The organism is Streptomyces sp. NPDC039423, assembly GCF_055598725.1.
In genome coordinates this window covers 114,178-227,647 of the sequence record NZ_JBVKAH010000010.1, presented here as the reverse complement: position 1 = coordinate 227,647, position 113,470 = coordinate 114,178, and the positions used below count along the sequence as shown (strand labels likewise).

Sequence of the window (113,470 nt, the reverse complement as noted above, 5' to 3'; positions counted from 1 at the left end):
CCCGAGCACCACCGTGTCCTCGGCGCCGGCCCGGTCCAGCACCCGGCCCAGGATCGCGTCCGACCAGCCGTAGCAGCGCCGGATGTAGGACCACACCCGGTCGGCGATGTCCGGCCGGTGGGCCGCGCTGGACTCGTCGCACCAGCCCAGCAGTTCGTGGCCCACGTCGTCGGTCATCGGCAGGTAGACGACGACCAGGTCGGCGTCGTGCGTGTCGAGCACCGCGTCGGCCGCCGCCCCGAAGGACCGGGCCACGCACCGTACCGAGGAGAGGAAGACCTCCTCGGCCGAGCCGTCCCCGCCCTCGGCGAGCCGGGGGCCGAACACCGCCTCGCGGTACAGCGGCCCGACGCCCTCACCGGCGAACGGGGGGCACTGCGCCAGCCGGCGCAGCGTCTCCCGGTTGCGCCCCGCGGTGCGGGCCCGCCACACACCGGTGTGGACCAGCATCAGCCGCTCCTCGGCCCGGACGCAGCGCACCCAGGTGCCGTGCTCCGGGTCCAGGGCGAGGGGCCGCCAGTCGTCGCCGGGCGTGAGCGTGAGCCGCTCGCCGGCCGCGGCCGGCACCCCGACGCGCACCGCGCGCGGGCCCGCCGGGCCGGCCTCGACGCGGGCCTCGACGTGGTGGCCGCCGATCTCCCAGTCCTGTAACCCCGGACAGGGCTCCAGGGCGCGGACCGCGTGCCGGGTCAGCCGGTTGCTGTAGGCCTCCACCGCGCCGTCCACGTGCGGCCCGACCCGGTCCTCGGCGTCGAACACCCAGGGGGCGTGCACCAGGGCGCTGGTCAGGTCGTTCTCGGAGAGCGTCTCCCACACCGGCGGCACCGCCGGGAACCCGGGCGAGAAGCCGCTGACATGGCTGGCGACGCCCTGTCCGGCACCCGGCACGGTGTAGCCCGTGACCTGGTGCTCGGCCGGCCAGGTGCCGGTGAACAGGGTCGCCAGTGACGGCGGGGTCTGGCAGTTGGGGCGGGCGGGGCGCGCCGCCGCGAAGGCGCCGCGCTCCCGCATGCGGGTGACGGCGGGGAGCGCGCCCTCGCGTTCGAGCCGGTCCACGACCCAGTGCGCCCCGGCGTCCCAGACCACCCAGTACACCGTCATGCGCCGACCCACTCCCCGACGAGTCGGGGCAGGTCCGCCACCGAGTCCAGCTCGTGGTCGGCCCGGCCCGTCAGGCCCTCGGCCCGCTGGTCCGCGTACTTGCCGGTGCGCACCTGGACGGTGCGCAGCCCGGCGGCCAGGCCGCCCGCGACATCGGTCGTGGCGTCGTCGCCGACCACCACGCACGCGGTGACCGGCACCCCCAGGGAGAGGGCCGCGAGGGCGAAGAAGTCGGTGGCCGGCTTCCCCAGGACGCGGGCCTCGACGCCGGAGGCGTACGAGACGGCCGCCACCACGGCCCCGGTGTCCAGGTGGTCCCCGTCGGCCCGCTTGAAGTAGCGGCCCGTCTGGAGGGCCAGCAGCCGCGCCCCGTCCCGTACGGCCCGGAAGGCCCCGTCGAGGGCCGCGTAGTCCAGCGTGTCGCGGCAGTCCCCGATCAGCACGTGGCTGTACGGGGGCTCGTCGGCGAGCGTGGGCAGCGCCCCGCGCAGTTCGCGGGAGACCAGCGGATAGGTGCGGGCACCGGCGGCGGTGAGGAGCTGGGCGGCCGCGACCACCGGGGTGAACAGCTCGTCGGCCGCCACGTCCAGTCCGTAGCCCGCCAGTTCGGCGCGGATGGTCTCCGCCGGCTTGGAGTCGGTGTTGGTCAGGAAGCGCAGCCCGACCCCCAGCCGCCGCAGGGCGGCCACCGCCTCCACGGCACCGTCGATCACGGCGCCCCTGGCGTACAGCGTGCCCTCCAGGTCGAGCAGGACCGCCCGCACCCCGGTGCCCGGCATCAGCCCACCGCCCGTGCCAGCTCGGGCCGCGCCGCGACGGCGTCCTTGAGGAAGGTCCGCTTGGAGTAGAAGCCGCGCTGGTCGTTGAGGCCCCGCTCGCGCAGGAACCGCTCCAGCCAGGCGACGATCACCTCCATCTCGGCGAGCACCTCGGACTCGTCGGGCTCGACGGCGACACGGCTGCGCAGGTACTCCAGTTCGCACTGGTTGAGGGTCACGTCGCGGGCCTCGACCAGACTGCAGTGGTCGAAGAAGACGCCGTAGACGTGGCCGGTGCGCGCCGACTCGAAGTTGATGTCGTAGCGGACCCGCCGGAAGGACGGCAGCCGGACGGCCTGGACCCGGAGTTCCTCCGTGAGGTACCGCTCGAAGCCGCCGTCGTCGGCCAGGTCGAGCCCGTACGTGTGGCTCTCCCGGCGCTCGAAGGCGTCCTCGGCGTACCACTTGCGCTTGAGCAGGTGCTTGCCGTCGGTGGTGGGGATGAAGGAGGCGTAGCCGCGCTCGGCCTCGGTGGGGCCGGTGACCTCGAACAGGTGGTTGAGGTAGTCCCAGGCCTGGTACTCGTCCCGGTACTCCATGACGTAGCCGGGCAGGTCCCCGGCGAGGAGGCTGCGGTAGAGCTCGACGGTCAGCGTCCAGGTGTCGACCGGCGGGGCGAGCGTGTACTTGTACTCCAGCTCGTTGCCCTGGAAGCACTTGCGGTAGTAGCGCTGGTGGTTGTTGAGGAACAGGAACTGCTCGGCGTGCAGCCGTACGGCCTCGGGCAGCCACGCCAGGTCCTCGACGCCCGCCGTGTCCACGGCCTCGGACGTGATCCGGATGAAGCAGGCGTCCTCGGCCAGGAAGCGGATCTGGCTGTGCACATGGGCACGGTCGCCGTCCGCGGTGATGTAGAACAGCGGGACGAGCGGCCCGGCGGGCCCGCCGGTGACGGCGGTCACCGCCTCGGTCAGCGCCGTACCCGGCAGCATGCCGGGGAAGAGCTCCTCGCCGCGCGCCTTGGCCGTGTGCCGGGCGGTGCCGTCGACGGTACGGGCGGCCAGCTCCAGCGGGCCGAGCCGGTCCCAGTGGAGCACGACCGTGTTGCCGGGGAAGTCCCGCTCCACGGGGGCGTCGAGCTCCACGAGGACCACCGCGTCGCCGGCGGCGAGCGGGGCGGTGCCGTTGAGCAGGTGCAGGCCGCCGAGGGCCAGCCAGGCCCGCCGGCCCGGCGCCGGGGTGAGGGGTGCGTGGGTGTCGCTCACGGTCATTCTCCCTTGCGGCCGGTCGTGGCGACCGTGCCATCGCTGATCACTGCTTCGGCTCCGCTGATCCCGGCGGCGGTCACCGCGGGGACACCGGCCTCGCGCAGCAGGATCGCCAGGTGCCCGAGGGCCGAGCCCTTGTCGAAGACGAATCCCGCGACGTGCTCGATGAGGACGGAGAGCACCGCGTAGGGCCGGGAGGCGCTGATCACGGGCTTTTCGTCGAAGGACCTGACCAGGTCGAGGATCCGGGCAAGTCCCTCGTGCTCGCTGACGTCCTGGGACTTGTCGATGCTCACGGCCGGGCCGATGGACAGCCTGCGCAGCAGCGCGTCGTCGTCCAGGCGCAGCAGCGGTCCGCGGGCGGTGCCGGGCGAGATGCAGACCTCGCCGTGGGAGACGGTGACGGCGTCACCGCCGCCGAGGACCGAGTAGTCGACGAAGTACAGCGTGCCCCGGTCGAAGACCCACTCCAGGGTGACCGGGCCGTGCTCGGCGTGCATCGCCGCCGTGAAGCGGGCGAGCTCGTCGAGGTGCGGCAGCAGGGCCGTACCGGTGTCCGGGCAGGTGACGTTGGACGGGTCGTCGTAGCCCGCGGCCAGGCCCTTGACGAGGATCGCCTCGCCGCCCGCGGTGCCGCGGTTGAGGGCCATCAGCCCTTCGTCGGTGTACTCGACGACGAGGCCGTCGTCGCCCGCCCGGCGGGAGATCACGCCGAGGTCGCCGCGGATGAAGTCGCGTACGACCACCGTGTGGAGGGCGGAGCCCTCGGGGGTGACGCCGGTGGTGACGGCGAGCTGGTGCGGCACCTCCTCCTTGGGCACCACGATCTGGCGGAGGGTGTCACCGAAGTCGAGCACGCACTCGTCGGTGCCGCCGGAGAGGGTGTCGCGCAAGGAGGCGCTGCCCTCGGCGCCGTGCAGACCGCGCCCGTTGAAGCGGATGACCCAGCCCGCGCCGGTGGAGACCCCGTGCGCGTGGGCCAGCCGGTGGGCGGGGCCGCGCTTGGCGGTGTAGCCGCTGTACACGGCGGCCACCGCGCCCAGGCCGAAGCCGGCGGGCAGGGTGTCGACGTACAGCCGGTGCGCCTCGGTGACCGGTTCGGTGGAGCTCTGCCGGACGTCGCGGGCCGCGGTGAGCGGGCGGACCTGGACGAGGTGCACGCCGTCGGCGTCGGCCGCCCACTCGACGTCCACGTCGTGGCCGCGGCTCTCCCGCAGTCGCCGCACCATGCCGACGACCTCGGTCAGGACGCCGTGGGCCGGGTCGTCCGGCGCCGCCGGTCCCCCGGCCAGCGCGGCCGAGTCGGTGCGCTCGGGGTCGGCGACACCGGCGACGAGCTCGTCGGCGAGGCCCTCGACGTACTCGATGGTCACCCGGTCGTCGTCGGCGCCGTCCAGGCCGGTGAACGCGACGCCGGCGAGGGTGGGGCGGACGAGCCGCTGCACGATCACGGCGAGCCGCGGCACCGGGGAGAAGTCACCGGCCCGGATGCGGGCGGCGACGGCGGGCGCCTCGTAGTGCGAGCGCCAGCACCGCTCGACGGCGTCGACGACGGCGTCGGCGCCGCGGACCCCGAGGACGGTCTGGTGGATGCCGGCGAGGCTGGACTCACCGGTGTCCTCGTCGAGGCCCGACGACCGGACGGCGAGCTCGGCGTCGTCGCCGAACATCTCGTTCAGCCGCGCGGTCAGGAGCTTGCGGGCCTGCTCGGGGACGCGGATCTCGGCGCCGATCTTCTCGATCTTCGGCACGGAGTCCGTGAAGAAGGCCCCGACGGTCGCCTTGAGGTCGGCGAAGGCGTCGGCGAGCGCGGCGTTCTGCTCGTCGGTGAGCGCGTCGGTGAACTCACCGGCGGGCACGCAGAACGCGGGCGGTACGCGGAAGTCGTGGCTGGACGCGGCAAGTTGGGCGAACTTGGGGCCCACCTCGGCCGGGTCGAACGTCGCCCCGACCCCGGGGAAGCGCTGCCGTGCGAACTGCTTGTCGAAGTCGACGTGGATGTCGCTGGAGCGGGGACCGACGGAGCCCTGGTACTTGCCGTCGTAGAGGACGATCTCGCCCTGCGGCCGCCACCACATCATCTGGCCGATGTTGATGCCGGGGTACACCCGGACGCGGTTCATGCTGTAGAGCTGGAGCGTCCACTGGCCGGTGTAGCCGATGTCCCCCAGGCTGGCGGACAGGTTGATGAAGAGGCCGAGCCGGGCGACCGAGGAGCGCGCGGCGAAGGTGGGCGCGTAGTGCTCACTGCCCAGCACCTCGATGGTGTGGGCGAGGTAGAGCCGGCCGGGCTCCAGGACGTAGCCGTCGTCCGGGATCTCGATCTCTTCGAACTCGTTGGTGCGCCGGGCGTCCAGCGGGAGGTCCTGGTAGACCCGGAGGGTCTTGCCGAGGCGGAAGTTGTAGCTGTTGGGGTTGACCTGCTCCGGCGTGAAGGGCTCGATCGTGATACGACCGTTCGTCCGTTCCCGCTCGATTTCGGTCCCGGTAAGGATCATGGGGTCGACCTATTCGCTCGTTCTCGCATAAGGGTTGGGGAACGCCTCGGCAGCCCGGCGCGGGCGGACGGCCCGGGAACCGGTGCCCGCCCCGGGGACGGCGACGGGGGCGGGTCGGGAGCGCGAGTGGCGAGGCGGGTGGAGACACCCGGCCGGTGGGGGGCACGGCGGGGCGGGGACACCCGGCCGGTGGGGGGCACGGCGGGGCGGAGAAGAGACGGAGGGTGCGTGGGGGCCCGGGATGTGGGGGGAGGGCGCCGGGTCAGCCCCAGCCGGTGTCGCCGTTGACGACGCCGGTCCGGCCGGAGCCGGCCTCGGCGTGCGAGGTGGCGTGCGAGGTGGCGTGCACGCCGCCCAGCGCGCCGGCTGCCACGGCGAGGGCCCATCCGAGGAGAACGGTCTTGCGCAACGTCTTCATGAGCTCGCCTTCACGTGCGTGTTGATCCCTGTTAACCGACCCACCACGGAAGCTCCCTTGCATCGATGGGGGCGAGATGAATCACCATGCCAGGATCCACAGGTGCATGAGGGTGCAAACTGGATCATCATGCTGCATGACAGCATGATGACGCCCCCGCACATGGGGAGATACAGGGGCAAGGTGACACGGATGGACACGACGGGCAGAAGCCGAGCGACACTGCGGCGGGTGTATGAATATGCACTCGACCACGCGGACGGGCCCGCTCCGACGGCGAGTTCCATCAGCGCGGCGACCGGCCTTCCCTCCGCGTACGTCACCACCGCGGTGCTCGGGCTGCTCGACATGGGACTGCTGCGCGGCGACCCCGCCGGCGAGCTGCGCGCGGTCTCCCCGGACGAGGCGGTGGCCGGCGTCGTCAGTCCCCTCGAACGCGACATACGGGCCCGCCGCGCGGTCGCGGAGGAGACCCGCGCGGCCATCATGTCGTTCCTGCCCGTCTTCGAGACGAACCGGCTCTCCCGGGAGAGGGAGAGCGGGCTGGAGGTCCTGGAGGACCTCGCCCAAGTCCGCGCGGCCATCGCCGACCTGACCGCGCGGACCCACAGCGAGATACTGACGGGCCAGCCGGGCGGCGGCCGGGACGAGGACATCCTCCAGGAGGCGGCCCCCCGCGACCAGGCGGCCCTGGCCCGGGGCGTGAAGATGCGCGTGCTCTACCAGCACACCGCCAGGTTCAGCCCGGGCACCGCCGCCTACGTCGACCGGATGTCCGGACTGGGCGCGCAGGTGCGAACACTGGACGACCACTTCAGCCGTCTGCTGGTCTTCGACGGGGAGACGGCCGTCATCTCCCTGCCCGGCAACCCGCTGGGCGCGGTCGTGGTCCGCGACCCCCACATGGTCGCCTTCATCACGGAGACCTACGAGCGGCTGTGGCTGGCGGCCGAGCCCTACGGCGTGGCCTTCGGCGCCCGGGGCGAGGTCACGGACAACGTCCGCCAGGCGATCGTCCGCCTCCTCATGGAGGGCATGACGGACGCCTCCATAGCCCTGCGCCTGGGCATGTCCGTGCGCACCTGCCGCCGGCACGTGGCGGACATCATGGTGGACCTGGGCGCCCAGAGCCGGTTCCAGGCCGGTTATCTGCTGGCCGTACGGGCCCGGCGGGACTGACGCCACCGGGCCCCGCCCCGGGGCGGGCACGACAAGAGCCCCCGTCCCGTGTTCCCACGGGACGGGGGCTCGATCGTGCGATGTGGAGCCTAGGGGAGTCGAACCCCTGACATCTGCCATGCAAAGACAGCGCTCTACCAACTGAGCTAAGGCCCCGGGACGGCCGACGTGCGACGCGTGCCGCAGACCAGAGTACCGGGTGCCGGGGGGTGCCCCGCAAAAGGTTTGGGACTCCCGGTCGCCGACCACTCTCCGTAAGATGCTGGACGAGGTTCGCAGCAGCGAACCGAAGCGATGGGGAGACGCAATGGATGCAGCACAGCAGGAAGCGACCGCGAGAGCGAGAGAGCTCCAGCGCAGTTGGTACGGGGAGCCGTTGGGGGCGCTCTTCCGCAGGCTCATCGACGACCTGGGCCTCAACCAGGCCCGGCTCGCCGCGGTGCTCGGGCTGTCTGCTCCGATGCTGTCCCAGCTCATGAGCGGCCAGCGCGCCAAGATCGGCAACCCGGCCGTGGTGCAGCGCGTCCAGGCCCTCCAGGAGCTGGCGGGGCAGGTCGCCGACGGCAGCGTCAGCGCGGTGGAGGCCACCGACCGGATGGACGAGATCAAGAAGTCCCAGGGCGGCTCGGTCCTCACCGGCACCAGCCAGACGGCCAACAGCTCCGGGGCGCCGACGGTCCGCCGCGTGGTCCGCGAGATCCAGTCGCTGCTGCGCTCGGTGGCGGCGGCCGGCGACATCATCGACGCCGCCGACTCCCTCGCCGCCACCCATCCCGAACTGGCGGAGTTCCTCCGGGTGTACGGCGCCGGGCGCACCGCCGACGCGGTCGCCCACTACGAGTCGCACCAGGGCTGAGCCCAGGGGCCGGACGGACGGGGAGCGGCGCGGCACGATGGGTGAGGTCTTCGCCGGGCGGTACGAACTGGTCGATCCGATCGGGCGCGGGGGTGTCGGCGCCGTGTGGCGGGCCTGGGACCACCGGCGGCGCCGGTACGTGGCGGCCAAGGTCCTCCAGCAGAGCGACGCGCACACGCTGCTGCGCTTCGTGCGCGAGCAGGCGCTGCGGATCGACCACCCGCACGTCCTCGCGCCGGCGAGCTGGGCGGCCGACGACGACAAGGTGCTGTTCACCATGGACCTGGTGGCCGGCGGGTCGCTGGCGCACGTCATCGGCGACTACGGCCCCCTGCCGCCCCGGTTCGTCTGCACCCTGCTCGACCAGTTGCTGGCCGGACTGGCCGCGGTGCACGCCGAGGGGGTCGTGCACCGCGACATCAAACCGGCCAACATCCTGCTGGAGGCGACCGGAACCGGACGGCCGCACCTGCGGCTGTCCGACTTCGGCATCTCCCTCCGCAAAGGTGAGCCGCGGCTGACCGAGACCAACTACGTGGTGGGGACGCCCGGTTACTTCGCGCCCGAACAGATCATGGGCGCGGAACCCGACTTCCCCGCCGACCTGTTCGCGGTCGGCCTGGTCGCCCTGTACCTGCTCCAGGGCAGCAAGCCGGACGCGCGGGCGCTGGTCGAGTACTTCACCGAGCACGGCACGCCCCACGCCCCGCAGGGCGTTCCGGAGCCGCTGTGGCAAGTGCTGGCGGGCCTGCTCCAGCCCGATCCGCAGGCCCGGTTCCGTACGGCCACGGGCGCCCGCAAGGCACTCACGTCGGCGGCCGAGACGCTGCCCGACCCGGCGGCGGACGAGGAGCCGGTCGAGGTCTTCGACCAGATCGGCCCGCTCCCGGCCGGCTTCGGCCCCGACGGCCCGGTGCGCCCTCCGCGCCCGCACGCCGGGGTACCGGTCCCGTCGGAGACGGGCAGCTTCCACCTGGCCCCGCCGGCGCGGCAGCCCGCGTCCCCGCCCGAAGCGGCGGCACGGCCGGAACCGGCGGCCCCCGCGCCCGCGCACCCGTCCACCGGGCAGCCGCGCCCACCGGCCGCAGCCGCTCCCCCGGCGGCGGCCCACCCGGCCGGCCCCGCCGCTCCCGCCCCGGCGGCGGCCCACGCCCACCCCGGCTCCCACGTCCACGCCCACCCCGGCTCCCACCCCCACCCCTTCGCCGCGCACGAGGTCCCGCACCCCCCGACCGCCGGGGTGGCCCCCGCCTCCGGCGCCACCCGCCCGTACACCGCGCCCGTCCCCCAGCACCCCGCCGGATCCCTCCCACCCGCACGCCGGCGGCCGGGACCGCCCGCGCAGGTGGCGGTTCCGGTGCTGATCGTGGCGCTGGCCTGCTTCGCCATCGGGATCTGGGCCCTCATCCAGACCTGAGCGCCGCCATCTGTCGGCCACCGTCCGCAGGGCACCGCGCCGCCCGAGCGATGGCGGGCCCGGCGGACCGGCCACCGTCACCGGTCCGCGCCGACGCCCCGCTCACCATCCCGCGGGCGGTCCGTACCCTGGCGGCCCGGCGCCAGGCCCGTACCCCGGCGGCCCCGCCCCCGCCCCGGCCCGCGGCGTGCGGCGCCGGGCGAGCACCGTCCACGCCCCCAGGCCGAGCACCAGCACGGTGCCGGTGCCGATCCCGGCCGCGGCGACCAGCCGCATCGTGCCGCCCCGTTCCGCGGCCGCCTCCGCCGCCGCGGCGTTCCGGCCGTGCGCGGCCGCGTCCCGGTCCGCCTCCGTGACGTCGAAGATGCCGGGCGGGCCGTCGTAGGCCGGCCCCGCCTGGGGCGTGCCCTCCACGCCGATCCGCAGCGTCAGCCCGTACGGCTTCCGGCCGAACTTCTCGCCGACCTCGGGGCTCAGGCTGACCCGCAGGTAGTACCAGCCGGCGAACCGGGTGTTCACGTACTCGGCGGAGGAGTCGAACCGGTTCTCGTACCGCACCGGCGGCAGCGGCCCCAGGTCGGCCGACTTCTGCTTGCCGTCGTAACCGACCGCCTCGGAGCCGGCCACCACGCCCCGCGCGGGGTTGTACAGGGTCAGCGCGAGGGCACCGGCCACGAAGCCGCGGCCCGAGGAGCTGCCGAGGTCGGCGCCGGCGAAGATCTGCTGCCCCCAGTCCACCGGCACCCGGTAGAACAGCGACCGGCCCGGCTCGATCCGGTCGGTCCACTCGCCCTCGGTGAGACCGGTCGCGTCGGAGAAGCCGGCGCCGCCGGTCCGTTCCCCGGGGCCGCCGGCGGGTACGGGGGGCGTGGTACCGGCCCGGTCGCCGGAGGCCGCGGTCGGGCCCTCGGCCCTGAGCCCGGGCTCCCGCTCGTGGCGGATCTCCAGGTCCCAGGCCCCGGCGGAGGAAGGCGCCTTCGTGGTGCGCTCGACGACGGCGAAGTACGCGCCGGCCTGCCGGCAGGCGGACCGGTTCCGGTTCAGCGTCCGGTGGGCGTACGCCGCGAGCGGCCGGGGGAAGGCGGCCGAGCCGAACCGCGTCTCGTTGGAGCTGCAATCGAGGCCGTTGCGGTCCTGGAGGGAGACCTTCAGGCTGTCGAACAGCCCGACCTCACTGCCGGGAGGGGGTACGGCGACGGCGGAGACGTACGCGTTCGACCCGGCGTCCAGGTCGAGGCGGTAGATCCGCTTCCCACCGCCCTCGACCGCGTCCTTGTACGTCACGCCCGCCTTCAGCACAGGCGCGTCACTGCTGGTCTCCGCTCCCCGGACGGGCTCGATGCCCTCGGCGAAGGCGTACCCGCCGGGATCGGCCGCCCATGCCGGGCCCGGGCCTCCGGGCAGCGCCACCGTCAGGCCCAGGGCGGCGGCCATCGGTACCACCGCTCTCACGACCGCCCCAAGCCCCGCGGACCTCACCAGCCCCCGTAGCCCCCGTAGCCCCCGTAGCCCCGGAAACCCCGCCGGCCCCGCCGGCCCCGCCGGCCCCGTTCCGTCACGCCGAGCGCCCCTCCGCCGCATACGCGCTTCCCCTCGCCGTCTCCCGGCCACCGTCTCCCGGCCACCCGGACGCGCCCGGACGCCGCCCCGCCGCCCGGTGACCGCACTGCCGGTCCATCCTGCCCCGGCCGTCCCACCGGTGTCTGCGGGCCCGGCCGGATGCCGCACGTCCCGGACCGGTATTCGCGGGGGCGAAGCAAAAGGACTCTCCGTCACCACCCGATGCCGGCGCTCACGGCCCCTGACCCTCCGGAAACAGCAACCGGAAAACCTCGACCGGAAAACAGCAATGGGCCCCGATCGCTCTCAGCGATCAGGGCCCATGTGCGGAACCGCGTGCTTGCGTCTCACACACCCGAACCTGCGGGCACGGAGTCGGTCGCCTCCGTCCACAGATCCTGCTCGGCGCGATCCGCCTGGATCTGGCGGTACACGAGGAGCCCGCCGATGGCGGCCAGTGCGACCAGGAGGAGCTTCTTCACCGCGCGACCTCGTCTTTCCTTGGCGTAGGGGACCTTCTGGCGCCCGACTATACACACGACCGATACCGATCGGTGACCTACGTCCCGCCCAACTGGGTCCTGGCACAAAGCGGTCGGCCCGGGCGGAGAGATTCTCCGCCCGGGCCGACCGTCACTGTGGGGCTAACAGGATTTGAACCTGTGGCCTCATCCTTATCAGGGATGCGCTCTAACCAACTGAGCTATAGCCCCTCCGCGTCGGGCTCGCCGCCCGCGCTGACCTCTGAAGATTAGCGCACGGAGCGGCGAGTACCCAAATCCGCTATTCGTCCTCGGCGAGGGTGAGCTCCACCCCGCCCACGAAGCCGGCCGACAGGTTGTAGATGAAGGCGCCCAGCGTGGCCAGCGCAGTCGCCAGGACGACGTCGATGACGGCGATCACCGAGGTGAACACCAGCACCCTCGGCAGCGACAGGAACGACTGGAGATCGAAGCCGTTGCTCTCGTTGGAGCCCGTGGCCTCGCTGATCGTGCCGCCGACCGTCGAGAAGACGCCCATGGCGTCCATGACCATCCACAGCACCGCCGCCGCCACCACCGTGCAGATGCCCAGCGCGATGGAGAGCAGGAAGCTCACCTTCATCACCGACCACGGGTCGGCCTTGGCCACCCGCAGCCGTGCCTTGCGCGTACGCGGCGTCGTCTTCGCGCCCGTACGCGGCCGGCGCACGGTACCGCCCGTACCGCCGGAGCCGCCCGTGGCACCCTTGCCGCCGCCCTGCGTGGCGTACGCCTGCGGCGGGTGGTACGGCTGCGCCGTCTGCTGCCCGGAAGAGGGCCGCTCGGCGGGCAGCGGGCCGTCGTCGTACGTGGTCACCGTAACCCCCTGGGAGTCCGTGGCAGGGCCACGGGCACCGCTCGTTCCGGAAGCGGCCGATCCGGCGCCCGTGGCCTTACTCACGCTCTACTCCTCGTGCTCCCCGGCCGAGGGCTCCGTGCCCCCGGCTGCGTCGGCCGCGGCTCCGCTCTCTGCGGCAGCCGTGGTGTCTACGACCTCTCCGGTCACGTCGGTCCCGTCGATGTCGTCAGGGCCCTCGATCCCGTCGGCCCCTTCGACCTCTTCGGCCTCGCGACCGGCCTCGGCGTTGCGGGCGATGCCGACGACGGCATCGCGCTTGCCCAGGTTGATCAGTTGGACGCCCATGGTGTCACGGCCCGTCTCCCTGACTTCGTTGACTCGCGTACGAATCACACCACCGGACAGCGTGATGGCGAGGATCTCGTCCGTCTCCTCGACCACCAGCGCGCCGACGAGCGAACCGCGGTCCTCCACGATCTTGGCAGCCTTGATGCCGAGGCCGCCACGTCCCTGGACGCGGTACTCGTCGACGGCGGTGCGCTTGGCGTACCCACCGTCCGTCGCGGTGAAGACGAACGTACCGGGCCGGACGACATTCATCGAGAGCAGCTCGTCGCCCTCGCGGAAACTCATACCCTTCACACCGGAGGTGGCACGGCCCATCGGGCGCAGCGCCTCGTCCGTCGCGGTGAACCGGATCGACTGGGCCTTCCGGCTGATGAGCAGCAGGTCGTCCTCGGCCGACACCAGCTCCGCGCCGATCAGCTCGTCGTCGCGGCCGTCCTCCGTCTCCCGGAGGTTGATCGCGATGACGCCGCCGGAGCGGGGCGAGTCGTAGTCCTTCAGCGAGGTCTTCTTCACCAGGCCGGCCTTGGTGGCGAGCACCAGGTAGGGCGCCGCCTCGTAGTCGCGGATCGCCAGGATCTCGGCGATCTGCTCGTCCGGCTGGAAGGCCAGCAGGTTGGCGACGTGCTGGCCGCGCGCGTCCCGGCCGGCGTCCGGCAGCTCGTACGCCTTGGCCCGGTAGACCCGGCCCTTGTTGGTGAAGAACAGCAGCCAGTGGTGCGTGGTGGAGACGAAGAAGTGGTCGACGATGTCGTCTTCCTTGAGCTTCGTCCCGCGCACGCCCTTGCCGCCGCGCTTCTGCGAGCGGTAGTCGTCCGTCTTCGTGCGCTTCACATAGCCGCCACGCGTGATGGTGACGACGATGTCCTCCTCGGCGATCAGGTCCTCCATGGACATGTCGCCGTCGAAGGGGATCAGCTTGGAGCGGCGGTCGTCGCCGAACTTCTCGACGAGCGCGGCGAGCTCCTCGCTGACGATCTGGCGCTGGCGGGACTCCGAGGCCAGGATCGCGTTGTACTCGTTGATCTTCGCCTGGAGCTCGTCGTGCTCGGCGACGATCTTCTGGCGCTCCAGGGCGGCCAGCCGGCGGAGCTGCATCTCCAGGATGGCGTTGGCCTGGATCTCGTCGATCTCCAGCAGGCCCATCAGGCCCTCGCGCGCGACCTCGACGGTGTCGCTGCGCCGGATCAGCGCGATGACCTCGTCGATCGCGTCCAGCGCCTTGAGCAGACCGCGCAGGATGTGCGCCCGCTCCTCCGCCTTGCGCAGCCGGAAGCGCGTACGGCGGACGATGACCTCGATCTGGTGCGTCACCCAGTGGCGGATGAACGCGTCCAGCGACAGCGTGCGCGGCACCCCGTCGACGAGCGCCAGCATGTTGGCGCCGAAGTTCGTCTGGAGGTCGGTGTGCTTGTAGAGGTTGTTGAGGACGACCTTGGCGACCGCGTCCCGCTTGAGGACGATCACCAGGCGCTGACCGGTGCGGGAGGAGGTCTCGTCCCGGACGTCCGCGATGCCGCCGATCTTGCCGTCCTTGACGAGGTCGGCGATCTTCTGGGCCAGGTTGTCCGGGTTGACCTGGTACGGAAGCTCCGTGACCACCAGGCACTGGCGGTTCTGGATCTCCTCGACCTCGACGACCGCGCGCATCGTGATGGAGCCACGGCCCGTGCGGTACGCCTCCTCGATGCCCTTGCGGCCGACGACCAGGGCGCCGGTCGGGAAGTCGGGGCCCTTGATGCGCTCGAGCAGCGCGTCCAGGAGCTCCTCGTGGGTGGCCTCCGGGTGCTCCAGCGCCCACTGGGCACCGGCGGCGACCTCGCGCAGGTTGTGCGGCGGGATGTTGGTCGCCATACCGACCGCGATACCGGCCGAGCCGTTGACCAGGAGGTTCGGGAAGCGCGCCGGCAGGACCGTCGGCTCCTGGTTGCGGCCGTCGTAGTTGTCCGTGAAGTCGACGGTCTCCTCGTCGATGTCCCGGAGCATCTCCATGGCCAGCGGCATCATCTTGCACTCGGTGTACCGCATGGCGGCGGCCGGGTCGTTGCCCGGGGAACCGAAGTTGCCGTTGGAGTCCACCAGCGGCATGCGCATCGACCAGTGCTGGGCCAGACGGACCAGGGCGTCGTAGATGGAGGAGTCGCCGTGCGGGTGGTACGTACCCATGACGTCGCCGACGACGCGGGCGCACTTGTAGAAGCCCTTCTCGGGCCGGTACCCGCCGTCGTACATCGCGTACAGCACACGGCGGTGGACGGGCTTGAGGCCGTCCCGGACGTCGGGCAGCGCGCGCGACACGATGACGGACATCGCGTAGTCGAGGTACGAGCGCTGCATCTCGGTCTCGAGCCCGACGGGCTCGACGCGGAGGCCCACGCCGGGGACCGGGGGCTCCGCCTCGGGCGTCACGACGACAGGGGTGTCGGGGGTGTCAGGGGTGTTCTCGTCGGCCATTGCTGGTCTTCAGTCCTTTCGTACGGTCAGCTGAGACCGACTCAGATGTCGAGGAAGCGGACGTCCTTGGCGTTGCGCTGGATGAACGAGCGCCGCGCCTCCACGTCCTCGCCCATCAGCACCGAGAACAGGTCGTCGGCCTGGGCCGCGTCGTCCAGCGTGACCTGGCCGAGCACCCGGTGGTCCTGGTCCATGGTGGTGATGCGCAGTTCCTCGGCGTTCATCTCGCCCAGACCCTTGAAGCGCTGGATGGAGTCCTCGCGGATGCGCTTGCCGTTCTGCTTGCCGAGCTCGACGAGCGCGTCGCGCTCACGGTCCGAGTAGGCGTACTCGAAGTCGTCCCGGCCCCACTTGATCTTGTACAGCGGCGGGCGGGACAGGTAGACGTGCCCGGCCTCGACCAGCGGCCGCATGAAGCGGAAGAGGAAGGTCAGCAGCAGGGTGTTGATGTGCTGGCCGTCGACGTCGGCGTCCGCCATCAGGATGATCTTGTGATAGCGGAGCTTCTCGATGTCGAAGTCCTCGTGCACACCGGTGCCGAAGGCGGAGATCAGCGCCTGGACCTCGGTGTTCTGGAGGATCTTGTCGATCCGCGCCTTCTCGACGTTCAGGATCTTGCCGCGGATGGGCAGGATGGCCTGGAACTCGGGGTTCCGGCCGGACTTGGCCGAGCCGCCGGCGGAGTCGCCCTCGACGATGAAGATCTCGCACTTGGACGGGTCGTTCGACTGGCAGTCGGACAGCTTGCCCGGCAGCGAGGCGGACTCCAGCAGGCCCTTGCGGCGGGTGAGGTCGCGCGCCTTGCGGGCCGCGACCCGGGCCGTGGCGGCCTGGATCGCCTTACGGACGATGTCCGCGGCCTCGTTCGGGTTGCGGTCGAACCAGTCGGAGAGGTGCTCGTGGAGCACCTTCTGCACGAAGGTCTTGGCCTCGGTGTTGCCCAGCTTGGTCTTGGTCTGGCCCTCGAACTGCGGCTCGCCCAGCTTGACGGAGATGATCGCCGTCAGGCCCTCGCGGATGTCCTCGCCGGTGAGGTTGTCGTCCTTCTCGCGCAGCAGCTTCTTGTCGCGCGCGTACCGGTTGACCAGGCCCGTGAGCGCGGCGCGGAAGCCCTCTTCGTGCGTACCGCCCTCGTGGGTGTGGATCGTGTTCGCGAACGAGTACACGCCCTCGGTGTACTGCGAGTTCCACTGCATCGCGATCTCGACGGAGAGCAGCCGCTCCTTGTCCTCCGCCTCGACCGAGATGACCGTGGGGTGGATGAGCTCGCCCTTGCGCGAGTTCAGGTACTTGACGAAGTCGACGATGCCGCCTTCGTAGTGGTACGAGACCGTCCGCGCCGGCGCCTCCTCCACCGTCTCGGCGGCGTCGGGGTCGTCGGCGTTCATCGTCGCCTTGGCCGACTCGCGCTCGTCGGTCAGCGTGATGCGGAGGCCCTTGTTGAGGAAGGCCATCTCCTGGAAGCGGCGCGAGAGCGTCTCGAAGGAGTACTCGGTCGTCTCGAAGATGTCCGGGTCGGCCCAGAACGTGACGGTCGTGCCGGAGTCCTCGACCGCCTCGTGCTTGGCGAGCGGGGCGGTGGGCACGCCCAGCTTGTAGTCCTGGGTCCAGCGGAAGCCGTCCCGCTTGATCTCGACGGACACCCGGGTGGACAGGGCGTTCACGACGGAGACGCCCACGCCGTGCAGACCGCCGGAGACGGCGTAACCGCCGCCGCCGAACTTGCCGCCCGCGTGCAGGACGGTCAGCACGACCTCGACGGCCGGCTTCTTCTCGACGGGGTGCATGTCCACGGGGATACCGCGACCGTTGTCCACGACCCTGACGCCACCGTCCGCGAGGATGGTCACGTCGATGGTGTCCGCGTGCCCTGCCAGGGCCTCGTCGACGGAGTTGTCGACGACCTCTTGTACGAGGTGGTGGAGTCCACGCTCACCGGTCGAGCCGATGTACATGCCGGGACGCTTGCGAACCGCGTCCAGACCCTCGAGGACGGTGATCGCGCTGGCGTCGTACGACGAGGTGACCTCGCCGTTCTCGCCGGCGGCAGTGGACGGAATGTTCTCGTTGGGGTTGCCGGAATCGGCCACGAAGCGCCCTTTCTGGCACAGCACAAGCCGTCTCTCCGGGCATGCGGGAGCGGCTGCGTCGTTCGACATGTTCCGCAGTGGGCGGGATTACCTACCAGTCTACCGGTAGCACTGACATTAATGGGGGCTTGCCGGTGCCTGAGTCCGCATGTGCCGCCCTGAACCGGCGCCGACCGACTCCCCATATCCGGGAAGGGGCTCCAAGAGCCTCACGCCGCCACTCAGCGCTTCGGACTGTCAACCGCCGGCGACCGTGACGACCACCTCACCCGGAGCCGACCCCCGGCACCCCTCTCACCCCCCGGCACCCCCTCCGTGCGGCCCCGGCTCCCCCTTGTCCCGCACGCGTGCCCAGCGCGACCGGGGCGGGGATGGGACGGGGGTGGGACGGGGGCGGAGCCGTACCGGCGCCCGGGACGAAGCGGGGTCGCGCCGCCAGGCAGCGGTGTACGGGTGTACGGGCGTACGGGTGTGCCGGTGCCCGGGCACCCGGCGCGGGCGGGCGGGGCCGGGCCGCGGGAACGGGCCCGCGGGGGCGGGCCGCGGGAACGGGCCCGCGGGCGTCACCCGTAGGTGTCGCCCGGCCCCATGCTCCCCGGCGCCCGCAGCGGCCCCCCGTATCCGCGGCGGGGGGCGCCGGGGCCCAGCACCTTGATGACCCGTACCGTCCCGTGCCCCAGGTCCTCGTTCAGCCGGGCCACCAGCCGGGGCGCCAGCAGCCGGAGCTGGGTGGCCCACGCGGTGGAGTCGCACTGCACGGTCAGCACCCGCTCGTCGGGGTCCTCGTCGTACCGCAAGGGCACGCAGTGCTTCGCCAGGTCCTCACCGACGATCTGCGGCCACCGGCCCATCACGCCGCCCACCGCCGCCGGGGTCTCCCAGCCGCGTTCGGTGATCAGCCGGTTGATCGCGGCGCCCAGCGGCAGCGGATCGCGGCCGTCCGCGCGGGCACCGGACCGCAAGCCACCGCCCCGCCGGGCCTGCTTCTTCTGCTGCGCGGCCGCGCCCCGCGCCTTCGCCTGCTCCTTCGCCGCGCGCAAGGCGACCCGCGCCAGATCGACCCCGGACGGCTCCGGTACGTGCGCGTCCGTCACAGCCGTTCCACCGATCCCTCCGACACCCCGTACCGCACCCCTGCCAGCACTCCCGGTACGTCGTCGTCGACCGCCGCCGTCACCAGCACCTGCTCGCCCGGCGCGACCAGCTCCGCCAGCCGTTCGCGTCGCCGGGCGTCCAGTTCCGCGAAGACGTCGTCGAGGACCAGCACCGGCTCGTTGCCCTCGCCACGCAGCAGGTCGTACGAGGCCAGCCGCAGCGCCAGCGCGTACGACCAGGACTCGCCATGGCTCGCGTACCCCTTCGCCGGCAGTTCCCCCAGCTTCAGCACCAGGTCGTCGCGGTGCGGGCCCACCAGGGTGACGCCGCGCTCGATCTCCTGCTTGCGCACCTCCGCCAGCGCGGCGAGCAGCGCCTCGTACAGGGCCTCGCGCCCCTGCGCCCCGGCCACGGCCCCCTTGTACTCCAGGGCCACCGGCCCGCCGCCCGGCGCGAGCTGCTCGTACGCCTTGTCCGCCAGCGGCTGGAGGGTGGCGACCAGGTCGAGGCGCTGCGCCAGCAGCTCCGCCCCGGCCCGCGCCAGGTGCTGGTCCCACACGTCCAGCGTGGACAGGTCCATGGAGCGGCCGCCGTGCCGCCGGGCCATGGCGGCCGACTTCAGCAGGGTGTTGCGCTGCCGGAGCACCCGCTCGTAGTCCGACCGCACGCCCGCCATGCGCGGGGACCGGGCCGTGATCAGCTCGTCCAGGAAGCGCCGGCGCTCGCCCGGGTCGCCCTTGACCAGTGCCAGGTCCTCCGGCGCGAACAGCACCGTCCGGACGATCCCCAGCACGTCGCGCGGCCGGACCTGGGACGACCTGTTGATACGGGCCCGGTTCGCCCGCCCCGGGTTGAGCTCCAGCTCCACGAGCTGCGACCGCTCGCCCTGCCGTACGGCGGCCCGGATGATCGCCCGCTCGGCGCCCATCCGCACCAGGGGGGCGTCGGACGACACCCGGTGGCTGCCGAGCGTCGCCAGATAGCCGACCGCCTCGACCAGGTTGGTCTTGCCCTGCCCGTTGGCGCCGACGAGAACGCTGACGCCCGGATCGAGAGGGACCTCGACCCGGGCGTACGAGCGGAAGTCGGCCAGCGACAGATGCGTGACGTGCATGGTGTGCGCCGACCTTCCCCCGGCATGCCGTGCACCGCCGGGTGCACAGCCTGTGGATCTACTTCTTGGACTCGACCGCGTGGCCGCCGAACTGGTTGCGCAGCGCGGCGATCATCTTCATCTGCGGGGAGTCGTCCTGCCGGGACGCGAACCGCGCGAACAGCGACGCGGTGATCGCCGGCAGCGGAACGGCGTTGTCGATGGCGGCCTCCACGGTCCACCGGCCCTCGCCGGAGTCCTGGGCGAAGCCGCGCAGCCGGTCCAGGTGCTCGTCCTCGTCCAGCGCGTTGACCGCCAGGTCCAGCAGCCAGGAACGGATGACCGTGCCCTCCTGCCAGGAGCGGAAGACCTCGCGCACGTCGGTGACGGAGTCGACCTTCTCCAGCAGCTCCCAGCCCTCGGCGTACGCCTGCATCATGGCGTACTCGATGCCGTTGTGGACCATCTTGGCGAAGTGGCCCGCGCCGACCTTGCCCGCGTGGACGGATCCGAACTCGCCCTCCGGCTTGAGCGCGTCGAAGACCGGCTGGACCTTCGCCACGTCCTCGGCGTCGCCGCCGTACATCAGCGCGTAGCCGTTCTCCAGGCCCCAGACGCCACCGGAGACACCGCAGTCGACGAACCCGATGCCCTTCTCGCGCAGCTCGGCGGCGTGCTTCTCGTCGTCCGTCCAGCGCGAGTTGCCGCCGTCGACGACGACGTCACCGGGGGAGAGCAGCTCGGACAGCTCGTCGATCGTGGACTGGGTCGCGGCTCCGGCCGGGACCATGACCCACACCACGCGCGGACCCTTGAGCTTGTCCACGAGCTCCTGGAGGCTGTGGACATCGGCGAGGTCAGGGTTGCGGTCGTATCCGATGACGGTGTGACCCGCGCGGCGGATGCGCTCGCGCATGTTGCCGCCCATCTTGCCGAGACCGACGAGACCGAGCTCCATCAGAGAATCCTCAATCGTTGTGTGCGGAGAGTTCGTACCCGCGTCCGAGCCTACGCCCGGACGCGGGCGCACACCTGTGGGGTCGGGCGCTCATCAGACGCATGATCAGCCACTCAGGCGCACCGCCCCCGGCGGCGGCTCAGCCGCTCAGCCGCACCGGCATGATCAGGTACTTGTAGGCCTCGTCCGCCTCCGCGTCCACCGCCGGCTTGCCGCTCAGCAGCGCCGGCTTGGTGGAGGTGGTGAAGGAGAGCTGGGCGACCGGCGAGTCGATCGCGCTCAGGCCGTCCAGCAGGAACGTCGGGTTGAAGGCGATCGAGATGTCGTCGCCCTCCAGCTGCGCGTCGACCCTCTCCACAGCCTGTGCGTCGTCGCTGGAACCCGCCTCCAGGATGAGGACGCCCTGCTCGAAGCTCAGCCGGACCGGCGTGTTCCGCTCGGCCACCAGCGCCACGCGCTTGACGGCCTCGACGAACGGCGCCGTCTCGATCACCGCGACCGAGTTGAACTCGGTGGGGAAAAGTGTCCGGTACTTCGGGAGGTCGCCCTCGAGCAGCCGGGTGGTGGTGCGCCGACCCGCGCCCTCGAAGCCGATCAGGCCCTCGCCCTTGCCCGAGCCGGACAGCGCCAGCGTGACCGTGTCGCCGCTCGTGAGCGCCTTGGCGGTGTCCAGGAGCGTCTTGGCGGGCACCAGGGCGACCGCGGAGGCGTCCGGGGACTCCGGCTTCCACAGGAACTCGCGGACCGCGAAGCGGTAGCGGTCGGTGGACGCCAGCGTCACCGTGTCGCCCTCGATCTCGATGCGCACACCGGTCAGGACGGGCAGCGTGTCGTCACGGCCGGCCGCGATGGCGACCTGGGCGGCTGCGGAGGCGAAGACCTCACCGGGGACGGTGCCGGTCGCGGTGGGCATCTCGGGCAGCGCCGGGTACTCCTCCACGGGCATGGTGTGGAGGGTGAAGCGGGAGGAGCCGCAGACCACGGTCGCCCGTACACCGTCTGTGGAAATCTCCACCGGACGGTTGGGGAGGGCGCGGCAGATGTCGGCGAGAAGGCGGCCGGAGACGAGGACCGTGCCGTCCTCCTCCACCTCCGCCTCGACCGAGACCCGCGCGGAGACCTCGTAGTCGAAGCTGGAGAAGCTCAGCGCGCCGTCCTCGGCCTTCAGCAGAAGGCCCGCGAGCACGGGCGCCGGCGGACGGGCCGGGAGGCTGCGGGCCACCCAGGCCACCGCCTCCGCGAGTACATCGCGCTCCACCCGGATCTTCACCGGAACCGCCTCCTGCTGTTGCTGGCTCTTTCGTCGACTGCGGGAACCAGTCTGACGCACGCCGCCGACAGTCGGTGCGGGTCGGGGTCAAGTCGCGACGAGGGGCACCCGGCGCTCCGGGGCCGAGTTGTGCACAGGCCCCGCTTCCAAGCGGATTCCCCGGTAACTCTGAGTGGGAGTAGTAGTAGGGCCTGTGGAAACCGTGGATAACGTCATCCACCCAGGTCACGGCACGTTTTTTGTCCACCGCGCCTGTGGGTGGCACCGGTGGACAACCGGCCCTTTCTGTGGACGGGGGAAAGTTCTGCACACCCGATGCACAGCGGGGGCCCACTTCTCCCCAGCGCCGTCCCCAGTTTTACCCAGCTTCCCCACAGGCCAACCGACCACCTTGGTGTGACCGCTTTCACTCGGCGCGGTGAGGCCGGGCGTTTCGTTGCCGAACAGTGGACAGCGGTGTGGAGAAGCTGTGGACCATGGACCGCCACCTGTGGGCCGCCGGTGGACAACGGCGAACGGGCCCTGTGGACGACGCGCGCGTCCACAGCCTGTGGAGCACGCTCGGCCACAAATCCACAAGCCGTTGACCTGCAAGGACGCAGTCCCCACAGCCCGCCCTGTGGATGCGATCTGGACAACTCGGCAGTCCCCAGGCTGTGGATTGAAGATCGTGCCCAGAGCTGTGGAGAACCCGGTGACCGACCGAACTATTCGAACGGTCCGGGCTCCGGCACCGGGGGTGGGCCACGGCGAGGAGCGCCCGCAGCCCTCTCCCGGAGCCTCCTCGGACCCCTCCTGGAGCCCTCCTGTGAACCGCCCTGAACCCCTCCTGGAATCGTCCTGTGAACCGTCCTGGAGTCCGGCCGGAGCCCCGCCGGAGCCCCGCCGGGCTCCGGCGGGCGGCACGGCGGAGCCCCCGTCCCGGGCGGCCTCTACGGCCGCCCCGGCGGGGGCTCCAGGGGTTCGTGGCCGGGAGTCGGCCGCCGGCCGTCCTCAGCCGTTCTTGATGCGGTTCGTGAGTTCGGTGACCTGGTTGTAGATCGAGCGGCGCTCCGCCATCAGCGCCCGGATCTTGCGGTCGGCGTGCATCACCGTCGTGTGGTCGCGCCCGCCGAACTGCGCGCCGATCTTCGGCAGCGACAGGTCGGTCAGCTCGCGGCACAGGTACATGGCGATCTGGCGGGCCGTCACCAGCACGCGGCTGCGCGACGATCCGCACAGGTCCTCGACCGTCAGCCCGAAGTAGTCGGCGGTGGCCGCCATGATCGCGCCGGCCGTGATCTCCGGGGCCGCGTCCTCGCCGCCGGGGATCAGGTCCTTCAGCACGCCCTCGGTCAGCACCAGGTCGACCGGCTGCCGGTTGAGGCTCGCGAACGCCGTCACCCGGATCAGCGCGCCCTCCAGCTCGCGGATGTTGCGCGAGATGCGGGACGCGATGAACTCCAGGACCTCCGGCGGGGCGTTGAGCTGCTCCTGGACCGCCTTCTTGCGGAGGATCGCGATCCGCGTCTCCAGCTCCGGCGGCTGCACATCGGTCGTCAGGCCCCACTCGAAGCGGTTGCGGAGCCGGTCCTCCAGGGTCATCAGCTGCTTGGGCGGCCGGTCCGAGGACAGCACGATCTGCTTGTTCGCGTTGTGGAGCGTGTTGAAGGTGTGGAAGAACTCCTCCTGCGTCGACTCCTTGCTCGCCAGGAACTGGATGTCGTCGACGAGCAGGATGTCCACGTCGCGGTACCGCTTGCGGAACGTGTCGCCCTTGCCGTCGCGGATGGAGTTGATGAACTCGTTGGTGAACTCCTCGGAGCTCACGTACCGCACCCGCGTACCGGGGTAGAGGCTGCGCGCGTAGTGGCCGATCGCGTGCAGCAGGTGGGTCTTGCCGAGCCCGGACTCCCCGTAGATGAAGAGGGGGTTGTACGCCTTCGCCGGCGCCTCCGCGACCGCCACGGCGGCGGCGTGCGCGAACCGGTTGGACGAGCCGATGACGAACGTGTCGAACAGGTACTTGGGGTTCAGCCGCGCGTGCGGCTCCCCGGGGCGGCCGCCCGTGGCACCCGCCCCGCCGCCGCCCGAGGGGCTTCCGGCACCGCCGGGACGCTGCTGCCCGGGGGTGTCCGCCAGGTGGTCGCGCCGGTCGCCGCGCTGCTGGTTGTACGCCGGGGGCTCGGACGTCTGCGGGCCCCGGTAGTCGTGGTGCGGCTGCTGGGGACGCGGCGTCGCGTACGGGTCGCGCTCCTGGAAGCCGCCGAGGCGCGGCTGCTGCCAGCCCAGGTCCTCCTGGGTGCGCGGCCAGGCTCCGGGCTCCGGGCGCTGCTGCTGGTACTCCGGGTAGGCGGGGCGCACGGTCGGCAGCCCGTCGTCGGGCATGGGCCGGTGTCCGTAGCCGTCGTACTTCTCGTACGGCTTGTCGTAGGGCTCGCCCTGCTGCCGCTCGTCGTAGCGGGACGGCTGCGGGGGCTGCTGCCGGGGGCCGGGGGCCGGGGGCGCGGGCGGCTGGTCACCGGCGGAGTCGTCGACGGTGATCGCGATCCGGATGGGGCGGCCGCACTCGCGGCTGAGCGTGTCACTGATCAGCGGGGCGAGCCGGCCCTCCAGCACGCGCTTGCCCCATTCGTTGGGGACGGCGAGCAGAGCGGTGTCCGCCACCAGGGCCAGGGGCTGGCAGCGCTCGATCCACTGCTTGTCCTTCGGCTCGATGCCCTGCTGGCCCTCGCCGAGGAGCTGCTCGAGCACTCGTGGCCACACTGCGGCAAGATCAGCAGGTACGTCAGCCACAAGGCACGCTCTCTCACAGGTCCCACGAATGTGTGGTTCTCGGGACGGGATGGAAGGACAGGCAGGAAAGGAATCCGAGTTCAGCCACGGTAGTCGCGGCGGCTCACGTGGTTCAAGTTGTTGTCCACAGCCTGTGCATAGTGGACCATGGCTCGACGCCGGTTTGACCGGATGGCGTAGCCGCGCGTACCGTAACCAGGTCGAGTTGTCGATGGCTGCTGCCGCCTGCCTCCGATGGGCAAAGATCACGGTCAGTGATCGTGAAAGCGGTGCACTCGGGCGTATTGCGAGCTACTCGTGGGCGCACGGTGACAGCCAGGCGATGTCCCGCCACCACCCAAATCATTTCTGGAGCCCCCGAGTGAGCAAGCGCACCTTCCAGCCGAACAACCGTCGTCGTGCGAAGACCCACGGTTTCCGTCTGCGCATGCGTACCCGCGCCGGCCGCGCCATCCTGGCGAACCGCCGCAGCAAGGGTCGCGCCAACCTGTCCGCCTGATCGCCTAAACAGGTCATGACGTGCTGCCTACCGAGAATCGGCTGAGGCGGCGCGAGGACTTCGCGACCGCGGTACGCCGAGGACGCCGGGCAGGCCGCCCGCTCCTCGTCGTCCACCTGAACAGCGGTGCAACGGACCCGCACGCGTCGGGGGAGAGCGCTCCCCCGGCACGTGCGGGTTTCGTCGTCAGCAAGGCCGTGGGCGGTGCCGTCGTCCGTAACCAGGTGAAGCGCAGGCTTCGCCATCTGATACGCGACCGGTTGCCTTCCCTGCCCCCCGGTAGCCTGGTGGTAGTACGGGCGCTGCCCGGCTCGGGTGACGCCGATCATGCACAGCTGGCCCAGGACCTGGATGCCGCCCTTCAGCGGTTGCTGGGAGGGGGCGCGCGATGAAGTACCCGCTGCTGGCTCTGATCAAGTTGTACCAGTGGACGATCAGCCCGTTGCTCGGCCCCGTCTGCCGGTACTACCCCTCGTGTTCCCACTACGGATACACGGCCATCGACCGGCACGGCGCGGTCAAGGGGACAGCTCTGACCGCCTGGCGCATTCTGCGGTGCAACCCGTGGTCGCCGGGCGGTGTGGACCATGTTCCCCCTCGTAAGCGCCCGCGCTGGCACGAAATGCTGCGCGACGCGCTGCGCGGCGGCAAGGGCGGGAACTCCGCCGAGACGAGCCCGGCCGCAGAGACCTCGCCCAATGCTCAAGGAGCCTGATTAGTGGACACGATTGCCAGTCTGTTCGCCTTCATCACCACACCTGTTTCGTGGGTCATCGTCCAGTTCCACAAGCTGTACGGGGCGATGTTCGGCCCTGACACCGGCTGGGCCTGGGGCTTGTCCATCGTGTCCCTCGTGGTGCTCATCCGGATCTGCCTGATCCCGCTCTTCGTGAAGCAGATCAAGTCGACCCGGAACATGCAGGCGCTCCAGCCCAAGATGAAGGCGATCCAGGAGCGCTACAAGAACGACAAGCAGCGTCAGTCCGAAGAGATGATGAAGCTGTACAAGGAGACGGGCACCAACCCGCTCTCCTCGTGCCTGCCCATCCTCGCGCAGTCGCCGTTCTTCTTCGCCCTGTACCACGTGCTCTCCAGCATCGCCTCGGGCAAGACGATCGGCGTCATCAACGAGCCGCTGCTCGACAGCGCTCGTGAGGCGCACATCTTCGGCGCCCCGCTGGCCGCCACCTTCACCGACAGCGCTGCCAAGGTCGCCTCGCTCAACGCCTCGATCACCGATGTCCGCGTGGTCACCGCGATCATGATCATCCTGATGTCGGCGTCGCAGTTCTTCACCCAGCGCCAGCTGATGCAGAAGAACGTCGACCTGACGGTGAAGACCCCGTACATGCAGCAGCAGAAGATGCTGATGTACATCTTCCCGGTCATCTTCGCCGTGATGGGCATCAACTTCCCGGTCGGTGTCCTCGTCTACTGGCTGACCACCAACGTGTGGACCATGGGCCAGCAGATGTACGTGATCAACCAGAACCCCACCCCGGGCAGCAAGGCGCAGGACCACTACCTCCAGCGACTGCTCAAGAGCGTCACCGCCCACGGGGAGGTGCGTGGCCGCCGTCGGCGCACCGTGGTCCAGTCCATCGTGGCCAAGGGTCCGGACCGCAACGACAACGAGCGCAAGTTCGTCACCGCTCTCGCCAAGGCCGGGTTCACCGCCCAGGCCGACGGTTCCGTGCAGAAGGCCGATCCCGCCACCGCCGAGGCCGAGGCCGCCGCCGCGAGCCGGCGCCAGCAGCCCAAGCGCCAGCCCAAGGCGAAGCGCCAGGCCGGGGCCACCCAGCAGTCCACGGCCAAGACGTCCCTGGAGAAGGCCGACGAGCCCGGGGACGCCACGCCGAAGCAGCCCGCCAAGCCCGCCGGCGGGTCCGCACGCCAAGCCAAGTCCGGACAGCGCAAGGGCCAGCAGCGGCCCAAGCACCCGTCGTCCAAGAAGTAAGAAGGAGTCCATCCGTGACGGAAGGCACCACCTCCGCCGCCCAGGGTGGCGACACCCTGACCCGCCTGGAGCAGGAGGGCGAGATCGCGGCCGACTACCTCGAGGGTCTGCTCGACATCGCCGATCTCGACGGCGACATCGACATGGACGTCGAGGCGGACCGCGCCGCGGTCTCGATCATCAGCGACTCGGACAGCCGTGACCTCCAGAAGCTGGTGGGCCGTGACGGCGAGGTGCTGGAGGCGCTCCAGGAGCTGACGCGTCTCGCCGTGCACCGGGAGACCGGCGACCGCAGCCGGCTGATGCTGGACATCGCGGGCTTCCGGGCCCAGAAGCGCACCGAGCTCGCCGAGCTGGGTGCCCAGGCCGCCGACGAGGTCAAGAGCACCGGCGAGCCGGTCAAGCTGAAGCCGATGACCCCGTTCGAGCGCAAGGTCGTGCACGACGCGGTGGCCGCCGCCGGTCTGCGCAGCGAGTCCGAGGGCGAGGAGCCCCAGCGCTTCGTCGTCGTCCTCCCTGCCTGACCACCCTCCGGTGGGAGTGCCCCCGGCTCGCACGCCAGTGAGAGCCCGGGGGAGTCGGCCCCGTCTGTTCGCAGGCGGGGCCGATCTTTGTCAGCCTGATAGTCACTGATCACTGGGCAGCTCCCAGTGCGGTAATGCGGTACGGAAGGACGGTTCCCGTGACGGAGGCAGAGCAGCTTCCCCATGCGCCTCAAGAGGCGCGGACGGTTTTCGGTGAGTTCTTCCCCGAGGCCGTGCGGTACGCGGAGCTCCTCGCGGACGCGGGCGTCAAGCGTGGCCTCATCGGCCCCCGCGAGGTGCCGAGGCTCTGGGAGCGGCACCTGCTGAACTGCGCGGTGCTCTCCGAGGTCGTGCCCGAGGGGGTCACCGTCTGCGATGTCGGCTCCGGAGCCGGCCTGCCGGGCATCCCGCTGGCGCTGGTCCGCCCGGACCTGAAGATCACCCTGCTGGAGCCCCTGCTGCGTCGTACGAACTTCCTCCAGGAAGTCGTGGAGCTGCTCGGCCTGGACCATGTGACCGTGGTGCGCGGACGGGCCGAGGAAGTGCTCGGCAAGCTGCCCCCCGTCCATGTCGTCACCGCACGTGCCGTTGCCCCGCTGGACCGGCTGGCCGGCTGGGGTGTGCCCCTGCTGCGCCCCTACGGCGAGATGCTGGCGCTCAAGGGGGACACGGCGGAGGAGGAGCTCCAGGGCGCCCGGGCCGCACTGAGCAAGCTCGGTGTCGTGGAGACCTCGGTGCTTCAGGTCGGCGAGGGCATCGTCGACCCGCTGTCCACGGTGGTCCGGGTCGAGGTGGGTGAGAGCCCCGGAGGCGTCCGGTTCGCCGCGAAGCGGGCCAAGGCCGCCAGGACCTCCCGTCGGCGCCGCTGACCCGGTTGATCCTCATACGTACGCATTTCGGAGTGTCGTGACACCCGGACCCTGCGGCGAGTGCATCAATGTTTCACGTGAAACGTCGCTCACTGCTGCAGGGAATCATCAGCCGCGGCCGCGCGGCTGCCACGCCGCGCGACCGTAAGCCACCCACCAGGGCTACGGGGTTGTCCACAGAGGTGGAGTTCTCCACAGAACCACGGGCCTCGCTGGTTCACGACCCCGAAAGCATGGCAGGCTCTGTTCATCGCGAGCCTGAAGCCGAGGAGAGTGAATCCTTGCGGTCCGACGCCAACATCGCGGGACCGATGACCGATCCGGTCCCCGGTCCCCGAACCGAATCGGCGGGGGAGGATGTTTCACGTGAAACACCGCCCCCGATGGACGACACCCCCATCGGCCGAGCTGCCCAACTGGCGGTGGAAGCATTGGGCCGTGCGGGTGAAGGACTCCCCCGGCCTGAACAGACCCGCATCATGGTGGTCGCCAACCAGAAGGGCGGGGTCGGCAAGACCACCACAACGGTCAACCTCGCCGCGTCCCTGGCCCTGCACGGTGCCCGGGTCCTGGTCATCGACCTCGACCCGCAGGGAAACGCCTCCACGGCACTCGGTATCGACCACCACGCCGAAGTGCCATCGATCTATGACGTCCTGGTGGAGAGTAAACCGCTTTCCGATGTGGTCCAGCCCGTCCCGGACGTCGAGGGACTCTTCTGCGCTCCGGCCACCATCGATCTCGCCGGTGCGGAGATCGAGCTGGTCTCGCTGGTGGCCAGGGAGAGCCGGCTTCAGCGAGCGATCCAGGCCTACGAGCAGCCGCTGGACTACATCCTCATCGACTGCCCGCCGTCACTCGGCCTGCTCACGGTCAATGCCCTGGTGGCCGGCGCCGAGGTACTGATCCCGATCCAGTGCGAGTACTACGCGCTGGAGGGCCTCGGCCAGCTCCTGCGGAACGTCGACCTGGTGCGGGGCCACCTCAACCCGGCACTGCACGTGTCGACCATCCTGCTGACCATGTACGACGGCCGGACCCGGCTGGCGTCGCAGGTGGCCGAGGAGGTCCGCAGCCACTTCGGTGACGAGGTGCTGAGGACCAGCATCCCGCGGTCCGTCCGTATCTCGGAGGCGCCGAGCTATGGACAGACGGTCCTGACGTACGACCCCGGTTCCAGTGGCTCGCTGTCCTACCTCGAAGCGGCCCGCGAGATCGCCCTGCGGGGAGTCGGCATCCGGTATGACGCCCAGCACACCCATGCGACCCAGATGGGCAACCAGAACAACCAGCACAGCATGTCGGAGGGGATCCAGTGAGCGAGCGACGTAGGGGGCTGGGGCGTGGGCTTGGTGCGCTGATCCCCGCCGCACCCCAGGAACGGCCGGCGGCGTCGGTCGGAGCAGGGTCCACCTCTCCGGGGGCGGTCCCGTCCCTGGCGACCGAGCGAGGGGTGGCGGCCGCGAAGGTGGCGAAGCTGCCGCAGAGCTCGGGCCCCGTGGACAGTGGCTTCCCCGTGGTGGAGCCCGACGTGGTCGTCGAGACCGAGGCGCCGGCCGGAGCGCACTTCGCCGAGCTGCCGGTGGACTCGATCACGCCCAACCCGCGCCAGCCGCGCGAGGTGTTCGACGAGGATGCCCTGGCCGAGCTGGTGACCTCCATCAAGGAGGTCGGGCTGCTCCAGCCCGTCGTCGTGCGCCAGCTCGGTCCGGACCGCTACGAACTCATCATGGGCGAGCGGCGCTGGAGGGCCTGCCGGGAGGCGGGCCTGGAGCGCATCCCCGCGATCGTCCGTGCGACCGACGACGAGAAGCTCCTGCTGGACGCCCTGCTGGAGAACCTGCACCGGGCGCAGCTGAACCCGCTGGAAGAGGCCGCGGCCTACGACCAGCTACTGAAGGACTTCAACTGCACGCACGACCAGTTGGCCGACCGTATCGGCCGGTCGCGTCCCCAGGTCTCCAACACCCTGCGTCTGCTCCGGCTGTCGCCGCCCGTCCAGCGCCGGGTCGCCGCCGGTGTGCTGTCGGCCGGTCATGCCCGGGCGCTGCTCTCGGTGGAGGACCCCGAGGCCCAGGACAAGCTGGCGTACCGCATCGTCGCCGAGGGTCTCTCGGTTCGGGCGGTGGAGGAGATCGTGACGCTGATGGGCTCCGAGCCCAGCGGCACCCCCAAGCCCAAGGGTCCGCGGGCCGGCGCCCGTGTCTCCCCCGCGCTCTCGGAACTCGCCACGCGGCTCTCCGACCGTTTCGAGACGCGCGTGAAGGTGGACCTGGGACAGAAGAAGGGCAAGATCGTCGTCGAGTTCGCGTCGATGGAGGATCTGGAGCGCATCCTGGGCACTCTCGCACCGGGCGAGGGGCGGGTCCTGGAAAAGGGACTGGCCGACGAGCACTCCGAGGACAGTGACGAGGGCTGAGGCCGTAGCTCTCTCCCGCGCTCGCGCGGTGCGGTTCCAGGGCGGATCGTGTCCGGTGTTCACCGGTACGCGGTCCGCCCTTTGGCCTCTTCCCGTATGCGTGCCATCACCCGATCGATACGATGCGTTCTGGTATGCGCATCCGCCTGATCCACCTCGGAGGGAGAGCCAGGCATGCGAGAGGTGAGCCGCAGCCAACTGCTGACAGCAGGACTGGGACTCGGTGCGGTCGGCGGGTTCATCGGCAGCCTGCTCCGGGAACGGAGCGCGCTGACCGCCGCTCTGGGAGCGGCAGGCGAAGGAAGTGAGGAACAGCCTTCATGGGGCGTCGGCTCGTACCGCTCACGTTGGACAACCTTCCGGATCTCCCCCAACGGTGTCGCGCGTGCGTCTTCTGGGAGCTTGATCCGGTCAGTGGAGAAGCCGCGGTAAAGGCGGGCACTCCTGAGCTGGAGAAGGAAGCCTGGATCTCCGCCGTGCTGCTGGACTGGGGCTCCTGCGGCCGCGTGGTCTATGTGGACGACGTACCGGTCGGATACGTCCTCTACGCACCGCCGGCCTATGTGCCGCGCTCGACCGCCTTCCCGACGAGCCCCGTGTCGCCCGATGCCGTGCAGCTCATCACGGCCTGGATCGCGCCCGGCTACCAAGGGCAGGGGCTGGGGCGCGTGATGGTGCAGACCGTGGCGAAGGACCTGCTGCGCCGGGGGTTCAAGGCGATCGAGGCGTTCGGTGATGCCCGATGGAAGGAACCGGCCTGTGTCCTGCCGGCCGACCATCTGCTGGCCGTCGGCTTCAAGACCGTGCGCCCTCACCCGGTGCACCCCAGGCTTCGGCTGGAGCTGCGCACCACGCTGTCCTGGAAGGAGGACGTGGAGCTCGCGCTCGACCGGCTCCTGGGGGCCGTCCAGAAGGAACCGGCACTGCGCCCCCTGTGACGGGCCGAGGAGCCTCTGTCATGCCGAACGGCCCATCCCGGGGCGGGATGGGCCGTTCATGTTTCACGTGAAACGTGGGCGTCAGGCCTTGGTGACCTGGTTGCCCAGGTACGGTTCCAGGTCGCGGAGGATCGCGGCCTTCGGCTTGGCGCCGACGATGGTCTTGTCGACCTCGCCGTTCTTGTAGACGTTCAGCGTCGGAATCGACATCACGCCGTACTTGGCGGCCGTGGCGGGGTTCTCGTCGATGTTCAGCTTGACGATCGTGATCTCGTCACCGTGCTCGGCGGCGATGGCCTCCAGCGACGGGGCGATCTGGCGGCACGGACCGCACCAGGCGGCCCAGAAGTCCACCAGCACGGGCTTGTCGCTCTTGAGGACGTCCTCTTCGAACGAGTCGTCGGTCACGTTCTTCAGGTCGCCGGCCACGGCGGCCTCCTTCGGTTTCGCGGGTGTGGGTGGGGAAGGGTGGTCAGACCGTGGCGGTCTTCTCGGGCTCGGCGGCCTTCTCGCCATCGGCGAGCGCCGCCAGGAAGCGCTCGGCGTCGAGCGCGGCGGAGCAGCCCGTGCCGGCGGCCGTGATCGCCTGGCGGTAGGTGTGGTCCACGACGTCACCGGCGCCGAAGACACCGGTGAGGTTGGTGCGCGTCGACGGCGCGTCCACCTTGAGGTAGCCCTCGTCGTCCAGCTCGAGCTGACCCTTGAAGAGCTCGGTGCGCGGGTCGTGGCCCACGGCGATGAACAGGCCCGTCACCGGAAGCTCGGAGGTCTCGCCGGTCTTGGTGTTGCGCAGCGTCAGGCCCGTGAGCTTCTGCTCGCCGTGGATCGCCGCGACCTCGCTGTCCCAGGCGAACTTGATCTTCGGGTCGGCGAACGCGCGCTCCTGCATGGCCTTGGAGGCACGCAGGGTGTCCCGGCGGTGGACGATGGTGACGGACTTGGCGAACCGGGAGAGGAAGGTCGCCTCCTCCATGGCGGTGTCCCCGCCGCCGACCACGGCGATGTCCTGGTCCTTGAAGAAGAACCCGTCGCAGGTGGCGCACCAGGAGACGCCACGGCCCGACAGCGCGTCCTCGTTGGGCAGACCCAGCTTGCGGTGCTGAGAGCCGGTCGTGACGATCACGGCCTTCGCGCGGTGCACCGTGCCGGCGGTGTCGGTCACGGTCTTGACGGCACCGGACAGGTCGACCGAGACGACGTCGTCCGGGATGAGCTCGGCGCCGAAGCGCTCGGCCTGGGCCCGCATGTTGTCCATCAGGTCGGGGCCCATGATCCCGTCACGGAAGCCGGGGAAGTTCTCCACGTCGGTCGTGTTCATGAGCGCACCACCGGCGGTGACGGCACCTTCGAAGACCAGCGGCTTCAGCGAGGCTCGCGCCGTATACAGCGCAGCCGTGTAGCCGGCGGGCCCGGAGCCGATGATGATCACGTTACGGACGTCGCTCACGGGTTTCTTCCTCGTCTCTGCAGACTGCCTACTGCCTACGTGGGCCGGGTCAAGGACTCTCACCCCACCCAACGGATCCTACGGGGCCTGCATTCCCGCGGTGTCCGAGCGGCACGGCATGGGTCACGGACGAGGGTAGGCGTGGGTCAGCAGCAGGTCCGCCTTGGCACCGCTCGGTGTGGCGGCGCAGGAGGCGTCGACGACGTACGCCTGGACCTTGGAGGGATCCGTGCTGTGTGGCAGGACCACCAGATACGCCTGCTTGCCCTCATACGTGCCCGGCTGGGCGGCGAGCGGCTGGTCGCTGCGGCCGGTGCCCGCCTGGACACAGGACGGCACCGCCACGGCGTCGTCCGCCGCCATCGTGGACGGGCTGTCCACCGAAGGGGGCTGCCGCTTGTCGGAGCGGGGCTGCTTGGTGTGCTCCTCGGCCGCCAGCAGCGCTTCCACCCGGTCCTCCACGGCCGTACCCGAGAAGGTGCCCTCCTGAGGGGCGCTGACCGCGCTGTCGGTCGTCTTCGACCCGGCGGGGTCGTCCTCCGACTGGACGGCCTGGAAGAGCAGGACGCTCACCCCCATCGCGGCGACGCCGAAGACCGCGCTGAGCACGGCGGTGCGGCGCCGGCGTCGCACCGGGCGGGCGCGACCGGGTCCGGTGGCGGCGCTGGGGCGGCCGGCCGGACGGTCGGCACGGACCGGTTCGGAGGTGAGGGGGGCGGGCGCTGTTTCACGTGAAACATCCCCGGTCGCGTCCGAGGGCGCCGTGGCGTTCAGCAGGGCTTCGGCGGCCAGGGCGGCGTCGATGCGTCCGGCGATGTCGGCCGGCATCCGGGAGGGTCCCGGGAGGGTGCCCAGCAGCCCGCGGATCTCCTCGAGGGAGGAGAGAACGTCCGCGCACAGCTCGCAGTCGTCCAGATGCGCCCGTACGTCCGCCGTACGGGACGGAGGGAGGAGCCCCTCGGTGAGGTCGGAGATCTCCGCGACGTCCGGGTGCTGAGTCGTGTCGGTCGTGGTCACGCGCGCCCACCTCCGCCCTTCACAGCAGCAGGATCACTTGGTCCTGCATCCCTTGGTCCCGACGCCGGTGGGACGGATGTCCCTGGCGTCCGGTTCCTTCCCCGGTCCAGGCCATCGTTATCCACGGAGTCACCGCGCAGATGAGTGAGGAGCGGAAGGAGCCGGGCCCTCCCCCGCGCACAGCGGCTTTTGATGGTGCCCGCCGGGACTTCCAGAACACGTGCCGCCTCGGCGACCGGATAGCCCTGCATGTCCACGAGCACCAGAGCGGCGCGCTGGTCCGGGGGAAGCTTCGCCAGGGCGGCCAGGAGCTCGCGGTGGAGGTCCTGCCGCTCGGCCGGGGCCTCCGCCGACTCATGGGGCTCCAGGAGCTGCTCCAGCCGCTCGGTGTCGTCCACGGGCGACGTCCGGCGGGACGCGGCCTTGCGCGCCCGGTCGAGGCAGGCGTTCACCGTGATGCGGTGCAGCCAGGTCGTCACGGCGGACTGGCCGCGGAAGGTGTGGGCGGCCCGGAAGGCGGACACCAGGGCGTCCTGCACGGCGTCGGCCGCTTCCTCGCGGTCCCCCAGCGTCCGCACGGCGACGGCCCAGAGCCGGTCCCGGTGCCGGCGTACGAGCTCACCGAAGGCGTCCGGGTCCCCGGCGACATGCCGCGCCAGGAGCTCCTGGTCGCCGGGCTCGCCCGATGCCCCGCTCGTCATGCCGCCACCTCCTCTTCCCCGCTCCTCGGCGGCACCGCGCCGGGTGGCAGCCGTCAGCCGAGCACCTTGATCTCGGAGATTCCACCACGGAACGCGCCCGGGCTTCCGTCCTGCGGGAGCTCGGTGATGCGGATCAGCACATAGCGTGTACGGACCGGCTTCTTCAGGCTGCTCGTCAGCGTGTCGCCCACCTTGGTGAGCTCGGACAGGGAGTGCGGGAAGTCGTCGAGCCCAGTGGGGTCGGTCGCGCCCTCGTCCGCCGCCAGCGCCTGTGCGGTCTGCCCCGAGCGGTACATGGTCACATCGATGCCGCGGACGGTCTGCACGCTGCCGAGGTCGACGATGATCCCGCTGCCGCGCTTGCGGAGGTTGCCGAAGTTGGCGTAACCGAGGTACTGGGGCGTGACCCACGCGGTGTCGGTGGCGTCGTCGACCGCGTTCGGTACCTCGCTGAGCTGTATCCCGTCCCCGTGCGGCATGTACTCGCGGGCGCCGGCGATCCGCAGCGGCTGCGGGGGCTTCGGCGGCTTCTTGACGCTCTGGCCGCCCGGAGTGGTCTGGGTCTCCGTCTCGCCGGTCTTGTCGTTGCTGTTCTGGTCGAGCAGTTTGTCGGCGATCTGCCAGCTACCCAGGCCCAGGGCCGCGATCAGGAGCGCCGAGACGGCCCACTTGAGGGCCTTGCCCGTGCGGCTCTGCAACGGGGGCGGCGGGACCGGCACGGCCATGGTGGCGGCCGACGCGGGGCGCTGCTGGGGACGGCCGTAGTTGCCCTGCTGGTACGTGGTGCGCTGGTACTCCAGCGGGGTGGGGAAGTCGGGCTCCGGCGGGCGGATGCGCGGCATGGCCGCGACCGCCTTGGCGAGCTCGTCCGGGGTGGTGCAGGGCGGCTCCTGGCGGGAGGCCGTCGCGCCGTCGTTGACCAGGGCGCGCATGGCGAGCTCGGAGAGCCCGCGGTGCACGCCCGCCCGGACCTGGTCCGGCGGGATCAGCCCGACGCCCTTGGGGAGGCCGGAAAGGCCGTAGGCGTCGTTCTCGTACGGCCAGCGCTTGGTCAGCGCGGCGTACAGCAGGGCGCCGATCGCCTCGGTGTCGGTGCGCTGCGGGCGGTCGGCGCTGATGCCGCGCAAGGCGGCGTTCACGGCGAGTCCCCGGATCCGGTACTGGCCGGTGGAGCTGCGCAGCACGGCGCTCGGGGTGAGCCGCAGATGGGCGAGGCCCTCGCGGTGGGCGGCGGCCATGGCCTGGGAGACCTGGCTGACGAGTTGATAGGCGTCGTGCGCCTCGAGCGGCCCGGCCGCGAGGAGCGCGGTGAGCTCGGTGGCGTCCGGCAGCCATTCGTGGACGACGTAGACGACGTCGTTCTCCTCGACCGCGTCCAGGACCTGGACGAACCGGGGGTCGCCGAGGAGTGCCGAGGAGCGTGCGGCGGCGAGCACCGAGCGGGCCCTCGGGTGGTCGGCGGGGAGGATGTGGACCCCGACGGCCCGGCGCAGTTTCTCGTCGACGGCCCGCCAGCTGCTGAATCCGTCCAGTCGGGTGACGCACTCCTCGAGCCGGTAGCGTCTGGCGAGTTTGTGCCCGCTGTGGAGCTCGGGCGCCGTGATGGCCGGCTGCTCGCCGTCCCGACGTTCGCCGTCGCCGTCCTGGGCGGACCTGTCCGCCGCGTCCTGCTCTTCCGCCACCCCGTCGCTCGCGGCCGTGTCCGCCTTGGCGGTCAGCGGGTCGTCTCCGCTGTTGTCGGCCACGTCGACGGCAGCCGTGCTACGTTCCGCCACCGTCGTTCCTGCCTCCCCATCCGTTGCGCCACATCCAACAGCCATGCCAATTGTGCCCACAGTCCGGCGCTATGCACGACACGCGGTCGCCGACGATGGTTGTGCGGGCGCCCGTGCTTATCGTCCGAGACGGCCGCGAACCATGCCGACCATGGCGTTGAGCTCCGCGATCCTCATCTTGCGTGCGCCCAGGTAGAAGACGCCCATCAGTACGATCCCACCGCCGACGAGCGCCGCGAGCGAGCCCAGGGCGCCGTCCCCGAGGACTTCGAGGATGCCGAAGCCCGCGGCACCGCCGAGGACCGCGGCGGGCACGGAGGCCATGCACAGCCGGGCGTAGGTGCGGACGACGTGCGCGCCGTCCAGGTCGCCGCCCAGCCGGTTGCGCAGCCGGCGCCAGGCCACGCCGACGCCGACGGCGTACGCGAGGCCGTAGGAGGCCGCCATGCCGACGACGGCCCACTGCGGGGGCAGCAGCGCGTAGCAGGTGGCCGAGGCGGCCGCGTTCACGGCGGCCACGATCACGGTGTTGTAGAAGGGCGTTCGGGTGTCCTCGTAGGCGTAGAAGCCGCGCAGGACGACGTACTGCACCGAGTAGGGGATCAGGCCCAGGCCGAAGGCCATCAGGATGAAGCCCATGCTGCGGGCGGCCTCGGTGCCGCTGGAGGCGTACAGCAGGGTGCACATCGGGACGCCGAGGGCCAGGAAGGTGAAGGCGACGGGGACGATGGCGACCGCCGAGTTGCGGAGGCCCTGCGAGATGTCGTCGCGGACGGCGCCCGGGTCGTTGTCATGGGCGGCGCGTGAGATGCGCGGCAGCAACGCGGCCATCACCGAGACGGTGATGATGGCCTGGGGCATGCCCCAGATGAGCTGGGCGTTGGAGTACGCGAGGAAGCCCGCGCCGTCCTGCCCCGAGGCCTTGCCGGCCGCCGTGGCGAGCTGGGTCACGACGACGACACCGGCCTGGTTGGCGAGGACGAACAGGACGGTCCACTTGGCGAGTTTGACCGTCTTGCCGAGCCCGTGGCCCTTCCAGTCGAAGCGCGGGCGGAAGCGGAAACCGGCCTCGCGGAGGTACGGGATCATCGCCAGGGACTGGACCACCAGGCCGAGCAGCGTACCGATGCCCAGGAGCCGGATGCCCTCGTCCGGAATGGTCGTGACGCCCATCCGGGACTCGGCGGAGGAGCCGTAGACCCAGATGAACATGGCGAAGGTGAAGATGACGACGATGTTGTTGAGGACCGGGGTCCACATCATCGCGCCGAACCGGCCCCGCGCGTTGAGGATCTGACCCATCACCACGTGCACGCCCATGAAGAAGATGGTGGGCAGGCAGAAGCGGGCGAAGGTGACGGCCACGCTGTTCGCGGCCGCGTCACCGGCGATGGTGTCGGACATCGCCCGGATCAGCAGTGGTGCGCCGAACACGGCGAGTGTGACGATCACGCCGAGCGCGACCATGACGAGCGTCAGGAGCCGGTTGGCGTAGGCCTCGCCGCCGTCCTCGTCGTCCTTCATGGAACGGACGAGCTGGGGGACGAAGACCGAGTTGAGGCCGCCGCCGACGGTGAGGATGTAGATCATCGTCGGCAGCGTGGCCGCGACGGTGTAGGTGTCACCGAGCAGGGCGGCGCCCAGCGCGCCGGTGATGACCAGGCTGCGGACGAAACCGGTGAGTCGGGAGACGAGGGTGCCGGCCGCCATCACCGCGCTGGACTTCAGCAGGCCCGAGGCTCGGCCGCCGGACTTCTTCGGGGCGGGCGCGGGCGCGGGGGCCGGTTCGGGCTCCTGCGGGGCGGGCGACGGTCCCTGTCCCTGCTGGTCCCGGTAGAGGTGCGCGAACGCGTCCGGCTCGGGCTCGTCCTCGCTCGCGTGCGTGACGAGGTCGTCGACGCCGGTGAACTGAACGGTCCTGGCGTCGTCGCCGTAAGGAAGGTGACGGGACGGTCCCGCGGGCTCGGGCGGCGGGGTCTGTGCCCATACCCGGGGGTCCGGGGCGTACGGGGAGGCGGCGGGCTGCTGGTAGAGCGGCTGCGGCTCCTCGTAGGTGCCAGGCGGCGGGGGCGGGTGGGCGGCTCTGTCGTAGAGCGCCTCACCGACCGGGTCCTGGGCGGCGAGGTCCTGGCCGCCGTACGGATCCTGCTCGTAGGCGTGCTGGACGTACGGATCCGGGGTGTACGGATCCGGGACGGGCGGCGAAGCCGGGGACGGGACCTGGCCCGCCGCATGGGGCATCTCGCCGGAAGGCGCGCTGCCGCCGCCCGCGTTTTGACCGCGGTCACCGTCGTACGGCGCGTTCATGGTTTACCCCACCTCATCGTCCCCGGCCGACCGGCCACGACATCGCTCAACGGTCCACTTTCTCACCCTGGCCCGACGGGTCGGTGCTTTGCGCTCCGGTGTCCGGCGTCGGGTCACTCGGCTGCTCGGGATCGTCGCTCGGCGCGGCCGTCGTACCGGCCTCCGGATCCGTCCCCGTGCCGCTCGCGGCCTCCGTCCCGGCGGCGGCCTCCGTCCCGGCGGCGTCCGCCGGTTCCCTGGCCTCCGCCGACTCCGTGGCCTCCGCCGTGTCGGCCTCGCGGGCCGCGGCGCGCTTGCGGTGGGTGTACATCCGGATGCCGGCGAGGGCGAGCAGCAGGAAGCCGCCGGCGATGACCAGCATCACCGTGGGCGTGATCTCGGAGACCTTGACGGTGAAGTGCATCGGCTTGCCGTACGGCCTGCCGTCCTCCGTGTAGAGCTGGGCCGTCATGGGGACCGGACCGTTGGCGTTGGCGGAGGCGGTGAACTTCACCGACTGGCTGTGGCCGCCGTCGATCCTGACCGGCAGCTCGGAGACGGCGTCGCCCCCGTTGAGCTTCAGGCGGGTGGGCTTGGTCGACGTCAGCCGGAGCACCAGGTGGTCGACGCCCTGGAGCAGCTGGTTCTGGACCGTGACCGGGATGGTCGCGCTGCGTCCCGACAGGGTCAGGTCGGACTTGTCGATCAGCTGCACTTCGGTGGTGAGGTCCTCGAGGTGCTCCTGCACGCTCCGCCGGTACGCGGTGGCCTCCTCGGCGCGGCCGCGCCAGGACGTGGACATCTCCCGGTTGATCGCGTTCCCGAAGGGCGTCACGACCCGGTAGGCGGCGGTCAGGATGACCTTGAAGTTGTCCAGGGTGTCCTGGGTCGTCTTCATGTCCAGGAAGGCCTGTACGGGCAGCTCCTGCTTGCGGAGCTGGGCGGGGTACTTCCGGGCGCCCGGGACCTTCGTCGTGGCGCGGTCGTCGGGCTTGGCCGCGGCGGCCGCGATCAGGTCGCTGGGCTGCGTCCAGCGCTGGGCGGACAGGGCGCGCAGCGCGGTGGCCATGGACTCGGCCTGCGCGGTGGTGGGCATCCGCTGGGGGGCGATCACGATGCTGCGGAGCTTGCCCGGCTGCTGCTGGGTGACGGCCAGCGTGTGGGCGAGGAACTGCTGGACGGCCTGCGTCGAGTCGCCCGCCCGGGTCATGTCGCCCTGGAAGGCGGTGGACAGGGAGGCGTCGGCGACCACGGCGGTGGTTCCGCCGCCGATGGGCCGGGCGGCGTTGGGCGTGTAGGGCAGCTCGTCGCGCATGCTGTCGTTGCGGGCGATCAGTTTGTCGGCGCCCGCCGAGGTGGCGATGTCGACGATCGACGGGTCCAGGGCCCCGTCGACCGGCCAGGCGAAGTCGACCGACGGCTTCACATGGAGGATCGTCTCGACCGTGGTCTCGGCGACCTCGGTGGCCGGCTGGAGGTGGCTGAGGGAGCCGGAGACGTCCTTGCCGCGGTGGGCGAGGGACGCCAGATCGGGGTCGCCGTACGGCAGCGCGATCACCTTGTCGTCCTGCACCGCCTTGTCGAGGCTGTTCAGCCACTGCTTGGCCACGGCCTGGTACCGGCCGGGGACGCGTTCCGTGCCGTCCTTCACCTGGTAGTTCCGGGTCATCGCGTCGACGGTGGCGAGCAGGTCCGGGTCGACGACCCAGGTGACGGGGAGCTCGGCGCCCAGGGACACGAGCCGCTCCAGGCGCCCGCCCGGGCCGAGCTCGGCGGCCAGGTCGTCGTTCTCGAAGACCGGCGTCTGCTGGTCGTCCGATCCGGTCTCCGCGGACAGGTGCGTCGAGGAGATCACCGGCCACAGGTAGGTGACCTGGGTCTTCTTGTCGGTGGCCTCGGGCTGCCAGGGCAGGAAGGTCCGCTCGATGCCCAGCACCTGGCTGTACGACGTGCTCGCCGTCCGGCCCGAGAGCGAGACACCGAGCTGGTAGACACCGTCGTCGTCGAGGTTCAGCTTGTCGACCGGCACGGCGATCGTGAAGTCCTTGCTCAGGCCGGCCGCGAGCTGGGGGATCTTGATGCTGTACGGGCCGCCGAGCGCCGCGCCGTCATTGCTCGGGGTGAAGCCGGTGCGCTTGGCCACGGCGTCGATCTCGCCCCGGCTGTCCATGCGCGACCCGACCCGCAGGTCGACCTGCGCGCCGCTGACCGTTTCCTTGCCCTTGTTGGTCACCGTGCCGCTGATCGTGAGGGTGTCCCCCTCCACCGGGGTGGTCGGCATGAATGTGTCGAGGGACACGTCGACCGTGCGGGACGGGGAGGCCTTCTCGGCGGCGGACGCGGGAGGCGCGGCGGGGACGTACAGCAGGCCGGCCAGGAGCGGCGCACCCACCATGGCGGAGGCCGCACGACGCAGCCATCGCCGGGCAGGAGAGCGACTCGTGCTCTGGAAGTCTGCCGCCTCGGCCACGCGCTCGCCCGTCCTCGTCGTCTGTTGCCGTTGGTGGTTCACCGGTTCCTGCGTCCACGCATGGTAACGAGGAGCGCTGGGGCTAAGTGCCGCGGACTGCTCCACATGATCGGGCCGGCCCGGGTCGGGGAGATCACGCACGCGGGGCGGGAGGGGTGGGGAAAAGCGGGGGGCTGCCCAGGGCCGGGGCACGTACCCTTTTCTGTTGTGCCGAACGCCAACGAAGACAACCCGACCGCACTGAGCCAGGTGCAACGCCGCGCGGTCAGTGAACTACTCCGTGTGTCCCCCGCCGCCGATGAGCTCGCCCGCCGCTTCCAGGAAGCCGGATTCCGTCTCGCTCTGGTCGGTGGCTCGGTACGCGACGCACTGCTCGGCCGGCTCGGCAACGACCTGGACTTCACCACCGACGCGCGCCCCGAGGACGTTCTGAAGATCGTCCGGCCCTGGGCCGACGCGGTGTGGGACGTCGGGATCGCCTTCGGCACGGTGGGCGCGCAGAAGACCGCCCGCGTCGGGGACGCCGACCAGCTCTTCCAGATCGAGGTCACGACGTACCGCTCCGAGGCGTACGACAGGACCTCGCGCAAGCCGGAGGTCTCCTACGGCGACTCCATCGAGGAGGACCTGGTCCGCCGCGACTTCACCGTCAACGCGATGGCCGTGGCCCTGCCGGAGAAGGAGTTCATCGACCCCCACGGCGGCCTGGAGGACCTGGCGCAGCGCGTCCTCCGGACCCCCGGGACGCCCGAGGAGTCCTTCTCCGACGACCCGCTGCGCATGATGCGCGCCGCGCGGTTCGCCGCGCAGCTCGACTTCGAGGTGGCTCCCGACGTCGTGGACGCCATGAAGCGGATGGCCGAGCGGATCGAGATCGTCTCCGCCGAGCGGGTGCGGGACGAGCTCAACAAGCTGCTCCTCTCCGCGCACCCCCGCAAGGGCCTGGGACTGCTGGTCGACAGCGGTCTCGCCCAGCGGGTGCTGCCGGAGCTGCCCGCACTGCGGCTGGAGAGCGACGAGCACCACCGGCACAAGGACGTCTACGACCACTCGCTGATCGTGCTGGAACAGGCCATCGACCTCGAAGAGGACGGTCCGGACCTGGTGCTGCGGCTGGCAGCGCTGCTGCATGACATCGGGAAGCCGCGCACGCGACGCTTCGAGTCGGACGGCCGGGTCTCCTTCCACCACCACGAGGTGGTCGGCGCGAAGATGACCAAGAAGCGCATGACGGCGCTGAAGTACTCCAACGACATGATCAAGGACGTGTCGCGCCTGGTGGAGCTGCACCTGCGCTTCCATGGCTACGGCACCGGCGAGTGGACCGACTCCGCCGTGCGCCGCTATGTACGCGACGCCGGCCCGCTGCTGAGCCGCCTGCACAAGCTGACCCGCTCCGACTGCACCACCCGCAACAAGCGCAAGGCGGCCGCACTCTCCCGCGCGTACGACGGGCTGGAAGAGCGCATCGCCACGCTCCACGAGCAGGAGGAGCTGGACGCCATCCGCCCCGACCTGGACGGCAATCAGATCCAGGAGATCCTCGGGATCCGGCCCGGCCCGGCCGTCGGCAAGGCGTACAAGTTCCTGCTGGAGCTGCGTCTGGAGAACGGCCCGATGGAGCACGACGCCGCCGTCGCCGCGCTCAAGGAGTGGTGGGCTACCCAAGGCTGAGCGGCATCCCGGGGCGGTCATGTTTCACGTGAAACATGACCCGCCCCTCGTGCGCGGACGATCGAGGGGCGATGTTTCACGTGAAACATCGCCCCCGCTCTACAGTGCCGCGTCGGCACGTCTCCAGCGAGCCAGAGCGACGGCCACGGCTGCGTACAGCACGGCGACCATGACGACCAGGAGGACGGACCGGCCGTCGGACGGCAGTAGCAGCGCGGAGACAGCGGCCGCCGCGACGAAGGCGGCGTTGTAGAACACGTCGTACAGCGCGAAGACCCGCCCCCGGTACGCGTCGTCCACCGCCAGCTGGACCACCGTGTCCGTGGCGATCTTGGCCCCCTGGGTCACCAGGCCGAGCACGAAGGCGGCCACCAGTATCGGCGCGGGAGTGAAGAGCAGCCCCAGCGCGGGTGCCAGCACCGCGGCGGACGCCGCGCACAGCACCATCCAGCCGCCCTGCCCCAGCCGCCCCACCGCCCAGGGCGACACCACCGCGGCGGTGAAGAAACCCGCCCCCGAGACGCCAACGGCCAGCCCGAGCAGGGCGAGCCCCTCCGACTGCGTGGACGTCCAGGCGTACCGGCAGAGCATCAGCACCATCACGGTCAGGGCGCCGTAGCAGAACCGCATCACCGTCATCGCGGCGAGCGCCCGGCCCGCGGCCCGGCGCCGGGCCAGGTGCCGCACCCCGCTCGCCAGCCCCCGGGCCGTCGAGGCCAGCGCCGCGCCCAGCCGGGGCGGTGCGGCGTCCCGGTCGGGCCCGAGCAGTCCGCGTCCCATCCGCAGCGAGGCGAGCGCCGAGCACAGATAGAGCGCGGCGCCCAGCAACACCACCACGGCGTCGGAATCGGCGCCCAGCAGCCGTACGGCGAGCGCCAGCCCGCCGCCCGCCGTGGCGGCGAGGGTGCCGGCGGTGGGCGACAGGGAGTTGGCCATCACCAGGCGGTCGTCGTCCACGACCCTCGGCAGAGCGGCCGAGAGCCCGGCCAGGACGAACCGGTTGACGGCGGTGACGGAGAGCGCCGAGGCGTAGAAGAGCCAGTCGGGCACGGAGGCGAGGATCAGGCACGCCGTACCGGCGGCGAGCAGGGCGCGCAGCAGGTTCCCGTACAGGAAGACCTGGCGGCGCTGCCAGCGGTCCAGGAGGACACCGGCGAACGGGCCGACGAACGAGTACGGCAGCAGCAGGACCGCCATGGCGGAGGCGATCGCGGCGGGCGAGGTCTGCTTCTCGGGGGAGAAGACGACGTACGTGGCGAGCGCGACCTGGTAGACCCCGTCGGCGCACTGGGAGAGCAGTCGTACGGCCAGCAGGCGGCGGAAGTCCGTCAGACGCACGAGTACGCGCAGATCACGTACGACAGGCATGGCAGCAAGGGTCACATACGGCGAAGGTCCCCGGGCAGATGCCACGGGGACCTTCCGAAGGCCGCGGGGGACGAGCTTTAGCGCTCGACCTCGCCCCGGATGAACTTCTCGACGTTCGCGTAGGCCTCGTCGTCGAAGTACTGGACCGGCGGGGACTTCATGAAGTACGAGGACGCGGAGAGGATCGGGCCACCGATGCCCCGGTCCTTGGCGATCTTCGCGGCGCGCAGCGCGTCGATGATGACACCGGCGGAGTTGGGGGAGTCCCACACCTCGAGCTTGTACTCCAGGTTCAGCGGGACGTCACCGAAGGCGCGGCCCTCGAGGCGGACGTACGCCCACTTGCGGTCGTCCAGCCAGGCCACGTAGTCCGACGGGCCGATGTGGACGTTCTTGTCGCCGAGGTCCCGGTCGGGGATCTGCGAGGTGACGGCCTGCGTCTTGGAGATCTTCTTCGACTCGAGGCGGTCGCGCTCGAGCATGTTCTTGAAGTCCATGTTGCCGCCGACGTTCAGCTGCATGGTGCGCTCGAGGCGGACACCGCGGTCCTCGAAGAGCTTCGCCATGACGCGGTGCGTGATGGTGGCACCGACCTGCGACTTGATGTCGTCACCGACGATCGGGACGCCGGCCTCGGTGAACTTGTCCGCCCACTCCTTGGTACCGGCGATGAAGACCGGGAGGGCGTTGACGAAGGCGACCTTGGCGTCGATGGCGCACTGGGCGTAGAACTTCGCCGCGTCCTCGGAGCCGACCGGCAGGTAGCAGACCAGGACGTCGACCTGCTTGTCCTTGAGGACCTGGACCACGTCGACCGGGGCCTCGGAGGACTCCTCGATGGTCTGGCGGTAGTACTTGCCCAGGCCGTCCAGGGTGTGGCCGCGCTGGACGGTCACGCCGGTCGACGGCACGTCGCAGATCTTGATGGTGTTGTTCTCGCTGGCGCCGATGGCGTCCGCGAGGTCAAGACCGACCTTCTTCGCGTCCACGTCGAAGGCGGCCACGAATTCGACGTCCCCGACGTGGTAGTCGCCGAACTGGACGTGCATCAGTCCCGGCACCTTGCCCGCCGGGTCGGCGTCCTTGTAGTACTCGACGCCCTGCACCAGCGAGGCGGCGCAGTTGCCCACGCCGACGATGGCTACGCGAACCGAACCCATTCCGGTTGCTCCCTGTGTTGATCTTCGAAGCCCTGCGGGTCGCAGGGCCTCACTTGGCGGTGTCGTCGGACGGATCCGGCCGGGTACTGCCCCCGTGCCGGGGCAGGCCGCCCGTCTCTCCAGATGTGTCGTCCTGCTGAGCGGCGGTGGAGCCCTCGGCGGCCTGGCCGGCCTCCGGGGCCTCGGAGCCGGACCGTCGCTGGTCCCGCCCCGCCCGCTCGCTCTCGATCAGCTCGTTCAGCCAGCGCACTTCGCGCTCCACGGACTCCATGCCGTGCCGCTGGAGCTCGAGCGTGTAGTCGTCCAGCCGCTCGCGCGTACGGGCCAGCGAGGCGCGCATCTTCTCCAGACGCTCCTCCAGGCGGCTGCGCCGGCCTTCCAGCACCCGCATCCGCACCTCGCGCTCCGTCTGGCCGAAGAAGGCGAAACGGGCGGCGAAGTGCTCGTCCTCCCAGGAATCCGGACCGGTGTGGGAGAGGAGCTCCTCGAAGTGCTCCTTACCTTCCGCCGTCAGCCGGTAGACGATCTTGGCGCGGCGTCCGGCGAGCGAGGCGGCCAGGGCGTCCTCGGGAGCGCTGCCCGGTTCCTCGATCAACCAGCCGTTTGCGACCAGCGTCTTGAGGCAGGGGTAGAGGGTGCCGTAACTGAAGGCCCGGAAGATCCCCAGCGAGGTGTTGAGCCGCTTGCGCAGCTCGTACCCGTGCATCGGGGCCTCGCGGAGCAGGCCGAGGACGGCGAACTCGAGGATGCCGGAGCGCCTGCTCATTCGTCGCCTCCTTCGCCCGTACCGGCGCCCGCGCCGTGACCTATGCCGTGCTGATGTATCGACTCGATACATCCTGACGATAGAACGGCCCGGCAGCCCCGACAAGGGCGGCTAGGGTGAGCGGCGTCACATAGTCAATTCGGAGTAAACGACTTGCCTGATTTGGGATGAACTTCGGTCCCCAGAGGTTTTTGACCGTGCGTAGTCTGTGCGGCATGCACACCAGTGGGAACCAAGCGACGCCCTTCGGCGTCCTCGGTCTGAGTGCATCGCGGATGAGCCCCAGCCAGGGCTGGTCCGTAACCATTTCGGGGGGACCGGAACTCAGCTGCCGCTTCCAGGCGTACTCGCCTGCCCGAGGAGTAGTCGTTCGATGAGCGAGCACCGTCGCAAACCGCCGCAGCCGCAGGGTGGCGGACGTGCCGCGGCCAGGCGAGCCGCCCAGCAGCCCTCAGGCCGCCGGGCGGCTCAGGCGCGAGGAACCAGTGCGGGATCTCCCGCCGAGCCGTACGGCGGCGGCGGCGAGGAGCGTGCCTACGGCAGCCGTGCCGAAGCCCGCCGTGCCGCCCAGCGCGGCGGACGCCGGCGCGGTGCCGAGGGTGCCGCCGGCGCCGCGGGGGGACGCGGCGCGGGTCGCACGCAGCCGGGAAAGAAGCGGCTGATCGACTACCCGCGCCACAACAAGTACGGATGGCGCCGCTGGGTGCCCTCCTGGAAGCTCGTCACGGGCGCCTTCCTGGGGTTCGCGGCGACGGTCCTGGGTGCCGCGACGGTGGTGTACTCCATGGTGGAGGTCCCGCAAGCGGTCAAGATCGCGACGGCCCAGAACAACGTCTACCTCTACGCCGACGGCTCGCAGATGGCCGCCACCGGTGGTGAGATCAACCGGCAGATCCTGGACTACGACCAGATCCCCATGGACATGCAGAACGCGGTGATCTCGGCCGAGAACAAGACGTTCTGGGAGGACAAGGGCGTCGACCCGAAGGGCATCGGCCGGGCCTTCTACAACATGGCCATGGGCGAGCAGACCCAGGGTGGTTCCACCATCACCCAGCAGTACGTGAAGAACGCGATGCTGGACGACCAGAGCCAGACCGTGAGCCGCAAGGCCAAGGAACTCTTCATCTCCCTCAAGGCCGGTATGGAGGGGGACAAGAGGGAGGTCATGGCGGGCTACCTGAACACCTCCTACTACGGGCGGGGCGCGTACGGCCTCCAGGCCGCGGCGCGTACGTACTACGAGAAGGACGCCGACAAGCTGACCGCCAGCGAGTGCGCCTTCCTCGCCGCGCTGCTGAAGGGCGCCACCTACTACGACCCGGCCGGTTCGGTGGACATCGACCCCCGGGCCACGCCCGAGGCCAATACGACGGCGGCCACCAAGCGGTGGAAGTGGATCCTCGACGAGATGGTCAAGGACGGCTACCTGGAAGCCGCCGAGCGGGCCACCTACAACAAGTTCCCGATGCCGAAGGCGCCGAAGAAGGAAGCACGGCTCAGCGGCCAGGTGGGCTACATGGTCGACCTGGCCAAGGCGTTCGTCATCAACAACAACGACGTGGGCATCACGGCCAAGAAGCTCGCCCAGGGCGGCTACGTGATCCGCACGACCTTCGAGAAGCCGAAGGTCGAGGCGCTCAGGAAGGCCGTCGAGAAGGTCGAGAAGGCCAACATCGACCCCAAGGCGCGCCCGGACACGGACAGCCATGTCCAGTTCGGCGGTGCCTCGGTCAACCCGAAGACCGGCGCGATCGTCGCCATCTACGGCGGCTCCGACGCGACCAAGCACTTCACCAACAACGCCGACCAGACCGGTGCCCAGGTCGGCTCGACGTTCAAGCCGTTCGTGCTGGCCGCGGCGATGGAGTACGGCGTGCGCGACCCCGGCGGCGAGCCCGTGCAGGGGGAGGACCAGCGCCGGACGGTCGACCCGGACAAGACGTACTACAACGGCGCGAACAAGCTCACGATCAAGAAGTACGACGGCAGCGTCTGGCACAACGAGGACGGCGAGGAGTGGCGCCAGCGCAACGACGGTGACCAGAGCTACGGGGACATCAACCTCCGCGAGGCGATGATCCACTCGGCCAACTCGCCGTTCGTGCAGCTCGGCATGGACGTCGGCATCGAAGAGGTCAGGGAGACGGCGATCGCGGCCGGCCTGCGCAAGGAGAGCCTGGTCGCGGCGAACGTGCCCTCCTTCTCGATCGGCATCTCCGACCCGAGCGCCATCCGCATGGCGGGTGCCTACGCCACCTTCGCGGCCAACGGCAAGCAGCGTGACCCGTTCTCCGTGACGGAGGTGAAGAAGCGCGGTGAGACGATCTTCAAGCACGAGGCCGTCACCGAGCAGGCCTTCTCCTCCGCCATCGCCAGCAACGTCACCGACGTCCTGAGGGACGTCGTCGAGGACCCCGAGGGCACCGGTAACAACGCGGCCATCCCCGGCCGCCAGGTGGCCGGCAAGACCGGTACCACCGACGGCAACAAGTCGGCCTGGTTCGTCGGCTACACGCCGCAGCTGGCCACCGCCATCGACATGTACCGGATGGACGACAACGCGGCGAACAAGAACCGCAAGTTCCTGGAGATGTACGGCACCGGCGGTCAGAAGAAGATCCACGGTTCGTCGTTCCCGTCCGAGATCTGGCAGAAGTACATGTCGACGGCGCTCAAGGGGCAGAAGTCGATCCCGTTCCCCGAGCCGGAGGAGCTGGAGGCCGACACCGTGTACGGCGGCGGCGCCAAGAGCCCCGAGCCCACGCCGTCCGACTCGCCTTCGCCGACCCCGTCCGAAACGCCGTCCAAGAGCGCCTCGCCGACGCCTTCCCCGTCGCAGAGCTCCAAGCCCGCGGAGCCGTCGTGCGGCCCGTTCGACTGGGACTGCAACGACGACAACGGCGGCCAGAACGGCGGCCAGGACGGCGGCGTGGACGGCGGCACCACCGATACCGGCGGGACCGACACGGGCGGTACGGACGACGGAGGCACCACCACAGGGGGCATCACGCCCAGCCCGTCGGAGCCCACCGGTGGCGGTGGCAACGGCAACGGGAACGGTGGCGCGAACGGGGGCTGGTTCGGCGGTACGGAGGGCTAGCGCCCGGCGTCCCCCCGCCGCCGCCGGAGAGCGGACCGAGGGCCGCCGCATCCGGTACGCACGTCACCGTGCGTACGCCGGGTGCGGCGGCCCTCGGCGTTGTCCGCGGAGCGTTGTTCCCGGAGCGTTGTCCACAGGCCGCACCGGTCCACAGCCGCGTGCGGCAGGATGTCCCCATGCCGAGCCCACACAAGACGACGAGCGCCCACCAGGACCGGCCCGTCGTGTCCCCGACCCGGCGGGACGAGGTCGCGGCCGCCGGGAGCGAGCTCATCGGGGGCCCCGTCGGCCGCTGGGCACGGCTCGGCGGCGGCACGCTCACCTCCGTCCGGGTGATCGCCCTCGTCGCGATCGGGATGTTCGCGCTGGGCATGGTGCAGAAGCTGCCCTGCTACAACTGGGCGTGGTTCCGCGGGACCAGCTCGCAGTACACCCATGCCTGCTACTCCGACATCCCGCACCTGTTCGTGGGACGCGGCTTCGCCGACGGGCTGGTCCCGTACTTCGACCGCCTCGGCGGTGACATGGAGTACCTCGAATACCCGGTGCTGACCGGCCTGTTCATGCAGGTGGCGTCCTGGCTGACGCTCCCCTTCGACGGTGACCTCCAGCACCGCGAGCAGATGTACTGGATGGTCAACGCGGGGATGCTGATGGTCTGCGTGGCCGTCCTCGCCGTCTGTGTCGCCCGTACGCACCGTGACCGCCCCTGGGACGGCCTGCTGGTCGCGCTGGCGCCCGCCTTCGCGCTCACCGCCACCATCAACTGGGACCTGCTCGCGGTGGCGCTGACCGCCGCCGCGATGCTGATGTGGTCGCGGGGGCGCGCGCTCGCCTTCGGGGTGCTGCTGGGGCTGGCCACCGCCGCGAAGTTCTATCCGTTCCTGCTGCTGTGGCCGCTGCTGTTGCTCTGCGGGCGGGCCGGGAAGTGGCGGGAGTTCGGGCTCGCCGTGGTGGGTACGGCCGGCTCATGGCTGGTGGTCAACCTGCCGGTGATGCTGCTGGCGCCCGAGGGCTGGCGGAAGTTCTACGCCTTCAGCAGCGAGCGGGGCATCGACTTCGGGTCCTTCTGGCTGGTCATCACCCAGCGCACGGGCCTGAGCATCGAGGCGGAGACCGTCAACACCTACGCCAGCGTGCTGATGGCGCTGGCCTGCGTCGGGGTCGCCGCGCTGGCGCTGACGGCTCCGCGCCGGCCGCGTTTCGCCCAGCTGGCGTTCCTGGTGGTGGCCGCGTTCATCGTCACCAACAAGGTCTACTCGCCGCAGTACGTCCTGTGGCTGATCCCGCTCGCCGCCCTGGCCCGCCCCCGCTGGCGGGACTTCCTGGTCTGGCAGGCCTGCGAGGTCATGTACTTCACGGGGATCTGGATGTACCTCGCGTACACGACGAGCGGCGACAAGCAGGGGCTGCCGACGGAGGGCTACCAGTTCGCCATCGTCCTGCACCTGGCCGGGACGCTGTTCCTGTGCGCCATGGTCGTACGGGACATCCTGCTGCCCGAGCGGGACGGGGTCCGGCGCGACGGGACGGACGACCCGTCCGGAGGGGTGCTGGACCGCGCGGAGGACGTCTTCGTGCTCGGCCGTGCCGCGCACCCGCCCCAGCACGCCGCGCACGCGGTCCAGGGACCGCGCGTGGAGTGGGGTGTCGTACGGGAATGAGGCGGGCCGCCCGGGCGGCCCCGGCGCCCCCGGGCGCCCACCGGGGCCGGGCGGGCCGCTGAAGGCCCGGCGGCGGGCTGAGGGCCCCTGGGGAGCCCCGGGGCCGCCCCGGGGACCGGCGTGGCCCCAGGGCGGGCGTACGGGACCTAGCGCTCGACCAGGCGGTCGAACTGCGTCGTGGTGTGCCGCAGGTGGGCGACGAGCTCGTCACCGACCTTGGGCTCCTGGGCGTCCGACGGGACGAACAGGATGGACACCTGCATGTGCGGCGGCTCGGCGAACCAGCGCTGCTTGCCCGCCCACACGAACGGCGACAGGTTGCGGTTGACCGTCGCCAGGCCGGCCCGGGCCACGCCCTTGGCGCGCGGCATCACGCCGTGCATCGCCTTCGGGGCCTCCAGGCCCACTCCGTGCGAGGTGCCGCCGGCGACGACGACGAGCCAGCCGTCGGAGGCCGCCTTCTGCTGCCGGTAGCCGAAACGATCACCCTTGGCGACGCGCGTGACGTCCAGGACCGCGCCCCGGTACTCCGTCGCCTCGTGGTCGCCCAGCCACAGCCGCGTACCGATCCGCGCGCGGAACCGGGTCTGCGGGAACTGCTGCTGGAGCCGGGCCTGCTCGTCGGCCTTGAGGTGGCTGACGAACATGGTGTGCAGCGGCAGGCGGGCCGCGCGCAGCCGGTCCATCCAGCCGATGACCTCCTCGACGGCGTCGGTGCCGTCCGTGCGGTCCAGCGGCAGGTGCAGGGCGAAGCCCTCCAGGCGGACGTCCTCGATGGCCGCGTGGAGCTGGCCGAGCTCGTGCTCGCCGATGCCGTGCCGCTTCATCGAGCTCATGCACTCGATGACGACCCGGGCCCCGACGAGGGCGTGGACGCCGTCCACGGACGACACCGAACGGATCACCCGGTCCGGCAGCGGGACGGGCTCCTCGCCCCGGCGGAACGGCGTGAGGACCAGCAGGTCGCCACCGAACCAGTCCTTGATGCGGGCCGCCTCGTACGTCGTGCCGACCGCCAGCATGTCGGCGCCGAAGCGGGACGCCTCCTCCGACAGCCGCTCGTGGCCGAAGCCGTAGCCATTGCCCTTGCACACCGGGACCAGGCCCGGGAACCGGTCGATCACGGTCTTCTGGTGCGCCCGCCAGCGAGCGGTGTCGACGTAGAGGGAGAGCGCCATGGCCGGCCCGGAACCTTTCTGTGGCTGCGGTGATACGAAGGTGACTACGAAGACTACGGAACGTCAGCGGCGGGACATGTACATGTCGAGCGCCTTGTGCAGCAGCTTGTTCAGCGGGAAGTCCCACTCGCCGATGTACTCGACGGCCTCGCCGCCCGTGCCCACCTTGAACTGGATGAGGCCGAAGAGGTGGTCCGTCTCGTCCAGCGAGTCGGAGATGCCGCGCAGGTCGTAGACGGTCGCGCCCATCGCGTACGCGTCGCGCAGCATGCGCCACTGCATCGCGTTCGAGGGCCGGACCTCGCGGCCGATGTTGTCGGAGGCGCCGTAGGAGTACCAGACGTGCCCACCGACGACGAGCATGGTGGCCGCCGACAGGTTCACGCCGTTGTGGCGGGCGAAATACAGCCGCATGCGGTTGGGGTCCTCGTTGTTGAGGACGGTCCACATGCGCTGGAAGTACGACAGCGGGCGGGGCCGGAACCGGTCGCGGACGGCCGTGATCTCGTACAGCCGCTGCCACTCGGCCAGGTCCTCGTAGCCGCCCTGGACCACCTCGACACCGGCCTTCTCGGCCTTCTTGATGTTGCGCCGCCACAGCTGGTTGAAGCCCTTGAGGACGTCGTCGAGCGAACGGTTCGCCAGCGGCACCTGGAAGACGTAGCGGGGCTGTACGTCGCCGAAGCCGGCGCCGCCGTCCTCGCCCTGCTGCCAGCCCATCTTGCGCAGCCGGTCGGACACCTCGAAGGCGCGCGGCTCGATGTACGAGGCCTCGACGTCCCGCAGCCGCTTGACCTCCGGGTCCTGGATGCCCGACTTGATCGCGGCCGCGTCCCAGCGGCGGATGACCACCGGCGGGCCCATCTTCACGGAGAAGGCGCCCTGGTTCTTCAGGTGCGCCAGCATCGGCTGGAGCCAGTCGTCCAGGTTGGGCGCGTACCAGTTGATCACCGGGCCCTCGGGCAGGTACGCGAGGTAGCGCTTGATCTTCGGGAGCTGGCGGTAGAGCACCAGGCCGGCGCCGACGAGCTGGCCGTCCTTGTCGAACCAGCCCAGGTTCTCCGAGCGCCACTCCGTCTTCACATCAGCCCATGCGGGGACCTGGCAGTGACTCGCCGCGGGCAGGGTCTGGATGTACGCCAGATGCTGCTCTCGGCTGATGGTCCTCAGGGTCAGGCTCATGCGGGGCGCTCCTCGGCAGGTGTGTCCCCATGGGTACAGGGGCTCCGGCTCTCGCGCCGAAGCCTACTGGCACCGAGGAGCGCCCCGACTGGCCGTACGCCAGGAGGGCCTAACCGAGCACGCCGCCGAACAGGCCGCCGTGTGCCATTCCCAGGCCCAGACCGATCGCCGAGGCGCCCATGCCGATGATCAGCAGGGTGCGCTCGCGTGTCGTCTCGGAGATGAACTGGCCGTACGCGCCGGTGACGATGCCGATCAGGCCCGTCCACGAGCTGATCAGGTGGAGGCTGTGGAACTGGGCCGTGATGAAGGCGACGGCGCCCAGCACCAGGGTCACCGCCATCAGCGTGTCCTGGAGCGGATGGGGTCTGCCGTCCGTGGCGAGCAGGGACGAGGTGGGGTGACGGTGGAATGCCTGGGCCATGAGGTACCTCCTGGCTGTGCCGGAAGGCGGCGCATCGTAGCGCCGCACGCACCCGATGTGTACAGATTGCGTCCCCTGACCACAGGATTTCAACCGGAAGCCGGTGTGCGGGTACTCTGTACGGTCTGCACCGGTGTCTGCCCATGTCCTGACCAGGGTCCCTCTTCGACGAGGGCGATTGTCAGTGGCGGCGGATACCGTTGCTCACGCATCACGACCCTCCTGCCACGGAACGACCGTGGCCGCTGAGTCCAAAGGAGGTGGGTTCCACATGCGTCACTACGAGGTGATGGTCATCCTCGACCCCGATCTCGAGGAGCGCGCTGTCTCCCCGCTGATCGAGAACTTCCTCTCCGTCGTCCGTGAGGGCAACGGAAAGGTCGAGAAGGTCGACACCTGGGGCCGTCGTCGTCTCGCTTACGAGATCAAGAAGAAGCCCGAGGGCATCTACTCGGTCATCGACCTGCAGGCCGAGCCTGCGGTCGTCAAGGAGCTCGACCGCCAGATGAACCTGAACGAGTCGGTCCTCCGGACCAAGGTCCTCCGTCCCGAGACCCACTGAGCCCTCTCGCTCAGAGGTCATCGGGTTCGAGTAGCAGCAGCAAGCAGCCAGAAGCAATCCCGCCGAGAGGTTCCCCATGGCAGGCGAGACCGTCATCACGGTCGTCGGCAATCTTGTCGACGACCCCGAGCTGCGCTTCACCCCGTCCGGTGCGGCGGTCGCGAAGTTCCGCGTCGCGTCCACTCCCCGCACCTTCGACCGCCAGACCAATGAGTGGAAGGACGGCGAAAGCCTGTTCCTGACCTGCTCGGTCTGGCGCCAGGCGGCGGAGAACGTCGCCGAGTCGCTCCAGCGAGGCATGCGCGTCGTCGTGCAGGGCCGGCTGAAGCAGCGGTCCTACGAGGACCGCGAGGGCGTCAAGCGCACGGTCTTCGAGCTGGATGTCGAGGAAGTCGGCCCCAGCCTCAAGAACGCCACGGCCAAGGTCACCAAGACCACCGGCCGCGGTGGCCAGGGCGGCTACGGCGGAGGCGGCCAGCAGGGCGGCGGCAACTGGGGCGGTGCCCCGGGTGGTGGCCAGCAGGGTGGCGGCGCTCCCGCCGACGACCCGTGGGCGACCAGCGCGCCGGCCGGCGGCCAGCAGCAGGGCGGTGGAGGCAGCTGGGGCGGAAGCTCCGGCGGTTCCGGCGGCGGCTACTCGGACGAGCCCCCCTTCTAGGCCCCCGGGCTTAGAAGCGCGGGCTCGTGCCCACACTTCTTGATCACACAGGAGATACACCATGGCGAAGCCGCCTGTGCGCAAGCCGAAGAAGAAGGTCTGCGCATTCTGCAAGGACAAGACCGCGTACGTGGACTACAAGGACACGAACATGCTGCGGAAGTTCATTTCCGACCGCGGCAAGATCCGTGCCCGCCGCGTCACCGGCAACTGCACGCAGCACCAGCGTGACGTCGCCACGGCCGTCAAGAACAGCCGTGAGATGGCGCTGCTGCCCTACACGTCCACCGCGCGATAAGAGAGGGTGACCGAAACATGAAGATCATCCTCAAGCACGAGGTCTCCGGCCTCGGCACCGCCGGCGACGTCGTCGACGTCAAGGACGGTTACGCCCGCAACTACCTGGTCCCGCGCGGTTTCGCGATCCGCTGGACCAAGGGTGGCGAGAAGGACGTGGCGCAGATCCGCCGCGCCCGCAAGATCCACGAGATCGCGACCATCGAGCAGGCCAACGAGATCAAGGCCCAGCTCGAGGGCACGAAGGTGCGCCTGGCCGTTCGCTCCGGCGACGCCGGCCGTCTCTTCGGCTCCGTGACCCCGGCGGACATCGCTTCGGCGATCACGTCCGCGGGTGGCCCCGAGGTCGACAAGCGTCGTGTGGAGCTCGGCTCGCCGATCAAGACCCTGGGTTCGCACCAGGTCTCCGTGCGTCTGCACGCCGAGGTCGTCGCGAAGCTCGGCGTCGAGATCGTCGCCGCCTGAGGCACTGAACTCAGCGGATCGCCCAGCGATCCTTGAGTGACACAGAAGGGCCGCACCTCCGGGTGCGGCCCTTCTGCGGTCCCGGAGCGCGTTGGTGCCTGCGCCGTGGGTCGCGTTTCACGTGAAACAACGGGTGGGGTCAGCGGGTGGCGCCGGTGACCACCCAGCGGCCGGATCGCATCCGCATCCACAACGTCAGCATCCGGACCGTCATCATCAGGCTCATGGCCCACCACAGCGCGGTCAGGCCGCCGCTGAGGGCCGGTACCAGCAGGGCGACCGGTGCGAACACCGCGAGCGTCACCACCATGGCCCCCGCCAGATACGGGCCGTCGCCGGCGCCCATGAGGACACCGTCCAGCACGAAGACCACCCCGGCGATCGGCTGGGCGAGAGCCACGACCAGCAGGGCGGGCAGGAGCGTGTCCCGGACCGTCTGGTCACCGGTGAACAACGGGATGAACAGGGGGCGTGCCAGCACGATGAGCACGCCGAGGAGGACGCCCGAGGCCACGCCCCACTCGACCATGCGCCGGCAGGCCCGCCGGGCCCCCTCGGCGTCTCCGGCGCCCAGGTACCGGCCGATGATCGCCTGTCCCGCGATGGCGATGGCGTCCAGGGCGAAGGCCATGAGGCTCCACAGGGACAGGATGATCTGATGGGCGGCCACATCGGCGTCCCCGAGCCGGGCGGCCACGGCGGTGGCGATCATCAGGACCGCGCGCAGCGCGAGCGTACGGACCAGAAGGGGAACCCCCGCCTGGGCGCTCGCCCGTATCCCGGCGGCATCGGGCCGGAGCGAGGCGCCGTGCAGCCGGGCTCCCCGGACGACCACGATCAGATAGGCGGCCGCCATGCCGCACTGGGCGATCACCGTGCCCCAGGCGGAGCCGGCAATACCGAGCCCGGCCCCGTACACGAGCCCGACGTTCAGCATCGCGTTGGCGGCGAAGCCGGCGATGGCCACGTACAGGGGAGTCCTGGTGTCCTGGAGGCCACGGAGCACACCGGTTGCGGCCAGCACGATCAGCATCGCCGGTATGCCGAGGCTGGAGATGCGCAGGTAGGTGGTGGCGTACGGGGCGGCGGTGCCGGAGGCGCCGAAGAGGTCGACCAGCCAGGGCGCCCCGGGCAGGGTGACGGCGATGACACCCAGGCCGAGCAGCAGGGCCAGCCAGATGCCGTCCATGCCCTGGCGGATGGCCGAGGGAAGGTCGCCGGCGCCGACCCGGCGGGCGACGGCCGCGGTGGTCGCGTAGGCGAGGAAGACGAAGACGCTCACCGCGGTGGCGAGGAGGGCGGCCGCGATGCCCAGACCGGCGAGCTGGGGGGTGCCCAGATGGCCGACGACGGCGCTGTCGACCATGACGAAGAGCGGCTCGGCGACGAGTGCTCCGAAGGCCGGCACGGCGAGCGCGATGATCTCGCGGTCGTGGCGGCGGCGTTCGCTCTTCGGTCGTGAGGGGGCCTGGGTCATGGGGGCAATCTAATCTTCCACAGGTAAGAGATGCAAGGGGCTTTGGATCCTTACCGATCACGGAGTTGACGCTTCGGGTGTGCGCCGTTTGTTCTGATCTTGAGCCGACGGCGAAAGTTTTTCTCCCCCACAGCCGGTGGATGGAAGAACAGCAGGTCAGAGGCGTCGTGGAGGTGGGGCTATGAGTTTGTCCACACGGCTGTCCCCCGGTCCGTGCACAGGTTCTGCGGGGTTCTCCACAGCATCTGGGTCTTCACCCACAGGCCCTGTGGATAACCAGATTGGCTGACGGTGCCCGCGGGCCTACCGTGGTCCGGCGCTCGACGCGCCAAAAGCGGAGTTGAGCCTCTCGCTTTGTCAGTGTCGTGCCGTAGAAAGAGTGGCACGGCGAGGGTCCGCGGAGCGGACGGGAGGAGGTGGGCCGGTGAGCATTCCCGAGCCCTTGGACGACCCCTGGGCCGACACCGGTCCCAGTGACCGTCTGCCCGTCACCCGTCAGCGCGGGAGTGACAGCCGCGGCCGCGGCCAGGGCCGCGACGAGCAGCACGAGCGGGGCAGCGAGAGCGGGCCCTGGGACAGCGGTGCGGGCGGCTTCGAGCGGGTGCCGCCGCAGGACCTGGACGCCGAGCAGTCCGTGCTCGGCGGCATGCTGCTCTCCAAGGACGCCATCGCGGACGTCGTGGAGATCATCAAGGGCCATGACTTCTACAAGCCGGCCCACGAGACGATCTACACCGCGATCCTCGACCTCTACGCCAAGGGCGAGCCGGCCGACCCCATCACGGTGGGCGCCGAGCTGACCAAGCGCGGAGAGATCAACCGGGTCGGTGGCGCGTCCTACCTCCACACCCTGGTCCAGTCGGTCCCCACGGCGGCGAACGCCTCGTACTACGCGGAGATCGTCCACGAGCGGGCGGTCCTGCGCCGGCTCGTCCAGGCGGGCACCAAGATCACACAGATGGGATACGCCGCCGACGGCGACGTCGACGAGATCGTCAACTCGGCGCAGGCGGAGATCTACGCGGTCACCGAGCAGCGCACCAGCGAGGACTACCTCCCGCTCGGCGACATCATGGAGGGCGCTCTCGACGAGATCGAGGCGATCGGTTCGCGCAGCGGCGAGATGACCGGCGTGCCGACCGGTTTCACGGACTTCGACTCGCTGACGAACGGCCTGCACCCGGGCCAGATGATCGTCATCGCAGCCCGTCCCGCCATGGGTAAGTCCACCCTGGCGCTGGACTTCGCCCGCGCGGCCTCGATCAAGAACAACCTGCCGAGCGTCATTTTCTCCCTGGAGATGGGCCGCAACGAGATCGCGATGCGTCTGCTGTCGGCGGAGGCGCGGGTGGCTCTGCACCACATGCGCTCCGGCACGATGACGGACGAGGACTGGACGCGTCTGGCCCGCCGTATGCCGGACGTGTCGCAGGCGCCGCTCTACATCGACGACTCCCCCAACCTGTCGATGATGGAGATCCGCGCCAAGTGCCGGCGGCTCAAGCAGCGGAACAACCTCAAGCTGGTCGTCATCGACTACCTCCAGCTCATGCAGTCCGGCGGCTCCAAGCGCGCCGAGAGCCGTCAGCAGGAGGTTTCGGACATGTCCCGAAACCTGAAGCTGTTGGCCAAGGAGCTGGAGATCCCGGTGATCGCCCTGTCCCAGCTGAACCGTGGCCCCGAGCAGCGGACGGACAAGAAGCCGATGGTCTCGGACCTCCGCGAGTCCGGCTCCATCGAGCAGGACGCGGACATGGTGATCCTGCTGCACCGCGAGGACGCCTACGAGAAGGAGTCCCCCCGCGCGGGCGAGGCGGACCTGATCGTGGCCAAGCACCGTAACGGCCCGACAGCCACCATCACGGTCGCCTTCCAGGGCCACTACTCCCGTTTCGTGGACATGGCCCAGACCTGATCGCGCCTGTTGTAGGTTCTCAAAACTTTCGGGTGATACGAGCCGTTTCTGCCCGCTCTCCTGACACTTGGGCGGGAAGGCTGCCTCGCTGTCTTCCCGGCATGCGTGGCGAGCTGCTATTCGCCACCTGGGCCGGTTTCGGCGCAGGGCTCATCCTGCTGGACTATGCGCGCGAGGAGACCCATGAGCTGGGTTCGCTCGGCAGGCGTCAAGCCGGCGGTCAGCTCATCGTTCGCCTCACGTCCCAGTTTCTCCGTCTGAAGCAGGCGGCGTTCCCCGCTCGGTGAAAGGGCGATGGCGTTCTTGCGGCGGTCCTTGGCGTCCGGCGTGCGGGTCACCAGGCCGTCGATCTGGAGGTCGTTGAGGATCGCGACCATGTCCTTGGGGTCGATGCTCAGGCTGCGGCCCAGCTCGGCCTGCGATACGGGTCCCAGTTCGGCGACGGCTGACAGCACGGCATGGTGCATCATCCGCATGCCCACCTGAGCGAGGGCCTCGGCGACGAGTCGGTGCCCCCGAGCTGCTGCGCGACCCAGGAGCCAGCTTGGAAGGGAGCGGATACGGGCGGGAGCGCTGGTGGTCTCGGACATAGGGCCAGACTAACCAGAAAATCATTGGGGCCACCTACGATTCTTTGCTATCGTTGGGTGACCCAATGACCTGGAGGTGTGCATGCGGCGGGTTCGTTTCTATGAGTACGGCGGTCCGGAAGTGCTCCGCGTCGAAGACGCGGAGGCTCCCAAGCCCGGCCCGGGGGAACTACTGGTTCGCACGGAAGCCATCGGCGTGACCCTTCCCTCTGTGCGCAAGGTTCGTGGAGAAGGCGGCAGGACGCCGCTACCGGGGGTCCTTGGAGGTGAGATCGCCGGAACGGTGATCGCACTCGGCCCGGAGGTGACGGATTTCCAGGTCGGCGACCGCATCACGTCGCTCACTTTCAGCGGCGGCTCGTATTCCGAACTGGCAGTCGCCCCCGGCCTCATGGCGAGCCGCATACCGGACGGAGCGAGCGCCGTCCAGGCCGTCGCGCTGGTGCGCAGTGGACACGTCGCCTTCGCCGCCCTCGCCACGGCCCGCCCCCTCGTGAGCGAGTCGGTCCTGATCACGGGCGCCGCGAGCGGAGTGGGGCATCTCGCGGTCCAACTGGCCAAGCTTCAGGGCATCGAACGGGTCGTCGCGGCGGTGAGTTCGCACACCAAGGCGGAGTTCCTCCGCGGTCTCGGCGCCGACGAGATCGTGACCTACGACAGCGAACACTGGGGGGAGCCGGTCGACGTCGTCCTGGACGGAGTCGGCGGAGATCTACTCCCACGCGCCGTCTCCGCTCTTGCGCCCGGCGGGCGACTCGTCTTCTTCAACTCGGGCGGCGGCACCGTTCCCGCCTTCGACCTCCTGGCAGGATCGAAAACCATCACCGGGCTCAGCATGGCGAGGTTTGCCGGCACTCACCGCGAGTTGTATGACCAGCATGGCGAAGAGCTGTGGAAGCTGACCCTGTCCGGACAGTTGCAGCCGGTCGTCCACGCCCGAATTCCGCTGGCTGACGTGGCACGAGCGCACGAGATCATCGAAGCCCGTGCCAACCTCGGCAAGGTCGTCCTGCTGCCCTGACGGTGATGCTGAGCCGCATCGGGAAACGCGTGGCCTCTGCGGGCGGGAGGCCCCCGCAGAGGAAATGACAACGCGTGGCCGCTGCGGCCGGGAGAGCCGGCGGATGGACGGCAGCAATGCCGCCAGGAGACTCGCCGTTCGGGGGCCTCGCTCTTGCTCAGCGCCTCGTCTCGTACCTGGTCAGGATCACGCCGCAGGGAAGCGTCCGCGTCTCCACCAGGTTCAGGTTCACCCAGTTGTCCAGCGCGGTGAAGAACGGCGTGCCGCCGCCCACCAGGACCGGCGCGGTGGCCAGCACGTACTCGTCGATCAGCCCGGCCCGCATGGCCGCCCCGGCGAGCGTCGCGCCGCCGATGTCCATCGGGCCGCCGTCCCCGGCCTTGAGCCGGGTGATCTCGGTGACCGCGTCGCCGGTGACCAGGCGGGTGTTCCAGTCGACCTTGTCGATCGTCGAGGAGAACACCACCTTCGACATGTCCCGCCAGCGGCGCGCGAACTCGCGCTCCGCCGGGGTGGCGTTGGGCTGCTGGTCGCCGGTCGGCCAGTAGGAGCTCATCGTCCGCCACAGCTTGCGCCCGTACAGCGACAGGTCGTTCGCCTGCAACCGGTCGGACCAGAACTGGAACAGCTCGTCGCTCGGCACGCTCCAGCCGATGTCGTCGCCGGGCGCGGCGATGTAGCCGTCCAGGGACACGTTCATGCCGTAGATCAGTTTCCGCATGGCGCCAGCCTTCCGTGAGTCGGTCTCACACGTACGGACCGACGCGGCGCGGGAAATCCATCGGCGCAGAAGATCGACATGCCATCGGCGGCGAGACCCTACAGCCGCGTGTTCGACGGCACGGGGGCGGGGCGGATAGACCTGGGGCATGACGTCATCCTTCGAAGCACTTCTCCCCGGTACCGAGCGCGCCCTGCTGCACCGGGTGGCGACCGCGCAGGCAGAGGGGCGGACGCCCTCCCTCGTCGGCGCGGTGGCCCGGGACGGCCGCATGGTCTGGGAGGGCGGCCGTAGCTGTGTCGTCGGGCATGCGCCCGACGCGGACACCCAGTACCGGATCGGGTCCATCACCAAGCCGTTCACCGCCGTCCTGGTGATGCGACTTCGCGACGAAGGCTTGCTCGATCTGGGCGACCCGCTGGAGAGGCACCTGCCCGGGACGGGCGTGGGCGACGTGACGATCGCTCAACTCCTTTGTCACAGCTCCGGATTGGCGGCCGAGTCGCCCTCCCCGTGGTGGGAGCGGACCCCTGGGACGGGTCGCCCGGCCCTTGCCGACGTACTGGGTGAGCGGCCGGTGCTGCACCCGGCGGGGCGGCGTCACCACTACTCCAACACCGGGTACACCCTGCTGGGTTCTTTGGTCCAAGCGGTGCGGGGAGTGCCGTGGGAGGAGGCCCTGGCGGTCGAGGTCCTGGAGCCCCTGGGGCTGGAGCGTACGACCATCCGCCCCGTGACGCCGCACGCCGGTGGCTGGGCCGTGCACCCGTGGGCCGATGTGATGCTGCCCGAACCGTTGGAGGACCTCGGCTTGATGGCGCCCGCCGGGCAATTGTGGTCCACGGCGGCGGACCTCTGCCGGTTCGCCGCGTTCCTGGCGGAGGGGGACGAGCGGGTGCTCGGCGCGGAGACGCTGCGCGAGATGCGCACCCCTGCCGTGGCTCCCGAGGCGGGGGACTGGGACGGCGGCTACGGGCTCGGGTTGCAGCTGGTCCGGCGGGACGGGCGTGCCCTGGTGGGGCACAGCGGATCGCTGCCGGGTTTCGTCGCGGGTCTGTGGATGAGCGTCGAGGACGGGGTCGCCGCGGTGGTGCTGGCCAATGCCACCTCGGGTCCTCTGCCGGGGGTGGTCGCCGCCGACCTCGTACGGATCGTGGCGGAGGCGGAGCCGCGTATGCCGGCGCCCTGGCGGCCGCTGCCGGAGATCGATCCCACGCTGTTGGAGCTGACCGGGCCCTGGTACTGGGGTACCTACTCCTATGGGCTGCGCGTCCTTGCGGGCGGTGGCGTCGAGCTGTGCCCCTTGCGGAGTCCGGGGCGCGCCTCCCGTTTTCGCGCGGAGCCCGACGGGACCTGGACCGGCCTGGACGGCTACTACGCGGGGGAGACCTTGCGTGTGGTGCGGCGCGAGGACGGCTCGGTGAGTCACCTCGACGTCGGCTCGTTCGCCTTCACCCGCGAGCCGTACGGGCCGGAGGACGCGGTGCCGGGCGGTGTCGACCCGGACGGCTGGCGTGGTCTCTGAGCCGGAGATGTTTCACGTGAAACGGCGCCCCGGGCCCGGGGCGCCGTTTCACGCGTACGGCCTGGGTGTCACAGCGCCAGTTTGAAGCCCAGGTGCGAGGCCTCGAAGCCGAGGCGCTCGTAGAAGCGGTGGGCGTCGGTGCGGCTGGCGTCGGACGTCAACTGCACCAACTGGCACTGCTCGCGCCGGGAGGCAGCGATGCCCCACTCGATGAGCTGGGTGCCGAGACCGCGACCGCGTTCATCGGCGTGTACCCGGACCCCCTCGATGATCGACCGGGTGGCGCCCCGCCGGGACAGTCCGGGGATGATCGTGAGCTGAAGGGTCCCGACGACGCGCTCTTCGCGCACGGCCACGACCAGGTGCTGGTTCGGGTCGTCCGCCAGCCGCTCGAACGCGGCGGTGTACGGGGCGAGGTCGTCGGGCGTCTCGCGCAGCGCCCCCAGGGGGTCGTCGGCGAGCATGGCGACGATCGCGGGGATGTCGGCGGGAACGGCCGGCCTGATCTCAAGATCGCTCATGGGCGCAGGCTACGGGCCCATGAGCCCGCTCGGGTCAGCCCACCGGTACGTGCAGTTCCTCCACGGCCCTGACCAGGGGAGCCAGCTCCGGGTTCTTCGCGGCCTCGTCGAGCGCTTCCCGCAGCGCGGCGTCATTGGTGGGCCGGGCCTCGGCGAGCAAGGTCAGCCCGGCCTCGGTGACATCGGTGTAGATGCCGCGTCGGTCGGTGTCGCAGAGGTACCGCGTGAGCAGACCGCGGTCCTCGAGGCGGGTGACGAGCCGGGTGGTGGCGCTCTGGCTGAGGACCACCGCGTCCGCCACCTGCTTCATCTGGAGATGCCCCCCCGGCCCGTTGTGCTGCCGGCTCAGGACGTCGAGCAGAGAGAACTCGCGCACGCTCAGCCCGTGCTCCGACTCCAGCGCGCGCTCGATATGTGCCTCGATCTTGCCGTGGAGCAGGGAGAGCGCACACCAGCCCTGGGAGAGGGCGGTCAGTGCCGGATCGGTGGCTGTCATGGGATCTCTCCTCGGTCCAGGAGCGGCTTGTCACCAGGATAGACGACGGACGCAATAGCCCGCGCTTGCAATTAACCCGCGTCTGCAATTATTGTGGACGCTCGTAAGGTGCAGACGCAATCTTCTGGAAGGTGTACTCCATGCCGCTCGCGCTACTCGCCCTCGCTATCGGGGCCTTCGGTATCGGGACCACCGAGTTCGTGATCATGGGCCTTCTCCCCCAGGTTGCGGCTGACTACCAGGTGTCGATCCCGACCGCCGGCTACCTCGTCACGGGCTATGCGCTGGGGGTCGTCCTCGGCGCCCCCCTGATGACCGTCCTCGGCACCCGGGTCTCCCGCAAGCGCATGCTGATGGTGCTGATGGGGCTGTTCATCGCGGGCAATGTCCTGTCCGCCGTAGCCCCTGTCTTCGGGCTCATGCTGGCCGGCCGCGTGGTCGCGTCCCTCGCGCACGGAGCGTTCTTCGGCATCGGGTCGGTCGTCGCCGCCGACCTCGTCGCTCCGGAGAAGAAGGCCGGCGCCATCGCGATGATGTTCACCGGGCTGACCGTCGCCAATGTGGTGGGCGTGCCCGCCGGGACCTTCATCGGCCAGACCGTCGGATGGCGCGTGACCTTCTTCGTCGTCGCCGCCCTCGGCGTCCTCGGCCTGCTGGGCGTCGCCAAGCTGGTGCCTGAGCAGCCCAGGCCCGAAGGCGTCCGCCTGCGCCACGAGCTCGCCGCGTTCCGCAACATCCAGGTGCTGTTGGCCATGGCGATGACCGTGCTGGGCTTCGGCGGCGTCTTCGCCGCGATCACCTATGTCACCCCGATGATGACCGAGGCCGCGGGCTTCGCCGAGTCGTCCGTCACCTGGCTGCTCGTCCTCTTCGGCCTCGGCATGGTCGGCGGCAACCTGGTCGGGGGCAAGCTCGCCGACCGCGCGCTGATGCCGCTGCTCTATGTGTCGCTGGGGGCGCTCGCCCTGGTGCTGGCACTCTTCACCGTCACCGCGCACCACCGGATCGCGGCCGCGGTCACCATCTTCCTGATCGGTGCGCTCGGCTTCGCGACCGTGCCGCCCTTGCAGAAGCGGGTCCTCGACCAGGCCTCCGGCGCCCCCACTCTGGCGTCGGCGGTGAACATCGGCGCCTTCAACCTCGGCAACGCGCTGTCCGCCTGGCTCGGCGGCATCGTCATCGCGGCGGGCCTCGGTATCACCGCCCCGAACTGGGTCGGCGCCGCCCTGGCCGCCTCAGCCCTGGCGCTGGCCGTCCTCTCCAGCGCCCTGGAGCGCCGGGACGTGCGGCGTGGCAGCCGGATCGTCGCCGGGGCCGCCGCCCCCGAGGCGGTCGCCGTCCCCGTGACGCAGCACTGACCCGTTCCCCGCCCCACCCGTCACCAGCAAGGAGCCCCCTCATGAGCACCACCACTGCCGTCGCCCCTCTGACCACCCAGGACGCCGAGACCCTCGTGGACACGGCCCGTCGGGCCGCCGAAGCGGCCGGGATCACCGTCGCCGTCAGCGTTCTGGACGCGGGCGGTCACCTGCTGGCCTTCCGCCGCGACGACCGCGCCGTCCTGATCGCCGGTGAGACCAGCACGCGTAAGGCGTTCACCGCTCTCCAGCTCGACGCCCCGACGGCCGACCTGGTCGAGGCCGTCCAGCCCGGCCGCCCGTTCCACAGCCTTCCCACCGCACTGGACCGTCCCCTGCTGTTCATCGCGGGTGGCGTCCCCGTCCACCGCGACGGCCGGCTGATCGGCGCCATCGGCGTCGGCGGTGGCGCCCCCGAGCAGGACCACGGCTTCGCCACCACGGCGGTGGAGGCCCTGGCCTAGAGGGTGTCTCGCCGATCGTGCCGGGCGCTCGACGCCGAACCGGTCTGATCGACACGCCCCCCTGGGGCGTTGGGGCGTCACCTACCGCTCCCCATACCCGTCCCACCGGCCCGCAGGAACCTCCGGCCGGGGGGACGGACTGTTTCCGGGCGCGCAGACGGCGGCCACGACGGGGTGTGACTCCAGGGCCTGGTGGCAAGAACCCGACGAGCGGGGCGCTTGCGTTGTTTCACGTGAAACACGGTCCACGGCACGGCTCGTGCAGGGTGCGGGTCTCGACGAAAGTGAAGAGCGCGAACCGACTCTGTGGAGGGTTGGGGGTGGAGCTGGACGCGTGCGTTGCCTACGGTGATTCCATGTCCGACGCGGAGATCTCCGGGGCAGCCCCGATAGGGGAATCACCGCGGCCCCTCATCCGTCCGGGCTTTCCCCCTACCCATTGACGGGAGGCGATCTCCGCAAGGCCTACGAACCGGTACGAGCCGACTGTTAGTTGCAGGACACGGCGGTAACGCAGCCTAACGAAATCCGGGGACGAAAACCGGGCTTTCCGTACTCGCTCCGACGAGTCCGCACCTCCTGCCACGCTGCGACCACGCCCCTGCGGTCGATGTCACAGCGCCCCCTAGACATCCCGTTCGGCAATGCGGTTAAGGGCTACTGTGGGCGGCGGGCAGCGACTACGGCGATAACGGCGAATTGAGGCACCTTCCGTTGCTGACGGAAGTGCACAGACCGACCGAAAGATGTTCGAGGCGAGGCACTCTATGGACGCTCCGACCACCATGTCGGCCGACAACGGTACTTCCGATGACAACGGCGGGGGCGGTGGCTGGTTCACACCGCGCAAGCCGGTCGGCGACGCGCTCGCCGGATCCGGCACCGCGCGGGCAGATGAGCACCGGGTGTCCGAGGCGGCCGCAGGTCGGGTTCCGGAGGAAGACCAGGAGCGCATAGCCGGCGGGCGGCAACCGCTCACGTCCATACGCAGGGTCGGCTCCGCCGCCACACGCACCGACGAGTCGGAGACGACCGGGGCCGAGCGCGACTCACCCGCCGCTCCCGAGCCGCCCGCGGCGGTCACCGAGACGGGCTCGCCCGACGCGGTGCGGGTCCGGCGGACGCTGGCCGAGATCGCGCCCGTGGCCGACAAGGTCACCTCGTACTTCTACGCCCTGCTCTTCATCCGCAGCCCCGAGCTGCGCGCACTCTTCCCGGCCGCCATGGAGGCCCAGCGGGACCGGCTGCTCAGAGCGCTGCTGACCGCCGCCGAGCACATGGACGACCCGGGGGTGCTCACCGACTACCTCCAGCACCTGGGCCGCGGCCACCGCAAGTACGGCACCGACGCCTCGCACTACCCCGCCGTCGGCGAGGCGCTCATCGGGGCCCTGAGCCGGTACGCGACGACGACCTGGGACGAGGAGACCGAGGCCGCCTGGGTGCGGACGTACACCACCATCTCCCAGATCATGATCGACGCGGCCGCCGAGAACGAGCGGCACGCGCCCGCCTGGTGGCACGCCGAGGTCGTCTCGCACGACCTCAGGACACCCGACATCGCGGTCGTCACGGTCCGCCCCGACCAGCCGTACCCCTTCCTGGCCGGGCAGTACACCAGCCTGGAGACGCCCTGGTGGCCACGGATCTGGCGGCACTACTCGTTCGCCTCCGCGCCCCGCTCCGACGGCTTGCTGTCCTTCCACGTGAAGGCGGTGCCGGCCGGCTGGGTGTCCAACGCCCTGGTCCACCGTGCCCGGCCGGGTGACGTCCTGCGCCTGGGGCCGCCCGCCGGGTCCATGACCGTCGACCACAGCACCGACAACGGCCTGCTCTGCCTCGGCGGGGGAACCGGGATAGCGCCCATCAAGGCCCTGGTGGAGGACGTCGCGGAGCACGGCGCCCGGCGGCCGGTCGAGGTCTTCTACGGCGCCCGCACCGACCACGACCTGTACGACATCGACACCATGCTGCGGCTCCAGCAGTCCCACCCGTGGCTGGAGGTGCGCGCGATCATCGACGGCAGGACACAGCTACCGGACGCGGTGCGCGAATACGGGCCGTGGAACGAGTACGACGCCTACCTCTCGGGCCCGGTCGGCATGATCCGCAGCGGGGTCGACGCGCTGCGAGGCGTCGGAGTGCCGCACGACCGCATCCGCCACGACTCGCTGGAAGAGCTGGTGGCGGCGGCCGACTGACGTCCCCGGGGGCCGACTGACGTCCCTGGGGGACCGACTGACGTCCCCGGCGGCCGACTGACGTTCCCGGCGGTCACCACCCCGCCCCGGAAGCCGGTCCTCAGCCCAGGTCGGGGGCGTGCATCGCCCGCACGCCCTCGATGTTGCCGTCCAGGTAGTGCCGCAGCGACAGCGGTACGAGGTGCACCGCGGCGATACCGACCCGGCTGAACGGCACCCGGACGATCTCGTACTCGCCCACGGGCTCGTCGACCTCCGGGCCGTGCCGCCGCCCGGGGTCCATGGACTCCAGCCGGCACACGAAGAAGTGCTGCACCTTCACGCCCGAGACGCCGCCGTCGACGATGTGTTCGACCGTGTCGACGAAGCACGGCACCACATCGGTGATCTTGGCGCCCAGTTCCTCGTCGACCTCCCGGTGGAGTGCGTCGACGACCGTCGCGTCCTCCGGCTCCACGCCGCCGCCCGGAGTGACCCAGTACGGATCCATACCGGGCTTGGTCCGCTTGATCAGGACGAGGTCGTCACCATCGAGCAGGATGGCGCGTGCGGTGCGCTTGACCACTGGACGTTCGGTCATGGCTTGAAAATGGCCCGAAGCGCCCCGTCTGAAACACTCCCGGCGCGCGGTCCACGGGCCGTCACCAGTCCGTCGCGGCCCGCAGCAGCGATTCATGGGCGCGCGCGATGTGCGGCAGGGCCAGCGTTCCGGTGCGGACCACCACGAAGTAGGTCCGCAGGGGAGGCACCGGCGGGTCCAGGAGCGCCACCAGCCGGCCACTGGCCAGGTCGTCCTCGCACAGGTAACGCGGCAGTACGGCGAGGCCGGCGCCCGAGGCGGCGGACTCCAGGACGGCCCGCAGATCCGGTACGACGACCGTGGCCGCGGCGGCCGGCTTGGACTCGAAGACCGCCGCCCAGTAGCGGGCGACGAACGGCAGCGACTCGTGCACCTCCACCACCGGTAACTGCTCCAGCACCACGGCGCCCTTGCGCAGCAGGACACCGGGGGCCAGCCGGGCGGCCCAGCGCGGTGAGGCGACCAGGACGTGCTCCTCGTCGCAGAGGGGGGTCGCGGTGAGCAGGCCGCCGCGCGGGCGGGCGGTGGCGATGGCCAGGTCGTGGTGGCCGGCGGCCAGCCCGTCCAGGACCTCGTCGGCGGCGGAGACCAGGGAGGTGCGTAACGCGAGCCCCTGGGAGACCAGCGGGGTGAGGGCGGGCAGGGCGCGTTCGGAGACGAACTCGGGCGGCCCGGCGAGGTGGAGGGTGCGTACCCCCGACTGGTCGTCCAGGCCCGTCTCGGTGATCTCCACGAGAGCGTCCAGGTGCGGGGCCGCGCGGTGGGCGAGTTCGTCGCCGATGGTGGTGGGGGTGACGCCACGCGCTTGGCGGAGGAACAGCGGGCGCCCCAGCTGCCGCTCCAGCGTGCGGATCTGGCTGGTCACAGCCGGTTGGGACAGGCCCAGCAGGGCGGCGGCCCGGGTGAACGAACCCGCCCGGTGCACCGTGACGAACGTCCGCAGCAACGCCAGATCCATGCGCCTCCCCCCTCCGCCTCGGCCACGTCCGGCTGACGGCGCCTCGGGGCCGACCGTCCAACTATAAATAAGTCGATAGGTCTCTGTCGCTACCGTGATTGGACACTGACACAGAGTCAACTAGCCTTGTTCTCGCGGTCATCCGCCGGAAAACGCGGACGGTCCGAGCCATGAGGGGGGAGGCTCGGACCGTCCGTCCGGCGTAGGCCGACCGCTCAGGCCGTCTCGTCGAGCGCGCGGAGCACGTCCGCCACCAGGTCATCGGCATCCTCGGCCCCGACCGAGAAGCGCACGAACCCCTCGGGCACCGCGTCCCCGCCCCATCGCCCGCGCCGCTCGGCCGTGGACCGCACCCCGCCGAAGCTGGTGGCGTCGTCCACCAGCCGCAGCGCGTCCAGGAAGCGTTCCGCCCGCTCCCGGCCGGGCAGGACGAAGGAGACGACCGACCCGAAGCGCCGCATCTGCCCGGCCGCGACCTCGTGCGACGGGTCGCCCGGCAGTCCCGGGTACCTGAGGCCGCTCACGTCCCGGTGGGCCGACAGCGCCTCGGCGAGCGCCAGCGCGGTCCCGCACTGGCGGTCGACGCGGAGCTGGAGCGTGGCCAGCGACCGGTGCGCGAGCCAGGCCTCCATCGGGCCCGGGATCGCCCCGGCGATCTTGCGCCAGCGTCGTACCGACGCCGTCAGCGAAGCGTCGCGGCAGGTCACATGACCGAGCAGGACGTCCCCGTGCCCGGTCAGGCCCTTGGTGTCGCTGGCGACGGAGAAGTCCGCGCCCAGCTCCAGCGGACGCTGACCGAGCGGGGTGGCGAGCGTGTTGTCGACGGCGACGAGCGCGCCCCCGGCGTGCGCGGCGGCCACCAGGCGCCGGACGTCGCACACGTCCAGGCCGGGGTTCGACGGCGTCTCGATCCACAGCAGGCGCGCCCCGTCGAGCACCGAAAGCTGGGCGTCCCCGCCCGTCGGCGCGGTACGCACCTCGATGCCGTACCCCTCGAGCTGCTCGCGTACCAGGGCCAGCGCCTGGTAGCCGTCGGCCGGCAGGACGACCGCGTCCCCGGCTTTGAGCCGCGAGAACAGCACGGCGGAGATCGCGGCCATGCCGGAAGCGAACACGACCGTCTCGACGTCCGGATCGCCCGGTGCCTCGAGCTCGCCGATGGCCCGCTCCAGGTGCGTCCAGGTCGGGTTCTCGTCCCGCCCGTAGGTGTACGGGCCGGTCGGCTCGCCGGGCAGGTGGTAGTGGGCGGCGAACACCGGGCCGGGAAGGGTCGGTTCGTACGCCTTCGGTTCGGGAAGGCCGGCTCGTACCGCCCTGGTTCCGTCACCCCATGTCATGCGGCACCCTCCTTCGGACCGTTCCTCGCGGCTGCCGGGCGGCGCCCTCCGGGCCCATCCGCCTCAGTCCCTGCTGTCGGGCAGGACCACGTTCATGGCCCAGGACACGACGGAGATGATCAGGCCGCCGAGGACGGCCGTCCAGAAGCCCTCGACGTGGAAGTTCAGGTCGAGCACATCGGCCAGCCACGAGGTCAGCAGCAGCATCAGCGCGTTGACCACCAGCGTGAACAGGCCGAGCGTCAGGATGAACAGCGGCAGCGTGAGCAGCTTCACGACCGGCTTGACCAGCACGTTCACGACCCCGAAGACCAGGGCGACCAGCACCAGGGTCAGGGCCTTCTTCCCCGTGCTGTCACCTGTCAGGGTGATGTCGCTGAGCAGCCAGATCGCCGCCGCCAGCGCCGCCGCGTTGGCGATCGTCTTGACTAGGAAATTCATCATGTGTCTGATCGTGGCAGACGTGATCGGGACGACGGCAGGGGCGGACGGGCGATGAAGGCATTCCGGCTGGACGAGCTGGAGGCGGAGCGTGCCGCCAATGACGGCGCGTATCTGCAGTTCCTCCGGGAGCGCAACATGTCGGTGGGTCTCTACGCGCTCGACGCCGGGCAGCTCGATCCGCAGCAACCGCACAAGGAGGACGAGGTGTACCTCGTCGTCAGCGGGCGCGCCTCGATCACGGTGGGGACGGAGACGACGCAGGTGGGACGGGGCAGCGTGGTGTACGTGCCGGCCGGGGTGCCCCACAAGTTCCACCACATCACCGAGGACCTGCGCGTGATGGTGGTGTTCTCTCCACCGGAGAGCTGACCCCGCGGCCCGTCGGGGCCGGGGTTCCCTAGGGGGAGGATCAGGGGAGAGCGGGGGGCCGCGGCGGTCCGCGGCGGGTCCCCGGCACCTAGCATCGAAGGTGTCCAACGCATGGACGATCACCCGAGATGAGGTAGGCACAATGGCGTCGGTTCAGCAGGTTTTCGCGGGAATGCCCTGGTGGGTGAAGTGGATCGCCGTACCGGTCATCGCGCTGGTGGTCTTCGGCGGGCTGATCGGGACCGTGATCAGTGTGGTGATCGGGCTGCTGTTCAAGGTGCTCGTGTTCGCGGTGCTCGTGGGTGGACTCATCTACGTCGTACGGAAGTTCATGTCCTCCTCGACGTCCCGCGGGGACTGGTGAGAAAGACCTTCCGCACCGGTCCCTCCCTCGCTCGGGCGCCGTTCTGACACTGGCGTACGAAAGACGCGGCCACCCACCCCGACGGTCACCCGTCCATAAGCCCGGCCATTAGCCCGCGCGGGGGAACGGCCATGGCGAAACCTCACCCCGAACGGAGGCTGCCATTAGAGTGGCGAGTCTCCGCTGCCCTTGGAATCCAGGGGTTTACGAACGCCCTACCAGCGGTTTGTACGACTGAATGGGGCGAAACGCCTGGGGGTGACCTTTGGCCACGGCACCGCATTCCCCTGCCCCTACTCGAACCCCTCTCTCCGCACCTCCCCGCACCGCGCCGCCGACCCTGATCGGCTCCGTGCAGCGGGCGCTCAGGCTGCTGGAAGCCGTGGCCGGCCACGCCGCCGGTGCCCCCGCCAAACAACTGGCGCGGGAGACGGGCCTGCCGCTGCCCACCGCGTACCACCTGCTGCGCACCCTCACGCACGAGGGCTATCTGCGCCGGGAGGACGGGGTGTTCGTTCTCGGGGAGGCGGCGACCCGGCTGGCGAGCGGCGGAGCTCTGCAGAATCGTCGCAGCAAGATCGAGAATTCGCTGGCGCAGTGGCGCGACGCCATCGGCGTCCCGGTGTACTTCGCGCTCTACCGGGACGGCGAGATCGAGCTGGTCGCGGTCTCCGACACGCCCGCCGCGCCGGCCGTCGACGAGTGGGCCGACTTCCGCGAGACCGGCCACGCCCACGCCATCGGCCAGTGCCTGCTCGGCCAGCTGGACGAACCGGCCCGCAAGGACCACCTGGCCCGCCATCCCGTGCTGCCCATCACCCCGTACACCGTCCGTGACAGCCGGGCGATGCTGGACCGGCTGAGGTCCGCGCCGGGGGCGCAGCCGGTCATCGAGCGCCAGGAGTACGCCCTCGGCACGGTCTGTGCGGCCATCCCCATTTCGGCGGGTTCCACCGCCGCCACGATGGCCGTCTCCGTACCCTCCCACCAGGAGAAACGCCTGCTGCCCGCAGTCGACCGGCTGCGCGGGGAGGTGGGGAAGCTCTTCAGCTCGCTTGCTTTCTCTATCAGTATCTGAAAACTCACTCCTTGTGGTCCTGTAATGCTTACAGGACGATTACGTCAAGAGGCCGGCACGGATCATTCCCGGCCGTTTTTTCCAGCCGCATTCCTCACCGATCTTCATCAGCTGTTGTTCACCACTGCTTCATCCATTGCGGGGTACATGATGCGCGAGTCGGTTCAGGCCGAAGTCCTGATGAGCTTCGTCGTCTCCGAGGAGCTCTCCTTCAGGATTCCGGTCGAGCTGGGGTACGAGACAAGGGATCCGTTCGCGGTCCGGATGACGTTCCACCTGCCCGGCGACGCGCCTGTGACCTGGGCGTTCGGCAGGGAGCTGCTGCTGGACGGCATCAACGGGCCGAGCGGTGAAGGCGATGTGCACATCAGACCGACCGGACCGGAGGACCTGTCCGACGTCAGCATCCGGCTTCAGGTCGGCGGCGACCGGGCGCTGTTCCGGTCCAGCGCCCCACCCCTGGTGGCCTTCCTCGACCGGACGGACAAGCTGGTGCCGCTGGGACAGGAACGCACGCTCGGTGACTTCGAGGACCACCTGGAGGAGGCCCTCGGCCGGATCCTCGCCGAGGAGAACGCCGGCTGATCGCCGCTGACCGCGACCGACTCCACCGGCCGGCCCGCCGGCCCGCCGGCCGACCGGCCTGCCGGACTACCGCTTGCGCCGCCGGCCCCGGCCCCCACCGCGGGGCGCCGGCGCCGTCCCGGCGGCCGGCCGGTCGGCCGAGACGACCATGGCGGCCAGCGCGGTGGTGACCGGTACGGAGGCCACCAGACCGATCGAACCCACCAGAGTCCGCACGATTTCCACGGCGACCAGTTCGCTGTTGGCGACCGTCCCCACGCTGCTCTGGGCGATCGAGAAGAGCAGCAACAGGGGCAGCGCCGCCCCCGCGTACGCGAGCACCAGAGTGTTCACCACCGAGGCGATGTGGTCGCGGCCGATACGGATGGCGGCCCGGTACAGGGCGCGCGGCCCCATGCCCGGGTCCGCCTGGTGCAGTTCCCACACCGCCGACGTCTGGGTCACCGTCACGTCGTCGAGCACACCGAGCGAACCGATGATGACCCCGGCCAGCAGCAGCCCGGACATGTCGATGTCCGGGTAGAGGCCGTGGATCAGGCCCGTGTTGTCGTCGGTGTTCCCGGTCAGCGACGCCCAGTCGATGAACAGCGATCCCAGCAGACCGATCAGCAGCAGGGAGATCAGCGTTCCCAGCACCGCCACCGAGGTACGCGCGGTCAGGCCGTGACAGCTGTAGAGCGCGATCAGCATGATGGCGCTCGACCCGATCACCGCCACGACCAGCGGGTTGGAGCCCTGGAGGATGGCGGGCAGGATGAACATCGTGAGCACGGCGAAGCTCACCGCCAGGGCCACCAGCGCCATCACCCCGCGCATCCGGCCCACGACCACCACCACCAGCGCGAAGATGCCGGCCAGCAGCAGCATCGGCAGCTTGCGGTCCACATCGGTCACCGAATACTGCAGGTCGCGCGGGGCGTCGGGGGCGTAGGCCACCACCACGCCCTGTCCCTGCTCCAGTTGGCGCGAGGCGTCGGGCTGCACGACCTCGACGAACCGACGGCCCTTGTCCTTACCGGTGGTGACCTCGATGGTCGCCTTGGCGCACTGCCCCTGCTGGGAGTTGACCGCCTCACGCCCCTCGGGCGTGGTGGTGTCGCCGGTCGGCGGGACCTGCGCGGCGTTCACGTCCTTGCAGTCCACCCGGTCGACCCGGACCACCGTGCCCTGCTCGGTCTGCCGGTCGAAGCCGACACCCGTCCGCTCGTGCTCCGGGGCTCCGCCGGGCCACAGCACCGCGAGGCCCACCAGCACCGCCGTCGCGAAGGGGATGAGCACTGCCGCGATGACCTTGCGCAGGTGTAGCGAGACGGGCGCGGCGGGCCCGTGGGCGTGCGCGTGGCTGTGGGTATGCCCATGTGCCTGTCCGGTCGGTTCGGGGGACTGCTGCGAGGAAGTCACCGACCGATCATCGCAAGAACGACGGGGGCCCTCTGTTCAGCGTGGCCGGGAGGGCGCTAGCGTGGTGGCACCTTTGCACACGCGGGAGCTCGGAGCACCGGGCTGAGAGGGCGCTGACCTCCGTACGAGGAGTACGGGAACCGCTGCGTCGACCGCCGAACCTGTTACCGGGTAATGCCGGCGTAGGGAGTAGGTCACGATGACCGTTCAGGACGCACGCACGCCTGCCTCGAACCAGAACGACGAGGCCGGGAAGTCCATCGGCTGGCACAAGGGGTACATCGAGGGCAGCCGCCCCGACCTCCGGGTGCCGGTCCGCAAGGTGCACCTCACCAACGGCAAGGACGTCACGCTGTACGACACGTCCGGGCCGTACACCGATCCGGACGTCGAGACCGACGTCCGCCGCGGTCTGCCGCCGCTGCGCGAGAACTGGATCATCGGCCGCGGGGACACAGAGGAGTACGCCGGCCGGCCCGTCCGTCCCGAGGACGACGGGATCAAGCACACCGCGCCGCGCGGCGGGCTGCGCAACCTCGACGCCGTCTTCCCGGGCCGTCCGCGCCAGCCCCGCAGGGGCCGTGACGGCCAGGCGGTGACGCAGCTCGCGTACGCCCGCAGGGGCGAGATCACACCGGAAATGGAGTACGTCGCCCTGCGCGAGAACGTCTCCCCCGAGGTTGTCCGCGAGGAGATCGCGGCCGGGCGCGCGGTGCTGCCGGCCAACGTCAACCACCCGGAGATCGAGCCGATGATCATCGGCAAGCGGTTCCTGGTGAAGGTCAACGCCAACATCGGCAACTCGGCGGTCACCTCCTCCATCGAAGAGGAGGTGGAGAAGATGACCTGGGCCACCCGCTGGGGTGCCGACACGGTCATGGACCTCTCCACCGGCCGCAACATCCACACCACCCGCGAGTGGGTGTTGCGCAACTCGCCCGTGCCGATCGGCACCGTGCCGCTCTACCAGGCCCTGGAGAAGGTCGACGGCAAGGCCGAGGAGCTGACCTGGGAGATCTACAAGGACACGGTCATCGAGCAGGCCGAGCAGGGCGTCGACTACATGACCGTCCACGCCGGTGTGCTCCTGCGGTACGTGCCGCTGACCGCGCGCCGCAAGACCGGCATCGTCTCCCGCGGCGGCTCGATCATGGCCGCGTGGTGCCTGGCGCACCACAAGGAGTCGTTCCTGTACGAGAACTTCGAGGAGCTCTGCGAGATCCTCGCCGCCTACGACGTGACGTACTCGCTCGGCGACGGCCTGCGGCCCGGCTCGATCGCGGACGCCAACGACGAGGCGCAGTTCGCGGAGCTGCGCACGCTCGGCGAGCTGAACCGGATCGCCAAGCGGCACAACGTGCAGACGATGATCGAGGGCCCGGGACACGTCCCGATGCACAAGATCAAGGAGAACATCGACCTCCAGCAGGAGATCTGCGAGGAGGCGCCCTTCTACACGCTGGGCCCGCTGACCACCGATGTGGCGCCCGCCTACGACCACATCACCTCCGGCATCGGTGCGGCGATGATCGCCTGGTGGGGCACGGCGATGCTCTGCTACGTCACGCCCAAGGAGCACCTGGGCCTCCCCAACCGGGACGATGTGAAGACCGGCGTCATCACCTACAAGATCGCGGCTCACGCGGCGGACCTCGCCAAGGGGCACCCCGGAGCCCAGGAGTGGGACGACGCCCTGTCGGACGCCCGGTTCGAGTTCCGGTGGGAGGACCAGTTCAACCTGGCCCTCGACCCGGACACCGCCCGGGAGTTCCACGACGAGACGCTGCCGGCCGAACCGGCCAAGACCGCGCACTTCTGCTCCATGTGCGGACCGAAGTTCTGCTCGATGAAGATCTCGCAGGACATCCGCCGGGAGCACGGCGGCGACCTCAAGGAGCAGGAGATCGAGGCCGGAATGGCGGAGAAGTCCGCGGAGTTCGCCGCGGCCGGCAACCGCGTCTACCTGCCGCTGGCGGACTGACGACCGCCGGTGCCCCGGCCCGTCCCGGTGGAGCGCCGGCCTGTTTCACGTGAAACGTCAGTTCGTTTCACGTGAAACAGGCGCCGGCGACCTCAGTCCGGCCGGCGACCTCAGTCCGGCTGGTGCTCCGGACCGCCGAAGTCCGGGCTGCTGAAGTCGGGGCTGGTGAAGGTGGGACGAGCGCCTCCGCCACCTTCGCTGGGACTGGAGAAGTCCGGCCCGCTGTAGCCCACCTTCGGAATCCGGTCGACATGGCGCGGGGGCACTTCCGACAGCGGATCGGCGCTGGGATCGGCCAGGGCGTTCCGCAGGAACGGCAGGATGCCCCGTTCGAGCAGCGCGTGCCGCCAGGCCTCTCTGGCACGGCCGACCTCGTCGGGCAGCTCCCCTTCCGGGTCCTGCGCCGGTACCTGGGTGGAGCTGTTGCGCAGTGCCGTGATCAGCAGACCGATCGCGGCCGCCAGGATGCCGGCGGCCGTCACCGCCCCGAAGAACCAGCCTGCGGTGAGCAGTGAATCGGCGAAGGCGGGTGCCGGGTCCAGCATCTTCAGGACGTAACCCACCAGCAGGAAGATGATCGCGGCGGTACCGGCCAGAACCGGTGCCAGCACGGTGACGATGACGCCGACCCCGGCGCCCGGACCTCCATCGGCCTCGTCGCCCGCCGAGGCCAGGACGGAGCCGAGGGCGGAGACCCCGCCGGGCGTGCGCGCGTCCTCGCGCACCTTGACGAAGTGGTCGTACTCCGCGGCGGCGGCCGCGGATATCAGCGCGGTGGCGTTCAGGGCCAGGGTGCGCAGTTGCTCGGTGTTGAGCCGCTGCCCGATCCCGGACAGATCCGGTCGGTCGTGCGCGGTGCGCAGCGCGTCGTCGAGGATGCGCTCGTATTCGGCGCGGTCCTCGGACAGCAGGTGCGGAGCGCTTTTCATGTGCATCCCCCGATGCTCCGTGAGCCCTGTTTGCCCGCGTAGAACGGGCGCCCGGGCAGAAACGGAGGAGAGCCTGCTACGGAAATACCGATGGTAGAGCCGTTACGGCGGGGGGTGACAGAGGATTTCCGGAAATCGCCTGGCCCGGTTGCGCTGCGTGATGTCTCAGTCGGGCAGCGGGAGTTGGACGACCAGTAGCTTTCCGGCCATGGTCACACCGCCGTCCATGGCGATCGCGAGCCCGTCCGCGTACACGTGCGGTCCCTCGACCGTCGGGCCGGAACCGTCCTCGCCGTCCTCGGAGCCCACTTCGCCCAGCAGATACGGAATGGGGCTGTGACCGTGGACGACGCGCCGGCCGCCGTAGGCCGCCAGCAGCTCCTGCACGGCCGTGGGGCCGCCCTCGTCGCGGAAGGCGAAGCGCTTGGTCATCTTGCGGAACAGGTCCCAGCACTCGTCCGCGTCGTTGCGGGTGAGGATCTCGTGGACGGTGTCGTTGACGTCCTCGATGGTCGATCCGTACTCCAGGTACGCGGTGGTGTCGGAGTGCAGCAGCAGATGGCCGTCCTCCTCCACCACGGCGTCGAGCCGGGACATCCACTGGAGGTGGACGTCCTGGAGCCGGTCCATGTCGCTCTTCTGGCCGCCGTTGAGCAGCCAGGCCGCCTGGAAGGTGGCGGTGCCCGCACCGGAGTTGACAGGGGTGTCCGCGAAGCGCTTGGCGCCGATCAGCAGCAGCTCGTGGTTGCCCATCAGGGCCTTGCAGTAGCCGCCGGCCGCGGCGGCCTCCGCGGAGAGCCGCATCACGAGGTCGATGACGCCGATGCCGTCGGGGCCGCGGTCGGTGAAGTCGCCCAGGAACCAGAGCCGGGCGTTGCCCGCGGACCAGTGCCCCTCCGTGTCGATGAGGCCCTGGTGGTGCAGGGCGGCGAGGAGCTCGTCGAGGTAGCCGTGGACGTCGCCCACCACGAACAGCGGACCGGGGCCGTTGTCGGCGGCGGGCGCCGGAGCCGCGGCCGGGACCGCCTCGGGGGCGACGGACACCTGCACGGTGTCGCCGCGGTTGATCACCGGAAGGTCGCGCTCGGTGGGCGTGTAGCCCTCCGGCAGCTCAACCTCGGGAAACCCGTTGCCCATGTGAGCGGCATGACCCTGCACGGGCACCTGGGCATACGGCGGTACGCGGAAGTCGCGCAACGTCGCCGTCCGCACCACGGGTCCCTGACCGGCCCCCTGAGTCATCGACCCCTCCACCACCGTCGCGACGCCCTACACCTGCCGGACCGGCCTGGTCGGGGCGGTCCGCGGTGTCGTCCGCCCATCATAGGAATGAGCCTTGTGCTCTGTGACGCACCAGGGGTGGTGAATCCGGGTGCACCGCGAGTTCACCGGTCGATTCGCCCCTGATTGGGCAGGTTTGCCCACGGCTTTGACCGGAGACAGCCGGTGGCGGCCCCCGGTGGCCGCTTCGCGGTCACTCCGGGGACCGCTCCCCGGTCACTCCTGGGAGGGCGACCGGGGAGGGCTGACGGTCGTCCGCGGGGGGCGCCGCTGGGAAGACGTCCGGACGATGAGCTCGGTCGGTATCACCTGCTCGACCGGCCGGTCGGCGTCGATGCCCTCGATGGCGTCGATCAGCAGTTGCACGACAGCCGTACCGATCCGCCGGGGCTTGAGGGAAAGGGTGGTGATGGGCGGTTCCGTGGCGGCGTAGACGGTCGACTCGCTGCAGCACACCAGCAGCAGGTCGTCCGGCACCCGCAGCCCGTAGCGCCGTGCGGCCGCGAGCAGGTCGGTGCCGTTGGGGTCGAACAGGCCGTACACGGCGTCGGGGCGGTCCGGCCTGGCCAGCAGCCGGTCGGCGGCCACCGCGCCGGCGCACGGGTCGTGGGCCGGATAAGCCTCGTAGACCGGGTCCTGCCCGACCCGCTCGCACCAGTTCAGATACGCGGTGGTGGACAGACGGGTGTACGTGTCGGTGGTGGTGCCGGTGAGCAGGCCGATCCGGCGGGCGCCGGCGGCGGCGAGGTGGTCGAGCAGGTCGAGGACGGCGGCTTCGTGGTCGTTGTCGACCCAGGCGGTGACCGGGAGCGTGCCGGCCGGACGGCCGTCGGAGACGACGGGGAGGCCCTGGCGGACGAGCTCGGTGACGACCGGGTCGTGGTCGGAGGGGTCGATGACGACGGTGCCGTCGAGGGCGACGTTCGACCAAACGTCATGGCGGGAGGTGGCGGGGAGGATGACCAGGGCGTAGCCGCGGGCGAGCGCGGCGGAGGTGGCGGCCCTGGCCATCTCTGCGAAGTACGCGAATTCGGTGAAGGTGAAAGGTTCATCCCCGTAGGTCGTCACGGTCAGGCCGATGAGGCCGGACTTGCCGGTACGGAGCGTGCGGGCCGCGGCGGACGGGCGGTAGCCCAGCCGGTCGGCGACCTCGCGGACATGGCGGCGGGTGGCGTCCGGGAGCCGGCCCTTGCCGTTGAGCGCGTCGGAGACAGTCGTGATGGAGACCCCGGCTGCGGCGGCCACGTCCCGGATGCCCGCTCGCCCTTGCCGGCTTCCCCGGGTCTGTGCCCGGCTCACCTGGTGCTTCCCTGCTGCTGTCATGGCGAGCCGATAGTAGGGCGAGGGCGGGCGGTTGGGCCGTCCGCATATTCACTCGTTGACAGGCACGTTTCTGCACGGTCGCCACCCCCCAATAGCCTTTAAATGAAAGGCAGTTGGGGTGGTTTCCTTGGCTCCGCGACTTGTCGGTGCGTATGGGCCTGTCCAATGGGCGAGGTTTCGATGAGGTCTCAACTCACCTCTACGGGGGATGCGCGCCACGGCGCGAGCCATGGGCGCGCGGCTTTGGCGGGAGCGCTCCCCCGAGCCCCGCGCCGGTGGCGCGAGCAGTGCGCGGGGAGGTGCGCACGGGGAGCGTGCGGGGCGTGTGGCGGGAGCCTCGCGGGGGCGGGCGGGAAGCCCGTACGGGCCGGTCCGAAAAATCGGCCATTCGCAGCGGGGCCGAATCCTCATATGGTGAGCAGTATTGGTGGTACGTACGGTCGAGGAGGACCAGAGTGAGCGAGACGAGCCCGAAGCTGCGCGCCGTGCTGGGCGGCATCCCCACCTACCGGCCGGGCAAGCCCGCCGCCTCGGAGGGGCCGGTCGCGTACAAGCTGTCCTCCAACGAGAACCCCTATCCGCCGCTGCCCGGCGTGATGGAGAGCGCGCTGGCCGCCGCGTCCGCGTTCAACCGCTACCCGGACATGGCCTGCACGGGCCTGATGAACGAGCTCGCCGAGCGCTTCGGCGTGCCCGCCACGCACCTGGCCACCGGCACGGGGTCGGTCGGTGTGGCCCAGCAGCTCGTCCAGGCCACCTCCGGCCCCGGCGACGAGGTCATCTACGCCTGGCGGTCCTTCGAGGCGTACCCGATCATCACGCAGATCAGTGGTGCGACGCCGGTGCAGGTGCCGCTCACCCCCGGTGATGTCCACGACCTGGACGCGATGGCGGAGGCGATCACCGACCGGACGCGGCTGATTTTCGTCTGCAACCCCAACAACCCGACCGGCACCGTGGTGCGCAGGGCCGAGCTGGAGCGGTTCCTGGACCGGGTGCCGTCCGATGTGCTGGTTGTCCTGGACGAGGCGTACCGCGAGTTCATCCGGGACGCCGAGGTGCCGGACGGTGTGGAGATCTACCGCGAACGCCCCAACGTGGCGGTGCTGCGGACCTTCTCCAAGGCCTACGGGCTGGCCGGTCTGCGCGTCGGCTTCGCGGTCGCGCACGAGCCGGTGGCTGCCGCCCTGCGCAAGACGGCCGTCCCGTTCGGTGTGAGCCAGCTCGCGCAGGACGCGGCGGTGGCCTCCCTGCGGGCGGAGGACGAGCTGCTGGGACGTGTGGGCTCGCTGGTGTGCGAGCGGCAGCGGGTGTACGAGGGGCTCGTCGGCCAGGGCTGGACGGTGCCGGAGACGCAGGCCAACTTCGTCTGGCTGCGGCTGGGTGAGCTGACCGTGGACTTCGCGGCCGCGTGCGAGCAGGCGGGTGTGGTCGTGCGGGGCTTCCCGGGCGAGGGTGTGCGGGTCACCATCGGTGAGACCGAGGCCAACGACATCTTCCTGCGGGCGGCGGAGGCGTTCCGCAAGGAGCGCTACTGACGAGAACGCGGGCGCGCGCCCTCGGGTGTGCCCGGGGGCGTTTGCGCGTGCGGGGCCGGGCCTCGTGAGCCCGTCAAGACCGGCGAGATGCCCGTCAGGGGTGGGCCGGTTCCACGCGGATGGGGTCGCCCGGGCGGACCGTGGCGAGGGCGCGGGGGTCGCCGTCGACGCGGCCGAGGATGTTGCAGGGGCTCGCGAGGCGGCATTCGTCGCCGCGTGAGATCGGGGTGGGGCCGTACGGCAGGGCGAGTGCGTCGCCCTCGGTCCAGAAGGCGACCGTGCCGGGCTCGACCACCTGGCGGGCGTCGGCCTCCAGGGCGGGGGAGGCGGGGGTGTCGAAGTAGACCTCCTCGCCCCAGGTGTGCGCCGTGGACGTGAGCGGGAGGACCGCCGCGAGCGCCTTGCTCGTGGGGGTGTCGCCGAGGGTCGCGGTGACCTGGCCGGCGGGCCAGGAGATTCGGATCTGCATGCGCGGAATTCAACAAGATGTTGAAGTTCTGCGGAAGGGACCCCCCGGCTTCCGGTACGGATTTCGTTTGAGTCATAATAGCTTGTGATTGTGAACGCATTCACAAGCGCGCCTGGTTCCTCCCAAGATCCCCCGGAATCGGCGAGGCGACGCAAGGACGTCCGGACCGTAGGACGTAGGCCGTAAGGAGAAGCTGTGGAGCTGGCTCTGGCGCCAGAGACGCTGGCGAGATGGCAGTTCGGTATCACGACCGTCTACCACTTCCTCTTCGTTCCCCTGACGATCTCCCTCGCCGCACTGACCGCCGGTCTCCAGACGGCGTGGGTGCGGACCGAGAAGGAGAAGTACCTCAGGGCCACGAAGTTCTGGGGAAAGCTCTTCCTCATCAACATCGCGATGGGTGTGGTCACCGGCATCGTGCAGGAGTTCCAGTTCGGCATGAACTGGTCCGACTACTCGCGCTTCGTCGGTGATGTCTTCGGGGCGCCGCTCGCCTTCGAGGCGCTGATCGCCTTCTTCTTCGAGTCGACCTTCATCGGTCTGTGGATCTTCGGCTGGGACAAGCTGCCGAAGAGGATCCACCTGGCCTGCATATGGATGGTGTCGATCGGCACCGTCCTGTCGGCCTACTTCATCCTGGCGGCCAACTCCTGGATGCAGCACCCGGTCGGGTACAAGATCAACGAGAAGACGGGGCGCGCCGAGCTCACCGACTTCCTGGCCGTGCTCACTCAGAACACGACGCTCACGCAGGTCTTCCACACCATGTCCGCGGCCTTCCTCACCGGTGGCGCGTTCATGGTCGGCATCGCCGCCTTCCACCTGGCGCGCAGGAAGCACATCCCGGTGATGAAGACCTCGCTGCGACTGGGGCTGGTGACCGTGGTGGCCGGCGGGATGCTGACCGCGATCAGCGGTGACTTCCTCGGCAAGGTCATGTACGAGCAGCAGCCGATGAAGATGGCCGCCGCCGAGGCGCTCTGGGAGGGCGAGAAGCCGGCGCCCTTCTCGGTGTTCGCCGTGGGTGACGTGGACAAGGGCCACAACAAGGTCGCGGTCGAGATCCCCGGTCTGCTGTCCTTCCTCGCGCACAGCGACTTCGAGTCGTACGTCCCCGGCATCAACGACACCAACAAGGCGCTCCAGGAGAAGTTCGGTCCCGGCGACTACCGGCCCAACATCCCGGTGGCGTACTGGGGCTTCCGCTGGATGATCGGCTTCGGCATGGCGTCCTTCTCGCTGGGGCTGCTCGGTCTGTGGCTGACGCGGAAGCGGTTCATGCTGCCCGCGCGCCTGCGGGTGGGGGACGACGAGGTGCCCAACCTGGTGCTGTTCAAGAACCCGCTCAGCCCCAAGCTGACCAGGCTGTACTGGCTGGTGGCCCTCTGGACGCTGGCCTTCCCGCTGATCGCCAACTCCTGGGGCTGGATCTTCACGGAGATGGGCCGCCAGCCCTGGGTGGTCTACGGGGTCCTGCGCACCCGTGACGCGGTCTCGCCCGGCGTCTCGCAGGCCGAGGTGCTCACTTCCATGATCGTCTTCACGGCCCTCTACGCGGTGCTCGCCGTGGTCGAGGTGAAGCTGCTCGTGAAGTACGTCAAGGCCGGCCCGCCCGAACTGACGGAGTCCGACCTCAACCCGCCCACCAAGATCGGCGGCCACGACCGGGACCCGGAGAACCCCGAGCGTGAAGTCGACCGGCCGATGGCCTTTTCGTACTGAGGAGCTGAGGCATGGAACTTCACGACATCTGGTTCGTGCTCATCGCCGTCCTGTGGACCGGCTACTTCTTCCTGGAGGGCTTCGACTTCGGCGTCGGTGTCCTGACCAAGCTGCTGGCCCGTGACCGGGTGGAGAAGCGGGTGCTGATCAACACCATCGGGCCCGTCTGGGACGGCAACGAGGTGTGGCTGCTCACGGCGGGCGGCGCCACCTTCGCGGCCTTCCCCGACTGGTACGCCACCCTGTTCTCCGGTTTCTACCTGCCGCTGCTGGTCATCCTGGTGTGCCTGATCGTGCGGGGTGTCGCCTTCGAGTACCGGGCCAAGCGCCCGGAGGAGAAGTGGCAGCGCAACTGGGAGCAGGCGATCTTCTGGACGTCGCTGATCCCCGCGTTCCTGTGGGGTGTCGCCTTCGCCAACATCGTGCGGGGCGTGCGGATCGACGCCACCAAGGAGTACGTGGGCTCGCTGGCCGACCTGCTCAACCCGTTCGCGCTGCTGGGTGGGCTGGTGACCCTCACGCTCTTCACCTTCCACGGGACGGTGTTCACCGCCCTGAAAACGGTCGGCGATATCCGGGTGCGGGCACGGAAGCTCGCACTGACGCTGGGGCTGCTCACCGTGGTGCTGTCCCTCGGCTTCCTCGGCCGGCTCCAGCTCTCCCGGGGCGACGGCACGAGCCTGGTAGCCATGGTGGTCGCCGCCGTGGCGCTGGTCGGCGCGGTCGGCGCGATCAAGGCGGGGCGCGAAGGGTGGTCGTTCGCGCTGTCGGGCATCACCATCGCGGCAGCGGTCGCGATGCTGTTCCTGACCCTCTTCCCGAACGTCATGCCGTCCTCGCTGGACCCCGCCTGGAGCCTGACCGTCAGCAACTCGGCCTCCAGCCCGTACACCCTGAGGATCATGACCTGGTGCGCGGCCATCGCCGCACCGCTGGTGATGCTCTACCAGGGCTGGACGTACTGGGTGTTCCGCAAGCGGATCGGCACGCAGCACATCGCCGACGCCGCGCACTAGTAGGGGATGTTTCACGTGAAACCGATCGACCCGCGTCTGCTTCGGTACGCCCGGGCCACCCGTCTGTTCCTTGCGGCGGTGGTGGCTCTGGGGGTCATCGGGGCGGCGCTGGTCGTCGCCCAGGCGATGCTCATCGCCGAGGTGGTGGTGGGCGCCTTCCAGCGGGAGCTGGACGCCGGCGAGCTCGGCACGCCCCTGGTCCTGCTGGCGGTCGTGGCGATCGGGCGGGGCCTGGTGTCATGGCTGACCGAGCTGGCCGCCCACCGGGCGAGCGCCGCGGTCAAATCGGAGCTGCGCGGCCGGCTGCTGGAGCGGGCCGCCACGCTGGGGCCGGGGTGGCTGAGCGGGCAGAGGACCGGCTCACTGGTGGCACTGGCCACGCGCGGTGTGGACGCCCTGGACGACTACTTCTCGCGCTACCTGCCGCAGCTTGGGCTGGCGGTGGTGGTGCCGGTGGCGGTCCTGGCTCGGATCGTCACCGAGGACTGGGTATCGGCGGCGATCATCGTCGGGACCCTGCCGCTGATCCCCGTCTTCATGGTCCTCATCGGATGGGCCACCCAGTCCCGGATGGACAGGCAGTGGACGCTGCTGTCCCGGCTGTCGGGGCACTTCCTGGACGTGGTGGCGGGGCTGCCGACGCTGAAGGTGTTCGGGAGGGCCAAGGCGCAGGCGCAGTCGATCCGGGCGATCACGTCCGAGTACCGGCAGGCCACGCTGCGGACGCTGCGGATCGCGTTCCTGTCGTCGTTCGCCCTGGAGCTGCTGTCCACCCTGTCGGTGGCCCTGGTGGCGGTCGGCGTCGGCATGCGTCTGGTGCACGGGGACCTGGACCTGTACACGGGCCTGGTGATCCTGATCCTGGCGCCGGAGGCGTACCTGCCGTTGCGGCAGGTCGGCGCCCAGTACCACGCGGCGGCGGAGGGGCTGTCGGCCGCCGAGGAGATCTTCGCCGTCCTGGAGACGCCGGTCCGGGCCGGCGGTGGGGGCGCGGTGCCCGGCTCGGTGCGGCTGGAGCTGGAGAACGTCACCGTGCGGCACGCGGGCCGTACGGAGCCGTCGCTGCGCGGCGCCTCGCTGGTCGTCGAACCGGGCGAGACGGTGGCCCTGGTCGGGCCGAGCGGGGTCGGCAAGTCGACGCTGCTCGACGTGGTGCTGGGGTTCGCGGAGCCGGCCGAGGACGAGGGCGCGGTACGTGTCGGCGGCGTCGACGTGCGGTCGGTGGACCCGGAGCGGTGGCGGGAACGGATCGCGTGGGTGCCGCAGCGGCCGTACCTGTTCGCGGGGACCATCGCGGAGAACGTACGTCTCGCCCGGCCGGACGCCGACGACGAGGCGGTCGCCCGGGCGTTGCGGGACGCGGGCGCGACCGCGTTCGTGGCCGCCCTGCCGGCGGGCGCGGCCACGGAGATCGGCGAGGACGGGGCGGGCCTGTCGGCGGGCCAGCGGCAACGCCTCGCCCTGGCGCGGGCGTTCCTGGCCGACCGGCCGCTGCTGCTGCTGGACGAGCCGACGGCGGCGCTCGACGGCGCCACGGAGGCGGCCGTGGTGGACGCGGTACGCCGCCTCGCGGCGGGGCGCACCGTGCTCCTCGTCGTCCATCGCCCGGCGCTCCTGGCCGTGGCCGACCGGGTCGTCACGCTGGGCGAGGCGGCTTCCGGGGGGACGTCCGCCGTGGAAGCGGCCGCACCACGCGGGCTCGACGCGCTCGACGCGGTGTTCGGGCTCGTCGGCGGGCGTCAGGACACCATGGGATCCGCGGTCGCCGACGCCGGCGCCGACGCGCTGGCCGACGCCGCGGCCAAGGCGGCCGGAGCCGGAGCCCGAGCCGGAGCCGGGCCCGCGGTCGCGGGGGCCCCGGACGCCGGGCCCGCGAACGCCGGGCCCGCGAACGCCCGGCGCGGCGGCGGGGTGCTCGCGCGGGTGCGCGGGACGGCCGGGGAGCTGCGCGGGCGCCTGGCCCTGGCGCTGCTGCTGGGCAGCCTCGCCCTGGGGTCGGCCGTGGGGCTCATGGCCGTGTCCGGCTGGCTGATCTCGCGGGCCTCGGAGCAGCCGCCCGTGCTGTACCTGATGGTGGCGGTGACGGCGACCCGCGCGTTCGGCATCGGGCGGGCGGTGTTCCGGTACGCCGAGCGGCTCGTGTCGCACGACACCGTGCTGCGGATGCTCGCCGAACTGCGGGTGGCCGTCTACCGGCGGCTGGAGCGGATCACGCCGGCCGGGTTGCGCACGGTGCGCAGGGGCGACCTGCTGTCGCGGCTCGTGTCCGATGTGGACGCGCTCCAGGACTACTGGCTGCGGTGGCTGCTGCCCGCGGGGGCCGCCGCCGTCGTCGGAGCCGGGGCCGTCGGGTTCACCGCGTGGCTGCTGCCCGGCGCGGGGGCGGTCCTCGCGGTGGGCCTCCTCCTCGCGGGGATCGCCGTGCCGCTGCTCACCGGCGCCGTCGCCCGCCGCGCCGAGCACCGGCTCGCCCCGGCACGCGGGGTGCTGGCGGCCCGGGTCGTGGACCTGCTGCGCGGCTGCGCCGAGCTGACGGTGGCCGGCGCCCTGCCGGGGCGGGTCGCCCGCGCCCGCGAGGCGGACCGCGCGCTCACCCGGATCGCCACCCGGCAGGCCACCGCCACCGCCCTGGGCGGCGGGCTCTCGGCGCTGGTGACCGGCCTGACCGTGGCGGCGGCCGCACTCGTGGGCGTGCGGGCGGTGCACGACGGGCGCCTCGACGGCGTGACGCTGGCGGTGGTCGTCCTGACCCCGCTGGCCGCGTTCGAGGCGGTCATCGGTCTCCCCCTGGCCGTGCAGTACCGCCAGCGGGTCCGGCGGAGCGCGGAGCGGGTGTACGAGGTGCTCGACGCGCCCGTCCCCGTACACGAGCCGGCCGAGCCGCTGCCGGCGCCGGACGACCCCTTCCCGCTGGAGCTGCGCGGCCTCACCGCCCGGTACGCGGGCCAGGACCGGGACGCCCTGGCCGGGTTCGACCTGCGGCTGGAGGCCGGCCGGCGGGTCGCCGTGGTGGGCGCGTCCGGGTCCGGCAAGACGACGCTCGCCCAGGTGCTGCTGCGCTTCCTGGACGCCCGGGACGGCACGTACCGGATGGGCGGGGTGGACGCGACCGCGCTCGACGGCGACGAGGTGCGCCGCCTGGTCGGACTGTGCGCCCAGGACGCGCACACCTTCGACAGCTCCTTGCGCGAGAACCTCCGGCTGGCCTGCCCGGGCGCGGGCGACGACGCCTTGCGCGCGGCGCTGGACCGGGCCCGTCTGCTGGACTGGGTGGACGGGCTGCCCGACGGCCTCGACACGCTCGTCGGCGAACACGGCGCCCGGCTCTCCGGCGGCCAGCGACAGCGGCTGGCGCTCGCCCGCGCGCTCCTCGCGGACTTTCCCGTCCTCGTGCTGGACGAGCCCGCCGAGCACCTGGACCTCGCCACGGCGGACGCGCTCACCGACGACCTGCTGCGGGTGACCGAGGGGCGCACCACCGTGCTGATCACCCACCGGCTGCACGGCCTCGACGCGGTCGACGAAGTCGTCGTCCTGGAGGAGGGGCGCACCGTGCAGCGCGGCCCGTACGCCGCGCTGGCCGCCTCCGACGGCCCGTTGCGCCGGATGCTGGAGCGGGAGCGGGCGGCCGACCGGCTGGTGCGCACGGGCGCCTGAGCCTTCCGGGCGCGGGCCTTCCGGGTGGGGGCGTAGGCCGGTCGGCGGAACCGGGATGGGCCGGTCGGCGGTACGACACCGCTGAGTGCCGGACATCGGGCGCGCCCGGCGCGACCATCCCAGGATGTTCCTCGTGGCGCTGGCCGTCCTGCTTGCCCTGCTTCCCCGGCCCGCGGCCGCCGCCGGGCCGGCCGCCGACGGGCCCGGCGGTGTCGCGGCCGACGTGGCGCGGCTCTTCGACGAGGCCGCGCGGGCCACGGAGGCGTACGAGCAGGGCCGGCGGGCCTCGGACGCGCAGCGCGCCCTGGCCGGGCGGCTCCAGGGGGAGCTGGTCCGCAAGCGGCGCGAGCTCGCGGTGCTCAACGACCGCATGGGTGAGATCGCCCGCGCCCAGTACCGGGGCGGCGGCTCCGCGGGCCTGACCGCGCGGCTGCTGCTGGGCGACGACGCCGACGAGGTGATGCGTGCGGAGCGGCTGGCCCGCCAGGCGGACCGGGCGGTCAACCGTCTGATGGCGCGCACCAGGGCGGCGGAGCGGCGGCTCGCGCTGGCCGAGGGGTCGGCCCGCGCGGCCTGGCACGACCTGGACGTCCGCCGCCGGCGGCTGGCCGCGGTCCGGCGGGGCATCGAGGCCCGGCTGGAGCGGGCCCAGTGGCGGCTCCAGGCGGAGGCGGAGCGGCGGGTGGCGTCGGGGCGGTGCGGGGGCGCCGGGCCGGGCGCGGGCCCCCTGCCTTCCGTGGGCCCCCCGGCCCCCGTGGGCCCCCTGCCTCCCGTGGGCCCCGCGGGTCCGGTGGCGCCGGGTGCGGCTGCCGGTGCCGCTGCCCGTACGGGAGCCCGGGCGGCGGGGGCCGGGCGGGCGTGGGTGGCGCCCGTGGAGGGCTACGCCCTGTCCGCGGGGTTCCACCGGGCCGGCGCGCACTGGGCGCACCGGCACACGGGGCAGGACTTCGCGGTGCCCCTCGGCACCCCCGTGCGGTCGGTCGGCGCCGGGCGGGTGCGGTCGGTGTCCTGCGGCGGCGCGTTCGGGATCGAGGTGGTCGTACGGCACGCGGGCGGCTGGTACTCGCAGTACGCCCACCTCGCCGCGCCCGTGGTGTCCCCCGGGCAGCCGGTCGCGGCCGGCCAGGTCGTCGGGCGGTCCGGCAACACCGGCAATTCGACGGGACCGCATCTGCACTTCGAGGTGCGGCTCACCCCGTACATGGGCTCGGCGGTGGACCCGGTGCGCTGGCTGGGCGAGCACGGGGTCCGGCTGGGCGGGGGCGGGGCCGGGTGAGCGCCGCCGTCAGTGGGCCGCGCCGAGGATGTCCTCGATGATCCGGGCGACGCCGTCGTCGTTGTTGGCGACGGTCCGGCCGGAAGCGGCGGCGACCACGTCCGGGTGCGCGTTGCCCATCGCGTACGACCGGCCGGCCCAGGACAGCATCTCGATGTCGTTCGGCATGTCCCCGAACGCCACCACCTCGTCGGCGGAGATGCCGCGCTCGGCGCAGCACAGGGCCAGGGTGCTCGCCTTGGAGACGCCCAGGCCGCTGATCTCCAGCAGCGCGCTCGGGCTGGACCGGGTGATGCTGGTGCGGTCGCCGGCGGCCGTGCGCGCCAGCGCGAGGAAGCCGTCCGGGGTCAGGTCGGGGTGGTGGGCGAGCAGCTTGAGCATGGGCGCGCCGGTTCCGGGCTCCTCCTCGTGCAGCAGCTTCTCGGCGGGGGCGACGGTGGCGGACGGGTCGGGCCAGAAGGGCGGGTAGTCCGGTTCGTAGTGGAAGCCGGTGGTGAACTCGGTCGCGAACGCGGTGCCGGGCGCCTCCCGGCGGAGGGTGTGTACGACGTCGAGGGCGGTCTCCCGCTCCAGCGGCCGGACCTCCAGCAGCCTGCCCCCGGAGTGCAGGTCCACGACGGCCGCCCCGTTGGCGCAGATCGCCAGGCCGTGGCCGTGCACGTGGTCGCTGACGACCCCCATCCAGCGGGCCGGGCGGCCGGTGACGAAGAAGACCTCGATGCCGGCCTCCTCGGCCGCGGCGAGCGCCGAGACCGTCCGCTCGGACACCGATTTGTCGTCGCGCAGGAGCGTGCCGTCCAGATCGGTGGCGATGAGCCGGGGACGTCGCTGTGCCGTGGGCCGGGTACGGGGAGGGGTCGCTGAGGTCACGCGCCCATTCTCCCGTACAGGGGTGCACGGGCGTGCGGATAGCCGCACATCTGAGCCGTGCGGGGTTCGCCGAGGGGGCACCGTAGGCTCGTTCCATGCGTTTGAGCACCGTGATCCTCCCTTCCCGCCGCTGGCACGACGGCGGCCGCGACGCGTGGCTTCGCGCCGAGCGGCTCGGCTTCCACACCGCGTACACCTATGACCACCTGTCGTGGCGGGTGCCGTTCCGGGACGGTCCCTGGTTCGGCGCGATCCCGACGCTGACCGCGGCGGCCGCGGCGACGGAGCGGATGCGGCTCGGCACCCTGGTGACCTCGCCGAACTTCCGGCACCCGGTGACGCTCGCCAAGGAGCTGATCTCGCTGGACGACATCTCCGGCGGGCGGATCACGCTGGGCATCGGGGCGGGGGGCAACGGCTTCGACGCGACGGCGCTGGGGCAGGAGGCGTGGACGCCGCGGGAGCGGGCGGACCGGTTCGCGGAGTTCGTGGCGCTGCTGGACCGGCTGCTGACCGAGGGGACGGTGACCCACGAGGGAACCTTCTACTCGGCGGGCGAGGCCCAGAACGTCCCCGGGTGCGTGCAGCGGCCGCGGCTGCCGTTCGCCGTCGCCGCCACCGGCCCGCGGGGGCTGAGGCTGGCCGCGCGGCACGGACAGGCGTGGGTGACCACCGGGGACCCGAAGCTGTTCGAGTCGGGGACGCCGGAGCAGTCGCGCGAGGCGCTGGCGGCGCAGATGGACAAGCTCGGCAAGGCGTGCGCGGACATCGGGCGGGACGGCGCGGAACTGGAGAAGGTCCTGCTGACGGGGTTCACGCCCGACCGGCCGCTGGAGTCCCTCGACGCCTTCGTCGACTTCGCGGGCCGCCACTTCGAGCTGGGCTTCACCGAGATCGTGGTCCACACGCCGATCGCGGACACGATGTTCGCCGCCGACGAGGCCGTCTTCGAGCGGATCGCGACGGAGGCCCTGGCGCAGCTGGGCGGACGGGGCCGCTGAGGTCAGCCGGGGAAGCGGAGGTAGGCGGGCGGTACGGCGTCGGTCAGCCACACGCCGTTGGCGCTGACGCGGAAGACGTGGCCGTCGCGGTGCATGGCCGCGGCGTCCACGGACAGCACGACGGGCCGCCCCCGCCGGGCGCCGACCCGGGTGGCGGTCTCGCGGTCGGGTGAGAGGTGGACGTGGTGGCGGGCCATCGGGCGCAGGCCCTCGGTCCGGATCGCGTCCAGGTTCCGGGCGACGGTGCCGTGGTACAGGTACGCGGGCGGGGTGGCGGCCGGCAGGTCCAGGTCGACGCCGACGGTGTGGCCCTGGTTGGCGCGGATCCGGTCGCCGTCGATCGTGAAGCGCCGCTTGTCGTTGACGGCGACGACGTGCTCCAGCTCGGCGCGGGTGATCCGGACGCCGTGCCGGGCGGCCGCCCGCAGGAGGTCGTCGACGGCGACCCAGCCGTTCGGGTCGAGGACGAGCCCGATCCGCTCGGGCTGGTGGCGCAGGTGCTTCGCGAGGTACTTCGACACCTTCACCGTGCGTCGGTCGTCCATGCCGGTCGTGCTCTCCTCGGTGTCCACCCGGTCAGCGTGTCAGGCATCACGGTGTCATGACCACAGAAATTTCGCTTCGTAGGTTTGGTCCACAAACAACTCGCGTTATCCACAGGCAATTTGACGATTCTGTGGACAACTTCTCGGGAATTTCAGCCCTTTTGAGTAACATCGTCTGATTCCCCATGACTTGCGGCAAGTGCGTCCATCGCCCGTGCCTGGAGCTCCCGTTCGGTCGCGGCGGTGATGAACGCGGCCGCGTTCTCCGCGCCAACGAGCCGGTGGACAGCGCGGATCATGGCGGCGGGCAGCGCCACCTGCCGGGCCGGATCGTCCGTGGCCGGCGGCCCCTCGGGCGATAGATGCCGCTGGAGGTGGCGGGGCGCGAACACGCGCATGGCACGGGCCAGTTCGGCGTCCACCGACTGCTGGGCGAGCGGCCGCAGCCGCCGCACCAGGGCCGCCGCCTCCGACGCCTCGGCGTCCGTGGGCGGCCGGTGGTCGAGGTACCGGGCGAAGACGTGCTCCGTGGTGAACTCCAGGAAACGGTGGGCGATGTGCTCCACCTGCCCCCGAAGTTCCCTCAGGTGTCCGGCGATCGCCATCAGCGGCACTCCGGCCGCGTACAACTCGGCGGCCACGGCCAGCTCTTGCGGGCTCGGCACCAGGAACTCGTCGTCCCGGCCCGGGATCCGCTCCAGCACCCCCAGCTCCACCGCCTCCCGCACCGCCCGTTCGTCCGGTGTCCCACCGAAGGCGGCGTCCAGCTCCGCCCGGGTGATCCGGTCGGCCTCCTCGTCGGTCCAGGGGCCGTGCACCTCGGCGACGAGGCCCAGGACACCGCCCAGGCCCCGGCCCGCGTCCCAGGCCTCCAGGAGCTCCTTGATCGAGGCCAGGGTGTACCCGCGCTCCAGCAGGTCGGCGATCTGCCGCAGGCGCGCCAGATGGGCCTCGCCGTACACGTTGGACCGGCCGCGCCGCTCCGGCTTCGGCAGCAGCCCCCGGTCCTGGTAGGCGCGGATGGTCCGGACCGTGGCGCCGCTGTGGTGCGCCAGGTCCTCGATCCGGTACTCGGCCGCCGGTGCCCGTCCCGTCCGCTCGTCCACGCCCGCTCCTCACCACCCCGTGCCGTGCTGCGAGGGATCGTACGGCCGGCGCCCGAGTCGCGCGGCGGTCACAGCCGGGGCTCCAGCCGGGCGAGGGCCCGCAGCGCCTTCGGCGCCAGCCGGGACAGCAGCCGGGCGCCACGGGCCTCCGGGGTCACCGGCACCACCGCCTCGTTGCGCACGACCGCCCGGAGGATCGCGTCGGCCACCTTCTCCGGCGGATAGTTGCGCAGGCCGTACAGCCGGGCGGTCCTCTTCCGCCGGCGCTCCTCCTCCTCGGCGGACACCCCGACGAAGCGGGCGGTGGCGGTGATTCCGGTGTTCACGATGCCGGGGCAGACGGCGGTCACGCCGATGCCCCGGCCGGCCAGTTCGGCCCGCAGGCATTCGCTGAGCATGAGCACCGCCGCCTTGGACGTGCTGTACGCGGGCAGCGCGCGGGACGGCTGGAACGCAGCCGCGGAGGCGGTGTTCACGATGTGGCCGCCCTGACCGCGCTCGGCCATCCGGCGGCCGAAGATCCGGCACCCATGGATGACGCCCCACAGGTTGACGTCCAGGACCTTCCGCCAGTCCTCGCCGGTGGTGTCGAGGAAGGGCCCGGACAGGCCGATGCCGGCGTTGTTCACCAGCACGTCCACCGGCCCGTACTCACCGGTGACCTTGTCGGCGAGCTTCTCCATGGCCTGCTCGTCGCTGACGTCCACCGCCTCGCCCCAGGCGTCCGGCGCGCCGATCAGGCGGGCCATGCCGGCGGTGCGCGCGGCACCCTCCGCGTCCCGGTCCACCGCCACCACCCGCGCGCCCGCCTCGGCGAACGCGAAGGCCGTGGCCCGCCCGATGCCACTGGCCGCGCCCGTGACCAGGACGAGCTGTCCGCCGAACCGGTCCGCGTACCGCCGGCCGGACGCGACCGGCTCCGGCAGCCCGCCGCCCTGGTCCTCGTGCGCCGTCACGAACTCGGTGATCCACGCGGCGAGCCGGTCCGGCCGGGTGCGCGGCACCCAGTGCCGGGCCGGCAGCGTGCGGCGCACCACCCGCGGTGCCCAGGTGGCCAGGTCGTCGTAGAGCCGCTCCGACAGGAAGACGTCACCGGTGGGCGTGATGAGCTGTACGGGCGCGTGGGCGTACGCGTCCGGGCGCGGACGCCGCAGCCTGGCCCGGACGTTGTCGCGGTAGAGCCAGGCGCCGTGCGCCGCGTCCGTGGGCAGCGACGGGGTCGGGTAGCCGTCGGCCGGCACCTTCTCGACGCGCCGCATCAGCCCCGGCCACCGCTTGCCGAGCGGCCCGCGCCAGGCCAGCTCGGGCAGCACGGGCGTGTGCAGGAGGTACACGTACCAGGACCGCGCGCCCTGGCCGAGGAGCTGGCCGACCCGGCGCGGGGTGGGGCGGGTCACGCGCCGCTTGATCCAGTGGCCGAAGTGGTCCAGGGACGGGCCGGAGATCGAGGTGAAGGAGGCGATCCGCCCCTCGGTGCGCCCGACCGTGACGAACTCCCACCCCTGCACCGAGCCCCAGTCGTGCCCGACCAGGTGCACCGGCGCACCGGGGCTGACCGCGTCCACCACGGCCAGGAAGTCGTCCGTGAGCTTCTCCAGCGTGAACCCGCCGCGCAGCGGCCGGGGGGCCGTCGACCGGCCGTGCCCGCGCACGTCGTACAGCACCACGTGGAAACGCTCGGCGAGCCGCCCGGCGACCGCGGACCACACCTCCTTGGAGTCCGGGTAGCCGTGCACGAGCACGACCGTGGGCCGCTCCGGGTCGCCCAGCTCGGCGACGCACAACTCGACACCGCCCGTGCGGATCCGTCGCTCCCGCGCGTCCCGCAGCTCGTCCGCCACCATCAGACCGCCTCCCAGCGCCGCACGTGCGGCAGATCGTCGTCCGGCCGGAACGCGCTCCGCTCGGGATCCCTGGAGTCCGTGGCCACCATGAAGAACCGGAGCGGGGCCCAGAAGCCCACGAACGCCGTGTCCCGTCCGGTCGCCGAAGTCACCACCGAGGCCATGCCACCCGCCCGTCCATGCCGTCGAGCCGTCCTCGTAACGTGCCACTGATGAATGTGACAATGCCCGGCGGCTGCGTCAAGGGCCGTGCCGAGCCTGGGGAAAACCCCGCCCCCGGTGCCATGCCCCTACGGGCCCGTACGCCTTGAGTCGGACACCGATCCAGCCGTCAGGTCTGACGCCCGGTGTGGCGTGCGCCACTACCGTCGTAGCGTGACTGTGATCGCGACCGAAAGCCTCAGCAAGCGGTTCCCCCGGGTGACCGCTCTCGACCGGCTCTCCCTGGACATCGGGCCCGGTGTGACCGGACTTGTGGGTGCCAACGGAGCCGGCAAGTCCACCATGATCAAAATCCTGCTCGGGCTGTCCCCCGCCACCGAGGGCCGGGCCGAGGTGCTCGGCCTCGACGTCGCCACCAGCGGCGCCGCCATCCGCGAGCGGGTCGGCTACATGCCGGAGCACGACTGCCTGCCGCCCGACGTCTCGGCCACCGAGTTCGTCGTCCACATGGCGCGCATGTCCGGTCTGCCGCCCACCGCCGCGCGGGAGCGCACCGCCGACACCCTGCGCCACGTCGGCCTGTACGAGGAGCGCTACCGTCCCATCGGCGGCTACTCGACCGGCATGAAGCAGCGGGTGAAGCTCGCCCAGGCGCTGGTGCACGACCCGCAGCTTGTGCTGCTCGACGAGCCGACCAACGGCCTCGACCCCGTCGGCCGCGACGAGATGCTCGGCCTGATCCGCCGGGTGTACACGGACTTCGGCATCTCGGTCCTGGTCACCTCCCACCTGCTGGGCGAGCTCGAACGCACCTGTGACCACGTCGTCGTCATCGACGGCGGCAAGCTGCTGCGCTCCAGTTCCACCAGCGACTTCACCCAGGTCACCGCGACCCTCGCCGTCGAGGTCACCGACACCGACACCCACCCCGACGGCACGGCCGCCCTCCGCGAGGCCCTCACGGCCGCCGGAATCACCCTCCACGGGACCCCAGAGGGAACGGCGGACGGCCTGCCCGGCGCGGGCCACATCCTGCTGCTGGAGGCGACCGGCGAGGAGACGTACGACCTCGTGCGCGACACCGTCGCCGGGCTCGGTCTCGGCCTCGTACGGATGGAACAGCGCCGCCACCACATCGCCGAGGTCTTCCGGCCGGGGCCGGACGCGGCCGCCACCCACCCGCAGGAGGTCCAGGAGGTGAAGGCCCGATGAGCACCCCCGCCCCCCAGGCCGAGACCCGTATCCACAACATCGGCTACCGGGACTACGACGGCCCCCGCCTCGGCCGCGCCTACGCGCGCCGCTCGCTGTTCTCGCAGTCGCTGCGCGGCGCGTACGGACTGGGCCGCAGCGCCAAGTCCAAGGTGCTGCCGATGATCCTCTTCGCGGTGATGTGCGTCCCCGCGCTGATCGTCGTCGCGGTCGCGGTGGCCACCAAACTGAAGGACCTGCCGCTGGACTACACGCGGTACGCGATCTTCACCCAGGCGGTCATCGGACTGTACCTGGCCGCCCAGGCTCCCCAGTCGGTCTCGCGCGACCTGCGCTTCAAGACCGTGCCGCTGTACTTCTCCCGCCCCATCGAGCGCGTCGACTACGTCCTGGCCAAGTACGGCGCCATGGCGTCGGCGCTGTTCATCCTGACCGCCTCCCCGCTGCTCATCCTCTACATCGGGTCGCTGCTCGCGAAGATGGACTTCGCCCACCAGACGGCGGGCTTCGCCCAGGGACTGGTCTCCGTGGCCCTGCTCTCGCTGCTGTTCGGCGGCATCGGCCTGGTGCTGGCCGCGCTGACCCCCCGCCGGGGCTTCGGCGTCGCCGCGGTCATCGCCGCCCTCACCATCTCGTACGGGGCCGTGTCCACCCTCCAGGCCATCGCCTGGAGCACCGACTCCCTGGGCGCGGTGAAGTGGCTCGGCCTGTTCTCGCCCATCACGCTCGTCGACGGCGTGCAGACCGCCTTCCTGGGCGCCACGTCCTCCTTCCCCGCCGAGGCGGGGCCCGGCGCCGGGGTGGGCGTGGTCTACCTGCTGACCGTCCTCGCCCTCATCGCGGGCTCCTACGCCGTCCTGCTGCGCCGCTACCGGAAGGTCGGACTGTGACCACCATCGACATCGACCACGTCTCACGGTGGTTCGGGAACGTCGTGGCCGTCAACGACGTCACCATGACCATCGGCCCCGGAGTGACCGGGCTGCTCGGCCCCAACGGCGCCGGGAAGTCCACCCTGATCAACATGATGGGCGGCTTCCTCGCCCCCTCCACCGGATCGGTGACCCTCGACGGGCAGCAGATCTGGCGCAACGAGTCCGTCTACCGCAGCATCGGGGTCGTGCCCGAGCGCGAGGCGATGTACGACTTCCTCACCGGCCGTGAATTCGTGGTCGCCAACGCCGAGTTGCACGGCCTCGGTGCCACGGAGGCGCAGCGGGCGCTCGCCACGGTGGAGATGGAGTACGCGCAGGACCGCAAGATCGGCACGTACAGCAAGGGCATGCGGCAGCGCGTGAAGATGGCCTCCGCCCTCGTCCACGAGCCGTCCGTGCTGCTGCTGGACGAGCCGTTCAACGGCATGGACCCGCGCCAGCGCATGCAGTTGATGGACCTGCTGCGGCGGATGGGTGCGGAGGGCCGCACGGTCCTGTTCTCGTCGCACATCCTGGAGGAGGTGGAGCAACTCGCCTCCCACATCGAGGTGATCGTCGCCGGGCGCCACGCGGCCAGCGGCGACTTCCGCCGGATCCGCCGGCTGATGACCGACCGGCCGCACCGCTACCTCGTACGGTCCAGCGACGACCGGGCCCTGGCGGCCGCGCTGATCGCCGACCCGTCGACGGCCGGCATCGAGGTGGACGTGACGGAGGGCGCGCTGCGCGTCCAGGCGGTGGACTTCGCGCGCTTCACCGAACTGCTCCCGCGGGTCGCCCGCGCGCACTCCATCCGGCTGCTGACGGTCTCGCCCTCGGACGAGTCACTGGAATCGGTCTTCTCGTACCTCGTCACGGCCTGAAGGGAGCCTCACGACCATGTACAACCCCACCGTCGCCCGGCTCACGTACCGGGCCCTGCTCGGCCGCCGCCGGGCCGCGATCCTCTTCGTCCTGCCCGGTCTGCTGCTGCTCATCGCGGCCGCCGTCCGGGCCTTCAACGGCGCCGACGACCAGGTCGCCGCCGACGTCCTCGGCGGGTTCGCGCTCGCCACCATGGTGCCGCTGATCGGTGTCATCGCCGGGACCGGCGCGATCGGGCCGGAGATCGACGACGGCTCGATCGTCTACCTGCTCGCCAAGCCGGTGAAGCGGCCGACGATCATCTTCACCAAGCTGATCGTCGCCATCGCCGTGACCATGGTCTTCTCGGCCGTCCCCACCTTCCTCGCGGGGATGATCCTCAACGGCAACGGGCAGCAGGTGGCCGTGGCGTACACGGTCGCCGCGCTCGTCGCCTCGATCGCGTACAGCGCGCTCTTCCTGCTGCTCGGCACGGTCAGCCGCCACGCGGTCGTCATCGGGCTCGTGTACGCCCTGGTGTGGGAGGCCCTGTTCGGCACCCTCATCGAGGGCGCCAAGACCCTCAGCGTCCAGCAGTGGGCGCTGGCCGTCGCCGAGAAGGTCACCGGTGACGGGCTGGTCGCCTCCGACGTGGGCCTGCCGGTGGCGGTGGCGCTGCTGGCGGCGGTGACGGTGGCCGCGACCTGGTACGCCGGGCAGAAGCTGCGGACGCTGACGCTGGCGGGCGACGAGTAGGCCGGCGCCGTGCCCCCACTCCCCGTGGGAAGGGCCCTCCACGCGCGCGTGGAGGGCCCTTCGCCCTCCCTCACACCGTTTTGACGGTCCGGTCGGCACACTTGGCGTACGGAGGAGGCACCCATGCCCGATGATCACGAGCCCCGGGACGACTGGGACGACATCGAACTGGACACCGACTTCATCCGCTCCGCCGGGACCACCGAGCCGTCCGCCCGGGCCCGGATGCTCGCCGCGCGCTGGCGCGGCCGGCCGCCCGAACCGCAGCCCTGGCGCGCCGACGAGCCCCCGGCGGGCTGGTTCTTCGGCCGAGCCCGCCGCCGCGAACGGCGCCGCCGGCGCAAGGACCGCGACCAGGGTGGCCAGGGCGGCTAGGGGGTGTCTCGCCGAGGGTGCGGGCACCCGGCGGGCCGTGCGCGCGCCCGGCGCCGCGGTCACACCTTCCGGTCGCGGGTCACACCTTCCGGTCACGCGCCGCGAACAGCCCCGTCACCAGGGCCGCCACGCACACGCACAGCACCAGGGCGATCGGCACCGTCCAGCCGCCCGTCGCCTCGTGGACCGCGCCCGCCGCCAGCGGACCGGCGGCCGCCAGCAGGTAGCCGACCGTCTGCGCCATCCCCGACAGCCGCGCCGCGGTCACCGCGTCCCCGCTGCGCAGCACGATCAGCGTCAGCGCCAGGCCCACCGCGCCGCCCTGGCCGACGCCGAGCACCGCCGCCCACAGCCACGCCCCCGAGACGGGGGCGACCATCAGCCCCACGTACCCGGCCGCGACCAGCGACGTCACCAGCGCGACCAGTGGCCGCTGGGAGCGCATCCGGCCGGCCATCAGCGGCACCAGGAACGCGCCCGCGACCTGGATGAGGTTGTTGAACGCGAAGACGACACCGGCGGTCGAGCGGCTCATGCCCTGGTCGGTGAAGATCGTCGGCATCCAGGCGATCAGGACGTACGACCACAGCGACTGGAGGCCCATGAAGAGGGTGACCTGCCAGGCCAGCGCCGAACGCCACACACTCCGCCGGGCGGTGTCCGGGGCAGGGCCCGCTGAGGCGGCCCCCCGCCCCTCACGCCCCGTCCGCCCCGTCAACCCCGTCCGCCCCCGGACGATCAGCACCTGCGGCAGCCACGCCACCGCCGCCACCACCGCGAGCAGGGACCAGAACGCCAGCGACGCCTGCCAACTCCCCCCGAACGCCTTCTCCAGCGGCACGGACGCGGCCGCCACCACCGTCGCGCCCGCGATCATCGCGCCGGTGTAGACGGACGTCATGGACGCGGCCCGGTCGGGGAAGTCCCGCTTGATCAGCCCGGGCATCAGCACGTTGAGCAGCGCGATGGCCGTGCCCACCAGGACACCGCCGCCGTACAGCGCGTACACGGACGGCAGGACGCGTACGAGGATGCCGGCGCCCAGCAGCAACAGCGCACCGAACAGCACCGGTTCGGTTCCGAGCCGCCGCGCGAGCGGGGGCGCCACCAGCGCGCCCAGGCCGAGGAACAGCACCGGCACCGAGGTGACCAGGGAGCTCGCGGTGGACGACAGCCCGAAGCCCGCGCTGATCTCGCCGACCAGCGGGGACACGCTCGCCAGCGCCGCCCGCATGTTCAGCGAGGCCAGCACGATCCCGGCCATCAGGAGCGCCGGGTGGGCGAGCAACGCCCGCCGGGCGGCGGCCCCTCGGGGCGAGGGCGGCCGGGCACCGGCCTCCGCGTCGAGGAGCAGCGGGCCGGGTTCCGGACGTGCCACGTTCACAGCACCTTTCACGACGACGACGGATCTTGTGGGGGAGGTTCAGCGGGTGGCGACGATCGCCCTGACCGTCTCCAGCGGTACGCGCAGCAGCTCACGCACCGCCGCCCCCGCCGCGTCGGGGTCGCCCGCCTCGATCGCCGTGACCAGCGCCTCGTGCGCGTCCAGGTCGATCGCGGGCATCTCGTGGTCGCCGAGCGACTCGACGAGGCTCTCGTGCACCTGCGCGGAGAAGAACCGGTACACCCCGGTGAAGGCGGCGTTGTGGGTGGCCTCGACCACGGCCCGGTGGAAGGCCAGGTCGGCGTCCGCGTCCCGGTCGCCCTCCTCGCGCAGCGTCGTCAGGGCGGCGCGCAGCCGGAGCAGGTCGTGGGTGTCGCGCCGGGCGGCGGCGAGACGGGCCGCCTCGGTCTCCAGGGCGATCCGCAGCTCCAGGACGTCCAGGGCGCCGGCGGCCCGGACGGTGCGCAGCACGGCGGCGGGGTCGGCCGTGGAGCGTACGAAGGTGCCGTTGCCCTGCCGGGACTCCAGCAGGCCGGCGTGGACGAGGACGCGGACGGCCTCACGGACCGTGTTGCGGCCGACGCCGAGCTGCTCGGCGAGGTCGTGCTCGGTGGGGATGCGGTCGCCGACGGCCCATTCGCCGTCCGTGAGCTGGGCGCGGAGCTGCTCGACGACGGTGTCCACGAGGGAGGTCCGGCCCGCTGCCTTCAGCGCCATCGGTCACTGCTCCATTCCGCCTATTCGCCCGGTTGCCCAGTCATCCTACAACTTGCGGCCAGGATTACTGTGGGCTCAGCCGCACTCACTCACACCCTGGGGAGCAAGCCATGTCAGACCGCTTCGACGTCGTCGTACTCGGAGCAGGCCCCGGCGGATACGTCGCCGCCATCCGCGCCGCCCAGTTGGGCAAGCGCGTCGCGGTGGTCGAGGAGAAGTACTGGGGCGGTGTCTGCCTGAACGTCGGCTGCATCCCCACCAAGGCACTGCTGCGCAACGCGGAGCTGGCCCACCTCTTCACGCACGAGGCGAAGACGTACGGCATCAAGGTCGACGGCCAGGTCTCCTTCGACTACGGCGAGGCCTTCCGCCGCAGCCGCACGGTCGCGGACGGCCGCGTCAAGGGCGTCCACTTCCTGATGAAGAAGAACAAGATCACCGAGTTCACCGGTCGCGGCACCTTCCTGGACGCCAACACCCTCCAGGTCGCGCTGTCCGACGGCGGCTCGACCACCATCTCGTTCGACAACTGCATCATCGCCACCGGTGCCACGCCGCGCCTGCTCCCGGGCACGCGGCGCAGCGAGCGCGTGGTCACGTACGAGGAGCAGATCCTCGCCGGTGAGCTGCCGCACTCGATCGTGATCGCCGGCGCCGGCGCGATCGGCATCGAGTTCGCGTACGTCCTGCACAACTACGGCGTGAAGGTCACGATCGTCGAGTTCCTCGACCGGATCGCGCCGCTGGAGGACAAGGACGTCTCGGCGGAGCTGGCGAAGCAGTACCGCAAGCTCGGGATCGACGTGCTGACCTCGACCCGGGTGGAGTCGATCGACGAGTCCGGGCCGCAGGTGCGGGTCACCGTGACCGGCAAGGACGGCAAGCAGCAGGTGCTGGAGGCCGACAAGGTGCTCCAGGCGATCGGCTTCGCGCCGAACGTCGAGGGGTACGGCCTGGAGAACACGGGCGTGAAGCTCACCGAGCGCGGCGCCATCGACGTCGACGGCCGCTCGCGCACGTCGGTGCCGCACATCTACGCGATCGGTGACGTGACCGCGAAGCTGATGCTCGCGCACACGGCCGAGGCGATGGGCGTCGTCGCCGCCGAGACGCTGGCGGGTGCCGAGACGATGGAGCTCGACTACCCGATGATCCCGCGCGCCACCTACTGCCAGCCGCAGATCGCCAGCTTCGGCTGGACGGAGGAGCAGGCGCGGGAGAAGGGCTTCGACGTCAAGGTCGCGAAGTTCCCCTTCATGGCGAACGGCAAGGCGCACGGCCTGGGCGACACCACCGGCTTCGTGAAGCTGATCAGCGACGCGAAGTACGGCGAGATCATCGGCGCGCACCTGATCGGGCCGGACGTCACGGAGCTGCTGCCCGAGCTGACGCTGGCGCAGCAGTGGGACCTGACCGTGCACGAGGTGGCGCGGAACGTCCACGCGCACCCGACGCTGGGCGAGGCGGTCAAGGAGGCCGTGCACGGGCTCGCGGGCCACATGATCAACTTCTGACCGGACCGGCGGCGTGCCCGGGTGCGGGCGCGGGTGCGGGTGCGGGCACGTGAGGCCGTCGGCGCGGCGTCACCGGTAATCCGGTGGCGCCGCGCCGTGCGTGCGGGGCACATTGGCTGTGCAACGCCCACACGGGGGCACCACGGGGGTACCACGGGGGCAGGATGCCGGGGGCGGCCGCTTCGAGCGCGCGTTTTCCGTACGCGCGGGCCGGCCCCGGCCCTGTGACCGGCCCGGCCGATCGTGAGCGGCCCCGGCCGTGACCGGAGCCGGGCCCGGAGGAGCCGGTGGGGGCGTCCACCCGGGTGCCGTTGTGCCACCCGTGCCCCCCGGCGGCACGATCGCCCACAACGGGCAACCCTCCGGCGGCACGATCGCCCACAACGGGCGACCGACCGGCGGCACCGGGGCCCCTGGCCCCTTGGCGGTCAGGCGGTCAGGAGGCGTTCCAGTACGACGGCGATGCCGTCCTGGTCGTTCGAGGCCGTGACCTCGTGGGCGACGGCCTTCAGGTCGTCGTGGGCGTTGGCCATGGCGACGCCGTGGTGCGCCCAGGCGAACATGGGGATGTCGTTCGGCATGTCGCCGAACGCGATCGTGTCGCTCGCCTTCATGCCCAGCCGACGGGCCGCCAGGGACAGCCCCGTGGCCTTGCTCAGGCCCAGCGGGAGGATCTCCACGACCCCCTGGCCCGCCATCACCACGTCCACCAAACCGCCGACCGTCTGCCGGGCGACGCGCGCCAGAGCGTCGTCGTCCAGCTCGGGGTGCTGGATGTAGACCTTGTTGAGCGGGGCCGACCACAGGTCGGCCGGGTCCTCGTAGGGGAGGTACGGCAGCGGGCCCTCCTGGACCCGGTAGCCGGGGCCCACCAGGACCTCGCCCTCCAGGCCGTCGCGGCTGGCGGCCAGGGCCAGCGGGCCGACCTCGGCCTCCAGCTTGGACAGCGCCAGGCCGGCGAGCTGCCGGTCCAGGGTGACGGACGTCAGCAGCCGGTGCTCGCCCGCGTGGTAGACCTGCGCGCCCTGGCCGCAGACGGCGAGGCCGTCGTAGCCGAGGTCGTCCAGGATGTGGCGGGTCCAGGGGACCGCGCGGCCGGTGACGACGATGTGCGCGGCGCCCGCCGCCGTCGCGGCGGCGAGCGCGTCACGCGTGCGCTGCGAGACCGTGTCGTCGGACCGCAGCAGCGTCCCGTCGAGGTCGGTCGCGACCAGCTTGTAGGGGAAGGGAGTCACGGGGAGACGGGCTCCAGGACTTCCCGGCCGCCGAGGTAGGGGCGGAGCACCGGGGGGACCCGCACGGAGCCGTCGGCCTGCTGGTGGTTCTCCAGGAGCGCGACGATCGTGCGCGGTACGGCGCACAGCGTGCCGTTCAGGGTGGCGAGCGGCTGGACCTTCTTGCCGTCGCGCATCCGCACCGACAGGCGCCGGGCCTGGAAGCTGTCGCAGTTGGAGGCGGACGTCAGCTCGCGGTACTTGCCCTGCGTCGGGATCCACGCCTCGCAGTCGTACTTGCGCGAGGCCGAGGCGCCCAGGTCACCGGTGGCCACGTCGATCACCTGGAACGGCAGCTCCAGGGAGGTCAGCCACTGCTTCTCCCAGTCCAGCAGCCGCTTGTGCTCCGCCTCGGCGTCCTCGGGGGCGACGTAGGAGAACATCTCGACCTTGTCGAACTGGTGCACCCGGAAGATGCCCCGGGTGTCCTTGCCGTACGTGCCGGCCTCGCGCCGGTAGCACGGGGAGAAACCGGCGTACCGCAGCGGCAGCTTCTCCGCGTCGAGGATCTCGTCCATGTGGTACGCGGCCAGCGGCACCTCGGAGGTGCCGACCAGGTAGTAGTCGTCCTTCTCCAGGTGGTAGACGTTCTCGGCGGCCTGGCCGAGGAAGCCGGTGCCCTCCATGGCGCGCGGGCGGACCAGGGTGGGGGTCAGCATCGGGATGAAGCCGGCCTCGGTCGCCTGGGCGATCGCCGCGTTGACGAGGGCGAGTTCCAGCAGGGCGCCGACGCCCGTCAGGTAGTAGAAGCGCGATCCGGAGACCTTGGCGGCGCGCTCGACGTCGATGGCGCCCAGCGCCTCGCCGAGCTCCAGGTGGTCCTTGGGCTCGAAGCCCTCGGCGGCGAAGTCCCGGACGGTGCCGTGCGTCTCCAGGACGACGAAGTCCTCCTCGCCGCCGACCGGCACGTCCCCGTGGACGATGTTCCCGAGCCGGAGCAGCAGCCGCTTGGTCTCCTCGTCCGCCTCGTTCTGGGCGGCGTCGGCGGCCTTGACCTCGGTCTTGAGCTGCTCGGCCTTCGCCAGCAGCTCCGCGCGCTCCTCCGGGGACGCTTTCGGGATCAGCTTGCCGAGCGCCTTCTGCTCGGAGCGGAGTTCGTCGAAGCGGACGCCGGACGACCTGCGCCGCTCATCGGCGGAGAGCAGGGCGTCGACGAGGTCGACGTCCTCTCCACGGGCGCGCTGGGAGGCGCGAACACGGTCGGGGTCCTCACGGAGCAGGCGAAGGTCAATCACCCCACCAGGCTACCGGTGCGGCCCGACGCCACCCCAGCCGATATGCCGTGCGGGCCTTGCGTGTCGACTTTGACCGAATTGCCGGAGTTTATCTGCGCAGAATGGTGCACAGAATTCCTCGCCCTGCCCCTTCCAGGCCCGTCGCCGGATGGTGTTCGAGTGTCGTTGTCCACAGACGCCGGTCGCTACGGGAAGTTATCCACAGGCTGTGCGAATCCGCTGTGGACTCAGTAATTGATCATTCCGATTGCCGAGGCGTCACCCTGGATTCCCCTACCAAACCCGACGCCCACACTCATTCGGGTGGGAAATTCTCGCTCCAAGGAGGTGATCGGCGGAATTGGGGTGACACGGCCGCCGTGCCGCACTCTGTGATCACCTGCGCCACAGGAGCGATTTGTCGACCTCGCCCGGTTGTGATGTCGACTTGTCCCCAGGTCGAGAAGCAGGCCTGTGGATAACTTCTGTGGATGTCCGGTCAGGCCCGGCCGTCCTGGCAGCGGGCCAGCCAGTCCGAGGCCGCCGTGAAGTCCTCGTCCGACGTCCCGGGCCGCGGCGGGCTCACGTCCTCGGGCCCCGCCCCCGCCCGCGGGTACGACCCGAGGAAGCGGACGTGCGCGCAGATCCGCTTCAGGCCCATCAGCGCCTCGCCGACCCGCCGGTCGGAGATGTGGCCCTCGGCGTCGATGGCGAAGCAGTAGTTGCCGATCCCCGCGCCCGTCGGCCGGGACTGGAGCAGCATCAGGTTCACCCCGCGCGCCGCGAACTCCTGGAGCAGTTCCAGCAGCGCACCCGGATGGTCCTCGCGCTGCCAGATCACCACCGAGGTCTTGTCCGCACCGGTCGGCGCCGCCGGCCGCGCCGGCCGGCCCACCAGCACGAACCGGGTCTCCGCGTTCTCGGCGTCATGGATCTCGGTGACCAGCGCCTCCAGCCCGTACGTCGCCGCCGCGAACTCCCCCGCGAACGCCGCGTCGAACCGCCCCTCCCGCACCAGCCGCGCCCCGTCCGCGTTGGACGCGGCCGACTCCCACACCGCCTCCGGCAGGTGCGCCCGCAGCCAGTTGCGCACCTGCGGCTGGGCGACCGGGTGACCGGTGACCGTCTTGATGTCCGACAGCTTGGTGCCCGGCCGGACCAGCAGGGCGAACGCGATCGGCAGCAGCACCTCGCGGTAGATCATCAGGGGCTCGCCCGACGCCAGTTCGTCGAGGGTCGCCGTCACCCCGCCCTCCACCGAGTTCTCGATCGGTACGAGGGCGGCGGCGGCCTCCCCGTTGCGCACGGCGTCGAGCGCCGCGGGCACGGAGACCATCGGCACCAGCTCCCGCGTGGCGGCTTCCGGGAGCGTACGGAGGGCCGCTTCGGTGAAGGTGCCCTCGGGACCGAGATACGTATAGCGCGTGGCCGACATACCGGTCACCCTAATGCGCCGGGCATCCGCGCGGTCACGCCTCCAGCAACCGCTGCCCCACGTACTCGCCCGCGCCCGGACCGCCCGGCACGGCGAACAGGCCGCTCGCCTCGTGGCGGATGAACCGCGACAGCGCGTCCCCCCGGTCCAGCTTCCGCTGCACCGGCACGAAGCCCCGCCGCGGATCGGCCTGCCACGCGATGAACAGCAGCCCCGCGTCCGGCGTCCCGTCCGGCCCGATCCCGTCGTGGTACGAGAACGGGCGCCGCAGCATCGCCGCGCCACCGTTCTGCTCCGGGGCCGAGATGCGCGCGTGGGCGTCGGCGGGGACGACGGGCTTCCCGTCCGGACCGGTCCGGTCCAGGTCGATCGCCGCCGTCTCGCCGCCGCCTGTCAGCGGCGCCCCGTCCGACTTCCGGCGGCCGATCACCCGCTCCTGCGCCTCCCGCGGCAGCTCCTCCCAGTCGTCCAGCAGCATCCGGATCCGGCGCACCACGGCGTACGAACCCCCCGCCATCCACGGCTGCTCCCCGCCCTCCGGGACGAACACCCGCTGCCGGAAGTCCGGCTCGGACGGCTTCGGGTTGCGGCTGCCGTCGACCTGTCCCATCAGGTTGCGGGCGGTCATGGGGTGCGCGGTGGCGCCCGGCGAGCGGTTGAAGCCGTTCATCTGCCAGCGCACCCGCGCGGCCGCGCCGGCCTCCTTCTGCACGGCGCGCAGCGCGTGGAAGGCGACGAGCGCGTCGTCCGCGCCGATCTGCACCCACAGGTCGCCGCCCGAGCGCCGGGGGTCCAGCCGGTCGGACGAGAACGCGGGCAGCGGGTCCAGCTCCGCCGGCCGCCGTGCCACCAGCCCCGTCCGGTCGAAGAACGAGGCCCCGAAGCCGAACGTGACGGTCAGGGACGACGGGCCCGCGTCCAGCGCCACCCCCGTGTCCCCGTCGCCGGCCGGCCCGCCCGCCATCAGCCGCTCGGCCACCGCCGACCAGCGGCGCATCAGCGCGGCGGCCTCCTTGCGCCCCGCCCCCGGCGCCAGGTCGAACGCCACCAGGTGGCCGCGCGCCTGCAACGGCTGGAGGATGCCCGCCTGGTGGTCGCCGCGGAACGGCACGGCGGTCGACCCGACGGTCGCCAGGGCCGTGCCGGGCTCCCCGGCCGCGGCGGCGTGGCCGGCGGCGCCGCCGGCCGCGCCCAGCACCAGCCCGGTCGCGCCGGCCGCGCCGACGGTCCCGAGCAGCTTGCGCCGGGAGACCTGGAGGGTCTCGGCCTGCCGGGCCCCTCCGGTGTCCCGCATGGTGCCGGTCGCGTCGGACGTGTCGGTCCTGGCGGTCTTCTCGGTGGTGTCGGTGTTCTCGCCGCTCACGGTCAGCCGATCTTCACGTTCTTGTCGATGGTGGTCTGGTCGATGTCGGAGGTCCGCACGGTCACCTGGAGCTTCCACTCGCCCGGCATCGGGATCTGTACGGCCTCGGACGTCCAGTGCCCGGCCGTGACCCGGTCCGGTACGACGGGCAGCGGGCCGATCTGCTGGGACTCCAGGGTGAAGGAGACCTTCAGCTCGGGTACGTCCAGGGGCTTGCCGCCCGCCCCGTTCACGTACACGTGCATCGTGTTGCCGCCGGAGCGGCCGGGGTCGACGGTGAGCCGTACCGTCCCCTTCCCGTTCACCGCGCCGCCGGTGTCGAAGGGCAGCGTCAGGTCGAGGGGCCGGTCCGGCACGGCGGCCGGCGCCGACGCGCGGCTACGGCCCGCCGCCTCCTCGGTACGGCCCGGCTCGGTCGTCGTGAGGACGGTCGTCACCGCGAGGAGCAGCACCGCGACGCCCGCCTCGGCCAGCACGGAACGCCGCAGCCGGGCCCGCTCGGGGTCGGCCTCGCGGTCCCGCCGGGCACGGGCGGTCGCCATCGCGGCCCGCTGCCGCGCGAGCTGGGCGGCCCGCTCCCGGGGGACCTCCACGGTGCCACCGGCCGCGCCCGCGCCCGCCCCCGCGCCCGCCGCCCCGGCCCCGGCCCCGGTCCCGCCGCCCGGCACGGCGAGCGGTTCGGCGACAGCCGCCTCAACCGCCTCCTCCGTCCCGTCGGCTTCGACCGCTTCCTCCGCCGTGTCCCCCTCCCGGGCGACCGCAGGCGTCTCCGACAGCCGCCCGGTCCAGCGCCGGGAGAACCACGCCACCCCCACCAGGACGGCGACCAGCCCCACCTTGAGCAGCAGCAGCCGCCCGTACGCCGTGCCGGTCAGCGCCGACCAGGAGCCGACCTGCCGCCACGACTGGTAGGTCCCGGTCACGGCCAGCACGACCACCGAGCCGAACGCCACCCCGGAGAACCGCCGCACCGCCGTCCGCTCGATCGACGGCTCCTTGTGCAGGGCGACCAGCAGCGCGGCCAGCCCGCCCAGCCAGGCGGCCATGGCCAGCAGGTGCAGGATGTCGACGGGCATCGCGACGCCGGGCTGGGGCCCGGCCGAAGCGTGTTCGGACAGCGCCCACGTCCCCGCGATACCGGCCGCGACCACGGTGCCGCCGATCGCGAGCCCGAAGGCCAGGTCCTTCTTCCGGGCCTCGTCCCCGCCGGCCTCGTCCCCGCCGGCCTCGTCCCCGCGGGCCTCGTCCCCGCGGGCCTCGTCCTCGCGCCTCGTATGGGCGCCGAAGAGCACCGCCACGAACAGCGCCGCCGCGCCCAGCAGCAGCAGCCGCGAGACGAGCGCCGCACCGGTCTTGCTCTCCAGGACCGGACCGAGCGAACCGAGCCCGAACTCCAGCCCGGTGTACGGCCCGCGCAGCAGCAGCAGCGCCAGCGTGGCCGCCGTCAGCGTCACCCACCCGCGCACCACGAGCCGTTGCAGCGGCCGCACCGCCGCGCCGCGCGGCCAGCAGGCCAGCACGAACGCGGCACCACCGGCCAGCAGGATGAAACCGGCGTACGAGATGAACCGGGCGATCTCGTACAAAATCCCTACGACTCCGCCGCCCACCTCCTCCTCCGGCAGCGCGACGGTGGTCTGCGACGGGGCGCCGATGGAGAAGGTGAACGCGCCGGAGATGGGGTGGCTGTCGGCGGATACCGCCCGCCAGGCGACGGTGTACGTGCCGTCCGGCAGCCCGGCGCGCAGGTCGACGCCGTACTTGACGACGGCGCCGGCGCACAGGTCGCGCAGCTCTCCCGTGTCGGCGCGCTTGCCGCTCGGTTCGAGCACGCGGATCGCGTCGTCCCCCAGGGCGACCTGCTCGGAGAAGGTGAGCGTGACGCCCTTGGGGGCGGTGGCGACCACCGCCCCGTCCTTCGGGTCGCTGCCGGTCAGCGCGGCGTGCGCGCTCGCCGTGCCCGAGAGCAGGGTGCCGAGCAGCGCCGCGGTGGCCAGCAGCAGCCACAGGACGCGGGTGACCGTGGGGCGCGGGGTGGTGGCCGTCATGGTGTGTCAGTCCCCCGGGTGCCTAGTGGTGCGACGGGTTGTGGGTGGCGGCTTCCACGGGGACGTCGACCGTGATCGGGCCGGACTTCTCGAAGTGCAGTTCCACGCGCACCTTCTCGCCCTGTTTCGGCTGCTTCTTGAGGCCCATGAACATGATGTGGCTGCCCCCGCGTTCGAGCTTCAGCTCCCCGTTCGCGGGGATGTCGAAGGACTGCACCCGCCGCATCTTCTGGTCCTTGGTCTCGTGGATCTGGACGTCGTCGGAGAGCGGGCTGGAGACGGAGGTGAGCCGGTCCGCCGCGTCGCCGTCGTTGGTGACGGTGAGGAAGGCGCCGGCCATGTCGCCGACGGGCTGCGGTATGAAAGCGCCGTCCACGGTGAGTTCGGGCCCGCCGGTGGAGGAGCAGCCGCCCAGCGCCATGGCCCCGGCGAGGGCCACGGCGGTGGACAGGGCGGTCAGGGTGGTGCGGCGGGTCACGGGTTCTCCCCCTTGATGATCTTCGGCAGGTCCTTCTCGTAGTCCTCGGCGGTGGTGTCGTCGTCGTAGACGACGTAGCCCTGGTCGGTCCGGGGCGAGAACGCGATCACCTGTGCGCCGTGCATGGAGACGACCGAGCCGTCCTTCTCCTTCTTCGGCGGGTCGATGCCGATGCCGATCTGGCGAGCGCCCGCCTGGATGGTCGGGAAGTCGCCGGTGAGGCCGATGAAGGACGGGTCACCGGCGCCGGGCAGCCACTTGGCGAGCTCGGCGGAGGTGTCCCGTTCGGGGTCGGTGGTGACGAAGACGACCTGGAGCTTGGCCCGGTCGGCCGGGGGGAGCTCCTTGTAGGCCACGGCGATGTTGCTCATCGTCAGCGGGCAGACGTCGGGGCAGTGCGTGTAGCCGAAGTAGATCAGCGTCGGCTTGCCCTTGGTCCGCTCGCGGAGGTCGTACGGGGCGCCCTTGGTGTCCTTCAGGACGAGGTTGGGCTTCTCGAAGGGCCGGTCGAGCACGGTCCCGGGCTTGTCCGGCGACGCGTCGGCGGACAGGCCAGCGGCGGAGCCGGCGGACGCGTCCTTCCCGTCGTCGGCGCAGGCCGACAGCGTCAGCGCCGACACGGCGGCGAGCACGGCCGCGAGCACGGGGGTACGACGGCGCGGCCGGGACCGCTCGCCGGTCTTCTGGAGGTGCATGGGTCTTCTCTTTCGGGGGTTCCGGGCAGCGGCCGTCAGGCCGAGCGGCGGCGTCCGGCCAGGACGCCGAAGGCGACACCGGCGGCGCCGACGAGGATGCCGGCGGCGCCGAGGACACGGGCGGTGGTGTCGGCGGAGCCGGCGGACGCGGCCTTCTCCTCCGTATCCTTCTCGCCGTGGCCCTTGTCGGCGTGGCCTTTGTCGGCGGCGGCGGCGGGGGCGGCGGCGCCCCCGTGGTGGTCGTCCGCGGCGGCGGACAGCTTCAGCACGGGCGCCGGGGTCTGGGGCTCGGGAGCGCCGTCCTTGGGCTCCTCGATCCAGCGCACGACTTCCTTGTTGTCGTACGTCTGGAGGGCCTTGAAGACGAGGCGGTCGGTGTCCTCGGGGAGCCGGCCGAGGGAGACGGTGAACTGCTGGAACTCACCGGGGGCGATCTTCGAACCGGCCGCGGTCCACGTGATCTTCGTGGCCGCCTCGGTGATCTTCTTGCCGTGCACCTCCAGCGGCTTGGCCAGCTTGGCCTTGGTGACCTCGGCCTTCCAGCCCGGGATCGGCTGGGTGGAGACGGAGGCGAGCGGGTGGTCGGCCGGGAGGGTCACTTCGAGCTTCACCGTCGAGGCGTTGTCGCGCTCGTTGGGGACCTTGAAGTTCACGGTGGCGTACCCGCCCTTGGCGGCCTCGCCCTGCGGCTGCACGCTGACGTGCGCGAAGGCGGTGCCGGAGAGCAGGACGACGGAGGAGACGGCGAGGCCGCCGGCCAGGGCGACACGGGAAGAAACGTTCATGACGGAACACACTCCACGGAGAGCGGGAAAGGCGGACGCGTGCGCATGCGCGCACCACGGCGCCGCTCCTGCCGAGCGGGGCCGTGTCAGGCTGCGAGGACGCAGAGGGATACGGCCGGAGGGCCGCGCCTGATCACCGTGTGGAGAAGTGCGTCCGCCGCGGCGGGCGGCGGAGTGTCGTCGTCGGTGCGCGGCGGCCCGGTCCGGCCCGCCGGCAGCGCGGGCAGTCCGGCCACCAGGGCGCGTACGAGGACGAAGGCGGCGCGCAGCGAACGGACGAGCGCCCCTTCGGCGACCTCCGTGGCGCCGTGCGCCGACAGCCGGCCCAGCTTCAGCAGGGCGAGGTCGCCGCGCCGCAGCAGCCAGCCGGTGACGACGGCGGCCAGCAGGTGCCCGAGGAGCATCGGCAGGCCGGGCCACAGACCGGCGGCGGGTTCCGCCAGCCGGCCCATCCGGCCC

100 protein-coding genes and 2 tRNA genes (2 of these 102 running past the window's edge) are annotated in these 113,470 nt (G+C 71.1%); 42 read left to right on the top strand and 60 right to left on the bottom strand.

Annotated features, from left to right (window positions below; genetic code table 11):
• From ACZ7LK_RS28025 to ACZ7LK_RS28005, 5 genes are all read right to left on the bottom strand, one after another.
• On the bottom strand, positions 1–1,101 hold the 5' portion of the coding sequence (locus ACZ7LK_RS28025) for an alkaline phosphatase family protein (protein WP_392276698.1). The gene continues 603 nt to the left of window position 1, outside the view; only the first 1,101 of its 1,704 coding nucleotides appear in the window; it begins with the start codon at positions 1,099–1,101; its stop codon lies off the left edge, out of view.
• Positions 1,098–1,880, bottom strand: a complete 783-nt coding sequence (locus ACZ7LK_RS28020) for an HAD-IIA family hydrolase (protein ID WP_392276699.1) — start codon at positions 1,878–1,880, stop codon at positions 1,098–1,100. The genes ACZ7LK_RS28025 and ACZ7LK_RS28020 overlap by 4 nt, the downstream gene beginning before the upstream one ends.
• Complete coding sequence (locus tag ACZ7LK_RS28015) at positions 1,880–3,124, bottom strand: hypothetical protein (RefSeq protein WP_471143969.1); 1,245 nt, start codon at positions 3,122–3,124, stop codon at positions 1,880–1,882. Before ACZ7LK_RS28015 ends, ACZ7LK_RS28020 begins: the two co-directional genes overlap by 1 nt.
• A gap of 2 nt (positions 3,125–3,126) precedes the next feature.
• Positions 3,127–5,625, bottom strand: coding sequence for a dCTP deaminase domain-containing protein (locus ACZ7LK_RS28010; RefSeq protein ID WP_471143967.1), 2,499 nt, complete (start codon positions 5,623–5,625; stop codon positions 3,127–3,129).
• Positions 5,626–5,887: 262 nt separating this feature from the next.
• The gene (locus tag ACZ7LK_RS28005) at positions 5,888–6,043 is read right to left on the bottom strand and encodes a hypothetical protein (RefSeq protein WP_392276702.1); all 156 of its coding nucleotides are present in this window, start codon (positions 6,041–6,043) and stop codon (positions 5,888–5,890) included.
• A gap of 231 nt (positions 6,044–6,274) precedes the next feature.
• Between ACZ7LK_RS28005 and ACZ7LK_RS28000 the strand changes: the two genes are divergently transcribed.
• The gene (locus ACZ7LK_RS28000; RefSeq protein ID WP_469464050.1) at positions 6,275–7,222 is read left to right on the top strand and encodes a LuxR family transcriptional regulator; all 948 of its coding nucleotides are present in this window, start codon (positions 6,275–6,277) and stop codon (positions 7,220–7,222) included.
• 83 nt (positions 7,223–7,305) lie between these two features.
• Here the strand turns inward: ACZ7LK_RS28000 and ACZ7LK_RS27995 are convergent.
• Positions 7,306–7,378 (bottom strand) — tRNA-Ala (locus tag ACZ7LK_RS27995).
• 151 nt (positions 7,379–7,529) lie between these two features.
• On the opposite strand from ACZ7LK_RS27995, the gene ACZ7LK_RS27990 reads away from it, so the two are divergent.
• Together ACZ7LK_RS27990 and ACZ7LK_RS27985 are read left to right on the top strand one after the other, a co-directional pair.
• A complete protein-coding gene (locus tag ACZ7LK_RS27990; RefSeq protein ID WP_392276704.1) occupies positions 7,530–8,078 on the top strand; it encodes a helix-turn-helix domain-containing protein in 549 nt (182 codons plus the stop codon).
• 37 nt (positions 8,079–8,115) lie between these two features.
• Positions 8,116–9,495 carry a serine/threonine-protein kinase gene (locus ACZ7LK_RS27985; RefSeq protein ID WP_471143965.1) on the top strand — a complete coding sequence of 460 codons (1,380 nt, stop codon included), beginning with the start codon at positions 8,116–8,118 and terminating at the stop codon, positions 9,493–9,495.
• A gap of 102 nt (positions 9,496–9,597) precedes the next feature.
• Here the strand turns inward: ACZ7LK_RS27985 and ACZ7LK_RS27980 are convergent, their stop codons facing one another.
• The 11 genes from ACZ7LK_RS27980 to dnaA all read right to left on the bottom strand — a co-directional run bounded on the left by ACZ7LK_RS27980 (position 9,598) and on the right by dnaA (position 24,455).
• Positions 9,598–10,947, bottom strand: coding sequence for a hypothetical protein (locus ACZ7LK_RS27980; RefSeq protein WP_471143963.1), 1,350 nt, complete (start codon positions 10,945–10,947; stop codon positions 9,598–9,600).
• A gap of 455 nt (positions 10,948–11,402) precedes the next feature.
• On the bottom strand, positions 11,403–11,537 hold the full coding sequence (locus ACZ7LK_RS27975; RefSeq protein WP_003958712.1) for a DLW-39 family protein: 135 nt from the start codon (positions 11,535–11,537) through the stop codon (positions 11,403–11,405).
• 157 nt (positions 11,538–11,694) lie between these two features.
• Positions 11,695–11,768, bottom strand: a tRNA-Ile gene (locus tag ACZ7LK_RS27970).
• A gap of 70 nt (positions 11,769–11,838) precedes the next feature.
• On the bottom strand, positions 11,839–12,477 hold the full coding sequence (locus ACZ7LK_RS27965) for a DUF3566 domain-containing protein (protein ID WP_392276707.1): 639 nt from the start codon (positions 12,475–12,477) through the stop codon (positions 11,839–11,841).
• 3 nt (positions 12,478–12,480) lie between these two features.
• The gene (gene gyrA / locus ACZ7LK_RS27960; protein ID WP_392276708.1) at positions 12,481–15,174 is read right to left on the bottom strand and encodes a DNA gyrase subunit A; all 2,694 of its coding nucleotides are present in this window, start codon (positions 15,172–15,174) and stop codon (positions 12,481–12,483) included.
• Positions 15,175–15,215: 41 nt separating this feature from the next.
• Complete coding sequence (gene gyrB / locus ACZ7LK_RS27955) at positions 15,216–17,288, bottom strand: DNA topoisomerase (ATP-hydrolyzing) subunit B (protein ID WP_392276876.1); 2,073 nt, start codon at positions 17,286–17,288, stop codon at positions 15,216–15,218.
• A gap of 539 nt (positions 17,289–17,827) precedes the next feature.
• Positions 17,828–18,373, bottom strand: a complete 546-nt coding sequence (locus ACZ7LK_RS27950; protein WP_392276877.1) for a DciA family protein — start codon at positions 18,371–18,373, stop codon at positions 17,828–17,830.
• Positions 18,355–19,473 (bottom strand): DNA replication/repair protein RecF, encoded by a 1,119-nt coding sequence (gene recF, locus ACZ7LK_RS27945; RefSeq protein WP_471143960.1) that lies wholly within the window; start codon positions 19,471–19,473, stop codon positions 18,355–18,357. Before recF ends, ACZ7LK_RS27950 begins: the two co-directional genes overlap by 19 nt.
• 58 nt (positions 19,474–19,531) lie before the next feature.
• The gene (gnd, locus tag ACZ7LK_RS27940; RefSeq protein ID WP_392276710.1) at positions 19,532–20,410 is read right to left on the bottom strand and encodes a phosphogluconate dehydrogenase (NAD(+)-dependent, decarboxylating); all 879 of its coding nucleotides are present in this window, start codon (positions 20,408–20,410) and stop codon (positions 19,532–19,534) included.
• A gap of 139 nt (positions 20,411–20,549) precedes the next feature.
• Positions 20,550–21,680 (bottom strand): DNA polymerase III subunit beta, encoded by a 1,131-nt coding sequence (gene dnaN, locus ACZ7LK_RS27935; protein WP_126884177.1) that lies wholly within the window; start codon positions 21,678–21,680, stop codon positions 20,550–20,552.
• A gap of 993 nt (positions 21,681–22,673) precedes the next feature.
• Positions 22,674–24,455 (bottom strand): chromosomal replication initiator protein DnaA, encoded by a 1,782-nt coding sequence (gene dnaA / locus ACZ7LK_RS27930; RefSeq protein WP_471143958.1) that lies wholly within the window; start codon positions 24,453–24,455, stop codon positions 22,674–22,676.
• A 361-nt stretch (positions 24,456–24,816) separates the two neighbouring features.
• Here dnaA and rpmH point away from each other — a divergent pair, with 361 nt between their 5' ends.
• From rpmH to ACZ7LK_RS27885, 9 genes are all read left to right on the top strand, one after another.
• Positions 24,817–24,954, top strand: a complete 138-nt coding sequence (gene rpmH, locus ACZ7LK_RS27925) for a 50S ribosomal protein L34 (protein WP_018846094.1) — start codon at positions 24,817–24,819, stop codon at positions 24,952–24,954.
• A 20-nt stretch (positions 24,955–24,974) separates the two neighbouring features.
• On the top strand, positions 24,975–25,346 hold the full coding sequence (rnpA, locus tag ACZ7LK_RS27920; protein WP_392276712.1) for a ribonuclease P protein component: 372 nt from the start codon (positions 24,975–24,977) through the stop codon (positions 25,344–25,346).
• Complete coding sequence (gene yidD, locus ACZ7LK_RS27915) at positions 25,343–25,669, top strand: membrane protein insertion efficiency factor YidD (RefSeq protein WP_392276713.1); 327 nt, start codon at positions 25,343–25,345, stop codon at positions 25,667–25,669. Before rnpA ends, yidD begins: the two co-directional genes overlap by 4 nt.
• Before the next feature lie 3 nt (positions 25,670–25,672).
• Complete coding sequence (yidC, locus tag ACZ7LK_RS27910; protein ID WP_392276714.1) at positions 25,673–26,911, top strand: membrane protein insertase YidC; 1,239 nt, start codon at positions 25,673–25,675, stop codon at positions 26,909–26,911.
• Positions 26,912–26,925: 14 nt separating this feature from the next.
• Positions 26,926–27,435, top strand: coding sequence for a Jag family protein (locus ACZ7LK_RS27905; RefSeq protein WP_392276715.1), 510 nt, complete (start codon positions 26,926–26,928; stop codon positions 27,433–27,435).
• Between the two features lie 158 nt (positions 27,436–27,593).
• Positions 27,594–28,304 (top strand): 16S rRNA (guanine(527)-N(7))-methyltransferase RsmG, encoded by a 711-nt coding sequence (gene rsmG, locus ACZ7LK_RS27900; RefSeq protein ID WP_392276716.1) that lies wholly within the window; start codon positions 27,594–27,596, stop codon positions 28,302–28,304.
• Between the two features lie 233 nt (positions 28,305–28,537).
• Positions 28,538–29,623 (top strand): ParA family protein, encoded by a 1,086-nt coding sequence (locus ACZ7LK_RS27895; RefSeq protein WP_392276878.1) that lies wholly within the window; start codon positions 28,538–28,540, stop codon positions 29,621–29,623.
• Positions 29,620–30,723 (top strand): ParB/RepB/Spo0J family partition protein, encoded by a 1,104-nt coding sequence (locus ACZ7LK_RS27890; RefSeq protein ID WP_471143956.1) that lies wholly within the window; start codon positions 29,620–29,622, stop codon positions 30,721–30,723. The genes ACZ7LK_RS27895 and ACZ7LK_RS27890 overlap by 4 nt, the downstream gene beginning before the upstream one ends.
• Before the next feature lie 320 nt (positions 30,724–31,043).
• Positions 31,044–31,661, top strand: a complete 618-nt coding sequence (locus tag ACZ7LK_RS27885; RefSeq protein WP_392276718.1) for a GNAT family N-acetyltransferase — start codon at positions 31,044–31,046, stop codon at positions 31,659–31,661.
• An 81-nt stretch (positions 31,662–31,742) separates the two neighbouring features.
• Here ACZ7LK_RS27885 and trxA read toward each other — a convergent pair whose 3' ends face one another.
• The 7 genes from trxA to ACZ7LK_RS27850 form a co-directional block, all read right to left on the bottom strand.
• Positions 31,743–32,090 carry a thioredoxin gene (trxA, locus tag ACZ7LK_RS27880; protein ID WP_392276719.1) on the bottom strand — a complete coding sequence of 116 codons (348 nt, stop codon included), beginning with the start codon at positions 32,088–32,090 and terminating at the stop codon, positions 31,743–31,745.
• A 43-nt stretch (positions 32,091–32,133) separates the two neighbouring features.
• Positions 32,134–33,108 (bottom strand): thioredoxin-disulfide reductase, encoded by a 975-nt coding sequence (trxB, locus tag ACZ7LK_RS27875; RefSeq protein ID WP_392276720.1) that lies wholly within the window; start codon positions 33,106–33,108, stop codon positions 32,134–32,136.
• A gap of 123 nt (positions 33,109–33,231) precedes the next feature.
• Positions 33,232–34,125, bottom strand: a complete 894-nt coding sequence (locus ACZ7LK_RS27870) for an anti-sigma factor (protein ID WP_469464043.1) — start codon at positions 34,123–34,125, stop codon at positions 33,232–33,234.
• Positions 34,122–34,826, bottom strand: coding sequence for an RNA polymerase sigma factor SigM (gene sigM / locus ACZ7LK_RS27865; protein WP_471143955.1), 705 nt, complete (start codon positions 34,824–34,826; stop codon positions 34,122–34,124). The genes ACZ7LK_RS27870 and sigM overlap by 4 nt, the downstream gene beginning before the upstream one ends.
• Positions 34,827–34,879: 53 nt before the next feature.
• Complete coding sequence (locus ACZ7LK_RS27860; RefSeq protein WP_469464041.1) at positions 34,880–36,601, bottom strand: protein kinase family protein; 1,722 nt, start codon at positions 36,599–36,601, stop codon at positions 34,880–34,882.
• A 117-nt stretch (positions 36,602–36,718) separates the two neighbouring features.
• A complete protein-coding gene (murJ, locus tag ACZ7LK_RS27855; RefSeq protein ID WP_469464040.1) occupies positions 36,719–38,908 on the bottom strand; it encodes a murein biosynthesis integral membrane protein MurJ in 2,190 nt (729 codons plus the stop codon).
• A gap of 46 nt (positions 38,909–38,954) precedes the next feature.
• Positions 38,955–41,357 (bottom strand): DUF6049 family protein, encoded by a 2,403-nt coding sequence (locus ACZ7LK_RS27850; protein WP_471143954.1) that lies wholly within the window; start codon positions 41,355–41,357, stop codon positions 38,955–38,957.
• Positions 41,358–41,564: 207 nt separating this feature from the next.
• On the opposite strand from ACZ7LK_RS27850, the gene ACZ7LK_RS27845 reads away from it, so the two are divergent.
• Positions 41,565–43,031: a CCA tRNA nucleotidyltransferase gene (locus ACZ7LK_RS27845; protein ID WP_471143952.1), complete on the top strand. Its 1,467-nt coding sequence runs from the start codon at positions 41,565–41,567 to the stop codon at positions 43,029–43,031.
• A gap of 99 nt (positions 43,032–43,130) precedes the next feature.
• Here the strand turns inward: ACZ7LK_RS27845 and ACZ7LK_RS27840 are convergent, their stop codons facing one another.
• From ACZ7LK_RS27840 to ACZ7LK_RS27830, 3 genes are all read right to left on the bottom strand, one after another.
• Entirely contained in the window at positions 43,131–44,399 is a 1,269-nt protein-coding gene (locus ACZ7LK_RS27840; protein ID WP_471143951.1) for an MFS transporter, read from the bottom strand.
• A gap of 77 nt (positions 44,400–44,476) precedes the next feature.
• Positions 44,477–45,559, bottom strand: a complete 1,083-nt coding sequence (locus tag ACZ7LK_RS27835; RefSeq protein ID WP_392276728.1) for an inositol-3-phosphate synthase — start codon at positions 45,557–45,559, stop codon at positions 44,477–44,479.
• A gap of 49 nt (positions 45,560–45,608) precedes the next feature.
• Positions 45,609–46,325: a PadR family transcriptional regulator gene (locus tag ACZ7LK_RS27830; protein ID WP_392276729.1), complete on the bottom strand. Its 717-nt coding sequence runs from the start codon at positions 46,323–46,325 to the stop codon at positions 45,609–45,611.
• Positions 46,326–46,698: 373 nt separating this feature from the next.
• On the opposite strand from ACZ7LK_RS27830, the gene ACZ7LK_RS27825 reads away from it, so the two are divergent.
• Both ACZ7LK_RS27825 and ACZ7LK_RS27820 read left to right on the top strand, forming a co-directional pair.
• Positions 46,699–49,428, top strand: a complete 2,730-nt coding sequence (locus ACZ7LK_RS27825) for a transglycosylase domain-containing protein (protein WP_392276730.1) — start codon at positions 46,699–46,701, stop codon at positions 49,426–49,428.
• Between the two features lie 176 nt (positions 49,429–49,604).
• Positions 49,605–51,092 (top strand): glycosyltransferase family 87 protein, encoded by a 1,488-nt coding sequence (locus ACZ7LK_RS27820; RefSeq protein ID WP_469464036.1) that lies wholly within the window; start codon positions 49,605–49,607, stop codon positions 51,090–51,092.
• Between the two features lie 146 nt (positions 51,093–51,238).
• Here ACZ7LK_RS27820 and ACZ7LK_RS27815 read toward each other — a convergent pair whose 3' ends face one another.
• The 3 genes from ACZ7LK_RS27815 to ACZ7LK_RS27805 form a co-directional block, all read right to left on the bottom strand.
• Entirely contained in the window at positions 51,239–52,270 is a 1,032-nt protein-coding gene (locus ACZ7LK_RS27815) for an alanine racemase (protein ID WP_392276732.1), read from the bottom strand.
• A 63-nt stretch (positions 52,271–52,333) separates the two neighbouring features.
• Positions 52,334–53,452 carry a lipid II:glycine glycyltransferase FemX gene (locus tag ACZ7LK_RS27810; RefSeq protein ID WP_392276733.1) on the bottom strand — a complete coding sequence of 373 codons (1,119 nt, stop codon included), beginning with the start codon at positions 53,450–53,452 and terminating at the stop codon, positions 52,334–52,336.
• A 109-nt stretch (positions 53,453–53,561) separates the two neighbouring features.
• Entirely contained in the window at positions 53,562–53,876 is a 315-nt protein-coding gene (locus tag ACZ7LK_RS27805) for a hypothetical protein (protein WP_392276734.1), read from the bottom strand.
• Between the two features lie 271 nt (positions 53,877–54,147).
• On the opposite strand from ACZ7LK_RS27805, the gene rpsF reads away from it, so the two are divergent.
• The 4 genes from rpsF to rplI all read left to right on the top strand — a co-directional run bounded on the left by rpsF (position 54,148) and on the right by rplI (position 55,858).
• Positions 54,148–54,438, top strand: a complete 291-nt coding sequence (gene rpsF, locus ACZ7LK_RS27800; protein ID WP_004950685.1) for a 30S ribosomal protein S6 — start codon at positions 54,148–54,150, stop codon at positions 54,436–54,438.
• Positions 54,439–54,514: 76 nt separating this feature from the next.
• A complete protein-coding gene (locus ACZ7LK_RS27795; protein ID WP_392276735.1) occupies positions 54,515–55,096 on the top strand; it encodes a single-stranded DNA-binding protein in 582 nt (193 codons plus the stop codon).
• A gap of 61 nt (positions 55,097–55,157) precedes the next feature.
• A complete protein-coding gene (rpsR, locus tag ACZ7LK_RS27790) occupies positions 55,158–55,394 on the top strand; it encodes a 30S ribosomal protein S18 (protein ID WP_005315025.1) in 237 nt (78 codons plus the stop codon).
• A gap of 17 nt (positions 55,395–55,411) precedes the next feature.
• Positions 55,412–55,858 (top strand): 50S ribosomal protein L9, encoded by a 447-nt coding sequence (gene rplI / locus ACZ7LK_RS27785; RefSeq protein ID WP_392276736.1) that lies wholly within the window; start codon positions 55,412–55,414, stop codon positions 55,856–55,858.
• A 139-nt stretch (positions 55,859–55,997) separates the two neighbouring features.
• On the opposite strand, the gene ACZ7LK_RS27780 is transcribed toward rplI, so the two are convergent.
• Positions 55,998–57,335 (bottom strand): MATE family efflux transporter, encoded by a 1,338-nt coding sequence (locus ACZ7LK_RS27780; protein ID WP_471143949.1) that lies wholly within the window; start codon positions 57,333–57,335, stop codon positions 55,998–56,000.
• A gap of 424 nt (positions 57,336–57,759) precedes the next feature.
• On the opposite strand from ACZ7LK_RS27780, the gene dnaB reads away from it, so the two are divergent.
• Positions 57,760–59,250: a replicative DNA helicase gene (gene dnaB / locus ACZ7LK_RS27775; RefSeq protein ID WP_392276738.1), complete on the top strand. Its 1,491-nt coding sequence runs from the start codon at positions 57,760–57,762 to the stop codon at positions 59,248–59,250.
• Between the two features lie 116 nt (positions 59,251–59,366).
• Here dnaB and ACZ7LK_RS27770 read toward each other — a convergent pair whose 3' ends face one another.
• Positions 59,367–59,840 (bottom strand): MarR family winged helix-turn-helix transcriptional regulator, encoded by a 474-nt coding sequence (locus ACZ7LK_RS27770; RefSeq protein ID WP_392276745.1) that lies wholly within the window; start codon positions 59,838–59,840, stop codon positions 59,367–59,369.
• 82 nt (positions 59,841–59,922) lie between these two features.
• Between ACZ7LK_RS27770 and ACZ7LK_RS27765 the strand changes: the two genes are divergently transcribed.
• The gene (locus ACZ7LK_RS27765; protein WP_469464034.1) at positions 59,923–60,861 is read left to right on the top strand and encodes a quinone oxidoreductase family protein; all 939 of its coding nucleotides are present in this window, start codon (positions 59,923–59,925) and stop codon (positions 60,859–60,861) included.
• Between the two features lie 157 nt (positions 60,862–61,018).
• Here ACZ7LK_RS27765 and ACZ7LK_RS27760 read toward each other — a convergent pair whose 3' ends face one another.
• A complete protein-coding gene (locus ACZ7LK_RS27760) occupies positions 61,019–61,582 on the bottom strand; it encodes a dihydrofolate reductase family protein (RefSeq protein WP_392276747.1) in 564 nt (187 codons plus the stop codon).
• Positions 61,583–61,730: 148 nt separating this feature from the next.
• Between ACZ7LK_RS27760 and ACZ7LK_RS27755 the strand changes: the two genes are divergently transcribed.
• Entirely contained in the window at positions 61,731–63,107 is a 1,377-nt protein-coding gene (locus ACZ7LK_RS27755; protein ID WP_471143947.1) for a serine hydrolase domain-containing protein, read from the top strand.
• A 68-nt stretch (positions 63,108–63,175) separates the two neighbouring features.
• Here the strand turns inward: ACZ7LK_RS27755 and ACZ7LK_RS27750 are convergent, their stop codons facing one another.
• Positions 63,176–63,628: a GNAT family N-acetyltransferase gene (locus ACZ7LK_RS27750; RefSeq protein ID WP_392276749.1), complete on the bottom strand. Its 453-nt coding sequence runs from the start codon at positions 63,626–63,628 to the stop codon at positions 63,176–63,178.
• 34 nt (positions 63,629–63,662) lie between these two features.
• Positions 63,663–64,124: a MarR family winged helix-turn-helix transcriptional regulator gene (locus ACZ7LK_RS27745; protein ID WP_469464032.1), complete on the bottom strand. Its 462-nt coding sequence runs from the start codon at positions 64,122–64,124 to the stop codon at positions 63,663–63,665.
• A 140-nt stretch (positions 64,125–64,264) separates the two neighbouring features.
• On the opposite strand from ACZ7LK_RS27745, the gene ACZ7LK_RS27740 reads away from it, so the two are divergent.
• From ACZ7LK_RS27740 to ACZ7LK_RS27730, 3 genes are all read left to right on the top strand, one after another.
• Positions 64,265–65,482, top strand: coding sequence for an MFS transporter (locus ACZ7LK_RS27740; RefSeq protein WP_471143945.1), 1,218 nt, complete (start codon positions 64,265–64,267; stop codon positions 65,480–65,482).
• Between the two features lie 41 nt (positions 65,483–65,523).
• Entirely contained in the window at positions 65,524–65,946 is a 423-nt protein-coding gene (locus tag ACZ7LK_RS27735; protein WP_471143943.1) for a GlcG/HbpS family heme-binding protein, read from the top strand.
• 767 nt (positions 65,947–66,713) lie between these two features.
• Positions 66,714–68,147: a globin domain-containing protein gene (locus tag ACZ7LK_RS27730; protein ID WP_392276753.1), complete on the top strand. Its 1,434-nt coding sequence runs from the start codon at positions 66,714–66,716 to the stop codon at positions 68,145–68,147.
• A 100-nt stretch (positions 68,148–68,247) separates the two neighbouring features.
• Here ACZ7LK_RS27730 and ACZ7LK_RS27725 read toward each other — a convergent pair whose 3' ends face one another.
• The 4 genes from ACZ7LK_RS27725 to ACZ7LK_RS27710 form a co-directional block, all read right to left on the bottom strand.
• Entirely contained in the window at positions 68,248–68,727 is a 480-nt protein-coding gene (locus ACZ7LK_RS27725) for an NUDIX hydrolase (protein ID WP_469464028.1), read from the bottom strand.
• A 61-nt stretch (positions 68,728–68,788) separates the two neighbouring features.
• On the bottom strand, positions 68,789–69,685 hold the full coding sequence (locus tag ACZ7LK_RS27720) for a LysR family transcriptional regulator (protein ID WP_392276755.1): 897 nt from the start codon (positions 69,683–69,685) through the stop codon (positions 68,789–68,791).
• A 215-nt stretch (positions 69,686–69,900) separates the two neighbouring features.
• A complete protein-coding gene (locus ACZ7LK_RS27715) occupies positions 69,901–71,022 on the bottom strand; it encodes a cystathionine gamma-lyase (RefSeq protein ID WP_471143941.1) in 1,122 nt (373 codons plus the stop codon).
• A 63-nt stretch (positions 71,023–71,085) separates the two neighbouring features.
• Positions 71,086–71,466, bottom strand: a complete 381-nt coding sequence (locus tag ACZ7LK_RS27710) for a phage holin family protein (protein ID WP_392276757.1) — start codon at positions 71,464–71,466, stop codon at positions 71,086–71,088.
• A 51-nt stretch (positions 71,467–71,517) separates the two neighbouring features.
• Between ACZ7LK_RS27710 and ACZ7LK_RS27705 the strand changes: the two genes are divergently transcribed.
• From ACZ7LK_RS27705 to ACZ7LK_RS27690, 4 genes are all read left to right on the top strand, one after another.
• Positions 71,518–71,835, top strand: coding sequence for a cupin domain-containing protein (locus ACZ7LK_RS27705; RefSeq protein WP_392276758.1), 318 nt, complete (start codon positions 71,518–71,520; stop codon positions 71,833–71,835).
• A 142-nt stretch (positions 71,836–71,977) separates the two neighbouring features.
• Complete coding sequence (locus tag ACZ7LK_RS27700; protein ID WP_392276759.1) at positions 71,978–72,199, top strand: DUF5326 family protein; 222 nt, start codon at positions 71,978–71,980, stop codon at positions 72,197–72,199.
• Between the two features lie 352 nt (positions 72,200–72,551).
• Positions 72,552–73,277, top strand: a complete 726-nt coding sequence (locus ACZ7LK_RS27695) for an IclR family transcriptional regulator (protein ID WP_392276760.1) — start codon at positions 72,552–72,554, stop codon at positions 73,275–73,277.
• 150 nt (positions 73,278–73,427) lie between these two features.
• Positions 73,428–73,862, top strand: coding sequence for an SsgA family sporulation/cell division regulator (locus ACZ7LK_RS27690; RefSeq protein ID WP_392276879.1), 435 nt, complete (start codon positions 73,428–73,430; stop codon positions 73,860–73,862).
• 66 nt (positions 73,863–73,928) lie between these two features.
• Here ACZ7LK_RS27690 and ACZ7LK_RS27685 read toward each other — a convergent pair whose 3' ends face one another.
• On the bottom strand, positions 73,929–75,263 hold the full coding sequence (locus ACZ7LK_RS27685; RefSeq protein WP_392276761.1) for a YibE/F family protein: 1,335 nt from the start codon (positions 75,261–75,263) through the stop codon (positions 73,929–73,931).
• Positions 75,264–75,462: 199 nt separating this feature from the next.
• On the opposite strand from ACZ7LK_RS27685, the gene thiC reads away from it, so the two are divergent.
• The gene (gene thiC, locus ACZ7LK_RS27680) at positions 75,463–77,244 is read left to right on the top strand and encodes a phosphomethylpyrimidine synthase ThiC (RefSeq protein ID WP_471143939.1); all 1,782 of its coding nucleotides are present in this window, start codon (positions 75,463–75,465) and stop codon (positions 77,242–77,244) included.
• A 110-nt stretch (positions 77,245–77,354) separates the two neighbouring features.
• On the opposite strand, the gene ACZ7LK_RS27675 is transcribed toward thiC, so the two are convergent.
• The 3 genes from ACZ7LK_RS27675 to ACZ7LK_RS27665 all read right to left on the bottom strand — a co-directional run bounded on the left by ACZ7LK_RS27675 (position 77,355) and on the right by ACZ7LK_RS27665 (position 80,777).
• Positions 77,355–78,179, bottom strand: coding sequence for a hypothetical protein (locus ACZ7LK_RS27675; protein ID WP_469464025.1), 825 nt, complete (start codon positions 78,177–78,179; stop codon positions 77,355–77,357).
• Positions 78,180–78,338: 159 nt separating this feature from the next.
• Positions 78,339–79,430: a metallophosphoesterase gene (locus tag ACZ7LK_RS27670; protein ID WP_392276764.1), complete on the bottom strand. Its 1,092-nt coding sequence runs from the start codon at positions 79,428–79,430 to the stop codon at positions 78,339–78,341.
• 240 nt (positions 79,431–79,670) lie between these two features.
• Positions 79,671–80,777 (bottom strand): LacI family DNA-binding transcriptional regulator, encoded by a 1,107-nt coding sequence (locus ACZ7LK_RS27665; protein ID WP_392276765.1) that lies wholly within the window; start codon positions 80,775–80,777, stop codon positions 79,671–79,673.
• 455 nt (positions 80,778–81,232) lie between these two features.
• On the opposite strand from ACZ7LK_RS27665, the gene hisC reads away from it, so the two are divergent.
• Positions 81,233–82,315, top strand: a complete 1,083-nt coding sequence (gene hisC, locus ACZ7LK_RS27660) for a histidinol-phosphate transaminase (protein ID WP_392276766.1) — start codon at positions 81,233–81,235, stop codon at positions 82,313–82,315.
• 94 nt (positions 82,316–82,409) lie between these two features.
• Here the strand turns inward: hisC and ACZ7LK_RS27655 are convergent, their stop codons facing one another.
• Complete coding sequence (locus tag ACZ7LK_RS27655) at positions 82,410–82,784, bottom strand: cyclophilin-like fold protein (protein ID WP_469464024.1); 375 nt, start codon at positions 82,782–82,784, stop codon at positions 82,410–82,412.
• Between the two features lie 195 nt (positions 82,785–82,979).
• Between ACZ7LK_RS27655 and ACZ7LK_RS27650 the strand changes: the two genes are divergently transcribed.
• The 4 genes from ACZ7LK_RS27650 (at position 82,980) to ACZ7LK_RS27635 (ending at position 90,455) form a co-directional block, all read left to right on the top strand.
• Positions 82,980–84,506 (top strand): cytochrome ubiquinol oxidase subunit I, encoded by a 1,527-nt coding sequence (locus ACZ7LK_RS27650; protein WP_469464023.1) that lies wholly within the window; start codon positions 82,980–82,982, stop codon positions 84,504–84,506.
• Between the two features lie 11 nt (positions 84,507–84,517).
• Positions 84,518–85,522 (top strand): cytochrome d ubiquinol oxidase subunit II, encoded by a 1,005-nt coding sequence (gene cydB, locus ACZ7LK_RS27645; protein ID WP_469464022.1) that lies wholly within the window; start codon positions 84,518–84,520, stop codon positions 85,520–85,522.
• Positions 85,523–85,528: 6 nt separating this feature from the next.
• Entirely contained in the window at positions 85,529–89,179 is a 3,651-nt protein-coding gene (gene cydD, locus ACZ7LK_RS27640) for a thiol reductant ABC exporter subunit CydD (RefSeq protein ID WP_471143937.1), read from the top strand.
• Between the two features lie 124 nt (positions 89,180–89,303).
• Entirely contained in the window at positions 89,304–90,455 is a 1,152-nt protein-coding gene (locus ACZ7LK_RS27635; RefSeq protein WP_471143936.1) for a peptidoglycan DD-metalloendopeptidase family protein, read from the top strand.
• Between the two features lie 9 nt (positions 90,456–90,464).
• On the opposite strand, the gene ACZ7LK_RS27630 is transcribed toward ACZ7LK_RS27635, so the two are convergent.
• On the bottom strand, positions 90,465–91,325 hold the full coding sequence (locus tag ACZ7LK_RS27630) for a Cof-type HAD-IIB family hydrolase (protein ID WP_392276772.1): 861 nt from the start codon (positions 91,323–91,325) through the stop codon (positions 90,465–90,467).
• A gap of 95 nt (positions 91,326–91,420) precedes the next feature.
• On the opposite strand from ACZ7LK_RS27630, the gene ACZ7LK_RS27625 reads away from it, so the two are divergent.
• Positions 91,421–92,326, top strand: a complete 906-nt coding sequence (locus tag ACZ7LK_RS27625) for an LLM class flavin-dependent oxidoreductase (protein ID WP_469464019.1) — start codon at positions 91,421–91,423, stop codon at positions 92,324–92,326.
• A gap of 2 nt (positions 92,327–92,328) precedes the next feature.
• Here ACZ7LK_RS27625 and ACZ7LK_RS27620 read toward each other — a convergent pair whose 3' ends face one another.
• The 4 genes from ACZ7LK_RS27620 to ACZ7LK_RS27605 form a co-directional block, all read right to left on the bottom strand.
• Positions 92,329–92,871, bottom strand: a complete 543-nt coding sequence (locus ACZ7LK_RS27620; RefSeq protein ID WP_471143983.1) for an RNA 2'-phosphotransferase — start codon at positions 92,869–92,871, stop codon at positions 92,329–92,331.
• 152 nt (positions 92,872–93,023) lie between these two features.
• Positions 93,024–93,977 (bottom strand): MerR family transcriptional regulator, encoded by a 954-nt coding sequence (locus ACZ7LK_RS27615; protein WP_471143934.1) that lies wholly within the window; start codon positions 93,975–93,977, stop codon positions 93,024–93,026.
• A 68-nt stretch (positions 93,978–94,045) separates the two neighbouring features.
• On the bottom strand, positions 94,046–95,821 hold the full coding sequence (locus ACZ7LK_RS27610; protein WP_469464017.1) for an SDR family oxidoreductase: 1,776 nt from the start codon (positions 95,819–95,821) through the stop codon (positions 94,046–94,048).
• On the bottom strand, positions 95,821–95,985 hold the full coding sequence (locus ACZ7LK_RS27605; protein WP_471143987.1) for a hypothetical protein: 165 nt from the start codon (positions 95,983–95,985) through the stop codon (positions 95,821–95,823). The genes ACZ7LK_RS27610 and ACZ7LK_RS27605 overlap by 1 nt, the downstream gene beginning before the upstream one ends.
• A gap of 217 nt (positions 95,986–96,202) precedes the next feature.
• Between ACZ7LK_RS27605 and ACZ7LK_RS27600 the strand changes: the two genes are divergently transcribed.
• The 5 genes from ACZ7LK_RS27600 to ACZ7LK_RS27580 all read left to right on the top strand — a co-directional run bounded on the left by ACZ7LK_RS27600 (position 96,203) and on the right by ACZ7LK_RS27580 (position 100,104).
• Positions 96,203–97,195 (top strand): ABC transporter ATP-binding protein, encoded by a 993-nt coding sequence (locus ACZ7LK_RS27600; RefSeq protein ID WP_469464054.1) that lies wholly within the window; start codon positions 96,203–96,205, stop codon positions 97,193–97,195.
• Entirely contained in the window at positions 97,192–98,085 is an 894-nt protein-coding gene (locus ACZ7LK_RS27595) for an ABC transporter permease (protein ID WP_471143932.1), read from the top strand. The genes ACZ7LK_RS27600 and ACZ7LK_RS27595 overlap by 4 nt, the downstream gene beginning before the upstream one ends.
• Positions 98,082–98,993 (top strand): ABC transporter ATP-binding protein, encoded by a 912-nt coding sequence (locus ACZ7LK_RS27590; RefSeq protein WP_392276778.1) that lies wholly within the window; start codon positions 98,082–98,084, stop codon positions 98,991–98,993. The genes ACZ7LK_RS27595 and ACZ7LK_RS27590 overlap by 4 nt, the downstream gene beginning before the upstream one ends.
• Positions 98,994–99,009: 16 nt before the next feature.
• Positions 99,010–99,729 (top strand): ABC transporter permease, encoded by a 720-nt coding sequence (locus ACZ7LK_RS27585; RefSeq protein ID WP_392276779.1) that lies wholly within the window; start codon positions 99,010–99,012, stop codon positions 99,727–99,729.
• Between the two features lie 123 nt (positions 99,730–99,852).
• Positions 99,853–100,104, top strand: coding sequence for an SGM_3592 family protein (locus tag ACZ7LK_RS27580; RefSeq protein WP_469464016.1), 252 nt, complete (start codon positions 99,853–99,855; stop codon positions 100,102–100,104).
• 79 nt (positions 100,105–100,183) lie between these two features.
• On the opposite strand, the gene ACZ7LK_RS27575 is transcribed toward ACZ7LK_RS27580, so the two are convergent.
• Together ACZ7LK_RS27575 and ACZ7LK_RS27570 are read right to left on the bottom strand one after the other, a co-directional pair.
• Positions 100,184–101,482: a CynX/NimT family MFS transporter gene (locus ACZ7LK_RS27575; RefSeq protein WP_471143929.1), complete on the bottom strand. Its 1,299-nt coding sequence runs from the start codon at positions 101,480–101,482 to the stop codon at positions 100,184–100,186.
• Positions 101,483–101,527: 45 nt separating this feature from the next.
• Complete coding sequence (locus ACZ7LK_RS27570) at positions 101,528–102,205, bottom strand: FadR/GntR family transcriptional regulator (protein WP_392276782.1); 678 nt, start codon at positions 102,203–102,205, stop codon at positions 101,528–101,530.
• A 110-nt stretch (positions 102,206–102,315) separates the two neighbouring features.
• Between ACZ7LK_RS27570 and lpdA the strand changes: the two genes are divergently transcribed.
• Positions 102,316–103,719, top strand: coding sequence for a dihydrolipoyl dehydrogenase (lpdA, locus tag ACZ7LK_RS27565; RefSeq protein WP_392276783.1), 1,404 nt, complete (start codon positions 102,316–102,318; stop codon positions 103,717–103,719).
• A gap of 428 nt (positions 103,720–104,147) precedes the next feature.
• On the opposite strand, the gene ACZ7LK_RS27560 is transcribed toward lpdA, so the two are convergent.
• The 9 genes from ACZ7LK_RS27560 to ACZ7LK_RS27520 form a co-directional block, all read right to left on the bottom strand.
• A complete protein-coding gene (locus tag ACZ7LK_RS27560) occupies positions 104,148–104,954 on the bottom strand; it encodes an HAD family hydrolase (protein WP_392276784.1) in 807 nt (268 codons plus the stop codon).
• Positions 104,951–106,228 carry a serine--tRNA ligase gene (serS, locus tag ACZ7LK_RS27555; RefSeq protein WP_392276785.1) on the bottom strand — a complete coding sequence of 426 codons (1,278 nt, stop codon included), beginning with the start codon at positions 106,226–106,228 and terminating at the stop codon, positions 104,951–104,953. The genes ACZ7LK_RS27560 and serS overlap by 4 nt, the downstream gene beginning before the upstream one ends.
• 478 nt (positions 106,229–106,706) lie before the next feature.
• Positions 106,707–107,642 (bottom strand): prephenate dehydratase, encoded by a 936-nt coding sequence (gene pheA / locus ACZ7LK_RS27550; protein ID WP_392276786.1) that lies wholly within the window; start codon positions 107,640–107,642, stop codon positions 106,707–106,709.
• 34 nt (positions 107,643–107,676) lie between these two features.
• A complete protein-coding gene (gene efeB / locus ACZ7LK_RS27545; RefSeq protein WP_471143981.1) occupies positions 107,677–108,936 on the bottom strand; it encodes an iron uptake transporter deferrochelatase/peroxidase subunit in 1,260 nt (419 codons plus the stop codon).
• A gap of 71 nt (positions 108,937–109,007) precedes the next feature.
• Positions 109,008–111,053, bottom strand: coding sequence for a copper resistance CopC/CopD family protein (locus ACZ7LK_RS27540; RefSeq protein WP_471143927.1), 2,046 nt, complete (start codon positions 111,051–111,053; stop codon positions 109,008–109,010).
• Positions 111,054–111,075: 22 nt separating this feature from the next.
• Positions 111,076–111,531: a copper chaperone PCu(A)C gene (locus ACZ7LK_RS27535; RefSeq protein ID WP_469463541.1), complete on the bottom strand. Its 456-nt coding sequence runs from the start codon at positions 111,529–111,531 to the stop codon at positions 111,076–111,078.
• Positions 111,528–112,226 (bottom strand): SCO family protein, encoded by a 699-nt coding sequence (locus ACZ7LK_RS27530; protein ID WP_471143925.1) that lies wholly within the window; start codon positions 112,224–112,226, stop codon positions 111,528–111,530. Before ACZ7LK_RS27530 ends, ACZ7LK_RS27535 begins: the two co-directional genes overlap by 4 nt.
• A 35-nt stretch (positions 112,227–112,261) precedes the next feature.
• The gene (locus ACZ7LK_RS27525; protein ID WP_471143924.1) at positions 112,262–113,011 is read right to left on the bottom strand and encodes a YcnI family copper-binding membrane protein; all 750 of its coding nucleotides are present in this window, start codon (positions 113,009–113,011) and stop codon (positions 112,262–112,264) included.
• Between the two features lie 86 nt (positions 113,012–113,097).
• A protein-coding gene (locus ACZ7LK_RS27520; RefSeq protein ID WP_469463539.1) for a hypothetical protein crosses the window boundary here: on the bottom strand, positions 113,098–113,470 show its final stretch. It continues 434 nt past the right edge of the window; the window shows 373 of its 807 coding nt (coding positions 435–807); its start codon lies off the right edge, out of view; its stop codon occupies positions 113,098–113,100.

Excerpts from the sequence above, each read along its gene's own strand:
- ACZ7LK_RS28020 (WP_392276699.1), bottom strand. The coding sequence starts at position 1,880 with ATGCCGGGCACCGGGGTGCGGGCGGTCCTGCTCGACCTGGAGGGCACG.
- ACZ7LK_RS28010 (WP_471143967.1), bottom strand. The coding sequence starts at position 5,625 with ATGATCCTTACCGGGACCGAAATCGAGCGGGAACGGACGAACGGTCGT.
- ACZ7LK_RS28005 (WP_392276702.1), bottom strand. The coding sequence starts at position 6,043 with ATGAAGACGTTGCGCAAGACCGTTCTCCTCGGATGGGCCCTCGCCGTG.
- ACZ7LK_RS27990 (WP_392276704.1), top strand. The coding sequence starts at position 7,530 with ATGGATGCAGCACAGCAGGAAGCGACCGCGAGAGCGAGAGAGCTCCAG.
- ACZ7LK_RS27985 (WP_471143965.1), top strand. The coding sequence starts at position 8,116 with ATGGGTGAGGTCTTCGCCGGGCGGTACGAACTGGTCGATCCGATCGGG.
- gyrA (WP_392276708.1), bottom strand. The coding sequence starts at position 15,174 with ATGGCCGACGAGAACACCCCTGACACCCCCGACACCCCTGTCGTCGTG.
- recF (WP_471143960.1), bottom strand. The coding sequence starts at position 19,473 with ATGCACGTCACGCATCTGTCGCTGGCCGACTTCCGCTCGTACGCCCGG.
- gnd (WP_392276710.1), bottom strand. The coding sequence starts at position 20,410 with ATGGAGCTCGGTCTCGTCGGTCTCGGCAAGATGGGCGGCAACATGCGC.
- yidD (WP_392276713.1), top strand. The coding sequence starts at position 25,343 with ATGAAGTACCCGCTGCTGGCTCTGATCAAGTTGTACCAGTGGACGATC.
- ACZ7LK_RS27895 (WP_392276878.1), top strand. The coding sequence starts at position 28,538 with ATGGCAGGCTCTGTTCATCGCGAGCCTGAAGCCGAGGAGAGTGAATCC.
- ACZ7LK_RS27885 (WP_392276718.1), top strand. The coding sequence starts at position 31,044 with ATGGGGCGTCGGCTCGTACCGCTCACGTTGGACAACCTTCCGGATCTC.
- sigM (WP_471143955.1), bottom strand. The coding sequence starts at position 34,826 with ATGACGAGCGGGGCATCGGGCGAGCCCGGCGACCAGGAGCTCCTGGCG.
- murJ (WP_469464040.1), bottom strand. The coding sequence starts at position 38,908 with ATGAACGCGCCGTACGACGGTGACCGCGGTCAAAACGCGGGCGGCGGC.
- ACZ7LK_RS27840 (WP_471143951.1), bottom strand. The coding sequence starts at position 44,399 with ATGCCTGTCGTACGTGATCTGCGCGTACTCGTGCGTCTGACGGACTTC.
- ACZ7LK_RS27835 (WP_392276728.1), bottom strand. The coding sequence starts at position 45,559 with ATGGGTTCGGTTCGCGTAGCCATCGTCGGCGTGGGCAACTGCGCCGCC.
- ACZ7LK_RS27830 (WP_392276729.1), bottom strand. The coding sequence starts at position 46,325 with ATGAGCAGGCGCTCCGGCATCCTCGAGTTCGCCGTCCTCGGCCTGCTC.
- ACZ7LK_RS27825 (WP_392276730.1), top strand. The coding sequence starts at position 46,699 with ATGAGCGAGCACCGTCGCAAACCGCCGCAGCCGCAGGGTGGCGGACGT.
- ACZ7LK_RS27820 (WP_469464036.1), top strand. The coding sequence starts at position 49,605 with ATGCCGAGCCCACACAAGACGACGAGCGCCCACCAGGACCGGCCCGTC.
- ACZ7LK_RS27815 (WP_392276732.1), bottom strand. The coding sequence starts at position 52,270 with ATGGCGCTCTCCCTCTACGTCGACACCGCTCGCTGGCGGGCGCACCAG.
- ACZ7LK_RS27810 (WP_392276733.1), bottom strand. The coding sequence starts at position 53,452 with ATGAGCCTGACCCTGAGGACCATCAGCCGAGAGCAGCATCTGGCGTAC.
- ACZ7LK_RS27805 (WP_392276734.1), bottom strand. The coding sequence starts at position 53,876 with ATGGCCCAGGCATTCCACCGTCACCCCACCTCGTCCCTGCTCGCCACG.
- rpsF (WP_004950685.1), top strand. The coding sequence starts at position 54,148 with ATGCGTCACTACGAGGTGATGGTCATCCTCGACCCCGATCTCGAGGAG.
- ACZ7LK_RS27795 (WP_392276735.1), top strand. The coding sequence starts at position 54,515 with ATGGCAGGCGAGACCGTCATCACGGTCGTCGGCAATCTTGTCGACGAC.
- rpsR (WP_005315025.1), top strand. The coding sequence starts at position 55,158 with ATGGCGAAGCCGCCTGTGCGCAAGCCGAAGAAGAAGGTCTGCGCATTC.
- rplI (WP_392276736.1), top strand. The coding sequence starts at position 55,412 with ATGAAGATCATCCTCAAGCACGAGGTCTCCGGCCTCGGCACCGCCGGC.
- ACZ7LK_RS27780 (WP_471143949.1), bottom strand. The coding sequence starts at position 57,335 with ATGACCCAGGCCCCCTCACGACCGAAGAGCGAACGCCGCCGCCACGAC.
- ACZ7LK_RS27770 (WP_392276745.1), bottom strand. The coding sequence starts at position 59,840 with ATGTCCGAGACCACCAGCGCTCCCGCCCGTATCCGCTCCCTTCCAAGC.
- ACZ7LK_RS27765 (WP_469464034.1), top strand. The coding sequence starts at position 59,923 with ATGCGGCGGGTTCGTTTCTATGAGTACGGCGGTCCGGAAGTGCTCCGC.
- ACZ7LK_RS27760 (WP_392276747.1), bottom strand. The coding sequence starts at position 61,582 with ATGCGGAAACTGATCTACGGCATGAACGTGTCCCTGGACGGCTACATC.
- ACZ7LK_RS27755 (WP_471143947.1), top strand. The coding sequence starts at position 61,731 with ATGACGTCATCCTTCGAAGCACTTCTCCCCGGTACCGAGCGCGCCCTG.
- ACZ7LK_RS27750 (WP_392276749.1), bottom strand. The coding sequence starts at position 63,628 with ATGAGCGATCTTGAGATCAGGCCGGCCGTTCCCGCCGACATCCCCGCG.
- ACZ7LK_RS27745 (WP_469464032.1), bottom strand. The coding sequence starts at position 64,124 with ATGACAGCCACCGATCCGGCACTGACCGCCCTCTCCCAGGGCTGGTGT.
- ACZ7LK_RS27740 (WP_471143945.1), top strand. The coding sequence starts at position 64,265 with ATGCCGCTCGCGCTACTCGCCCTCGCTATCGGGGCCTTCGGTATCGGG.
- ACZ7LK_RS27735 (WP_471143943.1), top strand. The coding sequence starts at position 65,524 with ATGAGCACCACCACTGCCGTCGCCCCTCTGACCACCCAGGACGCCGAG.
- ACZ7LK_RS27730 (WP_392276753.1), top strand. The coding sequence starts at position 66,714 with ATGGACGCTCCGACCACCATGTCGGCCGACAACGGTACTTCCGATGAC.
- ACZ7LK_RS27725 (WP_469464028.1), bottom strand. The coding sequence starts at position 68,727 with ATGACCGAACGTCCAGTGGTCAAGCGCACCGCACGCGCCATCCTGCTC.
- ACZ7LK_RS27720 (WP_392276755.1), bottom strand. The coding sequence starts at position 69,685 with ATGGATCTGGCGTTGCTGCGGACGTTCGTCACGGTGCACCGGGCGGGT.
- ACZ7LK_RS27715 (WP_471143941.1), bottom strand. The coding sequence starts at position 71,022 with ATGACATGGGGTGACGGAACCAGGGCGGTACGAGCCGGCCTTCCCGAA.
- ACZ7LK_RS27710 (WP_392276757.1), bottom strand. The coding sequence starts at position 71,466 with ATGATGAATTTCCTAGTCAAGACGATCGCCAACGCGGCGGCGCTGGCG.
- ACZ7LK_RS27705 (WP_392276758.1), top strand. The coding sequence starts at position 71,518 with ATGAAGGCATTCCGGCTGGACGAGCTGGAGGCGGAGCGTGCCGCCAAT.
- ACZ7LK_RS27700 (WP_392276759.1), top strand. The coding sequence starts at position 71,978 with ATGGCGTCGGTTCAGCAGGTTTTCGCGGGAATGCCCTGGTGGGTGAAG.
- ACZ7LK_RS27690 (WP_392276879.1), top strand. The coding sequence starts at position 73,428 with ATGCGCGAGTCGGTTCAGGCCGAAGTCCTGATGAGCTTCGTCGTCTCC.
- thiC (WP_471143939.1), top strand. The coding sequence starts at position 75,463 with ATGACCGTTCAGGACGCACGCACGCCTGCCTCGAACCAGAACGACGAG.
- ACZ7LK_RS27675 (WP_469464025.1), bottom strand. The coding sequence starts at position 78,179 with ATGCACATGAAAAGCGCTCCGCACCTGCTGTCCGAGGACCGCGCCGAA.
- ACZ7LK_RS27665 (WP_392276765.1), bottom strand. The coding sequence starts at position 80,777 with ATGACAGCAGCAGGGAAGCACCAGGTGAGCCGGGCACAGACCCGGGGA.
- ACZ7LK_RS27655 (WP_469464024.1), bottom strand. The coding sequence starts at position 82,784 with ATGCAGATCCGAATCTCCTGGCCCGCCGGCCAGGTCACCGCGACCCTC.
- cydB (WP_469464022.1), top strand. The coding sequence starts at position 84,518 with ATGGAACTTCACGACATCTGGTTCGTGCTCATCGCCGTCCTGTGGACC.
- cydD (WP_471143937.1), top strand. The coding sequence starts at position 85,529 with ATGTTTCACGTGAAACCGATCGACCCGCGTCTGCTTCGGTACGCCCGG.
- ACZ7LK_RS27635 (WP_471143936.1), top strand. The coding sequence starts at position 89,304 with ATGTTCCTCGTGGCGCTGGCCGTCCTGCTTGCCCTGCTTCCCCGGCCC.
- ACZ7LK_RS27625 (WP_469464019.1), top strand. The coding sequence starts at position 91,421 with ATGCGTTTGAGCACCGTGATCCTCCCTTCCCGCCGCTGGCACGACGGC.
- ACZ7LK_RS27620 (WP_471143983.1), bottom strand. The coding sequence starts at position 92,871 with ATGGACGACCGACGCACGGTGAAGGTGTCGAAGTACCTCGCGAAGCAC.
- ACZ7LK_RS27610 (WP_469464017.1), bottom strand. The coding sequence starts at position 95,821 with ATGGTGGCGGACGAGCTGCGGGACGCGCGGGAGCGACGGATCCGCACG.
- ACZ7LK_RS27605 (WP_471143987.1), bottom strand. The coding sequence starts at position 95,985 with ATGGCCTCGGTGGTGACTTCGGCGACCGGACGGGACACGGCGTTCGTG.
- ACZ7LK_RS27595 (WP_471143932.1), top strand. The coding sequence starts at position 97,192 with ATGAGCACCCCCGCCCCCCAGGCCGAGACCCGTATCCACAACATCGGC.
- ACZ7LK_RS27585 (WP_392276779.1), top strand. The coding sequence starts at position 99,010 with ATGTACAACCCCACCGTCGCCCGGCTCACGTACCGGGCCCTGCTCGGC.
- ACZ7LK_RS27580 (WP_469464016.1), top strand. The coding sequence starts at position 99,853 with ATGCCCGATGATCACGAGCCCCGGGACGACTGGGACGACATCGAACTG.
- ACZ7LK_RS27570 (WP_392276782.1), bottom strand. The coding sequence starts at position 102,205 with ATGGCGCTGAAGGCAGCGGGCCGGACCTCCCTCGTGGACACCGTCGTC.
- lpdA (WP_392276783.1), top strand. The coding sequence starts at position 102,316 with ATGTCAGACCGCTTCGACGTCGTCGTACTCGGAGCAGGCCCCGGCGGA.
- pheA (WP_392276786.1), bottom strand. The coding sequence starts at position 107,642 with ATGTCGGCCACGCGCTATACGTATCTCGGTCCCGAGGGCACCTTCACC.
- efeB (WP_471143981.1), bottom strand. The coding sequence starts at position 108,936 with ATGCGGGACACCGGAGGGGCCCGGCAGGCCGAGACCCTCCAGGTCTCC.
- ACZ7LK_RS27540 (WP_471143927.1), bottom strand. The coding sequence starts at position 111,053 with ATGACGGCCACCACCCCGCGCCCCACGGTCACCCGCGTCCTGTGGCTG.
- ACZ7LK_RS27530 (WP_471143925.1), bottom strand. The coding sequence starts at position 112,226 with ATGCACCTCCAGAAGACCGGCGAGCGGTCCCGGCCGCGCCGTCGTACC.
- ACZ7LK_RS27525 (WP_471143924.1), bottom strand. The coding sequence starts at position 113,011 with ATGAACGTTTCTTCCCGTGTCGCCCTGGCCGGCGGCCTCGCCGTCTCC.